The following is a 115,343-nucleotide window of genomic DNA, read 5'->3' as shown; positions in this document are numbered from 1 at the left end:
GGACGGATCGTGCAGACCAGCAGCACCAAGCAAGTCGCGCAGCGCGCGCATCGTGTTCTGGTGGTAATTGAATACGCGCTGGCCCTTGTCGACCGGCTCCAGATGCCGCCAGCGACTCGGGTCCTGGGTGGCAATGCCGGTCGGGCATTTGTCGTTGTGGCAGCTCAGCGACTGGATGCAACCCAGCGCGAACATGTAACCGCGCCCGGCATTGCACCAGTCCGCACCCAAGGCGATGGTACGGGCGATATCGAACGCTGTGGTCACCTTGCCTGCCGCCCCCAGGCGGATGCGGTCACGCAGGCCAAGCCCGACCAGGGTGTTGTGCACCAGGATCAGTGCTTCGTTCATCGGTACACCTACGTGATCGATGAACTCGGCCGGCGCGGCGCCGGTGCCGCCTTCGGCACCATCGACCACGATGTAGTCCGGCAGCATTCCGGTTTCCTGCATCGCCTTGGCGATGCCGAACCATTCCCACGGATGGCCGATGGCCAACTTGAAACCAACCGGCTTGCCGCCGGACAACCCGCGCAGACGCGCAACGAACTGCAGCAGCTCAATCGGCGTGGAGAATGCCGAATGCTTGGAAGGCGATACACAGTCCACGCCCATCGGCACACCACGGGTGGCGGAGATTTCGGCACTGACCTTCGCCGCCGGCAACACGCCGCCGTGTCCCGGCTTTGCGCCCTGCGACAGCTTGATCTCGATCATCTTGACCTGATCGGAGCTCGCATTCTCGACAAAGCGCTCTTCGCTGAAGCGACCATTTTCATCACGGCAGCCGAAGTAGCCCGAACCGATTTCCCAGACCAGATCACCACCGTTTTCACGGTGATACGGCGAGATCGAGCCTTCGCCGGTGTCGTGGCAGAAGCCGCCCATTTTCGCGCCCTTGTTCAGCGCGCGGATCGCATTGGCCGACAAGGAACCAAAGCTCATCGCCGAGATATTGAACACGCTGGCCGAGTAAGGCTTGGCGCAATCAGGCCCGATCAGCACCCGGAAATCGTGGTGCGCAATGCTGGTCGGCGCCAGCGAATGGTTGATCCATTCGTAGTCCACCGCATAGGCACTGCGCAGCGTACCGAATGGCACCACATCCATTTCGTTGCGCGAACGCTGGTAGATCAGCTGGCGTTGCTGGCGCGAGAACGGCACGTCCTCCAGATCGCTCTGCACGAAGTACTGGCGGATTTCCGGGCCGATGGACTCGAAGCCGTAGCGGAAATGCGCCAACACCGGGTAGTTGCGACGCAGCACACTGCGCCGCTGCAACACATCCCAGGTGCCCAGCACCGCCATCAGGCCGAACAGGCCAACGCCCCAGTACCAAGCGGGCCAGTGGGTAGCCAGCGCCAGTGATACTGGCAGCAGGATCAGTGCCAGCACATAAACCAGATAACGATGCATTACCGTCCTCGAACAACACGGATGGCGGATTCTACAACCGGTCGTCCACCACTTGCCTCGGCCAGGCCGATTTCACGTCGTAGACCACCATGTCCGGCACACCCAGGGCACGGATCCGGGCCTCGTCGAAGGCACGGAACTGCTGGTGCGCCACGGCCAGAACCACCGCATCGTAGACACCTTGCTGTGGCGCCTTCACAAGCGCTACACCGCCCATGTCGTGCGCGTTGCGTGGATCGGCCCAAGGGTCGAAAGCGTCCACCTGTGCGCCGGCAGCGGCCAGCATCTGTACCAGATCCAGACCACGGCTGTTGCGCAGGTCCGGGCAGTCCTCCTTGAAGGTCACCCCAAGCACCAGCACGCGTGCGTTCTGCAACGGCTTGTTCCGGACTTCCAGCAGGCCACGCACGCGGGTGACCACATGCGCCACCACACGGTTGTTGACCTGGCGCGCGGTGTGGATCAGGTCCGGGTGGTAACCCACGCTCTCGGACTTGTGCAGCAGGTAATAGGGATCAACACCAATGCAATGCCCGCCAACCATTCCCGGCCGGAACGGCAGGAAGTTCCACTTGGTGCCTGCCGCTTCCAATACATCAAGAGTATCGATACCGAGCTTGTCAAAGATAAGCGCCAACTCGTTGACCAGCGCGATGTTCACATCACGCTGGATGTTCTCCACCACCTTGGCCGCCTCCGCCACGCGCAGCGACGATGCCGGCCAGGTGCCGGCGGTGATGATGCGCCGATACAGGGCATCCACCACCTCTGCGGCCTCGGGCGTGGAGCCGGAGGTGATCTTCTTGATATCCGGCAAACGCCGCTGGCGATCACCTGGATTGATCCGCTCCGGGCTGTAACCGCAATAGAAATCCTGGTTGAAGCGCAGCCCCGAGCCCTGCTCGAGCAAGGGCACGCAAACCTCTTCGGTGGTCCCCGGATACACGGTGGACTCGTAGATCACCAGGTCACCGGGTTTGAGCACCGCAGCGATCAACGTGCTGGCACTGCGCAGCGGCGCAAGATCGGGCTGCTCATACGCATCGATCGGCGTTGGCACGGTGACGATGAAAACATTGCGTGCCGCCAGATCGGCCTTGTCGGCGGTGTAACGCGCCAGCGCGCCAGCGGCGAGCTCGGCGTCATCCAGTTCCAGCGTATGGTCATGCCCTGCCTGCAATTCGGCAACGCGGGCGGTATCGATGTCATATCCCAGGGTATCGAGCGTCTTGCCGAACTCGACAGCCAATGGCAGGCCAACATAACCCAGCCCGATGATGGCAATCTGCGGCGCTGCCGCGGCGGTGATCTCGGCGCTCATGCCATCCCCTGAGGTTGCGAACTGGTGCCCGGAGCCGGAATCGAACCGGCATGGCCTTGCGGCCGGCGGATTTTAAGTCCGATGCGTCTACCAGTTTCGCCATCCGGGCATCGCAATAGCCTGCCTGATTGCGGCCCAATTGTGAATCGCGAATATTGGCAGGGGCGCTGAACCCGCCACTAATGTGATCTCAACCAATGGCGCGCGAGTAACGCGCAGGCTGCTGTGCAGCCTTCAAATAGCGGTCAAAGCACATGGCTATCAGGCGCAACAAGGGCCGCCCCTGTTCGGTCGCGGCGACCACGCCATCCTCGTAACTGGCCAGACCGTCGTCCTGCAGGTGCTGCAAGGCAATCAGTTCCTCGGCGAAATAGACATCAAAATCGACACCATGCCGCCGCGCCAGCGCGCGGCCATCCACGCTGCCATGGCACATCAGCTGCTGGATCAGTTCAGCACGCAGCAGGTCATCGTCGTCCAGCTCCAGTCCGCGCCATACCGGCACACCGCCTTCGGCAATCTTTGCCTCCCAATCCTTGAGGTCGCGTGGGTTCTGGCTGTAGCTGCTATCGATATGGCTGATCGCACTGACGCCCAACCCCAGCAGGTCACTGTCAGCGTGCGTGGTATAGCCCATGAAGTTGCGATGCAGGCTACCCGCACGTTGCGCACGCGACAGGTCTTCTTCCGGCAACGCGAAATGATCCATGCCAATGTACTGGTATCCGGCGGCTGACAATCGCTCGACGGCGAGCCCAAGCAGCGCCAGCTTCTGCTCCGGATCAGGCAGGTCGCGGTCCTGTATCTGTCGTTGCGCCTTGAACATATGCGGCAGATGCGCGTAGCCGTAGATCGCCAGCCGATCCGGACGCGCGGCTATCACGGTGTCCAGGGTTCGGCCAAACCCGGCCAGCGTCTGCAGCGGCAACCCGTAGATCAGATCCACATTGACCGAACGCATGCCATGATCGCGGCAGGCCTGGATGATGGCCATCGTCTCATCCACGTCCTGCACGCGATTGATCGCCTGCTGCACCTGCGGGTCGAAGTCCTGGATACCCAGGCTTGCGCGATTGAAGCCTAAGTCTGCCAGCACACCGATGTCGTCGACGCTCACCGAGCGCGGATCCAGTTCGATCGAGAAGTCGCGCGCGCTGCCGTGGCTGAAATTGAACAGTTTCTCCAGTCCGCCAATCAATCGACGCAGCTGTGCAGGCTCCAGGAAATTGGGTGTGCCACCGCCCAGATGCAGCTGCACGACCTCGCGTTCGCGCGCAAACAGCGGCGCAAGCCAGTCCGCCTCAATCAGCAGCTGATCGACATAGCGTTCGCCCTTGCTGCGGTCGCGGCTGATCACGCGATTGCAGCCACAGTAGAAACACGGGCTGCTGCAGTACGGCACATGCACATACAGCGACATCGGCCGCCCCACCGCGTTGCTGCGCGCCACCGCCGCACAGAACTGCGCCTGCCCATAACCATCATGAAAATGCGGGGCGGTTGGATAGGACGTATAGCGTGGACCCGGCCGGTCATGCCGGCGCAGCAGGTCCGCGTCGAAGGTCCAGCCCAGGGCATTTGAGGTTGGCAGCGGCATGTTCATGGCGCCAGCTTGCCCCCGCCAAGGCATCACCGCCTTGAGTTAGATCAATTCACCTATTCATGAACGGGCCCAACCCGGCATCCGTTCAGAGTATCGGGAACGAAGGGGCGTGGTATCGACGCCAGATGGCGCCGGCCACCCGTCCGGCCGCCTCATCGGCCAACGCCTGCATCGTCGGGTTGCCCAGCTCTGCCGTGGTCTGTGCAAACAACGCCAGCCAGCGCTCGAACATCGGCCACTCCAGCCCGGGAATCGCCAGGTGCTTGGGCATCGGTGCGCCATTGAAGCGCGAGGTTCCACGCAGCAGGGCCGACCGGAAATCAATCAGCTGCAGCAGATGGGTCTCCCAATCGTGCACCCGTGCCTCGAATATCGGCCCAAGCACCGCGTCCTCGCGCACCCGCGCGTAGAAGCGCCGCACCAGCCGGTCCACCTCTTCCTCACTGCAAACATCCGGCCCAGCCCGCACAACCCACCTCCTGTCACCTGACCAAACCAACGGCGCCCCGCCCTGCTTGATCAGGATCAACGACGCCCATCCGCACACCCCCTAGCCTTGCACACTGGGCTGCCAGCTGCGGCCATACCGCCGAGCCGCCCACCCGATTCTATTCCTTCGCCACGAGGCACCCAGGAATCCACAATGACCGCTTCTGCCGACGCCAGCACCCGCCGCTCACTGCCAATGATCCAACGCCTGGGCGCCGTTGTGTGGCCCAGCTTCTTTACAGCGGCAGTGATGTCGGCGGTGTTTTTTGCATTCATCGACCCGCTGGAACTGCAGCAGATCAGCTTCCCGCAGCACGTGATCAGCCGTGAAGTTGGCTATTCGCTGGGCTTCTTCATGTTCTGGGCGGGCACGTTGTGCGCGTGCGGGGTGACCGCGCTGCTGATGCGCCCGGCAAGCGAGCAGGAGGAAGTCTTCGAATGAACCCGGTGCGCGGCATCGGCGAAGCCAGCGCCGGCATCGCCCGCAAGCGCGACAGATTCCGCCAGTTCACCAGCTTGGCAATGCTGGCTGCGTTCTATGGCCTGCCTTGGCTGCACTGGGGCGGCAAACCCTGGTTGCTGCTCGACATTGATGCGCGCCAGTTCCAGGTTGCCGGTATTTCGATGCAACCGGAGCAGTCATTGCCGCTGCTATGGTTTGCGCTGGCCGCGCTGGCCCTGCTCTGCCTTGCCACGAGCCTTTACGGGCGTCTGTGGTGCACCTATGCCTGCCCGCAGACGGTGTTGACCCGCCTGTTCCGCAGACTGACCCGCCTGACCGACTTCAAAGGCAGGGCGAAGCCATTGGCAACACCGCTTAGACACGCACTGTGGGCGGCGATCTCGCTGTGGACCGGCATCAGCTTTGTGGGCTACTTCACGCCCATCGGGGAGCTCGCGCAGGGCTTGCTCACGCTTACGCTCAGCGGCTGGGAATTCTTCTGGATCAGCTTCTACGGCCTGGCGACCTGGGCAAACGTGGTGTACCTGCATGAACAGGTCTGCAGCTATCTCTGCCCCTACAGCCGCATACAGCCATTGATTGCCGATGCGCGCACGCCCTGCATCCAGTACAACGCGCCACGTGGGGAGCCCCGCGGCGAACGCGGCCAGGACAACGCCAGCGTATTGCATCGTTCACGCGGCCTGCTCGACGCAAGCACTGCGGCCGACTATGTATTCCGCGCCGCCCACCCAGCCATTGCCGGCGCCATGCCCAAGTTCAGCCCGGTCCACCTCGGAGACTGCACCGATTGCGGCGCCTGCGTTGCCGCCTGCCCGATCGGCCTGGACATCCGCAATGGCCGCTCCAGCAGCTGCATCGAATGCGGCAATTGCATGGACGCCTGTGACGATGCAATGGCCAGCAAGCACTACCCACTGGATCTGATCCTTCGCGCCCGTCCGGCAAACGATGGCGATGCCGTCATCTCTGGACTGCGAATCAAGCCACTGGCGTTTGCCGGCATCGCGCTACTGTGCAGCGTGCTGGCGATACTCACCGCCGCCAGCATTGCAGGGGCGGCGTAAGCCGGAAGGCTCAAGCGCAGGGCGTATTGCATGGTGATCGGTATGCCCACAACACCCCGCGGAGCCCAGCCGATAGCGATGGGCGATTTGGTGCAGCGATACCATGCTCTGCACTCGATAGTGCGCGGCAAACTGGGCGCCTCACCGCCGAATCCCGATAACCCGGCAACCAGCGACAAATCACAGGAAACAAAAAAGCCCCGATCTCTCAGGGCTTTTTGCTTGCTACATGGAGGCCTGGGTCGGAATCGAACCGGCGTACGCGGATTTGCAATCCGCTGCATAACCACTCTGCTACCAGGCCAAACTACTGCACCGCCGAAGCATTAAACCGCCTCGACATGAAAAGACCCCACTGCGGGGGCCCTTTCCGATTTGGAGCGGGAAACGAGACTCGAACTCGCGACCTCAACCTTGGCAAGGTTGCGCTCTACCAACTGAGCTATTCCCGCGGTGTGGGCGAATCATACAGACTTCGGCAGGGCCGCGCCAGCGCTTTTTAACAATTCCTTTCACATGGCTTGTCTGGCTGTCGGCGTTGGATCTTTAATCCCTGTAGAGCCGAGCCATGCTCGGCTGGCGCTTTACCGGGAAGGCCCCTAGCCGAGCATGGCTCGGCGCTACATTCAGCAGCCTTGGCGGAGCTGACGTACCATCGCGCCTCCCTCGTATCACCTGTCCCAGCCTGTTCCGATGATCCAGCAATCCCACCGCGTGCAAGGCCTGAACAACGATGAAGTGGCTGCTGACTGGCCCGCCATCAATGCGACCGAGCTTGCCTGGCTGTGCAATCGCTACCCGCAGCTGGACGCTGACAGCACTATCCTCTGGCACAGCCCGCGGCCGATGTCGGCCGCCGCGATTGTCCAGGGCCAGCACGGCAGGGTCTTCGTCAAACGCCATCACCGGCTGGTGCGCAGCGCCATGTGCCTGCAGGAAGAGCATCAATTCATCACCCACCTCGCAAGTGCCGGGGTTCCGGTTACCCAGCTCCTGCGTGGCCACGATGGTCAGACCGCCATTGAGCACGGCGATTGGACCTACGAACTGCACGCCGTAGCCGACGGCCAGGACCTGTACCGCGACGCCCCCTCGTGGACGCTGTTGACCGAGACCGAACGCGCCCGCGCTGCCGGCCGCATGCTGGCCACCCTGCACCGCGCTTCAGCCAGCTATCACGCACCCCAGCGCAGCACGCATCTACTGGTCGCCCGTGATGATCTGATCCGTAGCGAAGACCCGATCGCCGCACTCAAGGCCGATCTGCACAACCGCCCCGGACTGGCCCGTTACCTCGCACGTATCCCTTGGGAGCAGCAGTTGCGGCGCAGCGTCCTGCCCTGGCATGCCGGACTGCCCGCGCGCCTGCAGACAGAACCGCAGTTGTGGGCGCACAACGACTGGCACGTCTCCAACCTGCTGTGGGGCCACGGCGACAACGCGATGCAGGTCAGCAGCGTGCTCGATTTCGGACTGGCCTCTCCCACCAGCGCCCTGTTCGACCTGGCCACCGCTATCGAACGCAATGCCGTGGCCTGGCTGGAACTGGAGCGTGGCGCCGACGCGGTACGTATCGATATCGCATTGGCCCTGCTCGACGGCTACCGCGAGGTATTGCCTCTGTCGGCCGAACGGGTACACCTGCTGGCCGACCTGCTGCCAATGGTGCATTTCGACTTTGCACTTTCCGAAGTCGAGTATTTCGAAGGCGTCACTGGCTCCACCGCGAACGCCGATGTCGCCTGGCAGCCATTCATGCTCGGCCACCCCGAATGGTTTGCCAGCCAGCATGGCCACGCCTTGTTGCACGCCCTGCACGCGGCCGCCTGAAGCGGCCCGACTCGCAAATCGTTCGCATTTGTAGTGAAATGGCGCCCTGAAGCGGGGGTGCCTGGATTTGCCAGGCTGAGAGAGTCCCTTGGAACCTGATCCGGTTTGCACCGGCGTAGGGAGCTTTGAGCAGCAGCCGTAGCGCCGTCATTGGCGCTGCGCATGCGCGCCTTCGCTTCGTCTCCCTTGTTGCCTGAAGACGAATCGAATGAACCGCTGCCTGCGCCCCACGTTGCTGTCTCTCGCCCTGAGCACCGCCCTGCCGCTGTACGCCAGCGACACCGGTCTTGACGCTGCTGCCGAACACTCCCCGACCGAACTGGCCGCCGTGCGCGTGCAGGCCCGCCAGCCGGACGCGGACAACTCCCGCGCCAACAGCTTCGGCAGCGCCGACTGGAAAAGCACGCCTGCATCGATGAACGTGCTGGACCGCGACTTCCTCGACCACCAGCAGGTGCGCTCGCTGTCCGAACTGGCCAGCAATGACGCCTCGCTAGGCGACGCCTATGCCCCGGTCGGCTACTACCAGAACGTTGCGATCCGCGGCTTCGCGCTGGATACGGCCACCGGTTACCGCTTCAACGGCATGTCGATTGCCGGTGAACAGCGTCTGGCGCTGGAGAACCTGCAGTCGGTGGAAGTGCTCAAGGGCGAAGCTGGCCTGGCGGCCGGCGTGATGGCGCCGGGCGGCATCATCAACTACGTCGGCAAGCGGCCGGCCGAAGTACGCACCGTCACCCTGGGCACCGACAACGAAGGCTCGCGCTATGCCGCCATCGACGTCGGTCATTGGCTGACCCCGCGCATCGGCCTGCGCTTCAACGCCGCCTGGGACGACAGCAGTTCCTATATCAAACATGCCGATGGCCGCCGCAATTTCTATTCGCTGGCGAGCGACTGGCTGATCGGCGAGCGCGGCAAGCTCGAAGTCGATGCCAACTACCAGACCAGCGCGCAGCGCTCGGCCTCCGGCTACCAGTTGCTGGGCGCGAGCAAATTGCCGACCGGCGTGGACCGTGAGCAGTTGCTTGGCTACCAGCCGTGGCAGCAGCCGGTTGGCATTGCCAGCACCAATATCACCGCGCTGCACACCTACGATTTCAATGCCAATTGGCAATCCCGCGTTGCCGCCAGCCACAGCCGCACGGTGATCGATGACAACGTCGCCTTCGCCTATGGCTGCTACTACGCCGCCGAATGTGCCGATGGCAGCGTGCCGGGCAATTACTTCGCCCCCAACGGCGATTACGACATCTACGACTACCGCAGCCCGGACGACACCCGTCGCAACCAGGAGCTGCGCGCCGAGCTGCGCGGCAACTTCGACACCGGCAGCATCGGCCATCAGCTGACCGTGGGTGTGGACCAGTTCCGCCGCACCGTGGACAAGCGCCGCAACGTCAACGAATATGTCGGCACGGTCAATATCCACGACAAGCAGCTGCCCGTGTTCGAGCCCTCGCCGCTGATGCCAGGCGCGTCCGCACGTCGCCTGGACAGCCGCCAGACCGCCGTCTTCGCGCTGGACCGCATCCAGCTCAATGAAGACTGGCAGTGGCTGGCCGGCGGCCGCTACGTGCGCCTGGACGAACGCGCCTACGACAAGCGTGGCAACCCGCAACGTCGCAGCCGCCTGTCGCGCTTCCTGCCGCAGACTGCGGTGATGTGGAAGGCCAGCGACAGCATCAACGCCTATGCCAGCTATGTCGAAGGCATCTCGCTGGGCCAGGAGGCACCGTTCTGGACTGCCAATGCCGACACCTTCCTGCCGGCAGTGCAGTCACGGCAACTCGAAATCGGCGTGAAGTATTCCAGCAGCGAGCAGCTGACGCTGGGCGCGGCACTGTTCCGTACCACCCAGCCCTACCAGTACGCAAAGCCCGACAGCAGCGACGTCGGCTACACCTTCGTCGAGGAGGGCAAACAGGCCCACGTCGGCCTGGAACTGACCGCCAACGGCCAGCTCACCGATACACTGCAGATCGTCGCCAGCGCCAGCGTATTGCAGGCACGTGCACGCGATACCGGCACGCCAAGCTACGAAGGCCACCAACTGGTCAACGTTCCCAAGCTGCGCACCAGCGTGCACCTGAGCTATGCGCTGCCCTTCGTTGAAGGGCTGGACCTGACCGGCGGCTGGCGCTACGCATCGGCCAATACCGCACGCGCTGATGGCGCGGTACGCGCACCGAGCTACAACCTGTTCGATGCCGGCCTGCGCTTCCAGCACCAGTTGCAGGACCACGCAGTGAGCTGGAACCTGTCGGTGGACAATCTCTTCAACCGCTTCTACTGGCGTGACACCGGCAGCAGCATGGGCGATTACTACCTGTTCCCGGGCGCACCGCGGCAGGCACGCGTATCGGTGAGCGTCGCGCTGTGAGCAGCGCAACGCTCGAATGGTCGGCCGCGCTATGCAGCATCCTCGGCGTCTGGCTGATGGCGCAACGGCGGATGGTCGCCTGGCCGGTCGGCCTGTTGTCGGTGGCACTGTATGCACTGGTATTCGCCGAAGCCAAGTTGTATTCGGACACCCTGCTGCAGCTCGCCTTTGCCGTTTTCCTGGTCTACGGCTGGATCAACTGGCGGCGCCATGCCGCCGACGAAGGCAGCGTGCGCATCGTGCCCTTGTCACGCAGCAAGATGCTGCGTGACCTGGGCATCGGTTTGCTTGGCGGCATCGCGCTCGGTGCCGGCATGCACAGCTTCACCGATGCATCGCTGCCATGGCTGGACGCGATACTGACCGGATTGAGCCTGGTCGCACAATGGTGGCAGGCACGCCGCCATACCGCCACCTGGTGGCTGTGGATCGTGGTCGACGTGGTGTACGTGGGCGCGTATCTGTTCAAGTCACTGCATGTGACCGCGGCGCTGTACGTGTTCTTCCTCGGTCTTGCTGTGATCGGGCTGCGTGCATGGAGTGCAGCGGCCCACACACCCACTGCGGAACCTGCAGCGCACGCCGCGCGCTGAGCAGCGTCACGCATTATCAGCTGCTGCCGATATCGGCAGCAGCTGGCTGAAAGCAAATCGCGGACAACAAAAAAGCCCCATCAGGGGCTTTTCTTTGTTACCTGCAGATATCACATGGAATCTTCAGGTCTTTATCTGGAGCGGGAAACGAGACTCGAACTCGCGACCTCAACCTTGGCAAGGTTGCGCTCTACCAACTGAGCTATTCCCGCGGATTGAATGCAGCACCTGCCGAACAGAGCACCAACATTCGAGATGTATCGCAAGACTGGAGCGGGAAACGAGACTCGAACTCGCGACCTCAACCTTGGCAAGGTTGCGCTCTACCAACTGAGCTATTCCCGCAGGCTTGCTACATCTATTTACTCACCGAACCAAGAATGAACATGACTCGATGCTTGAAACTGGAGCGGGAAACGAGACTCGAACTCGCGACCTCAACCTTGGCAAGGTTGCGCTCTACCAACTGAGCTATTCCCGCTTGGGAGGCGAAATTCTACATGCATTGGCCGCAGTGTCAACAGCCTGTTCACTTTTTGGATGCGCTATTCCTTGCGGCTTTTTCGTCTTCACGCAGGCTCGGCCAGGCAGCTCGCAGGTACTGCAGCGCAGACACCAGAGTCAGCAAAGCGGCGATGGCCAACATCCAGTCACCAATGTGGAAAACCGGCTCACCCATCCAGATGGTTTTGTACGAGGTATTGGGCGACACCGAGTACAGCAGGCACAGCAGCGCCACCATCTGCGCGGTGGTCTTGACCTTGCCGATCATCGCCACCCGCACCTTGGCGCGCTGGCCGATCTCGGCCATCCACTCGCGCAACGCCGACACCGCGATTTCACGGCCGACGATCACCGCCGCCCAGAACGCCATCCACGGCGTCGGGTGCCCCTGCACGATCAGGAACAAAGCCACCGCCACCATCAACTTGTCCGCCACCGGGTCCAGGAATGCGCCGAACGCCGAATGCAGCTCGTACTTGCGCGCCACCCAGCCGTCCAGCCAATCGGTGATCGCCGCCAGGCCGAAAATCGCCGCCGAGGCGAAATTGGTCCAGGCGTAGGGCAGGTAGAACACCAGCACCAGTACCGGGATCATCAAGATCCGCAGCAGCGTCAGCCAGGTGGGGATGGTCAATTTCATTACAACATTACTCCGCCGCCGGATCGGGTACCGACAGACCATGAAGGTTAGCGTAGATACGCGCAGCGAGGGCGGCGTTGATGCCTTCCACGCGTGCGATTTCAGCCTCGCCCGCCGCCTTCAAGCCGGTGATACCGCCAAAATGCTTGAGCAGGCTGGCGCGCCGACGCGGGCCGATACCGGGAATATCCTCGAGTTTGCTGGTCATGCGCGCCTTCTGGCGACGCCCGCGGTGGCCGGTAATGGCAAAGCGATGGGCCTCGTCACGCACCTGCTGGATGAACTGCAAGGCCGGTGACGCGGCGCCGGGGCGCAACTCGCGGCCATCGGGCAGCACCAGTGCTTCATGGCCGGCACGGCGCTCCACGCCCTTGGCCACGCCCACCAGCATCACCCCTTCCACGCCCAGGTCAGCCAGCGCTGCCTGTGCCTGCGCCAACTGTCCGGCACCACCGTCGATCAACAACACGTCCGGCAGCACCCCACCCTCTTCCACCGCGCGGCGGAAACGTCGGTCGATGGCCTGGCGCATCGCGGCGTAATCGTCGCCCGGCTCGATGCCGCTGATGTTGTAGCGCCGGTACTGCGCGCGCACCGGGCCGGCCGCATCAAACACCACGCACGAGGCCACCGTAGCCTCGCCCATGGTGTGGCTGATATCGAAGCACTCCACGCGCTTGACCGGCTCGGCCAGGCCCAGCATCTCGCGCACGGCCTCACTGCGCGCCTGCTGTGCGCCCGCACTGTCCATCTCGGCGACCAGTGTGATCTGCGCGTTGCGACTTGCCAGTTCCACGTAGCCGGCGCGTTCGCCGCGCACGTTCCACTTCAAGGCGACCTTGCGCTCGGCCGATGCGCTCAACGCGGCCTCGATCATCTCCGCATCCGGAATCTGCCGATCCAGCAGCACTTCGGCGGGCGGCTCATGTTCGACGTAATACTGCGAGACAAACGCCGCCAACACTTCTTCGGCACTGTCTTCGCCATTGGTGCGCGGGAAGAACGCGCGCGTGCCCAGATTGCGGCCATCGCGGAAGGCCAGCAGCATCACGCAGGCGCTGGCACCCTGGGTTGCACAGGCCAGCACGTCCAAATCAGCTGCGCGCCCATCCACGTACTGGCGGTTCTGCATGCTGCGCAACGAAGCCACCAGATCACGCAAGCGCGCGGCGCGCTCGAACTCCAGCGTGTCGCTGGCCTGCTGCATCGCCTGCATCAGTTCTTCGGCGAGCTGATCGCTCTTGCCTTCCAGGAACATCGCCGCGCGCCGCACCGATTCGTCATACTCGGCCTGTGGCACCAGCTCCACGCAGGGCGCGCTGCAACGACCAATCTGGTACTGCAGGCACGGCCGCGAGCGGTTGCGGAACACGCTGTCCTCACAGCTGCGCAGCTTGAACAGCTTGTGCATTAGGTTCAGCGTTTCGCGCACCGCGCCCACGCCCGGATACGGCCCGTAATAGCGGCCCGGTACCGCACGCGGGCCACGATGCAGCGCGATCCGCGGCCACTGCTCGCGGGTCAGCAGCACCTGCGGGTAGGTCTTGTCATCACGCAGCGAGACGTTGTAACGCGGGTTCAGCGACTTGATCAGCTGGTTTTCGAGCAGCAGCGCTTCGGCCTCGGTGCGGGTCACGGTGACATCCATCCGTGCCACCTGCGACAGCATCATCATGATGCGCCGGCTCTTCGGCGAGCCGTTGAAGTAGCTGCCCACGCGCTTGCGCAGCGCGCCGGCCTTGCCCACATACAGCAAGGTGTCATCGGCAGCGTACATCCGGTACACACCTGGTGCGGTACTCAGTGCCGCAGCGAAGGCCTTGCCATCGAATTCATTGGCAACTACGGCGGTCATCCTTCAATCGGCACTTCACTCAGTTCGCCGCTGAGTGGATCAAAACGCAGCACGGCGTGCGCATCGGCCTCGGCAATCCAGATGGCACCGGCCGCCACAGCCAACGCGGCAGGGCCATGCAGACGACGCGGCAGATTGACGGTCGAAAGGTCACCACCACCCAGCCGCAAGGTACGCAGCGAGCCATTGCCTGCATCAGCGATCCACAGCAGCGGCGAATCCGGCCCCATCGCCAGTGCCAACGGGTACTGCAGTCGTGCGCGCAGGCGCGGGCCATCGACATTGCCCGACTCCCATGGGCCCTGCCCGACCAGGGTCTGCACCAGGTCGCCACGCAGCTGCACCGAACGGATCGCCGAACCCAGCGAATCGCAGACGTACAACGTCTGCTGGACCGCAACCAGACTGCTGGGCTGCGCGAATGCGGCCAGATGACCACTGCCATCGCGCACTTCCATCGGACCAGCACCCGCCCGCCAGCGCAGCTCGCGCGTGCCCAGGTCATAGCTCCAGATGTGGTTGTCACCGGCCATCGCGATGTGGACCTGGTTATCCGCCACCGCAACTGCCGCAGGGTAATTGAGCGTGCTGTCCCAGGGCTGGGCCAGCACGCCAGCACGCGGATCCCCGGCACGGCCATTGCCGCACAAGGTATCAACCTGCCCGCTGATCAGGTTGATGCTGCGCAGCGCATGGTTGCCGGTGTCGGCCACATAGAGGATCTCGCGCACCAGGGCCAAGCCCTGTGGGCGATTGAAGGCCGCCTCGCCGGTGCCGCCATTGATCAGGTCGGCACTTCCCAGGCCGAACTGACGCAGAACGCGGCCGTCATGATTGCACTCGATAATTCGATGGTGGCCGGTGTCGGCCACGTACAGGCGATCTGCCGTGGCTACCAGTCCGCCCGGGAACAGCAGCGGCAGACGTGGCTCGGCGTTTATCTCACGGGCGCCGTAGGCATCGTCGTCCAGCGGACGCATCACGCCTTCGCCCAGGCTGTTCAAGGCCCGCTCCAGATCACCAGTCGCGCCCACCAGCCGCTCCTGCTCCTGCCCGTATGCATCGAGCAATAGCAGGGTTGGCCAGGACTGCACATCAAACCGGCGCCAGGCATCCCACTGCGCATCCAGCACGATGGGGGCGCTGATGCCCTGCCTGCGCAGCAGCTTCAAGGCCTGCTGCGGTTCGCGTTCGAATTCGAAGCGCGGCACTTGTACCACCAGCAGCTGCACCCGACCGGGGTTGCGCGCCTGCCAGCGCATGACCTCGGCCAGCCGCTGCACGCACCACACCGAGGCACCATTGACGAAGGCCAGGACCAGCGGGCGACCACGCATGTCCTGCAGGGTCGCAGGCGCTGCATTCAGCCAGATAGCGGACGTGGGCAGTTCCGTTGCGCGGTTTTCGTTCATGCAGGGATTATGCCGGAGTCGTCGCGCCGCGACAGGCGGCGCACTGTGGCCTGGGCCGCAGTATCGAGCAGCGCCCAGCTGTGTTCGAAATCTCCCATATCACCGTAATAGGGATCGGGAACCACATCTGCCCCGTCGATGCCTTCCCACGGCAGCCACAACACCGCGCGCGCCTCGAACCCGGCCGGCGCCAGCTCCCGGGCCTCACGCAGATTGTCGGCATCCGCACACAGGACAAGGTCGTATTCCTCGAAATCCTCGGCCAGCAGCTGGCGGGCCCGCTGGGCGGCTATGTCCACGCCATGCTGGCGGGCACAGGCAACGGCACGCGGATCGGGGCTGCGCCCGGCATGCCAATGGCCCGAGGTTCCAGCCGAATCGACCTGCACCCAACTGCCCAGCCCCGCCTCGGCAATCCGCGCACGCAAAGCGCCTTCGCCCATCGGTGAGCGGCAGATATTGCCCAGGCAGACCACCAGCAGCTTCATTGCCCCGCCCTCATCCGCGCCTCGGCGCGATGCAGGTCTTCCGGGGTGTCGATCCCTGGCGGGAACGGTGCGGGCGACAAGCCCACCGCGATACGGAAGCCAGCCTCCAGCACCCGCAGCTGCTCCAGCGATTCGATCTGCTCCAGATTGCCGGGCGGCATGCCGGCAAACTGCTGCAGGAAACCGGCCCGGTAGCCATAGATGCCGATATGCCGCAGCCACTGTCCTGCTGGCAGTACATCGCGACTGGCGGCGAAGCCATCGCGGTGCCACGGAATCGGCGCGCGGCTGAAGTACAGGGCATCGCCCTGCGCAGTCCGCACCAGCTTGACCACGTTGGGATCGAACAACGTCGGTGCATCCTCCACCAGCGTTGCCAGCGTCGCCATCGGCGCGCCGCTGTCGGCAAGAATTGTCGCCACCGCCTGGATTCCCTCGGCCGGGGCGAAGGGCTCATCACCCTGCAGATTCACCACGATCACATCGTCGGCCCAACCAGCCTGACGCGCACATTCGGCCAGACGGTCGGTACCGGAGGCATGCGCGGGGTCGGTCATCGCCACATGGATGCCGGTCAATCCCGCCACCGCTTCCGCAATCCGCGCGTCGTCGGTAGCCACCCACACCTCGCGGGCGCCCGCGTCCAACGCGCGACGCGCCACGTGCAGCACCATTGGCTCCCCGGCGATCAGCGCCAAGGGTTTGCCCGGCAAGCGGGTGGAGGCATAGCGGGCCGGAATGGCCACCACGAATTCGGGAACCCTGCTCATCTCAACTCCTTCCAACACGTACGACAACAGCATCAATCAACCGCGGGACAGCTTACCCAGGCGGTCGAGCAGGGCCACCCAGAACGCTGCCGGCAACTCAGCCTGCAGCGGCACAGCGTAGTGCCACGCGGTAGCGAAACCCTGGCATTTGACCGCGTCTTTTTCGGTCATCAATACCGGCAACTCGCTGCCGAAGGACAGGTCTTCCGCCGTGTAGCGATGGTGGTCGGCAAACGCATGCGGCACCACACCGATATCGCGGCTGCGCAGCATCTGGAAAAACCGCTGCGGATTGGCGATGCCTGCCACCGCGTGTACCCGCAGGCCGGCAAATGTCTTCAAGGATTTGTCGCGGCCGCCCTTCAGTGGCCGCGCCGATTCGATGGACAGACGCATCGCCCACTCGCCGAAACCGGAGTCCTCTACCTGAGTGGGCGCATCACTGGTCTGCCCAAGGTTGACCACGCGGAAGTCACACTGCGCGGCGCGCGAGGCCGGCTCGCGCAGCGGCCCGGCCGGCAGCAACCGTCCGTTGCCGTAGCGGCGCATTGCGTCCACCACTTCGATTTCGATATCCCGCGCCAAGCGGTAGTGCTGCAGACCGTCATCGCAGACCACCACATCGCAACCGGCATCCAGCAGCGCCTTGGCCGCGGAGACCCGGTCCTTGTCTACCCGTACCGGCACGCCGGTCTTCCAGGCGATCAGCACCGGCTCATCCCCGCCCAGGCCCACGTCCATATCGGCGGTGACCCAGCGCGCAGTATCAGCCTCGTCGCGGCCATAACCGCGGCTGGCGACACCGGGTTTCCAGCCCGCTTCACGCAGGCGGTTGACCAGTTCAATCGTCAACGGCGTCTTTCCGGTACCACCGGCAGTGATATTGCCGACCACGATCACCGGCAAAGGTACCTGCCGGGCACGCAGCCAGCCCCGGCGGTACAGGCTGCGGCGCAGGCCGGTTATCGCGCCATACAGCGGCGCCACCAGCCGTGCCGCCAGCGGCACCGGTGCATCGCCATACCAGTAGGCCGGCGTTTGCGGTCCTTGCTTGGCCATCATTCCTGCCTATCGCGGAACTGCATGCTGTGCAGGTGTTCGTACACACCGCCCAAGGCCAGCAGCTCGGCATGGGTGCCACGCTCGACGATGCGCCCCTGGTCCATCACCAGCACCTGGTCTGCATGCTCGATGGTGGACAGGCGATGGGCAATGACCAGCGTGGTGCGATCGGGCATCAGCTTCTGCAGCGCATCCTGCACCAGCCGCTCGGACTCGTTGTCCAGCGCGGCGGTTGCTTCATCGAGGATCAGGATCGGTGCATCCTTCAGCATTGCGCGGGCAATGGCCAGACGCTGGCGCTGCCCGCCGGACAGGCGACCGCCCTTGGCACCGACCGGCGCATCCACGCCCTGTGGCAACTGCTCGACGAATTCGCTGGCATTGGCACCGTCGATTGCCTGTTGCAGCTGTTCGGCGCTGCGCTCCTGCAACTCACCGTAGGCCACGTTCTGGGCGATGCTGCCATTGAACAAGGTGACCTGCTGGCCAACCAAGGCGATCTGCCGACGGAGATCGGCCAGTTTGTAGTCCTGCAATGGATGACCATCGAGCAGGATTTCGCCAGCCTCGATCTCGTAGAAACGCGGGATCAGCTTGATCAAGGTCGATTTGCCACTGCCCGAGCGACCAACGATGGCGGTTACCGTGCCCGGCTTGGCAACGAAGCTGATGTCTTCCAGCGCCGGCTTGGTCTGCCCCGCATAGCGAGCGGTGACGTGGCGGAATTCCAGCAGGCCATTGGCACGCTGCAGCGGCAGGCTGCCCGCGTCCACTTCGTCCTTGGAATCAAGTACGTGGAACAGGCGCTGCGCGGAGGCGATGCCTCGCTGTGTCATGTTCTGTACGTTGGTCAGCTGCTTCAGCGCCGGAATAATCGCCAGCATCGCCATCAACAGACCAACGAAGTCGCCCACCGTCAAACGCCCGGCAGCGGCCTCGTGCCCTGCGATGAGCAGCAGCGCAGCCAAGCCGACCGCACCGATCAACTGCACCATGCTGGAAGAAATGCTGCGCGTCGCTTCGACCTTCATCGCCAGCCGCAGGTTGGTGTTGGCCAACCCGGTATAGCGGTGCAGCTCAGCCGGCTGCGCACCGTAGATCTTCACTTCCTGCTGGCTGGACAAGGCCTGATCGGCAGCCTGCAGAAGATCCGCGCCACTTTCCTGGATGCGGTGACTGATGCGCCGGTAGCGCTTGGCCACGATGTTCATCACCCAGGCCAATGGCGGTGCCAGCACGAAGATCGCAAGGGTCACCTGCCAGCTGTAGTACAGCATCACCGCCAACGAACCCAGTGCCTGCAGCGATTGCTGCAGCACCACCTTCATCGCATCGATCGCAGCCTGCGCCACCTGATCGCTGTCCGAGCCCAACCGTACCAACATCGATGGCACCGGTTCGGAATCGAAACGCTGCCCAGGCAGCCGCAGGTACTTGCCCAGCACCAGCACCCGGAAATCACGGGCGATGCTGCGTGCGGCCTTGCCCATGCCGATATCGGTCAGATAGCCAGCCACACCACGCAACAGGAACAACCCAATGACAGCCAAAGGCATCCACTGGTTGATGTCTTTCGGGTTCACCAGGCTATTGGTGATCGGGCTCATCAGGACCAGGAAACCACTGCCTGCGGCCGCCTCGATCAACATGCCAAGGCCCGCCATCAACAACAGCGGCCGATAGGGCTTGGCGGAGGCAAGCAAGCGCCTGTAGATCTTCCAGGCCGAGTCGTTGTCACTCATTGTTTGGCTTCCGGTGCGGTTGCAATCGCGATCCGGCGGAAACCGAGCTGACCGAGGGCATCCTGCGCGGTGACCACAGCTTGGTACGGCGTGCGCGCATCAGCACGCAGCAGCACACTCTGCTCGCGGTCGGCACCAGCCAACTGGGCGATGATCTGCTTCAACGATTCGATGTCGGTGCGCAGCACTTCCTGGTCGTTGACGAAGTAGCGGCCATCGGCATTGACCAGCACGCTCAGCGAAGTCTGCGGCGCGCTGGTCTTCTGGTCGCTGGCCGTGGGCAACTGCACCTGCAGCGTCGAACGCGCATCAAAGGTGGTGGTGACCACGAAGAAAATGATCAGCACCAGGATCACGTCGATCAAGGGCACCAGATCGATATGCGGTTCATCCTGGGTGCGATTGTTACCAATCCGCATGGGCTCAGGCCTTCTCGGTTGCCGCCGGGCGCGGCGCGGCGGCCTTGCTGGCCGCCATGACCGCCGGGCGACCATCCAGTGCATCCAGCAGCGCGCTGGCTTCCTGCTCCATCTCGATCACGTAGCCATCGATCAGGCCACGGAAGTAACGATGGAACATCAAGGCCGGAATCGCGACCATCATGCCGGTCGCGGTGCACACCAGCGCCTTGCCGATACCGCCAGCAAGCTGGCCGACGTCGCCGACGCCGTGATCGAGAATGCCCAGGAACATCTGGATCATGCCGACCACCGTACCCAACAGGCCGAGCAACGGGCCAGCCGAGGCGATGGTGCCAAGTGCATTGAGGAAGCGCCCCATCCGGTGCACCAGATGGCGGCCGGTGTCTTCGATGCGCTCACGGATCTGGTCACGCGGGCGATTGCGCGCTTCGAGCGCAGCAGCCAACAGCGCGCCCAGCGGCGAATTGGCACGCAGGGAATCAATATGGGAAGCATCCAGCTTGCCGCGCGCGGCCCAGTTGCGGACCTCCTGGCCCAGGCCTGGCGGCAGCACCTCGTTACGGCGCAGGCTCCAGAAACGCTCCAGGACGATCGCCAGCGCCAGCACGCCCAACAACAGCAACGGCACCATCGGCCATCCGCCGGCTTTGACCAATTCCCACACGTTTCAACCCTCCGGCGCCGTGGCCGCGTATTTGATGTCAGATAGGATAGCAGCCGCCCGCGCCCGCTCAGCGGCATCCCATGACCTTGAGCGCCAGATTCTGCGCTCGCGCAGCTGCAAGCCCTGCTTGCCCAGCCAGACGTGCAGCGCCCCGCTGCCGGCCGTGGTCAGCACCTCGGCCCCGGAGCGCTGCCAGCGGGCCACCACGTCACCGCGCGGGTGACCAAAGCGATTGCCATGGCCACTGGAGATCAGCGCCAGCCGCGCGTCGGTTGCCGCCACGAAGCGATGGCTGGAGGATCCGCCGCTGCCGTGATGTGCCACCAGCACCACCTCCGCGCGCAGCTTTGCCGGCACGTGCTTAAGCAGGCGCTGCTCGATCACCTCGCCGATGTCGCCGGTCAACAACGCCGCTCCATGGGCGCCCTGGACCCGCAACACGCAACTGGATTCGTTGCCCAGATAGGGAAAACCTGGCGTCGGATGCAGAAACTCAAGCAGCACCCCGTCCCATTGCCATGCCTGACCTGCCTCGCAGGCCGCTGCAGCAGCTGCGCCCACTGCCAGTCCCGGCGGCATCAACAGCTCCGAAGGCGGTAGAACACCCTGCACCGCCGCCAGTCCGCCGGCATGATCATGATCGCCATGACTGACCACCAGCCGGTCCAAGCGCGGTACGCCCAAGGCTCTCAGTGCGGGCACAACCACCCGCTCGCCGGCATCAAAACCGTCCGCGACCGCCGGCCCGGTGTCGAACAGCAACGCGTGGTGCCGTGTACGCAACAACACTGCCAAACCCTGCCCGACATCCAGCGTGACCAGCTCGAACTCACCCGCCCCGGGCCTGTCGCGCCATGGCAGACAGAGTGGCAGCCACAACAACACCGCCAGGCCCTTGCCCGCAACCCCGGCCGGCAGCAACAGCCACACGGCGCCGAGCAGCGCCAGAGGCAAGGCGAACCACGCCGGCTCGGGCAACCACCACAATGAATAGCGAGCACTACCCAACATCTGGAATAACGGCCAGCTCAGATCAAAGCACCATGCCGAGGCCCGCCAGGCCAGGCCGCCCGCGCCGCTGCATATCGCTTCCAGCGCCGTACCGACAAGCGCCAGCGGCACCACCACCAGACTCCACCAGGGGATAGCGACCAGATTGGCCAGCGGCCCGATCGCCGAGGCCTGACCGAACAGCATCACGGTCAGCGGCAACAGTCCCAACGTCGCCACCCGCTGCGCGGATAGAAAACTGCGCAGCCAATGCGCGCGCTCGGGCAGACACCACAGCAACCACGCCACCCCGGCAAAGCTGAGCCAGAAGCCAGCGGTCAGCACCGACAACGGTGCCAGCCACAGCACAGCCAAGGCCGCCAGCGCCAATGCGCCGGCCACATCGACCGGCCTGCGGCCAAGCCGTGCCAGCACCACCACCGCAACCATCAACACGGTGCGCACCGTTGGCAGACCAAACCCGGCCACCGCCGCATACGTCGTGGCCCCAAGCAACGCACCAAGGGCAACAGCCTGCGGCCGTGGGCAATATCGACCGCACCACGGCAACAAGCGCCAGAGTCCTGCCACCAACCACGCCGCGCACAGTGCAACCATGCCGACGTGGAAGCCCGAGATCGCAATCAGATGGGTCAGTCCGGTTGCGCGCAGCACCTGCCAGTCGCCTTCGCCGAGACCGCGTGTGTCCCCCAGCGCCAAGGCCTGCACATAGCGCGAAGATGCAGCCGGCACCTGCCTCGCGATCCGCGCGGCCATGCATTCGCGCCATGCGCCCAGGCCCGCAGCCGCCTCCAATCGTTGTGGTGCAGGCGATTGGCGCACGACTCCGCCGGCGGCAATGCCCTGTGCCAAGGCATGTCGCTCGGCATCAAAGCCACCGGGATTGACCAGCCCGCGCGGCGCACGCAGGCGCAGGTTCAACCGCCAACGTTCGCCCGCGTGCACGTGTAGACGCGGACCGGGCGCTGTTGCACCAAAGTCGTCGTACCAGGACACCTGCACCGTCTCGCCCCGCAGGTCTGGCGGAAGGCTGGCTTCTGCATCCAGGCGTAGTTGAAAGCGCGTGCGACGAACCTCGTGTTGGGGAAGGCTGCTTACAACGCCTGTCACCGTGATTTCCTGCGCCTCCCGGCGTGCGGCCAGCTGCTGTTCCAGGCCCCAACCCACATGCAGGAAAGCCCAGCCCAAACCGGCCAGCGCTGCCCCCAGCCAGCGCCAACGCGGGGCTGTGAGCCACAACAGCACGCCCGTGGACAATGCCGCCCAGCGCACCCACGTTGACGGCAAGGCCGGAGCCAGAATGGCCGCACAGATACCGGCCATAAAGCATGCCGCTACGGCTTTTCCGGCGAAGGCGAGGTTTGAGTGGTGTTGAACCGCGTCACCCGCGTTTCGCTGCGCTGGCATATCCGTCCCCGTTTGCGCCTTGGGGAATGCTGGCAGGCTTGTGCTCACCTTCCATCGGTAGAAGCAGGCGATGGCAGATCAGGAATTGTGGGTCACGCCTGTCGAGCGCAACCATGCTGCGCCGGGGCGCCCCGTCATTGCATTGTGGGAGCGGCATGAGCCGCGAAGCTGGCTGCAATGAAACGCTGACCATGCCTGCAATCTGATCGACTACCTGCTTCGCGGCTGACGCCGCGCCTGCATGGTCGGGGGGTTGTCCGGGAAAGCTTCTGCCTAGCATGGCTCGGCACTACGGCTGCACAAGCACCATGCTCTGTGGGAGTGGTGTCAGCCGCGAAGCTGGCAGTGGTGAAACGCCGGCCATATCTGCAATCCGATCGACTGCGAGCTTCGCGGCTGACGCCGCGCCTGCAAGGTCGGTGGGTTGTCCGGGAAAGCTTCTGCCGAGCATGGCTCGGCACTACGGCTGCACAAGCACCATGCTCTGTGGGAGCGGCGTCAGCTGCGAAGCTGGCTGCAATGAAACGCTGACCATGCCTGCAATCTGATCCACTGCGAGCTTCGCGGCTGACGCCGCGCCTGCAAGGTCGGTGGGTTGTCCGGGAAAGCTTCTGCCGAGCATGGCTCGGCACTACGGCTGCATGGGCACCATGCTTTGTGGGAGCGGTGTCAGCCGTGAAGCTGGCGACAATGAAACGGTGGCTTTGCCTGCAATCTGATCGACTGCGAGCTTCGCGGCTGACGCCGCGCCTGCAAGGTCGGTGGGTTGTCCGGGAAAGCTTCTGCCGAGCATGGCTCGGCACTACGCGGCTGTGCTTCTGCTGTTTTCCGGGCAAAAGAAAAGCGGGCACCAGGCCCGCTTTTCTTCTCAGCGATACAACACCGCAGCCTTATTCGGCCGGGGTGCCCTCGCCCTCTTCAACGGCCTTCATCGACAGGCGGATACGGCCCTGCTTGTCGACTTCCAGCACCTTGACCTTGACCACATCGCCTTCCTTCAGCACGTCGCCGACCTTCTCGACGCGGTCGCTGGAGATCTGCGACACGTGGACCAGACCGTCCTTGCCCGGCAGGATGGTGACGAACGCACCGAAGTCCATGATCTTGGCGACCTTGCCTTCGTAGATGCGGCCCGGCTCGACGTCCGAGGTGATCTGCTCGATGCGGGCCTTGGCGGCCTGGGCAGCGGCGTTGTTCACCGAAGCGATGGTGATGGTGCCATCGTCCTGGATGTCGATCTGGGTGCCGGTTTCCTTGGTGATGGCCTGGATGGTGGAACCACCCTTGCCGATCACTTCGCGGATCTTGTCCGGGTGGATCTTGATGGTCAGCAGACGCGGCGCGTAGTCCGACAGCTCGGCACGCGGGGAGGTCAGGCCGTGGGCCATTTCACCCAGGATGTGCAGACGGCCAGCCTTGGCCTGCTGCAGTGCCTGCTTCATGATCTCTTCGGTGATGCCTTCGATCTTGATATCCATCTGCAGGGCGGAGATGCCCTCGGCGGTACCAGCGACCTTGAAGTCCATGTCGCCCAGGTGATCTTCGTCACCCAGGATGTCGGACAGGACGACGAAGCGCTCGCCTTCCTTGACCAGGCCCATGGCGATACCGGCAACCGGCGACTTGACCGGCACGCCGGCGTCCATCAGGGCCAGCGAGGAACCGCAGACCGAAGCCATCGACGAGGAACCGTTGGATTCAGTGATTTCCGACACCACGCGAATGGTGTACGGGAAGGCTTCCAGCGACGGCATCACAGCCAGCACACCGCGCTTGGCCAGACGGCCGTGGCCGATTTCACGACGCTTCGGCGCACCGAAACGACCACACTCACCGACCGAGTAGGGCGGGAAGTTGTAATGGAACAGGAAGTTTTCCTTGTACTCACCGGCAACGGCGTCGATCACCTGGCCATCACGGGCGGTGCCCAGGGTGATGGTCACGATGGCCTGCGTTTCACCGCGGGTGAACAGCGAGGAACCGTGGGTACGCGGCAGCACGCCGGTCTTCACGGCGATCGGGCGGACGGTGTCCAGTGCACGGCCGTCGATGCGGACCTTGGTGTCCAGCACCGAGTTGCGCATGGTGCTGTATTCCAGCTCGCCGAATTCCTTCGACAGCTCGGCCGAGTTCCAACCTTCAGCGGCAACGCGGCCAGCCAGGGTCTCGACCACGTCCTTCTTGATCGCCGAGATAGCGTCACGACGCTGCAGCTTGTCACGCACCTGGAAGGCTTCGCCGAGCTTGCCGCCGACGGCTTCCTGCAGGGCGCTGATCAGCGCGGTGTTCTTGGCCGGGGCAACCCAGTCGCTCGGCTTGGTGCCGGCTTCAACGGTCAGTTCGTTGATCGCGTTGATGACCTTCTGCATTTCGCGGTGACCGAAGGTCACGGCGCCCAGCATCACATCTTCGGACAGCAGTGCGGCTTCGGATTCTACCATCAGCACGGCGTTGGCGGTACCAGCGACCACCAGCTCCAGCTGCGATTCCTTCAGCTCCGACACGGTCGGGTTGAGGATGTACTGGCCGTCCTTGTAACCGACCTTGGCAGCGCCGATCGGGCCCTTGAACGGGGTGCCGGCCAGCGACAGTGCGGCCGAAGCACCGATCAGGGCGGCGATGTCGCCGTCCACTTCCGGGTTCAGCGACATCACCGTGGCGATGATCTGCACTTCGTTCTTGTAGTCTTCCGGGAACAGCGGACGGATCGGGCGATCGATCAGGCGCGAAATCAGCGTCTCTTTTTCGGTCGCACGGCCTTCACGCTTGAAGAAGCCACCCGGGATACGGCCACCGGCGTAGAACTTCTCCTGGTAATCGACGGTCAGCGGGAAGAAGTCCTGGCCTTCGCGCGCGCTCTTGGCGGCGACGGCAGTGACCAGCAACACGGTGTCGTCCATCTTGACGATGACTGCGCCGCCGGCCTGACGGGCGATTTCGCCGGTTTCAAGCGTGACGGTGTGTTTGCCGTACTGGAAGGTTTTGGTGATTTTTGCCACGGGGGATCCTTGAAATGCTTTCTTCGATTGGTCCGTTGCCAACCCATGCCGGCAACGGCTGGCCGGGCGGTTCCGGCCGGTCTACGACGATTTTGAAGCTCTAAAAACAAAGCCGCGGCGCATCGCTGCGCCGCGGCGGGTATCGATTAGCGGCGCAGGCCGAGCTTTTCGATCAATGCTTTATAGCGTGCGACATCCTTGTTCTTCAGGTAGTCGAGCAGGCTACGGCGGCGATTGACCATCTGCAGCAGGCCACGGCGGCTGTGGTGATCCTTCTTGTGTTCCTTGAAGTGGCCGGTCAGCAGTTCAATGCGAGCGGTCAGCAGGGCGACCTGGACTTCCGGGGAACCGGTATCAGCAGCGCCGCGCTTGTTTTCTTCAATGACTTTCTGGGTGTCGATCGACATGGTTTTTCTCTTCAGATGCGGGGCCAGCAGGAACGTCTCAAGACGCACCGCACAGCTCGCCGATTAATAGGCTGCCCACCGAGGCGGGCAGTTGCCCTTTCTAGGGCCGCAAAATTGTAACGGTCACAACCATCCGGGACAAGGCGGTAGTGACTTGAAAGGTACTGCCCGCTCCCGCCCGTTCAGAGATTGAAGCGCCGCTGCGGGCCAAGTCGCCCCCCGTCCTCCACCTGACCCAGCCCCAGCGGCTGACCGCCTTCGCCGTAAACCACCACCAGGCCAACCGGCCAGGCCGGATCGCGCAGGCGCTGGCCGACGCAGAAGCGCGCAGCCTGGCCGGCATCCAGCTCGACCCGGGCAAACTGGCTCAGGCCCTGTTCGATCGGCAGCAACCAGTCCAGCAGCGCGGCTTCGTCGCCGGATTCAGCGACTGCGCGCAGTGCATCCAGGCCGATCATCTTCGGCGCCATGAACGGTTCCACCCACAGCCGGCGCAGCGCGGTGACATGCGCACCACAGCCCAGCAATTCGCCCAGGTCGCGGGCGATGCTGCGGATATAGGTGCCCGAGCCACAGGTCACGCGCAGCGAAAGGCGCTCACCTTCACGGGCCAGCACTTCAATCGCCTGCACTTGCACCTCGCGCTCGGGGGCTTCGATAGCCTCACCACGACGCGCCTTGGCATACAGCGGCTCGCCACCCTGCTTCAACGCCGAATAGATCGGCGCCCGCTGCAGGATGGTGCCAGTCAGGGTGGCCAAGGCCGCCTGCAACTGCGCATCACTGAATTCAGGCACCGGTCGCTCGCGCAGCACCGCGCCATCGGCATCATCGGTATCGGTGGTGCTGCCCAGCCGGATTTCGGCGTCATAGGCCTTGGCCGAGCCCAGCAACAAGCCGGCGATCTTGGTCGCCTCGCCAAAACACAGCGGCAGAAGACCGGTAGCCAGCGGATCAAGGCTGCCGGTATGACCGCCCTTCTCGGCACGGAAAAGACGACGTGCAACCTGCAGCGCGGTGTTGGAGCTCATGCCTGCCGGCTTGTCGAGCAGAACGATGCCATCCAGGCGGCGGAATTGAATTCTGGGACGCATGCAACACCATAGGCGGGCTGGCGTGCGATCAGCACGCCGAGCATAAAACGGGAAAACCGCCTGCACCAACGCGCAGGCCAGACATGACAACAGCCCTTACGGGCTGCTGCGATTACTCTTTGTCGGTGCCTTTGTCGGCGTCGGACTCGGGTTCCGGCGGTGGCACCAGGTCGCGCAGCAGATTGTCGATGCGCTCACCACGATCGACCGAATCGTCGTAATGGAAATGCAGCTCTGGTACATGCCGCAACTTCATCGCCTTGGCCAGCGACATGCGCAGCTCAACCGTGAGCTCGCGCAGGCCCTTCATCGCCTCATCCGCACGTTCCGGCATCAGCGCGGTCACGAAGATCTTGGCATGGGCCATGTCACGGGTAACTTCCACGTCCGACACACTGACCGAAGGCAGGCCGAATTCACGCACGGCGGCATGCACCAGCGTGCCCAGATCACGGCGGATCTGCGCAGAAACACGGTCGGTACGATGGAAAGTCTTAGGCATCAGGCAAGTATCAGCAATAAAGGGTGAATTTCAATGAAACCGGAAAGGAACCGCCCGCTGCAACCGCGTTCACGGCGACAACTCGCGATTCCCCGACCCGGCTGCTGGAGGTTCCGCTCGCCGGGACCCGCCTTGGCGAATCCCGACTCCCGGCACCTCGATCGCAGCCGTTACAGCGTGCGCGGCACTTCGATACGCTCGAAGCACTCGATCTGGTCGCCCGGCTTGACGTCGTTGTAAGCCTTCACGCCGATACCGCACTCGGTACCATTGCGAACTTCCTCGACGTTTTCCTTGAAGCGACGCAGCGATTCCAGCTCGCCCTCGAACACCACCACGCTGTCGCGCAGCACGCGGATCGGCTTGTTCCGCTTCACCACGCCTTCGATGATCATGCAGCCTGCAACCGCACCGAACTTGGAGCTGCGGAACACGTCGCGGACCTGCGCGATACCGATGATCTCTTCGCGGATTTCCACGCCGAGCAGACCGGATGCCACCTGCTTCACCTGGTCGATCACGTCATAGATGATCGAGAAGTAACGCAGGTCAACGCCGTTGGATTCAATGATGCGACGGGCCGAAGCATCCGCACGCACATTGAAGCCGATGACGGTGGCCTTGGAAGCCACGGCCGAGTTGGCGTCGGACTCGGTGATGCCGCCCACGCCGGAGTGGATCACGTTGATGCGGATGTCGTCGTTGGACAGCGCAACCAGCGCCTGGCTCAGTGCCTGCACCGAACCCTGCACGTCGGCCTTGATCAGCAGGTTCAGCACCTGCTGGCCATCGCCCTTGCCCAGCTGCGACATGATGTCTTCCATGCGGCTGCCGGCGGTGGCGACCAGGCGCGACTCGCGACGCTTGGTTTCACGCGTCTGCGCAACGTCCTTGGCCAGACGCTCGTCTTCAACCACGACGAAGTCATCACCAGCTTCCGGCACACCGGACAGACCCAGCACCTGCACCGGAATCGACGGCCCCGCTTCGGAGACCTGGGCGCCGGTTTCGTCGAACAGTGCACGCACGCGACCGTACTGGATACCGCACACCAGGTAGTCGCCCTTCTTCAGCAGACCCTGTTGCACCAGCACCGTCGCGATCGGGCCACGGCCCTTGTCCAGCGAGGATTCGATGACCACGCCGTTGGCGCGGCCGTCGGCCACGGCCTTCAGTTCCAGCACTTCGGCCTGCAGCGAAATCGCATCCAGCAGGTCATCGATGCCCTGGCCAGTCTTGGCCGAGATCTCCACCATCTGCACGTCACCACCGAAGTCTTCGGCGACGACCTGCTCGGCAAGCAGTTCGTTCTTGACACGCATCGGGTCGGCGGACGACTTGTCGATCTTGTTGATCGCCACCACGATCGGCGCGTTTGCGGCGCGGGCGTGCTGGATGGCTTCCTTGGTCTGCGGCATCACGCCATCGTCGGCGGCGACAACCACCACCACGATGTCGGTCAACTGCGCACCACGGGCACGCATCGAGGTGAACGCGGCGTGGCCCGGGGTATCGAGGAAGCTGATCACGCCCTTCGGCGTGGTCACATGGTAGGCACCGATGTGCTGGGTGATGCCACCAGCTTCGCCATTGGCAACCTTGGTGCGGCGCATGTAGTCCAACAGCGAGGTCTTGCCGTGATCGACGTGGCCCATGATGGTCACGACCGGCGCACGCGGCACCGCCACGCGCTCATCAGCGCCAGTGATGGCCAGCAGTGCGTCTTCGGCGTCGTTGGCGTTGGCGCGAACCACGTTGTGGCCGAGCTCTTCGACAACCAGTGCCGCGGTGTCATGGTCGATGGTCTGGGTGATGGTCGCCATCACGCCCATCTTGAACAGCGCCTTCACCACCTCGCCGCCCTTGAGCGCGAGCTTCTGCGCCAGATCGGCGACGGTGATGGTGTCGCCAACGGCGACTTCACGCACCACCGGTGCGGTCGGGCGTTCGAAGGCGTGGCTGCCGCCACCGCTACGTGCTGCTTCATTGCCGCGGCGGCCCTGCGGTGCACGCGCACCCGGACGACCGCGCGAATTCGTATTGCTGCTGTTGCCGCGACGGGCACGGTCAGACGCCGACAGGTGCAGCTGGCCGCCGAAACGGTTGCCATCCCCACCCTCGTTGCGCTTGCCCGACTTTGCATTGGCATTGGCGTTGTTGCCACGCTCCTCGCGGGCAGGCGCGCGGGCCGGTGCAGCAGCGGCCGGGCGTGCGGCGCGCGGCGCCGGCGCTTCGACTTCCGGTGCCGGCTTTGCAGCAGCAGCCTTGGCAGCCGCTTCAGCAGCGGCTTTCTCAGCCTCGATGCGCGCGGCTTCGGCTTCTTCGGCGGCCTTCTTGGCAGCGATGCTTTCGTCGCGGGCGCGATCCTTCTCGGCCAGCATGCGCTGTTCGTCGAGGTTGCGCTGACGCGACTCTTCGAGCTTGCGCAGGATATCCGCGCGCTCTTCGTCCGGCGTCATCGCAGGCTTGCCACCTTCCGGCTTGGTGTAGGTGCGCTTCTGGCGCACTTCCACATTGACGGTGGTCTTGCTGCGGCCGGCGTTGACGGTCACTTCCTGATGCTTGCGGCGGTTCAGGGTGATCTTCTTGGCTGCGGCCTCGGCGTCTTCGGCCGGCTGCTCTTCCTTGCCGTGCGAACGGCGGAGGAAGCCCAGCAGCTTCACTTTCTCGGTACTGGTCACGACCTGGTCGGGACCGCTGAACTTCATCCCGGCTTGGGACAGCTGTTCAAGCAGTTTCTCGACCGGCGTGTTGACCAGTTCGGCGAGCTTGCGGATGGTGGTTTGCTGCGACATTCGGATCCTATGATCTTGTTTGCGCCCCCTCGTCACGAACGAAGGCAGCGCGGAGTCTACGCCCTGAGCGGCTCAGGGCACTGTTCATCGCTGGCTCATTCGCCGCGCTCCAGGCGGGCGATCTCCTCGGCGCGGGCTGCCAGGACCAACGCCGCGGCGCGCTCCAGATCCATGCCCTCGATACCGAACTCCAGAACCTCGTCGGCAGCCAGATCCGACAGATCCTCACTTGTGCGCACGCCGTGGCCAGCCAGCGCGTACGCGGTCGCCTCATCCATGCCCTTCAGTGCCAGCAGATCTGCTGCCGGCACACCGCCGTCAGCACCCTCTTCCACCGCCAGCGCTTCATTGAGCAGCGCATCGCGGGCGCGGGCGCGGAGTTCTTCGACGATATCTTCGTCGAAGCCTTCCACTGCCAGCAACTCACCAACCGGCACGTAGGCGATTTCTTCCACCGTACCAAAACCTTCGGACACCAGGATGCCGGCGATTTCCTCGTCCACTTCCAGCTTGTCCATGAACAGCTGACGGGCGACGCCCTGCTCGGCTTCCGACTTGGCGGTCACCTGGTCCTGGGTCATCACATTCAGCTGCCAACCGGTCAGGCGGCTGGCAAGGCGCACGTTCTGGCCGCCCTTGCCGATTGCCTGGGCCAGACGGTCTTCCGCCACGGCCAGGTCCATCGAATGCTTTTCTTCATCAACGATGATCGACTGGACTTCAGCCGGCGCCATGGCGTTGATGACGAAGTTGGCCGGGTTTTCGTTCCACAGCACGATATCCACGCGCTCGCCATTGAGCTCGTTGGACACCGCCTGCACGCGCGAACCGCGCATGCCGATGCAGGCGCCGATCGGATCGGTGCGGCTGTCATGGGCCAGCACGGCGATCTTGGCGCGGTCGCCCGGGTCACGCGCACAGGCCTTGATCTCAACCAGGCCCTGGCCGACTTCCGGCACTTCCAGCTTGAACAGCTCGATCATGAATTCCGGCGCAGCGCGGCTGATGAACAGCTGCGGGCCACGCGGCTCCGAACGCACTTCAGCCAGGTAACCGCGCACGCGGTCGCCGGCACGCAGCACGTCACGCGGGATGCCCTTGTCCTTCGGAATGAAGGCTTCGGCATTGCCGCCCAGATCGACATAGATGTTGCCGCGCTCAGCGCGCTTGACCACACCGGTGACCAGTTCGCCAACGCGGTCCTTCCACGCATCCACCACCTGCTGGCGCTCGGCTTCGCGCACACGCTGGACGATGACCTGCTTGGCAGCCTGCGCTGCGATACGGCCGAAATCGGGGTTTTCAATCTGCTCTTCGATGTAGTCACCGACTTCGACGCCGTCGGCTTCGTCCACCGCATCCATCAGGCGGATCTGGCGGTCCGGCGACTCCATCACCACGTCATCAGCGACCACTTCCCAGCGACGGAAAGTTTCGTAGGTGCCGTCCTTGTGGTTGATCGAAACGCGCGCCAGGACTTCTTCCTCGGCGTAACGCTTCTTCGCGGCAGAAGCCAGTGCGGCCTCGATCGCGTCAAAAATGACCTCACGCGGCACGCCCTTCTCGTTGGCGACTGCGTCAACTACCAGCAAAAGTTCCTTGCTCATCGGCTCACTCCGCGCGCGGCTTTTTGGCCGCCGTTTCGTTATTGGAATTATTCTTGGTCTTGCCCTGCTTGGGGGCCGGACCCGTCGGTTTGGTCGGTGCCAGGCCAAGCGCGGCCCAGTCCGGAATGATGCGTGCCTTGTCGATGTTGTCGAACGAAGCCACGAAGGGCTTGTTGTCGACCACAAAGGTCACCGTGCCCTGCTCCAGGTCAACCGCGACGATTTCACCCTGCAGGCGACGGCGATTTTCCTGCGGCAGCTTCAAGCCGACCTTGGCGGATTCACCAATGGCGCGCTCGAACTGCTCCAGCGAGAACAACGGGCGGTCCACGCCCGGCGAAGACACTTCCAGCGTGTAATTGCCGCTGATCGGGTCCTCGACGTCCAGCTGCGCGGAAACCTCGCGGCTCACCCGCTCGCAGTCTTCAACGTTGACCATGCGCTCAGGCTGCTCGGCCAGCGGCACGTCGATATACAGGCGCAACGTTGCGCCGCCCGGGGCCGGCAGATATTCGGCGCCAAGCAACTCGAGCCCCAACGCCTGCACGGTGGGGCCCAGCAGATTCGCGATTTCAGTAGCCTTGTCGCTCACAGCCAGCCTTGATTCGTAAGTTAGAGAACGGTTGTCACCCAACCGGGGTTTCTGATTTCCAGAAACAGCAAAGGGCCCACATGGGCCCTTTGTCCGTTTGGATCCGATGACCGGATCCCGGTTGCAAGAACGGAAGCAGCCGTTCTTGCGAGCCCAACTTTTGCCTCATCAACACATCGTGTTGCAAAGACCGAAGCTGGTAGCGGGGGCAGGATTTGAACCTGCGACCTTCGGGTTATGAGCCCGACGAGCTGCCAGACTGCTCCACCCCGCATCAGAAGCGGAATTATGAAGTAACCAAGCCGATAATGCAAGACTTATTTACTTCGCGTTTCTCTCAAGACGCTGGAGAAACCCGGAAAAATCCTTCCGGTTGAACCACTCATCAGGTGATTCCGACCTTGCCGCTGGGCGGTGAGGCCGTCAACTCAGGAGATGAATAATACACACTTCGCGCAGATTTGTAACGTCTTTTATTACAAATGTGCAAAAGAATTGCGCATCCACTCCATGATCGGGCCCAAACCGAGCGGCAGGAACAGCAGCAGCGCGGAATTCACGCCCAGCACGATGCCCAGGATGCGGTCATTGTTGCGCGGCAGCGGCTCACCCACCGGCTCATCGAAGTACATGACCTTGATGACGCGCAGGTAGTAGAAGCAACCAATCACCGCACACAACACGCCAACCATGGCCAGCCACAACAGGCCACCATTGACGGCCGCGCTCAGCACCGACAGTTTGGTCCAGAAGCCCAAGAACGGCGGGATACCGGCCAGCGACGCCATGATGCACAGGACCAGGCCTGCCATCCACGGGCTGCGTGCGTTCAGGCCCTTGAAGTCTTCGATGTTCTCGGCCTCAAAACCGGCACGCGACATCGCGATGATCGCGCCGAATGCCGCGGTCGACATGATGGCGTAGGCAATGGCGTAGAACAGCGCGGCCGAATAGCCCGCCTCGCCGCCACCGGCGATGCCCATCAGCAGGAAGCCGATGTGCGACACGGTCGAGTACGCCAGCATGCGCTTCAGGTTGGTCTGGGCGATGGCCATCAGGTTACCGATGACCAGCGACAACGCAGCCAGGCCAGCCAGCACGTACTGCAGCTCGGTCGACAGCGGGCCAACGCCCATTTCCAACAGGCGGTAGGCCATGCCGAACGCGGCCAGCTTCGGTGCCGAACTGATGAACAGCGCGATCGGCGCCGGTGCGCCCTGGTAGACGTCGGGCAGCCACATGTGGAACGGTGCCGCGCCCAGCTTGAAGGCAACGCCGGCGACCATGAACACCGCGCCGGTCAACAGCAGCAGGCGCTCATCGGAATGGGCGATGGAGGCGTGGATCACGTCCAGGTGCAGCGAGCCGGTGGCGCCATAGATCAGCGACATGCCGTACAGCAACAGGCCCGAGGCCAAGGAACCCAGCACGATGTACTTCATGCCGGCTTCGGCAGCGAGCTTGTTCTCACGGTTGCTGGCAACCAGCGCATAGGAACACAGCGCCAGCAGTTCCAGGCCCAGGTAGACCATCAGCAGGCTGCCGGCCGAGACCAGGATCATCATGCCGGCGGTGGCGAACAGGATCAGCACCGGGATCTCGCCCTGGTACAGGTTGCGCTCGCGCAGGTAGCTCCAGCCGTAGATCAGGCTCAGGCCACTGACCAGCACCACGACGGTTTTCATCACGTCGGCAGCGTTGTCACGGATGAACATCCCGTGGAATACCTCGCCCTGCCCGCCCACGCCGTTCAACAGCATGATGAAGGCGACAGCGAGGATCGCCACCGAAATGAAGTGGGTCCAGACCTTGTGCCTGGTGCTGATGAACAGATCAAGGATCAGCAGGGCAAAGGCACCGCCAATCACTACCAGTTCGGGCAGCAACGGCAGCAGGTCGGTCGTGGTCAACGGCAGAGGCGTCGGCGTGGTCATCATCAAATCCTGGAATCAATACTCTCGACGAGCCGCTTACAGCAGCTTGCTTGAAGCGATCTGCATCGCCAGATGGGCGATGGAAGGCTCCATCAGATCGGTCAGCGGCTTGGGATAGAAGCCCAGCACCAGCGTACCGACCGCAAACACGGTCATTACCAGCCACTCGCGACCATTCATGTCCTTCAGCTCGGCGACGTGGGCATTGCCCACTTCACCGAAGAACACGCGCTTGTACAGCCATAGCGAATAAGCAGCACTGATGATCAGCGTGGTAGCAGCGCCCAGGGCAACCAGCGGATTCCACTGGAATGCGGCCAACACGATCATGAACTCACCAACGAAGCCGCTGGTACCCGGCAGACCGGAATTGGCCATGAAGAACAGCAGTGCGAACGCCGCAAACCACGGCATCACATTGACCACGCCGCCGTAATCGGCGATGCGGCGACTGTGCATGCGGTCATACAGCACGCCCACGCAGGAGAACATCGCGCCGGAGACGAAACCGTGCGAAACCATCTGCACCATGGCGCCCTGCAGGCCCAGGCGGGCTGCGTCGGCACTGCCGGCGTCACGTACCAGCCACAGCGCGATGAAGGTACCCAGGGTAACGAAACCCATGTGCGCGACCGACGAATAAGCAATCAGCTTCTTCATGTCGTCCTGCACCATCGCCACCAAGCCAACGTAGATCACCGCCACCAGCGACAACGCGATCACCAGCCAGGCCCACTCGTGGCTTGCGTCCGGAACGATCGGCAGGTTGAAACGCAGGAAGCCATAGCCACCGATCTTCAGGGCGATCGCCGCCAGGATCACCGAACCGGCGGTCGGCGCTTCAACGTGCGCGTCGGGCAGCCAAGTGTGCACCGGGAACATCGGCACCTTGACCGCGAAGGCGATCAGGAAGGCAAAGAATATCCAGGTCTGTTCCTTGGCCGACAGCTGCAGCTGGTACAGGTCAACCAGCTGGAAGCTGCCGCCCTTCAGGTACAGGTAGATCAGCGCCACCAACATCAGCACCGAGCCGAGGAAGGTGTACAGGAAGAACTTCATCGCCGCGTAGATGCGACGCGGACCGCCCCAGACGCCGATGATCAGGAACATCGGGATCAGCATGGCTTCGAAGAACACGTAGAACAGCATCGCGTCGGTGGCGGCGAAAATGCCGACCGTCACGCCTTCCAGGATCAGGAAGGCCGCCACGTACTGGTTGACGCGCTTGTCGACCACGCCCCAGGCACCGATCAGGGCCAACACGCCGATCAGGGTGGTCAGCAGGATCAGGGCAATGGCGATACCGTCGACGGCCAGGTTGTAGCCGATGTCGAACGCCGGGATCCACGGGTGCTGTTCGACGAACTGCATCACATCGGCCGCGCCGCGGTCATAGCCGCTGAGCAGGCCGAGGCTGAGCAGGAAGGTGAGCAATGCGACCGCCAGGGATGCCCAACGGGCAGCTTGGGCGTTACGCAAGGCGAGGATCAATGCACCGCCGATGATCGGCAGCCAGATGAGAATGCTAAGTAGAGGCCAGTTCGACACGTCTTCTATTCCGTACAGGTCAACGCCAGAAATGCATCAGCACGCCCAACAGGGCAATCAGGCCGATGATCATCGCGAACGCGTAGTGGTAGAGGAAACCGGATTGGGTGCGGCGCAACAGGTTGGCAGCCAGGTCGACCAGACGCGCCGAACCATTGACCATCACCCCATCAACGACCGTGCTATCAACGGCACGGGCGGCCTTGCCGAGCTGCACACCACCGCCGGCAAAGCCGTCGATCCAGAGCTTGTCGAAGCCGTACTTGTTTTCCAGCACCGAAACCACCGGTGCCAGGGTCTTGCGAGCCTGTCCTGCCAGTTCCGGCTTCCAGATGTAGAACACCCAGGCCAGCGCGAAACCTGCAACCGTCAGCCAGAACGCAGGCATCTGCATGCCGTGTATCGCATAGGCCACCGAACCATGCCAGAACTCCTTGCCGACTTCGGCAATGGTGTCACGCGCCGGGTCGTAGAAGTCGACGATACCGGTGAAGAACGACATGGCCTGGCCGGGAATGCCGCCAGCGGCAGCATGGCCATCCCAGCCGGTACCAAACAGCATCGGGCCGATGGTGAAAAAGCCGATCAGGATGGACGGGATAGCCAGCAGGATCAGCGGCACGGTCACCACCAACGGCGACTCGTGCGGCTCGTGCGCACCATGACCGTGGTGGTCATCGTGGCCGTGGCCATGATCGGCGTGGTGATCATCATGTGCGTCGCGGAAGCGTTCCTTGCCGAAGAAGGTCAGGAACAGCAGGCGGAAGCTGTAGAAACTGGTGACGATGACGCCACCGAGCACCGCCCAGTAACCGTACAGGGCGACCCAGCCAGCATCGGCAGCATGCGCGTGCATCGCGGCAGCTTCGATGATGGTGTCCTTCGAGTAGAAACCGGCGAAGAACGGCGTACCCACCAGGGCCAACGTACCAATCCACATGGTGATGTGGGTGATCGGCATGTACTTGCGCAGGCCGCCCATCTTCATCATGTTCTGCTCATGGTGCATGCCCATGATCACCGAACCGGCACCCAGGAACAGCAGCGCCTTGAAGAAGGCGTGGGTCATCAGGTGGAACACGGCGCCCGAGTAGGCCGACACGCCCAGTGCAACCGTCATGTAGCCCAGCTGCGACAAGGTGGAGTACGCAACCACGCGCTTGATGTCGGTCTGCACGATGCCGATCAGGCCGGTGAAGAACGCGGTGGTGGCGCCGATGAACAGGATGAAGTCCAGCGCGGTCTGCGACAGCTCGAACAGCGGCGACATGCGGGTCACCATGAAGATACCCGCGGTGACCATGGTCGCAGCGTGGATCAGTGCCGAGATCGGGGTCGGGCCTTCCATCGAGTCCGGCAGCCACACGTGCAGCGGCACCTGTGCCGACTTGCCCATCGCACCGATGAACAGGCAGATGCAGATGATGGTCGCCACGCTCCACTGGTTGTCGCCGATCAGCTGCACCATGGCGTGACCGGTCGTATCGGTGCCCAGCACAGTGCTGGCATTGGCGAACACGGTGGCGTAGTCCAGCGAACCGAAGGCCCACAGGATGCCGGCAATACCGAGCAGGAAGCCGAAGTCACCAACGCGATTGACCAGGAAGGCCTTCATGTTGGCGAAGATGGCAGTCGGCTTCTTGAAGTAGAAACCAATCAACAGGTACGACACCAGGCCCACGGCTTCCCAGCCAAAGAACAGCTGCAGGAAGTTGTTGCTCATCACTAGGGTGAGCATCGAGAAGGTGAACAGCGAGATGTAGCTGAAGAAACGCTGGTAGCCGTCGTCTTCGGACATGTAGCCGATCGAGTAGATGTGGACCAGCAGCGACACGAAGGTCACCACCACCATCATCATCGCGGTCATGCGGTCGATCATGAAACCGACGTGGGCCGCGTACTGGCCGACTTCAAAGAAGGTGTAGACGTTCTGGTTGTACGGCTGCGCCCCGCCCCACAACAGCTGGGAGAAGATGTAGGCCGACAGGCCGCAGCTGATCGCCACGCCCAGGATGGTGATGTACTGGGCGCCCTTGCGCCCCACCTGACGACCGAACAGGCCGGCGATGATGCTGCCGAACAGTGGTGCAAGCACCACTGCAATCAACAGACTCTTGGAGAGAGTGATTTCCATCTTCGGATCAGCCCTTCAGCGAATCGACTTCGCCCACGTTGATGGTGTGGCGAGTACGGAACAAGGTCACCAGGATCGCGAGGCCGATTGCAGCTTCGGCCGCGGCCACGGTCAGGATGAAGAACACGAACAGCTGACCGGCGGTGTCGCCCAGCTCACGCGAGAAGGCGATGAAGTTGATGTTCACCGACAACAGCATCAGTTCGATCGACATCAACAACACGATGATGTTCTTGCGGTTGAGGAAGATGCCGGCAACGCTGATGCAGAACATCACCGCGCCCAGCGCAAGCATATGGCCCAGGGAAATCATGGCTTGGCCTCCTCGCCACCGTCATGTTGCGTATCGACCTGCACCACCGGCTTTTCGGCGGCCATCTTGACCATGCGCAGGCGGTCTTTTGCCTTGGTCATGGTCTGCTCGGTCGGGTTCTGCGTCTTCAGGCCCTCGCGGCGACGCAGGGTCAGCATCACGGCTGCCACCACGGCGACGGTCAGGATCACGGCTGCGAACTCGAACGGCAGCAGGTATTCAGTGAACAGGCTGCGTGCCAGCCAGGTGATGTTGGACGTGTCGGCAGCCACCGCGGCGGCGTTGTCCACCGGGAACGGCGCGGTACGTGCCTTGATGCCGATCAGGGTCAGCATCTGCACCAGCATCACCACCGCGACCACCAGGCCGACCGGCAGGTAACGCACCCAGCCTTCACGCAGGTTGGTGGTGTCGATGTCGAGCATCATCACCACGAACAGGAACAACACCATCACCGCGCCGACGTAGACCAGCACCAGGGTGACACCGAGGAACTCGGCCCCCACCAGCAACCAGACGCAGGCAATCGAGAAGAAGGTCAGGATCAAGCACAGCACGGCGTACACCGGGTTGCGCACACTGATCACCGCTGCCGCGGAAATGCCGGCAATGATGGAGAAGAACCAGAAACAAATATTTACCCAATCCATCTCAAGACCTCAGCGGAAGGCGGCGTCGGCGGCACGGCGCTCGGCGATTTCGGCTTCAAGCCGGTCGCCAATTGCCAGCAGCTGCGGCTTGGTGATGATGTTCTCGCCACGCTTCTCGAAGTGGTACTCGAGAATGTGGGTCTCGACGATCGAGTCCACCGGGCAGCTTTCTTCGCAGAAGCCGCAGAAGATGCACTTGAACAAGTCGATTTCGTAACGCGTGGTACGGCGGGTGCCGTCTTCGCGCTTGGCCGAGTCGATGGTGATCGCCAGTGCCGGGCACACCGCTTCGCACAGTTTGCAGGCAATGCAGCGCTCTTCGCCGTTGGGATAACGGCGCAGGGCGTGCAGGCCACGGAAACGCGGCGACTGCGGGAACTTCTCCATCGGGTACATCACGGTGTACTTGGGCTTGAACGTGTATTTCAACGTCAGCCACAAGCCGCCGAGCAACTCCAGGAGCAGCAGGCTTTTGAAATAGTGGGTGATCTTATTCATGAATCAAACGCCCTTCTGGATCACGCCGTAGAACACCATCAGTGCCGTCACCGCGATCCAGAAAATGGTCAGCGGGATGAACACCTTCCAGCCCAGACGCATGATCTGGTCATAACGGAAGCGCGGGAAGCTGGCACGGAACCAGATGTACGCACTGGCGAAGAACAGCACCTTGAGCAGCAACCACGGCCAACCGCCGGTCCAGATCCAGTTGATCCACGGCGAGATATCGGCCGTGATCCAACCCTGGAGCGGGCTCAGCCAGCCACCGAGGAAGAAGATCGAGATCAGGAAGCTGACCAGGATCATGTTGGCGTACTCGGCCAGGAAGAACAGTGCGAACGCACCGCCGGAGTACTCCACCATGTGACCGGCAACGATTTCCGACTCGCCTTCCACCACGTCGAACGGCGCGCGGTTGGTTTCGGCAACGCCGGACACCCAGTACACGACGAACAGCGGGAACAGCGGCAGCAGGAACCAGTCGAACAGACCCGAATTGCCCTTCTGCGCCAGCACGATGTCGGTCAGGTTCAAGCTACCGGCGGCAATCATCACGCCGACCAGAGCGAAGCCCATCGCGATTTCGTAGCTGACCACCTGAGCGGCCGAACGCATCGCACCGAGGAAGGCGTACTTGGAGTTGGAGGCCCAACCGGCGAGGATCACGCCGTACACGCCCAGCGAGGTCATCGCCAGCAGGTACAGCAGACCGACGTTGGCGTTGGACAGCACCAGCTTGTAGTCGAACGGAACCACCGCCCACGCCGCGAACGACGGTGCCAGCACGATCAGCGGCGCGATGATGTACATCGCCTTGTGTGCGCTTGCCGGGGCAATGATTTCCTTGAACAGCAACTTGGTGACGTCGGCAAAGGCCTGCAGCAGGCCGCCCAGACCGACATACATCGGCCCGTGGCGCACGTGCATCCAGCCGATCAGCTTGCGCTCCCACAACACGTAGAAGGCAACCGAAATGATCACCGGCATGGCGATCAAGAGGATCTTGATCACCGTCCACAGCACGATGCCGATGTCACCCAGCGACATGAACCACTGGAACAAGGGGTCGATCGCGTTTAACAGCAACTCGTTCATGCAGCCACCACCGTTACCCGAGCGGCACCCAGCGGCGCGGTTGCGCCGTGGCCCGATTCAATCCACACCGTACCGGCAGCAACGCGAGCGTCGACCACAACTGACAGCGTGGCGCGACCAGCGTCGGTACCGACCTTGGCCATCTGGCCTTCGCTCAGCTGCAGACGCGCAGCGTCATCGGCATTGAGCACGATGCGCGGATCGTTGTTGAGCGGATGCGACTGCAGCGCCTGCGCACGACGCACAACGGCATCGGTGCGGTAGATCGCCGGGGTCGAAGCCACTTCGAAGCCCTCGCCTGCCAGCTGCGGCTGCGCCGAAGCAGCAACCTTGACCGAAACCGGCTGCAGGCCAGCACGCAGGCCTGCCAGATCGGTGAAACCGAAGCCAGCCAACTGCATGTCACCGCCCAGCGCACGCAGCACGCGCCAGCCCTCACGGGCCTCGCCCTGCAGCTTGCCGCCAGCACGGGCGACCTGGTTGCGGCCGTCCAGATTGGTCAGCGTCGCGTCGATTTCCGGCAGCGCGCCGATCGGCAGGATCACATCGGCCACATCGCGGGTCGAGGTGCAGGCGAAATGGCTGAAGGCCACGACCTTGGCACCGGCCAGCGCCTTGCGGGCAGCGGCGGTATCGGCGAAGTCCAGGCCCGGCTCGATGCCGTACAGGGCATAGGCCTTGCGCGGCTGCGCCAGCATTGCATTGACGTCCTTGCCGGCCGGCAGCACGCCAGCCTGGGCCAGGCCAACGGCATTCGCACCCTGCGGGATGCGGCACAGCTTGGCGCCGGTGGCAGCGGCAAACGCACTGGCAGCGGCACGGATGGCAGCGGCCTGCGGGTGATTCTCGGCAATCGCGCCGACGATGATGACGGTGTTGTTGCCGCCCTTCACCGCGTCGACCAACTGCGCGTTACCCAGCGTCTCGACGAAGCGCGACGGTGCAACGATGTGCTTGCCAGCCAGCTTGAACGCAAAGTCGAAATCAACCGGGTTGATCGAATGGATCTTGGCGCCGTTGGTGGTCTGCGCCTTGCGCAGGCGAGCGTGCAGCAGCGGCAGTTCATGGCGGATGTTGCTACCCAGCACCACGATCTGATCCGCGTGCTCGATGTCGGCAAGCGACATGCCGAACGCTTCGGCAACCGGCGCATCGGAGAAGTCGCGGTTGTTGATGCGGTGATCGATGTTGTTCGAACCTAGGCCAGCGGCCAGGCGGGCCAGCAGTGCGCCCTCCTCGTTCGAGGTTGCCGGGTGCACCAGCACGCCGAGCTCGTCGCCACGGTTGGCTTCGAAGATTTCGCGGGCAGCGGCCAGACCTTCGGCCCAGCTCACTTCCTTCCACTCGCCATTGACCTTCTGCAGCGGCTTGACCGCGCGGTCGGCCGCATACAGGCCCTGGTGCGAATAACGATCGCGATCGGACAGCCAGCACTCGTTGACCAGCTCGTTGTCACGCGGCACCGCACGCAGCACTTCGCCGCGACGGGTGTGCAGGAACAGGTTCGAGCCCATCGCGTCGTGGTAACCCAGCGACTCGCGTGCGGTCAGTTCCCACGGACGCGCCTTGAACTGGAACACCTTGTTGGTCAGCGCGCCGACCGGGCATACGTCGATGACATTGCCGGACAGCTCGGTGGTCAACGGCTTGCCGTCATAGGTGCCGATCTGCAGGTTCTCACCACGCGACATGCCACCCAGCTCGTAGGTGCCAGCGACTTCAGCGGTGAAGCGCACGCAACGGGTGCACTGGATGCAGCGGGTCATCTCGGTGGCGACCAGCGGCCCCATGTCCTCGTCGACCACGACGCGCTTGCGCTCGTTGAAGCGGCTGACCGAACGGCCGTAGCCCAGCGACACGTCCTGCAGCTCGCACTCGCCGCCCTGATCGCAGATCGGGCAGTCCAGCGGGTGGTTGATGAGCAGGAACTCCATCACCGAACGCTGGTACTTGAGCGCCTTCTCGTTGCGGGTCTGGATCTTCATGCCATCCATGACCGGGGTAGCGCAGGCCGGCGACGGCTTGGGCGACTTTTCAACGTCGACCAGGCACATGCGGCAGTTTGCGGCGATCGGCAGCTTCTCGTGGTAGCAGAAGCGCGGAATCGGGATGCCAGCCTTGTCGGCGGCCTGGATGATCATCGAACCCTTGGGTACGACCAGGGACTGACCATCGATATCGATGGTCACGTGATCCGGCGGTACATTGGGATTTACCGGTTGCGCGCTCATGCGGCAGCAGTCTCCACCTTCTTGCCGTCAACCATCGAATGACCGTTGACGATGTAGTACTCGAATTCGTTCCAGAACTGGCGCAGGAAGCCTTGAATCGGCCACGCTGCCGCCTCACCGAACGCACAGATGGTGTGGCCTTCGATCTGGCCGGCAACCGTCTTCAGCTGATGCAGGTCTTCCATCGTGGCCTGGCCGGCGACGATGCGCTCCAGCACGCGGTGCATCCAGCCGGTGCCTTCACGGCACGGGGTGCACTGGCCACAGGATTCCTTGTGGAAGAACTGGCTGATGCGGCAGGCGAACTTGACGCAGCAGACGCTGTCATCCAGCACCACGATGGCACCCGAACCCAGGCCCGAGCCCAGTGCACGGATGGTGTCGTAGTCCATCGCCAGCCCGTTGAGCTGCTCGGCGGTCAGCACCGGCATCGAGACGCCGCCCGGGATTGCGCCCTTCAGCTTGCGGCCCGGACGCAGGCCACCGGCCATTGCCAGCAGGTCGTCGAAGGTGGTGCCCAACGGCACTTCGAAGTTGCCGCCCTTGGTCACGCAGCCGGAAACCGAGAAGCACTTCGGGCCGCCATTGTTGGTCAGGCTCAGGTTCTTGAACCACTCCGCGCCGTTGCGGATGATCGCCGGCACCGAGGCATAGGTCTCGGTGTTGTTGATTGTGGTCGGCTTGCCGTACAGGCCGAAGTTGGCCGGGAACGGCGGCTTGTAACGCGGCTGGCCCTTCTTGCCTTCCAGCGACTCCATCAGTGCGGTTTCTTCGCCGCAGATGTAGGCGCCAGCGCCGAGTGCGCCATAGATATCGATGTCGCAACCGCTGCCCAGCACGTTCTTGCCCAGCCAGCCGTGCTTGTAGGCATCAGCCAAGGCCTGCTCGAAATGCTCGAACGGCTCGTGGTGGAACTCACCGCGCAGGTAGTTGTACGCCGCGGTGGAGCCGGTGGCGTAGCAGGCAATCGCCATGCCTTCCACGACCGAATGCGGGTTGTAACGCAGGATGTCGCGGTCCTTGCAGGTGCCCGGCTCGGATTCATCCGAGTTGCAGAGGATGTACTTCTGCACATCACCCTTGGGCATGAAGGACCACTTCAGGCCGGTCGGGAAGCCTGCACCGCCACGGCCACGCAGGCCGGACTGCTTGACCATCTCGATGACGTCGGCCGGCGGGATCTTCTCTTCGAGGATCTTGCGCAGCGCGGCATAGCCACCGGTCTTCAGATAGCTTTCGTACGACCACGGGGTGTCGTAATGCAGCGTGGTGTAGACCACGTTGTGCGGAAGCGGCGCCGGTCCGACCGGGCCCTTGGATTCGTGGTGTGCCATGCCTTACTCCAGCCCGTCCAGCAGCGCGTCGACCTGGTCCAGCGTCAGGCGCTCGTGGTAATGGCCGTTGATGACCATCATCGGCGCACCGGCGCAACCAGCCAGGCACTCTTCCTCTTTCTTGAGGTAGACGCGGCCGTCAGCGGTCGATTCACCGTGCTTGATGCCCAGCTTCTTCTCGCAATGGCGGACGATGTCGTCGGCGCCATTGAGCCAGCAGCTGACGTTGGTGCAGATGGCGACGTTGTTGCGGCCAACCTTCTCGGTCTCGAACATCGAGTAGAAGGTTGCAACTTCGTACGCCCACACGAACGGCAGGTCCAGGTACTTGGCCACGCCGGCGATCAGCTCGTCGCTCAGCCAGCCCTGGTTCTGCTCCTGTGCGGCATGCAGGCCCTGCAGCACCGCCGAACGCTTGCGGTCCGGCGGGAACTTGGACAGCCAGTGATCGATGTGAGCGCGCGTCTTGTCGCTCAGCACCACCATCGGGTCGACGTTGCGCGCCGCCTCGAAATTACCCGTCGCCTTCATAGGCCGACCTCAACGAATACCAAAAGCTGAAAAACCGATGCCTGCGGCGGCAGGACCGCGCAGGCAACGGACGATGTCTGATCCGCCGGCATTACCGGTCAACCTCACCGAACACGAGGTCGTAGGTGCCGATCATTGCCACCACGTCGGCCAGCATGTGGCCGCGCACGACCGAGTCGATCGAGGACAGGTGGGCGAAGCCCGGCGCGCGCAGGTGGGCGCGGAACGGCTTGTTGGCACCGTCGGAGACCAGGTAGCAACCGAATTCACCCTTGGGCGCTTCAACCGCCGCATAGGTTTCACCGGCCGGCACGCAGTAGCCTTCACTGAACAACTTGAAGTGATGGATCAGCGCTTCCATGTCGTCCTTCATCTCGGCGCGAGCCGGCGGGGCGACCTTGAAGTTCTTGACCATCACCGGGCCCGGATTGGCCTTCAGCCACGCCACGCACTGCTTGATGATGCGGTTGGATTCACGCATCTCGGCAATACGCACCAGGTAACGGTCGTAGCAATCGCCCTTGGTGCCCAACGGCAGGTCAAAATCGACCGCGTCGTACTTGGCATACGGCTGCTTCTTGCGCAGATCCCAGGCAATACCCGAACCACGCAGCATCACGCCGGTCATGCCCCAGGCCAGCGCATGTTCCGGGGTGATCACGCCAATGCCGACGGTACGCTGTTTCCAGATGCGGTTGTCGGTCAGCAGGGTTTCGTATTCGTCGACGCGACCCGGGAATTCCTTGGTGAAGTTCTCCAGGAAGTCGAGCAGCGAGCCTTCACGCGAAGCATTCAGGCGCTTCAGCGCATTGCCCTTGTGCCAACGCGATTCCTTGTACTTCGGCATGGTGTCCGGCAGGTCGCGGTAGACGCCACCCGGACGGTAGTACGCCGCGTGCATGCGCGCGCCGGAGACTGCTTCGTAGCAGTCCATCAGCTCTTCACGCTCACGGAAGGCATACAGCATCACCGCCATCGCGCCCAGATCGAGCGCGTTGGAGCCCAGCCACATCAAGTGGTTCAGGATGCGGGTGATTTCATCGAACATGGTGCGGATGTACTGCGCACGCTCCGGCACCTCGATACCCACCAGGGTTTCGATGGCGCGGACATAGGCGTGCTCGTTGCACATCATCGAGCAGTAATCCAGGCGATCCATGTAACCGATCGACTGGTTGAACGGCTTGGACTCGGCCAGCTTCTCGGTCGCGCGGTGCAGCAGGCCGATATGCGGATCGGCGCGCATGATGGTCTCGCCGTCCATTTCCAGGATGAGGCGCAGCACACCATGCGCGGCCGGATGCTGCGGGCCGAAGTTCATGGTGTAGTTGCGGATTTCCTGCTTGGCTTCGGCAGGATTGCTCGCAAAGGCCTGCGAAGCCTGGTGGAATTCCTTCTTTACGTCCGCACTCACTTGCTTGCCTCCGTCTGCGCGCGCTCGCCTTCAGCGGTCTGGAAACGGGCATCGTCGCGGATAACACGCGGCACGCCTACGCGCGGTTCGACCGAAGTCACCGGCTCGTAGACCACACGCTTCTTTTCTTCGTCGTAGCGCACTTCGACGTTGCCGATCAGCGGGAAATCCTTGCGGAAAGGATGGCCCACGAAACCGTAGTCGGTCAGGATGCGACGCAGGTCCGGGTGACCTTCGAAGATCACGCCATACAGATCGAACGCTTCGCGCTCGAACCAGTTCAGGCCCGGATAGATATCGGTCAGCGAGGCCACCACCGGCAGCGATTCGCTGGGTGCGTAGCAACGGATACGCAGCAGCTGGTTGTGCTGGTAGGAGCGCAACTGGCAGACCACCGCGAAACGCTGCTTCGGCAGTGCGTCCGGCTGAGCGCCTTCGGCGGTTTCGTGGCTGGGGAACTCACCCCAGGCGAAACGACCTGCGCCACTGCCTTCCACACCACGGCTGAAGCCGTGCGAGGAAACGTCCGAGGTATCCCACTCGTCGCTGCCGTAACCGAGATAATCGACGCCACACAGGTCGGTGGCGTGCTCGAAGCCGAGTTCATCACGCAGCGCCAGAGCGGTTGCGTGCCAATCGGCAACAGCCACTTCCAGCGTTACTTCGCCGCGCGGTTCGACCACCACAACCTGCGCACCGGCAAAACGGGCGCGAAGTTTATCGATGAGAGAAGGTGCTTGCTGGGCCATGGGGGCTGGCGTGCTCTTGATTTGAAAGGGGGTCAGCGTGCGATGGTCTGGGTACGCCAGATCTTCTTCTGCAGCTGCAAAATGCCGTACACCAGCGCCTCGGCCGTCGGCGGGCAGCCCGGGACGTAGACGTCCACCGGCACCACACGATCGCAACCGCGCACCACTGCATAGGAATAATGGTAATAACCGCCGCCGTTGGCGCAGCTACCCATCGAGATGACCCACTTCGGGTCCGGCATCTGGTCGTAGACCTTGCGCAGCGCCGGGGCCATCTTGTTGACCAGGGTGCCGGCCACGATCATCACGTCGGACTGACGCGGCGAGGGACGGAACACCACGCCATAACGATCAAGGTCCAGACGCGCCGCACCGGCGTGCATCATTTCCACCGCGCAGCAGGCCAGACCGAAGGTCATGGGCCACATCGAGCCGGTACGCGCCCAGTTCAACAGCGCGTCAACGCTGGTGGTCACATAGCCCTTCTCGAGCAGGGGGTTATCGCCTTCAGGCCGCAGAATGTCATCAACCCGCCCTTCCGGGACGGGGTTGTTCATCAGGCCGTCGAGAGTTTGGATCACTCCCATTCCAGCGCTCCCTTCTTCCACACGTAGATAAAGCCGAGGAACAGCATGCCCACGAACAAGCCCATGGTGACCAGCGAACGGGCGCCGAGCTCCATGAACACCTGGGTCCAGGGCACAATAAAGATGATTTCCAGGTCAAAGACGATGAACTGGATGGCGATGAGGTAGTAGCGCACGTCGAACTTCATGCGCGCGTTCTCGAACGCCTCGAAGCCACACTCGTAGGCGGAGAGTTTCTCGGTGTCCGGCGAACGCGGAGCGAGGAACCGACCGATCAACATCAGCGCAACGCCAATGCCGGTGGCGACGATCAGAAACAGCAGAGACGGCAAATATTCGGCCAGCACAGCGATTCTCTCTTGCCTCTGCCCGGGACACCTGCAGGTGCCAAGGCATGGGGGATGAACGGGACTTGCCACGACGGGAAGCTGCTGCAACCCGTGTACCCGCATAAAACAATGGTGCCCAAGAGGGGACTCGAACCCCTACGACTCTCGTCGCTACCACCTCAAGGTAGTGCGTCTACCAATTCCGCCACCTGGGCTTACGTCAGCGCAGCTGCTTCGCAGTGCGCCGCGTATTGTAACCGTCTTCAGTCTTTCTGTGCGGGTTCAGCGGGCTTTTCTTCGCTCTTGGCCGGAATATTTTCCGCTGGAGCCGTTGCCTGGGGCACTTCACCCACGGCTGCGGCCGCCGGAGCCGCCGGAACGGCCTGCAACTCACCTGCAGGAACCGCCGGCGCAGCAGCCGGGGCCACCGTCTCAACCGCACCCATCAGGCCCACGCCCTGGTCCGACGGACGCGAACCGTGGCTGGCGTACCACGCCATGAACAAGCTGATGCCGAAAAACACCACGGCCAGCCATTTGGTGCTCTTGGACAGGAAGTTGGACGCACCACGCGCGCCGAACACCGTACCCGACGCACCGGCACCAAAACCCGAACCAGCGGCAGCACCAGAGCCACGCTGCATCAGGATCAGCGCGATCATCGCAAGCGCCACCAGCACATAGACCACATTGAGGATCAACATCAGCATTTTTGAAATCCGTCCCGGACAATTACCCGTTAGCGACTGGCAGCCGCCCTCGCGATGGCCAGAAAATCAGCCGCCACCAGCGAAGCGCCACCTACCAGCCCGCCATCGACGTCAGGCTGTGAAAACAGCTCTGCTGCGTTGTCGGGCTTGACGCTGCCGCCATAAAGGATCGACAACGAATCGGCAATTCTAGCATCGCGCTCGGCGACTACGCCACGAATGAACGCATGCACGGCCTGCGCCTGCTCCGGCGTGGCGGTACGACCGGTGCCAATTGCCCAGATCGGCTCATACGCCACCACCGCCTTGGCGAAGGCCTGCACCCCGGCAAGGTCCAGTACCGGCGCCAGCTGCGAGGCAATCACCGCCTCGGTCTGCGCGGCCTCACGCTGCTCCAGCGTCTCACCCACGCATAAGACCGGGATCAGGCCCGCATTGATCGCGGCAACGAACTTGCGTGCAACCAGCTCGCTGCTTTCGTTGTGGTACTGGCGGCGCTCGGAGTGGCCGACCAAGCCGTGGGTGGCGCCGACGTCCGCCAGCATGCTGGCCGAAACCTCACCTGTGTAGGCGCCCTTTTCGTTGCTGCTGACATCCTGCGAGCCAAAAGCCAGCTCCGCCTCCTCGAAATCCTCGACCAGATCTCCCAGGTAGGGCAGCGGCGGCAGGATCACCAGACTCACACCAGGCAGCGGCAGGCCTGCGGCCACCTGCCCGACCAGATCGGTGGCGAATTGCCGGCTGCCATGCAGCTTCCAGTTACCAGCAACGATTTTTTGGCGCATTCAGGCATAACTCCCCGGTAAAAAGTATCGGCAAAGGATAGCCGATATGCGGACATCGGCAGGACAAGCTGCGGACAACGGAAGACAAGACGCAAAAACGCCGCCGGGCCAGGGCCGCGGCGGCGCGATAGGGCAGCTGGCGAAACCAGCGCCGGCTTACTTCAGCTTGATTTCACGCAGGCGCTCTTCCAGGAAGCCATGGGCGGTGATCGCCTCCGGATAGCGGCTCGGATTCTCCGCGGTGATGCACGAAGGCAGCACGTCGATCAGGAAATCCGGGTTCGGGTGCAGGAAGAACGGCACCGAATAGCGCGGTTTGCGTGCCAGCTCACCCGGGGGGTTGACCACGCGATGGATGGTGGACGGGTACACATGGTTGGTCAGGCGCTGCAGCATGTCGCCGATGTTGACCACGATGGTGTCGGCGTCGGAGGTGAACGGCACCCACTCACCCTCATGCGACTGCACTTCCAGACCGGCCGCACTGGCACCGACCAGCAAGGTGATGAAGTTGATGTCGCCATGTGCGCCAGCGCGCACGTTGGGGATGTCATCGGTGGTGATCGGCGGATAGTGGATCGGGCGCAGGATCGAGTTGCCGTTGTTGGTCTTGTCGGCAAAGAAGGTCTCGGGCAGGCCGATGTGCAGGGCCAGGGCCGACAGCACGCGCGAGCCCAGCTGGTCCAGCTTCTGGTACAGGCCGTACCCGTGCTCCTTGAAACCGGGGACTTCGCTCGGCCACAGGTTCGGCGGCATCACCTCACGGTACTTGGAGTCATCGGCGATCTCGCGACCGATATGCCAGAACTCCTTCAGGTCGAAATGCTTGGAGCCCTTGGCGGTTTCCACGCCGAACTGGGTATAGCCACGCGCACCGCCGCCGCCAGCGATGTGGTATTGCTTCTTCACATCTTCAGGCAGCGCGAAGAATGCCTTGAACACGTCATACGCGGCGTCGATCTCCGCCTGCGGGATGCCGTGGTTGCGAATACCCGCAAAACCCCACTGACGATACGCAGCGCCCAGTTCAGCCACGAAGGCCTCACGGTCGGTATCGAAACGGGTGATGTCGAGGGTGGGAATACGGGAACTCATACAAAACTCCAAAGAAGGGAACGGGACGCCGGCTATTGAAACCGACGTCCCGGCAGCACCACCATGATCCAGCTCAAACCTGTGCGGCAGCCGAACGAACCGCATCAGCCAGCGCCTCAAGCGTCGCGGCCATCAGCCCGGCCTCATCGGCCTCGACCGTGACCCGAACCACCGGCTCGGTACCCGACGGCCGCAGGAATGCCCTGCCCCGCCCAGCCACCGCCGCCTGCGCGGCCGCCAGCGCAGCCTGTACCGGCGCGCTGGCAACGACTTCGCGCGCACCACTTTCCAGGCGCACATTGATCGTCTTCTGCGGCACCATCACCAGCCCGTGCAATGCCTGGTGCAGGTTCACGCCAGCATCGCCGAGCACTTCCAGCACCTGCAGGGCACTGACGATGGCGTCACCGGTGGTGGCCCGGTCCAGGCACAGGATATGGCCAGAGGCTTCGCCGCCCAGCACGCCATTACCCTCAACCAGCGCCTTGTGCACATAACGGTCACCGACATTGGCGCGGACGAACGGAATACCCTGGCGCTCCAGCGCCTGCTCCAACCCGTAATTGGTCATCAGCGTACCCACCACCGGGCCACTCAGGCGCCCATTGGCCTGCCAGGCCTTGGCCAGCACATACAGCAAACCATCGCCATCGACGGCAGCGCCAGTGTGATCAACCATCAGCACGCGATCGCCATCGCCATCGAAGGCGATGCCGATATCCGCGCCAACCTCCACTACCTTGCGGGCCAGATTGTCGATATGGGTCGAGCCGACGCCATCGTTGATATTGACGCCATTGGGCTCGGCACCGATCGCGGTCACCTCGGCACCCAGCTCACGGAACAGCAACGGCGCAACGTGATAGGTAGCGCCGTGGGCGCAATCGAGCACGACTTTCAGTCCGTGTAGGTAGAAATTGCGTGGCACGCTGGCCTTGCAGAACTCGATGTAACGGCCCACTGCATCACGGGCACGATTGGCCTTCCCCAGCTGTTCGGATTCGACCGTCGAGAACGGCTGATCCATCGCTGCTTCCAGCGCCAGCTCGGTGGCGTCATCGAGCTTCTCGCCTTCGGCCGAGAAGAACTTGATGCCGTTGTCATAGTGCGGGTTGTGCGAGGCACTGATCACGATGCCAGCATCTGCACCCAGCGTATGTGCGAGGAAGGCCACCGCAGGGGTCGGCATCGGCCCCAGCAGCTGCACGTTGGCACCTGCAGCGACCAGGCCCGCTTCCAAGGCCGATTCGAACATATAGCCGGAGATACGCGTGTCTTTGCCGATCACCACGGTCGGCTGTGCACCGCCGCTGCGCGCAACCAGCACGCGCCCCAATGCATTGCCAACCCGCAGCACAAAATCAGCGGAAATGACGCCCTTGCCGACCCGGCCGCGGATGCCGTCGGTACCAAAATACTTGCGCGTACCCATCAGGCGGCCACTTCCTCGTGCTGCGGTTGACGGCCCAGCATGGCCAACAGCTCGGCCAGTCGGTCACGCATTTCGCGGCGGTCACAGATCTGGTCGATGGCGCCATGCTCGAGCAGGAACTCCGAGCGCTGGAAGCCTTCCGGCAGCTTTTCGCGCACGGTCTGCTCGATCACGCGCGGACCGGCAAAACCGATCAGCGCCTGCGGCTCAGCGATGTTGATATCGCCCAGCATCGCGAACGAGGCCGACACACCACCGGTGGTGGGATGGGTCAGCACCGAGATGTAGGGCAAGCCAGCTTCGCGCAGCTTGGCCAGCGCGGCCGAGGTCTTGGCCATCTGCATCAGCGAGAACAGGCCTTCCTGCATGCGGGCACCGCCAGAGGCGGAGAAGCACACGTAGGGGGAACCGATTTCCAGCGCCGTCTCTGCAGCCAGCGCGAAGCGCTCGCCGACCACCGAACCCATCGAACCGCCCATGAAGGCGAAATCGAAGGAGGAAGCCACCAGCGGGCGACCCTTCAGCAAGCCGCGCATGGCGACCAGCGCGTCGTACTCGCCGGTGTTCTTCTGGCTGGCCTTGATGCGTTCGACGTATTTCTTCTGGTCCTTGAACTTGAGCACGTCGGTCGGCCCGAGGCGGGCAGCGATCTCACTGGTGCTGTCAGCGTCAAACAGCGAAGCCAGGCGCGCACGCGCACGGATGGCCATGTGGTGCCCGCACTTCGGGCAGACCTCCAGGTTTTCTTCCAGCTCCGGGCGGTACAGGGCCGCGCCGCAGCTACTGCATTTTTCCCACAGCCCCTCGGGGACGCTGCGTTTTTTGGAGGGCGTGTTGTCGGTACGGATGCCGGACGGCATCAACTTGCTGAGCCAACTCATGCGGGATGACAATTCCGTTCAGGGTGGCCTCGCGGCCACGACAGGGCCCACAGTCTAGCTCACCACTGCGACCAAGTCGCAGCACGAGATCTGGCGCAATCCCTACTGCCGCGTATGTTTGCAGCGCAGCACCAGGTCATGCCCGGCAGAAAGCTGGGCCACTGTAGTGCCGAGCCATGCTCGGCAGAGGCCTTGCCGATAAAGCGTCCTTGTAGTGCCGAGCCGTGCTCGGCAGAGGCCTTGCCGATAAAGCGTCCTTGTAGTGGGGGGGGGGGGGGGGGGCGGGGGGGGGGGGGGGCGGGGGGGGGGGCGGCCGCGCCGGGGGCGGCCCCCCCCCCCCGCCCCGCCCCGCCCCCCCCCCCCCCCCCCCCCTCCCCCCCCCCCCCCCCCCCCCCCCCCCCCCCCCACTACAGGTGACGTCGCTCAGCGATCCAGCGCTTCGCGCAGCGGCTTGAGGAACGCGGTTGCCGCCGCGACCGGATTCGACGTCTCAACCAATGCCGAGACCAGTGCACTGCCGACCACCACGCCGTCGGCATCCACCGCCATTGCCGCCGCACTGGCCGCGTCCTTGATGCCGAAGCCGGCTACCACCGGTGCACTGGAACGACTACGCAGCAGGCGCAGGCGTTCGCCAGCCGCGCTGCTGTCCAGACGTTCGGATGCGCCAGTCACGCCGGCAAAGCTGACGTAATACAGATAGCCCTGCGCCGCCTGGCACAGACTGTCCAGGCGGGCATCGCTGCTAGTCGGCGAGGCCAGCAGGATCAAGGCCAGGCCGGCTGCGGCAAACGCGGCGCGTGGCTCATCAGCCTCTTCCGGCGGAAGATCGACCAGCAGAATGCCGTCCACGCCTGCCGCCACCGCCTCTTCGGCATAACGCGCATAGCCGCGGATCTCGACCGGATTCAGATAACCCATCAACACCACCGGGGTGGTCGGGTCGGTCTGGCGGAAGCGCGCCACGGCATCAAACACATATTGCCGCCCTGCCCCGCGTTCCAAGGCGCGCTCGGAGCTGCGCTGGATGGTCGGGCCATCGGCCATCGGGTCGGAGAACGGTACACCGAGCTCGATCACGTCCGCACCGGCCTCGACCAGCGCATGCATCACCGGCACGGTCGCCTCCAGCGAGGGGTCGCCAGCGGTGATGAAGGGAATCAATGCCTTGCGGCCGGAGGCGCGCAGGCGGGCGAAGCATTCGTCAATTCGGGTAACAGCCATCTCAGGCACATCCTTCAATCAGTTCGACCGCATCGGGCTGGCCCCAGTAAATGGAAGTAACCAGGCCATCAAGTGTTTCCAGGCGCAGGGCCAGGTTGGCGGCCTTGTCGGTCCAGGTCAGGTAATCGCCGTTCGGCGAGTTATAGGCATGCGGACTGGTCACCACGCCCGCCGGCAGGCGCCGCTTGGCCTCGGTGACCGTCATGCCCACCCACAGGTGGAACGGCGTCACCTCGGCACCAGGCGCAGACTCGGCAACCTCCTGACCCGGCTCGAAGGGGGTATTCACCTCGAAGCGCGCGATGCGATCGGCGATCACCATCATCGACATGTTCTCGGGCAATGAGCCCTTGTCGTAATACTCGCAGTCGCCTTCCATCGCCTCGCGCATGCCGTGCGAGACAAACGCCTTGTCACCCGGTGCCTTGCCGAACGGCGCACCGATGCGCAGCTCACCCAACTGCCCCAGGCCAACGGAGGCGCTGGTGGCAGGGCTCGCTGCCGGGGCGGTTGCCGGGGACGCCGTTGCTGCCGCGGGCGCGGCAGGAGCCACCGAGGAAGTGGCGGGCGCAGCAGGTTCTGGCGCGGGAGCTGACGGCGTACATGCCGCCAAGGCCACGACCAGGCCCAGCAGCAAAGGCGTGCGCAGCAAACGGGGATTCGCGAAGCCAGCCATCACAGCACCAGACCTTCGCGCGCGGCGATGGTGTGCACATCCTTGTCACCACGGCCGGAAAGGTTGCACAGCACCAACGCATCCTTGGGCAACTCACGCGCCAGCTTGATCGCATGGGCGACCGCATGGCTGGATTCCAGCGCTGGCAGTATGCCTTCGATGCGGGTCAGGCGATGGAAGGCAGCCAACGCTTCTTCATCGGTGATGCCCACGTACTGGGCGCGACCGGTATCGGACAGGAAGGAGTGCTCGGGGCCGACGCCCGGGTAATCCAGGCCGGCGGAGATCGAATGGGTTTCGGTGATCTGGCCGTCGTCGTCGCACAACACATAGGTGCGATTGCCGTGCAGCACGCCCGGGCGCCCGGCCGAAATGGACGCGGCATGGCGGCCGGTATGGATGCCATCGCCGGCAGCTTCGGCACCGTAGATCTTGACCTCGCGATCATTGAGGAAGGCATGGAACAGGCCGATGGCATTGGAGCCGCCACCGACACAGGCGGTGATCGCATCGGGCAGACGGCCATAATCCTCCAGCATCTGCGCACGCGCCTCGCGGCCGACGATGGCGTTGAAGTCACGCACCATGCGCGGGTACGGGTCCGGTCCGGCGACAGTGCCGATGATGTAGAAGGTATCGCGTACGTTGGTGACCCAGTCGCGCATCGCTTCATTGAGCGCGTCCTTGAGCGTGGCCGAGCCGCTGCTGACCGGCACCACCGTGGCACCGAGCAGCTTCATCCGGTAGACGTTGATCTTCTGCCGCTCGATATCGGTGGCACCCATGTAGACCACGCATTCCAGGCCCAGTCGCGCGGCAACCGTGGCCGAGGCCACGCCGTGCTGGCCGGCACCGGTCTCGGCGATGATGCGGGTCTTGCCCATGCGCGCGGCCAGCAAGGCCTGGCCAATGGTGTTGTTCACCTTGTGCGCGCCGGTGTGGTTCAGGTCCTCACGCTTGAGCAGGATCTGCGCCCCACCCACGTCCTTGCTCAGGCGCTCGGCGTGGTAGATCGGGCTGGGACGGCCAACGTAATGCTTCAGATCCTTGTCGTAGGCAGCAATGAAGGACGGATCGACCCGCGCCTGATCGTAGGCCGCTGCCAGCTCCTGCAGGGGCCCGACCAGGGTTTCGGCGACAAAGCTGCCACCAAAGCGGCCAAAGTGCCCACGCGCATCAGGGAAGGCATGGAAATCGGAGATCGACGGATCAGTCATGACGTCACGGCTACAAGGAACAGGCAAGCACTCTAACGCAGGGCCGATGACATAAAAATGGATAATTCAGCCACCACGTGTTAGAAAAACTCACATGAAGACCAGTCAATCCCTGCCTTCACTCAATGCCTTGCGTGCCTTCGAGGCTGCGGCACGGCTGCGCAGCGTCAGCCAGGCCGCCGCCGAGCTACATGTCACCCATGGCGCGGTGAGCCGGCAACTGCGGGCGCTGGAGGAAGAACTGGGATTGACCCTGTTTGAACGTGATGGCCGCGGCATCCGCCCCAGCGCCGCCGGCCACCGCTTGCTGGAAGCAACTTCCGGCGCGTTCTCGCAGCTGCGCGACTGCATTTCCTCGCTGCGACGGCCGCAGCGCAATGACGCCTTCGTGCTGGGCTGCCCTGGCAGCCTGCTTGCCCGCTGGATGATCCCGCGCCTGCAGGACCTGCAGCGCGACCTGCCCGGCCTGACCCTGCACCTGGCGGCACAGGACGGCGACTTCGCCCCGCGCCTGGACGGGCTGGATGCAGCGCTGATGCTCGGCCAGCCGCCCTGGCCCGACGGCTGGCAGGTGCACACGTTGGCGCCGGAGCGGATCGGTCCGGTATTCAGTCCGTCGATGCACGCCGCACATGTGCTGGCCCGACAGCCCGTGGATGCCGTGCGCGAGCATGCGCTGCTGCATACGCGCTCGCGCCCCCAGGCCTGGCCGACCTGGGCTGCACGCAATGGCATCGATGCGGATGCACTGACCTATGGGACCGGCCTGGAGCATCTGTATTACATGCTGGAAGCGGCGGTCGCCGGATTGGGCATCGCGATTGCGCCTGAACCCCTGGTCGCTGATGACCTGGTCAACGGCCGCCTGATCGCGCCGTGGAGCTTTGTTGAGACGGAAGGCTGCTGGGCGCTGTGCACCGCGGGTGACCAGCACGATCCGCGAGTGGCTGCGTTGGCGGATTGGCTGCGCAAGCAGCTTTTGTAGGCGCTCTTGGCCTTTGTGGGAGCGGCGTCAGCCGCGAAGCTGCCTGTGCTTGAAAGGCCTCGGAGTTTACCCCTCCCCAACCCTCCCCTTTGCTACGCAAATGGGAGGGAGCAACGGCGCTGGCACCTGATGCACCTGTGGCTTCGCGGCTTACGCCGCTCCCACAACTGCCCACTGTGCCGCTCCTAACTTCAACTTCCTTGCGTCGGCTGTGCCAGCCGCTGCTGCACGTCCTCACGCAGGCGCGCCAATTCGACTTCCGCCTGCTGCCGCTGCTGCATGCCTTCACGGTGGATGCTACGCACTTCTTCCACGGTCGCGATCAACTGCTCGTGGACATGACGCAAGGTGGCCACATCAATCACCGCACGCTGGTTGGCCTTGGCCGTTTCCACCGAGGTCTGCCGCATCAGGTCGGCGTTGCGGCGCATGAGTTCATTGGTGGCATCGTCGATGGCATTGGACAGATCCACCGCATTCTTCTGCTCGCCCAGCGACAGCTGGATGGCGAACTGGCGCTTCCACGACGGGATGGTGATGTCGCGCACGGCGTTGAATTTCTCGATCAGCTGGATCGCATTGGCCTGGATCAGGCGGATCATCGGCAGCGACTGGTCGGCCGCATGCTGCATCACCGTCAAATCCCCCACGCGCTTGTCGAGCAGGCGGATCGCGTTGTCGATCTCGCCACGCCGAATTCGCGACTGCGGATCTTCCAGGCCAACCAGCGCGTGCAACTCGTTGTTGAGTTCGGCCAGGCGCTGTTTGCCGGCAGCGATGTGCAGGCCAAGACTCTGCCGTTCGTCGCGGACGATGACATGCATGCGATCAAACTCACCGACACGCTGGCCCATCTGCGCCTGCTGTGCGCCAACGTCACGCAGCAACTGTTCGATCTGCTGGTTGGTGTCACTGAATTTCTGCACCAGCTCGCCCTTGGAGGCGCGCATGCGGTCGATCAGGCCACCGATCACCGGCACCTTGGAACGCTCGCTCAAACCGTCCAGCTTCAGCGAGCGGGCAATACGCACCACCTCACCGAGCTTCTCGCCCGAGGCATCCAGGTCGCGGTTGCGCACATGGTCCAGCAACTGGCTGGAGAAGGCCGCACTCTTGCCCGCCGCCTCGCGGCCGAATACGTGCAGGTTGCCCGGGCTGATGTCGTCCAGCGTGCGCACGATCTGCGCGATCTGCGGGCGATCCGCTTCGCTCAGGCCCAAGGCGACCAGCATGGTGCCATCAACATCGGCGGAAGGGCCGGCCGGCAGCGGCAAAGTATCCTGGGTCATCAGCAGTTCTCCTTGAGCAAGTGGCGCCACACGGCGCGCGAGCAATCATGTGCAGGATGGTTCTCAGCGCAGTCTAGCCTGCATCGCCGTCACCTCGTCGAGAATCCGGGCCTGCACCTGGGCAGCCTGTTCCAGTTGCGCCTGCGTGTCGGCGGCGCGCGCCGCCAGGCTTTGCTGCCGCCAAAGCGGTAACAACACGTCGCGGATGCGCTGGTAGCGTTCGATCAGCTCCACGCCTTGGGCATGCAGCAGGCGTAGCTGTTCGGCCTCGGACTGCCGCAGCCGGGCTAGCCCGCGCAGATGTTGCAGGCGCCGCTGCAGCGTGGCCTGCGCCACCACCTCGGCAGGCGGTGGTATCGCCTCACCGGCAGCAGCCCAATCATCGATGGCAACCACTGCCATCTGCGCCCGCCCGACCTGCTGCAGATACTGGCCAAGCTCCTGCTGCAAAACCTGTACGCAGTCGTCGGCACGTAACAGACAGACATCGAGCTGGGCCGCCAGCTGCTCGGCCCGCGCCTGCGCCTCGACATCACGCCCCAACAAGCGGCCAAGCAATCCCACCGAACGCCGGATCTGGCGCCCATCGGCTGCGGACATCGCCTGGCGGATGTTGTCCATCTCCGCGACCAGCCGCGCCGCAGCCGTTCCGGCCTGCGGCGTACCCAGCAGCTGCTCGATCGCGACCAGCAGGTCCGCGCCGTAGCTGGCCATGGCCAGCGCATCATCGGCTGGCAGCGGCGGCTGCGGTGGCAGCGGCAACACTGGCGGCGTCACATCAGGCATCGTCCGGCGCTTCATTGCCACGACTGCCCTGCTGCCCCGGCACCACGACATTGCCGCCGTAGAAATGCCGCATCAGCGCTTCGTCCAACGCCTTCTCTTCCGGCGTGCGCGCGCGCCGCACGCGCGGTGCTGGCTTGCTGCCCGCACCGCCGTCCTTGGACAGCCACTCCTGCAGCTGCGTGGCCAGGCCAGCCAAGGCATCGCCAACCTCCCCCTGTCGCTGCTGGGCTGCAGCCAGCACCTGCAACAACGGGGTCAGATCCTGCACTGGCGCAACTGGCGCGACTGCCGCAGGCTGTGCTGCGACCACCGCTGCGGGACGCTCGGCAACCGACTGCAACAAGGACACGATCTGCTCCCACGGCACCTCGACCTGCGGTGCGAGTGGTGCAACCGGCGCGGGCTCATCAGCACGCAGGCCCTGCAGGCCACTGGCAATATCGGCCAGCTGCGCGACCATGCGCGCACCGGTGTCGGCATCGTCGCCGCCCATCGCTTTGTCGCGCATGAAGTCGCGCTTGATCTGCTCCCAGCGCGCCAGCTGCGTCGCATCCAATACCTCGCGCAGCTCACCCAGCTTGAGCAGGTTTTCCTCGGAACCGCTGGTCAGCAGCTGCGATTCACCCAAGTAATGATCGGTGACCAGCTGCTGCAGCTCGGCGGCATTCATCACCGGCGAGATCTTCTCCGACAGCTTATTCATGTTGCGGTAGCTGCCTTGCAACCGGAACGGCGGCTCGACCCGGTACTTGTCGGCCTGCGCGGCACTGGCGATGTATTGCTGGTTGACCCGGTACACCACCTCGCGCACCTGCATCAGCCGCTGCAAGGTGGCGACGATCTCGTTGATCTCCGCACCGCTGTAAGCGTGGCTGAGTGCATTGGTCGACACCTCCTTGCCGCCAGCCTTGTCGACCAGCAGGTAGAGGTCGGCCAGGTCACGGGTTGCCATCGGCGCCAACACCTGGCTGGAGGTCAGGCTGTTCTCGATGTAGCTGAGCTTGAAGGCCTCTTCCATGCCGCCGAGTACATCACCGAGGTTGTAGATGTCGGCACGGTTGGCCAGCATGTCCGGCACCTTGAACACTTCACCGGACTCGGTGTACGGGTTGCCGGCCATCACCACGCAGAATTTCTTGCCGCGCAGGTCATAGGTCTTGGTGCGGCCTTTCCACACGCCCTCGATGCGACGGGTGCCGTCACACAGGGAGATGAATTTCTGCAGGAACTCCGGATGGGTGTGCTGGATGTCGTCAACATACAGCATGGTGTTGTTGCCCATCTCCAGCGCCAGGTTGAGCTTGTGCAGCTCCTGCCGCGAGGTGGCATCCGGTGCCTGCTCCGGGTCCAGCGAGCGCACTTCATGGCCCAGGGCCGGGCCGTTGATCTTCATGAAGACCAGGCCGAGCCGGTTGGCCACGTATTCCATCAATGTGGTTTTGCCGTAACCGGGCGGACTGATCATCATCAGCATGCCCATCAGGTCGCTGCGTTTGTTCTCGCCCACCGTGCCCATCTGCTTGGCGAGGTTATCGCCGATGATGGGCAGGTAGACGTCATTGATCAGCTTGTTGCGAACGAACGAGCTCAGCGGTCGGGCCTGGAACTCGCTCAATCGCAGGGAATCGCGTTCGCGCGCACTGATGCGGTGGCGCAGTGCCTGGTAGCGCTCAAAGCCGGGCTGGAACTGGCGGCGATGCGACTGCCAGCGCTGCAGGAAATCATCCACTGCCAACTGCAGGTGGCCTTGGGTGACGCGCGCATGCTCACCGAGCAGGCCAGCGACATCGGCAATCAAGGTCACCTCGCGTACCTGGCTGCGCAAGGCTCGTTCGCCGAGCAGCATCGCAGCGGCTTCCGGCACATAGCCGGCCATGGCGGCAAACTTCGGTTGGCCGCACATCGCCTGCAACCATTGCAGCGCCTGCGCCCATTGCAGGGCCGGTCGTGTGCTCAGACGTTGCAGGCTACGATCAAATGCATCCGCTTGCCCGGCAGCCTGCAGCTGTTCGCGCAGGCCGCTGAGCAGCTGCCGCGCGTAGCCGCTGAAGGAGAAAGTTGGCTCACCGTTGCCAAGCTCCGCCAGCAGGTATTCGGCAGCCAAAGCCGGTACGCCGCTATCGAACGGAAAGCCATGCTCGTCCTGGAAGCCCGCCAACGCCGATGCGATCTCCGTGCGCAAGGCTTCAAGACCGTCCCGCACATTGAACAGCTTGGCGATGGCGAACGCACCGGCGGCGCGTTCCAACCACTGGCTCACCTCCTCGCGCTTGCCCTCACGCGCCCAGAACAGCAAGGCAAGGGCGCGTGGCCCCGCCGCGTGCACCAGCGAACCGGCCGCCTGATACAGCGGCAGAACCGCCTGCAGGATCAACGTCGCATCGTGATCGTGAATGCCTTTCTCGTAGCCTTCGCGGTAACGTGGCGCAGCGAAATCGCGCACCCGCTTGGCCAGGGCATCGGCTTGCGCAGCTTCACGCAGCAACAGCTCCACGCTCAGGCCATCGCGGCCGTTGATGGCCGCATCCAGCAGCAGACCTGCCAGATACTCGCCGCGATAGAGCGCGGGTGACTCCGAATCCAGGGTCACCGGCCAATAGTCGCGCAGCTCCTCCAGCTCCGGATCGACAATGGCCTCGTAGTAGTCGGTGCCAGTGAGATGTACTGCCAGACCATCGCCGCGCGGCAGGATGGTCAGGTCCAGCGGCTGGGTGTTGACGCTGAAACGGTGTCGGCCAAGACGGATGATGTTGCCGCCGCCTTCGAACAGATCACTGCGATCACGCAGCGCCCGCACCGCCTGGTCGCGCACGCCCTTGAGCCGCGCTTCCACGTCGTCGGCCTTGACGCTGTCCTTGTAGTCGCGCAGGCGATCGGCGAGCTCACGCAACTTCAGGATCAGCGGGTCACCGGCGAAGAACGCGTTCAGTTCATCAACGGTGGTGAAGCGCTCGGTGCGCTTGGCCAGGCCATCAAGGATGCGGTTGGCTGCGTCCAGTACCGACTGCGCCTTGCGCTGGCGCGCATCCAGCAGCGTCTGCTTGTGCGACTCGAAGGTATCGAGCAGCTCCTCACGCTTGTTGAGGATGTCGCCCAGGAACTGTTCGTGCTCGCCGAACTGGCTTTCCAGTTCTTCCAGCTGCACCATCAACCGCGACAACTGCTCGTCGGCGCGCTCCGGATCGGTCGCCAAACCCAGCGCACTGGTGATGGCCTGGCTGAACAGGGAGAACTGCGCCCCAAACTGAGCAACGGCTTCAGCCGAACCCAATGAACGACGGCGCTGATCCGCACGTGCGCGCGCCTGGTTGAGCTTGGCGTAGATGGCGGAAATGGCCTCGACCACGCGCGTGCGCTGCGCGGCGTCGTCCACCTTCAGGCTGGCCATCAGCTCGGACAACATATCCAGATCGCCCGACATCACCTGCATCTGCGCGATCTGCTCGGACAGCTGCTTGGCGGTCTGTGCCACCTGCGCGGCGGCATCCAGCTCCTGCAATCGATCAGCGAACGGCTGCAGCGCTTTGTCGCTGCCAAGGAATTCACCCGCCGCCGCACCAACCCGGTCATGCGCCTCCTGCAAAGACGCATTCATTGCGTCGATGGCGGCAACATCCACATAACGGAAGTCACGTACCGTCAGCAGGCGGCCACGCAGCTTGCCGATCTCGCCGAGCGACTCGACGAACTCGCCGATCTTCGTCCAGTTCTGTGGCTGCAACCGCCCAAGCAGCGTCTTGTGCGCGGTGGTGACCTCGGCCATCGCCTGCGCCGACTGCTTGCGGATGCTCTCGACCTTTTCGTACTCATCGAGCATCGATTCGCCGGTCGCGCTGATCTCGCGCAGCAGCGTTGCCGCACCGTCGCAATTGGCATCATCCAGCCAATGGTGGGTATCGAACAGACGGCGCGCGTTATGGGTCAGCAGCTCGTAGCGCGGCAGCGATACCTCGCGGCTGTCGATCTCGCGACCGAGGTCAAGCAGATTCGAGATACCACGCACCAGCTCGGCATTGCCGATGCGGGCCATGAAACTGGTGCCGGTAGGTGCATGTGCAGCGAATTCATCACTGCTGAACGGGGTCTGCCAGACCTGCATCGGATGGACGCGGGTAGGCTCCTCGTTTTCGGCATTGAACAGCACCATCCGGCCATCACGCATGAAGGCATAGCCCATGCCGAACACGGGATTCTGCAACACGCGCTGGATACTGTTGTAGACGAACAGCGCCGACTTCCCGGCTTCGCGCTCGTAGAAGATGTACAGCATGTCCTCGCCGTTTGGCGAACGGATGGAGCGCTTGTAACGCATGCCCTGCATCGAGGCATCGAACGCCTTGTGCTCGCCGCTTTGCAGGTAATAGCCACCGGGAAAGATGACGCCATGGTCATCGGGCAGCTGCACGCAAGCCTGGACGATGGCGTCGTTGCGCACCACCTTGCCGGTCAGCGTGTTGTAGATCAGGCCACGCCAGCTGTCCTCGCGGTACGGCTGGATCTTCAGCAGGATCAGCGAGCCGACCTTGGCGAAGTCAATGGTCGCGTCGTCCACCGACTGCGTGCTGTCCTCGACCGGCTCGCTGTAAACGCCCTGCCCGGTCTCGGTATTGTTCTCGACCTTGATGGTCAGGTCACCACCGGTGGTCTCGACGAAGATAGTGTCGAGGATGTTGAGGTGCGGGAAGCGGCCGGTGATCAGCATGTCACGACCAGCACGCGCCCACTCGAAATCGAACGGCGGCGGCAGCGCGATATCACGCTCGCCACGTGCATCGATATAGGTCAGCTCGCCACTGGGTGCCATCGCCCAGCGGAATACGCGCACATCAGTGCTGCGCTCGCCGATCTGGAAGGCAGCCAGCAACTTGCCGTCGCGCACGATCAGCTGCAGCAGGCGCGCATTCTTGTAGTACGCGTAAAGCTCGCCAAAATCGTGGACGAAGCCCGCCTGCGCCAGGAAGCTGCTCTTCAGGTCCACCGGGGTGACGTCGTAGCCTTCGGCACCGTCCACCAGGCGATAGAGCCCGAACACATCCTCGATGCGGGTCTGGGTCTTCAAGCCGATGAAGACGTTGTAGCCGAACAGCAGCAGGTCGTCGCCGACCTGCACCACATCGCGGCCAACGCAGTTGTTCTCGCTGCGGATGCGGAAGCGCCCGATCACTTCCATCCGGCTGTCGCCGAACTCCTGCAGCCGGCGCTGGTTCAGCGCGTCCACCACCTGCCGCAAACGTGCGCCCTGATCACTCAGACGTTTACGCAGCACCTCATAGGCACCGCCCTGCGCCACCGCCTGGTCGGCGATGGAGCCGCCTTCCGGCGTGGCAGCAGCGTCCAGATTTGTATCGGCCATCGATTGTTCCCTGCTCTGACATCGGCAGATTCCGTCCTCGGGACGGAATCCCTGACGCCCTCATGCTCGTGTGCCGCCAGCTCCAGCCATGCGGCGCATCAACGCCCCACGCGGTACAACCGCGCGGGGCACGCCAACGCTCAACCTGCGTCCGACTCCATCGCCGGCGTATCGGCACCACGCCGAGCCGGCAGACCGCGCGCGGACATATCCACGCCCAGGTAGCGCTGCATCAGATCCTGCACGATCGGGCTCTTGTCGGTCAGACCTTCAATCGACTTGCCCAGTGACACCGCCTTGACCAGATTCTCGAACATGCCGCCGTCGCCACCGACCATGTCGATCTTGGCGTTGCGCAGCGCGCTGGCGATGACCTCGGCATTCTCCTTGGTCACTTCCTTGCCGGCATCGATCGCCGCCAGGGCCTGACGCAGACCGGTTTCCAGGGTCATGCGGAACTCTTCGTGGCCGCGTGCGGTATCGCCCAGCGAATCGATGGCCTGGAACTTGCGGGTCAAACCGTCGGCTTCGGCGAACAGCTTCTTCTCGATGACCGCGGCTTCGGCCACGCCCAGCGTTTCGGTTGCCGTTGCCTTGGCACGGCCCATCTGCTCCTCGCCCTGCGCACGCGCGGCCAGCTGCTCGGCCAGCACCTTGGCTTCGGCCGTACCCTGCTTCAGATTGGCGTCGGCCATCGCATCGACGACGCGGGCTTCGGCAATACCAACCTTCTCGATGGCCAGCGCGCTGGCTTCCTTGACCTGGGCATCCGCCAGGCCCGGCGCGGCACGCTCGGCGCGCACGCCATCGGCCAGTGCTTTCTTGGCTTCGGCCTGCTTGCCGGCGGCATCGAATTCGGCCTGCGCCAGCGTGGTGATCTCCACCGCGCGGTGCTTGGCAGCAGCTTCGCTGGCTTCGGCCTCCTTGACCTGCTTGAGCATGGCTTCCTGCGCCTGCGCTTCGGCTTCGAGGATGGCGACCTGCTTCAGGCGGTCAGCTTCCGATACCTGGCGCACTTCCTTGATGCGCTCTTCTTCCTGCGCCACGGTCTTGTCGATGGAGATGCGCTCACGGGTGATGTTGGCAACATCCATCTTGCCCTGCTCGACCACCTTGTCGCGCTCCACGCCCTGCAGCTGCACTTCACGATCGGTGGTGACCTGCTCCAGCTGGCGGGCACGGGCGACGCGCTCGACTTCGATGGCAACGGCGCGCTGACGGTTCTGCTCGGCCACTTCCACTTCGCGCAGGCGGTTCTGGTCGCGGATGTCGATCAGCTGCTGCGCTTCAATGCGGGCATTCTCGGACAGCTGGCGCTGTTCTTCCTGCACCTTCAGGGTCTCGGCTTCCTCGCGGGCGCGGATGGTTTCCACCTCACGGCGCTGGCGCGCCTCGGCCTCTGCCTGCTGCCGCTCAAGCGCCAGCGTGGCTTCCTTGGCCTCGACATTCTTCTTGGTGATGGCCAGGCGCTCGTTCTGCGCCAGCTCGTTGGTGATCACGTTCTGCGCAGCGGTCAGCTCGGTGATCTTGCGGATGCCTTCGGCGTCGAGGATGTTGCTCGGATCAAGCAGCGACTTCGGGGTCTGCTCCAGGTAATCGATGGCCACGTCTTCCAGCGCGTAGCCATTCAAGTCATTGCCGATCACCGCGATGATTTCGTCGCGGAACTCCTGGCGCTTCTCGAACAACTGGGTGAAGTCGAACTTCTTGCCCACGGTCTTCAAGGCTTCGGAGAACTTGGCGTTGAACAGGTCATCCACCGCGTTCTTGTCCGAGGCGCGGTCTGCACCGATGGCCTTGGCTACACGCAGCACATCGGCCTGGGTTTCGTTGACGCGCAGGTAGAACGCCACGGTGATGTCGGCGCGCATGTTGTCACGGCAGATCAGGCCTTCCTTGCCACGACGATCAACTTGCAGGGTGATCAGGCTGATCTTCATGTGCTCGGCGCGGTACAGCACCGGAATGATCAAGGCGCCGGTGAAGTGCACCTTCGGCTGCGCGCTCATGTCGTTGACGATCAGCGCGGTGCCTTGGTCAACCTTCTTGTAGAAGGCTTTGAACAAACCCGCCAAACCAAGGAAAAACACTAGCAGGGCAGCAACCCCGATAATGAAAGGGGCCAGCGCAGCAGTACTCATCAGTGGATCTCCTTGTCGCCTGATACATCAGAAGGGAAAACGTCCAAGCCTGGCAGGTCGGTATCGGCGACCACCAGGTAGTGATTCTTGTCGGGCAGGTATTCCACCAGCCTTACACGTTGGCCACGCGGCAAACGGCTGCCATCGCGTACGCGCACATGCAGGATCAGGCCGGCGCCGCCGTCGTCCATGCTGGCATAGCCCTGCGTGGCAGTGACTTCCGGCGAGGTGACCTGGGCAAGCCGGCCAAGGATGGACTCCTGGGCAACCGGCCGCAGCTTGAGCAGCAGTCGACGGATTGGCCGCAGCACCCAGGCCGACACCACCGCACCGGGAACCAGCGCGGCAATGGCCACCACCGTGCCGACGCCCCAGCGCAAGGGCGCCGGCAGTGACTGCAGGAAAAAGAGTTGGACCAGATAGGTGATGGTCCAGCCGAAAAAGGCCAGCAGCAACACCACCAGCATGGTCGGTGCGCCCCCGAGGCCGAGCCGCGCGAACATCGCGGCAATGCCGGTCGCGCCATGCTCACCGCCATGGGAATGAAAGTCGGCACCGTCGCCGCTACCAATGCCACCCTCATCGACGATACCGGTCGCGGCCAGCAACCAGTAGATGACAGCAAACGCGAACACGACGCTGTAAGGCAACGTCGGGTAGGACAGCGCTACTTCCAGAAACTCCGCCATGCACACTTTCCTTGTGGCGCCCAGCTGCTCAGCGGGAACTGCCCCAGCCTGCAAGCTGTGACAGCAACATCCGTTTCCCACAGGCATCCGTGCTTGTCGCCGTGGACACCATCATAAGGGAATCAGCCCGGACATGCCCTGCGACCGGATCCCAAAAGTGCGGCAGCCCGGGCAGCACCAGTGCACTACATCACCACGCTCAGCGCGCGTATTCAGTCCTGCTCGACATGCAGGTCGGCGCGGCGTACTTCTTCGACGAACTGGCGCATCTTGTAGCCGTCCTTGATCCCCGGCGACACCTCGATGCCGCTGGACACATCCACGCCCCAGGGCTGGGTGGCGAGAATGGCGTCGTGCACGTTCTCCGGGCGAATGCCGCCGGCCAGCAGGTACGGCCGGTGCACGCCGGGCGGAATCTGCGACCAGTCAAAGGCGACGCCGGTGCCGCCGCTGCCACCGGCCACGTGGCTGTCGAACAGGAAGCCCGCGGCATGCGGATACATCTGCTGCAGCCCGCGCGCGGTGACGTCGCTGCGTCCGCCCATCGCAATCGCCTTCAGGTACGGCATGTTGAAGCTGCGGCAGAACGCATCGTCCTCGTCGCCATGGAACTGCAACAGGGTCGGCCGCACCGCGCGCAGCACCTCGCGAACTTCCTCGCGATTGTTCTGCTGGAACAAGGCCACCACTTCGACCATCGGTGCGATCGCCTGGCGCATGGCGCGCGCCTCGGATGGTGCCACCCTGCGGGCACTGCCCTTGGCGAAGATGAAACCGATGGCATCCACACCCAACTCGGTGGCCAGGCGGATGTCGCCTGCGCGGGTCATGCCGCAGAATTTGATGCGGGTACGAAACAGCGTACGGCTCACAGTGTCACCTCGTCCGGCAGCTTCCAGAGCTCAGGATACAGCGGACCGACGAATACCAGGCCCTGCGGCGGTGCGGTTGGCCCTGCCAGGTTGCGATCACGGCCTGCCAGCAGCTCCCCGATCCAGCTTTCAGGTTTTTCGCCAGCGCCCACCATCATCAGCGAACCGACGATATTGCGCACCATGTGATGCAGGAAGGCATTGGCCTGGACCTCGACCTCTACCACCTCGCCCTGGCGCCGCACGGCGATCGATTGCAGTTCACGGCGGGCATGCAAGGCCTGGCATTGCGCGCTGCGGAACGCACCGAAGTCGTTCTCACCGAGCAACGCCTGCGCCGCCCGATGCATGGCATCGGCGTCCAGCGGGCGGCGATCCCAGCTCAGGATCTGCCGGTACAGCGCCGGCCGTACCTGGCGGTTGAGGATACGGTAGCGATAGCGTCGCGCCTTGGCCGAGAACCGCGCATGGAACTCATCCACCACCGGCACGCACCAGCGCACGCAGATCGACGGCGGCAACCGCGTGGTGGTACCCAGCACCCAGCCACGCGGCGCACGCTCGACATCACTGTCGAAGTGCACGACCTGGCATTCACCGTGCACGCCGGCATCGGTACGCCCTGCACACACCACACTGATCGGTGCATTGGCGACCGAAGACAGTGCCTCCTGCAACGTGGCCTGCACACTCGCGCAGCCGTGCTCGCCAAGCTGTTGCCAGCCCTTGAACTCGCTGCCGTCGTACTCCACGCCCAGCGCATAGCGCATCATTGAACCTCTGATCTTGTTGGAACCGGTGGAACCATGCCCAACTCAGTCGTTGTCGCGCTCTGACCACACAGCCAGTTCGTTGCCACCCGGTTCCAGGAACTGGAACCGCCGACCACCGGGAAAAGTGAAGATCGGCTTGACCACTTCACCGCCCTGCGCTGCGACGACCTCGAGCAGCGGGCCCAGCTGTGCGGCATACAGCACCAGCAGCGGCGCGCCCGCGCTCGTAGTCGCCGGCGCGCCACGGAAGAAGCCGCCCTGCAGCTCACCGTCATCAAAAGCAGTGTAATCCGGGCCGTAGTCTTCAAACGTCCAGCCGAACACCCGCTCGAAGAAAACACGACTCGCCGCAGGGTCGCGCGAGGCGAACTCCACGTAGTCAATCCGCCGCTCGCGTTTCATTGCAACTCTCCGTCAGGCCATGCGGCCAAGTAATTCCAGCGCTTCACTGCGTGCCTGCGGATCAGCGCTGGCAGCAACCTCGTTGAGCAGGGTACGTGCGGTCTCGGCATCGCCAAGATCGAGATAGGCAATGGCCAACTCCAGCCGTTCACGACCAGCAGGTGCCGGTGCCAGCGGCGCAACCGCAGCCACGTCACCGGCCAGCCAACCCGCCTCATCGGCCGCAGCCGGCTCGGGTTGCGCAGACACAGGCTCGACCACCGCATCGAACTGCCGCGAAGCCTCAAACAGCAGCACCGGCTTGTGTGCAACCGCCGGCGCAGCCGCCGGAAGCACCGGCTCCACGCGGGCCGGCGGGCTGGACTTCAGCCATGCCGGCATCGGTTCTTCATAGGCTTCGGGCTGTACTTCCGCAACGACAGGCAACGGCTGGGCGTCCAGCTCGTCCCGCGGGTCGAATTCGTCCACTTCCGCTGCATGCAACGACTGCTGCGCAGCAGCGGTGCCCATCACCGGCATCGCTGCGGCCAGGTCTCCCGCCTCGAAATCAGCGCGCGGGGCAACCGGCAGTGGCTTGCGCCGACGGCTCAGCAGCCAACCCAACGCACCCAGTACCAGCAACGCCAGCCCCAACCAGATCCAGCCAAACGAACCGCTGCCATCACGCTTGGCCGCCTCGCCCAATTGCTGCTGGGCAGCGGCCAGATCCGAATCCTTCATCGCGATCAGCGATTGCTGCTGCTTCTGCAGCTTCTCGAGTTCGCCGACGCGATCACGCAGTTCCTGCAGTTCCGCGTCACGCGCCGCCAGATCTTCCTTGGCTTGCTGCAGCTGTTCGTTGGCCAACATGTCACCCTCGCCACCGGCATCGAGTCCGGTCGTCATTCCCGCAGTCTGTTGTGCGCCGGCCACGGCCGGGGCGATTTCCAGGCGTGCACCACTGGGGGCCGCACTTGCTGCTGCCGGTGCAGCGGCCTTGGCCGGCGCCACCACAGCATCGGCTACGGCCGGCTGCGGGATGGGCGCGCGTGCCTGTCGCCACTGTGCGGCCTGGTCACGAACGATGGCACGTGCTTCGGATGCATCCACCCGTGCCAGCTCTTCCTGCGCAGGGGTACGCAGCACCGCACCCTGCTTGAGCAGGTTGATGTTGCCACGGATGAAGGCTTCCGGATTGGCCCGCATCAGCGCGACCATGGTCTGGTTCAAGGACGCGCCGCTCTCGCGCGACAACTCGCGGGCGATCTGCGACAGGCTCTGGCCGCGCTGCACCGGAGCCAGCTGGCCTTCACTACTGGCCACCGGCATCGCTGCTGGGCGCGCTGCAGGCGCCGCGGCAACCGGTTGAGCCGGCGCAGGTGCTGCTACCGGTGCGGCAGGTGCCGGCAACTCAGGCAGCGGCTCGGGCTCACGCACGATCAGATTGGATTGGGCCGCAGCCGGCGCTTCGATGACCGGTTCGGCCACTGCGGTTGCGGCTTCGGGTGCGGCCACCAGCGCCGAGTATTCACGCACCAGCCGGCCCTGGCCCCAATCGACCTCGATCAGGAAACCCACCGACGCCACCTGCACCGGCGCGGCACTGGTCACCCGGATCACCGCGCGGCCGTCACGGTCCTGCGCAAACTGGAATTGCAGTTCTCCTACCAGCCCGGTCGGCGCAGCCAGCCCTACGCGCTCGAAGGTGGCCGCTGATGCCAGCCCCGCCTTGGCGTTGTCGAGCTCGCTCGCATCACTGGTAATGACCGGAATCTCAGCCAGCAAAGGCTGTCCCGGCTTGGACAGGACGCGGATATTGCCCAGCCCCAACGCCATTGCTGTGCTACTGAACAGCGCCAGGCCGAGAACCAGCACACCTTGTAATGAGCGCATCGCGCCCCCGCCCCTTGGTTTCATGGCGGCCAATATAACGGCTGACCCGCCTTTCGAACACCGCTGTACCGCCCATATGCAACGACGCCGGCATCATGCCGGCGTCGTTGGGGGGATCAGCCGCCGTTGGCGACCAGCTCGGCGAGCTGCACTGCGTTCAGTGCGGCACCCTTGCGGATGTTGTCCGCCACCACCCACATGTTCAAACCACGCGGGTGCGAGATGTCCTCGCGGATGCGGCCGACATAGACCGGATCGGTGCCCGAGGCATGCGTAACCGGGGTCGGATAGCCGCCAGCCTTACGCTCGTCCACCACCTTCACGCCTGGCGCGGTGGCCAGCAGTTCGCGGGCCTGCTCGGTGCTGATCTTCTTCTTCGTCTCGATGTTGACCGCCTCGGAGTGGCCGTAGAACACCGGCACACGCACTGCGGTGGGGTTCACCAGGATGCTGTCGTCGCCGAGGATCTTGCGGGTCTCCCAGACCAGCTTCATTTCTTCCTTGGTGAAGCCGTTGTCGAGGAACTCGTCGATGTGCGGGATCAGGTTGAAGGCGATCTGCATCGGGAACTTCTTCGGCTCGATCTCCTGGAAGCCGAGCAGCTGCGCGGTCTGCTTACCCAGCTCTTCCATGCCGGTCTGGCCCGCGCCCGACACCGACTGGTAGGTGGCGATATTGATGCGCTCGATGCCGTACTCGCGGTGGATCGGCGCCAGCACCGGCATCAGCTGCATGGTCGAGCAGTTCGGGTTGGCGATGATGCCGCGCGGGCGGTTCTTCGCTGCTTCCGGATTGACCTCGGACACCACCAGCGGCACGTCATCGTCGTAACGGAAGGTCGACGAGTTATCGATCACCACGGCGCCAGCAGCGGCGAACTTGGGCGCGAATTCCTTGGAGATACCACCACCGGCCGAGAACAGGGCGATCTCGACGCCGGCCGGGTCGAACGTGGCCAGGTCCTGGATGGTGATCTTGTCGCCTTCAAAGTCGACCTGCTGGCCGGCCGAACGCTCGGAGGCGAGCAGGGTCAGCTTGCTGATCGGGAAATTGCGCTCGGCCAGGATGGACAGCATGGTCTGGCCGACAGCGCCGGTGGCGCCAACAACGGCTACATGGAAACGACGGGCTTCATTGCTCATGGGGATACTCGAAAGTTTGGAGGGGGAGACACACATCGAGCCAGGTTCGGGGAACCTCCAGCGCGCGGCTGCCGAGGCTCCCTATCGTTTTTTGTCGTCGGTTTTTTTGCCGGCAACGGCAATGCGCGCGGTGCCGTTGCTCAGCAGTTCGGTATTGATGGCATTGACCGGCTTGCCGGCATCCGGGCCAATGCCCAGGCCCGCCAGCAGGTTGTCCAGCGCAACCTGCACCATCGCCCGGCGTGTTGCCAGCGATGCGCTGCCGATATGCGGAGTGAGCACGATGTTGTCCAGCGCCAGCAATTCCGGACGCACGTTCGGCTCGTTCTCGTAAACGTCCAGCGCGGCCGAGGCCAGGCGACCGTTGGCCAGCGCATCGACAAGGGCCAGCTCATCGACGATGCCGCCGCGGGCGATGTTGACCAAGATGGCGGTCGGCTTCATCTTCGCCAGCGCGGCGGCGTTGATGATGTGGTGGTTCTGCGCCGTATACGGCAGCACCAGCACCAGGTGATCGACGCTGGCCAGTAGTTCATCGAAACCGACATAGCTGGCGCCGACCGCCTGCTCCTGCTCGGCAGGCAGCTGCGAACGGTTGTGGTACAGCACCTTCATGCCGAAGCCATGATGGCCACGGCGGGCAATGGCCTGGCCGATCCGGCCCATGCCGAGGATGCCCAGGGTGCTGCCATGCAGATCGGCGCCGAGCATGGTGGTGAACGACCACTGCCCCCACTTGCCGTCACGCAACCAGCGATCGGACTCGACGATGCGGCGAGCGGCCGCCATCAGCAGCGAGAAGCCGAGATCGGCCGTGGTTTCGGTAAGTACGTCCGGCGTATTGCTGGCAACGATGCCAGCTGCATTCAACGCAGGAACATCAAGATTGTTATAGCCGACGCCAACGTTGGCGATCATCTTCAACGCGGACGCATTGGCGATTTCCGCCGCACCGATCCGCTCGTTGAGCGTGATGAGGACGCCATCCATGTCGGCCAGATTCGCGCTGAGGCTGGCACTGTCGTGCTTGGTGACCGCATCAGTGGAAACCACATCACAGTGCAGCGCCAACTGCGCGACGGTGTCGTCGAACAGGGGCTGCGACACCCAGACGCGGGGACGACGGTCAGTCATTGCGCTGGCCAGGAATACGCGGGCTCATCTCGCCGACATCGCCACATTGGGCGCGGTGGCGCATGGCCTGGTCCATCAATACCAGTGCCAACATCGCCTCGGCGATGGGCGTGGCACGGATGCCGACACAAGGATCATGGCGACCGGTGGTGATGACCTCGACCGCATTGCCGGCCGTATCCACGGTTGCGCCGGGTAGGCGCAAGCTGGAGGTGGGCTTGAGCACCATCGAGGCAATGATCTGCTGGCCGGTGGAAATGCCACCGAGGATGCCGCCGGCATGATTGGACTGGAAGCCCTGCGGGGTGATCAGGTCACGGTGTTCGGTGCCCTTCTGCGCAGCGCTGGCAAAACCGTCACCGATCTCCACGCCCTTGACCGCATTGATGCTCATCAGCGCGGCAGCGATATCGCCATCGAGCTTGCCGTAGATCGGCTCGCCCCAACCCGGCGGCACGCCATCGGCAACCACGGTCACGCGCGCACCGACCGAATCGCCGGACTTGCGCAACGCATCCATATAGGTTTCCAGCTCGGGTACCTGCTTGGCATCGGGCCAGAAGAAGGGGTTGTCTTCGACCACATTCCAGTCAAAACCGGCCGGTGTGATCTCGCCAAGCTGCGACAGGTAGCCGCGCACGCTGACGCCGAAACGCTGCAGCAGCCACTTCTTGGCAACCACGCCAGCGGCCACCCGCATGGTGGTTTCACGCGCCGAGGAACGGCCGCCACCGCGTGGGTCACGGATGCCGTACTTCTGCCAGTAGCTGTAATCGGCATGGCCCGGGCGGAACTGCTGGGCGATGTTGCTGTAATCTTTGCTGCGCTGATCGGTGTTGCGGATCAGCAGCGCGATAGGCGTGCCGGTGGTGCGGCCTTCATAGACGCCGGACAGGATCTCGACCTCGTCGGCCTCACGCCGCGCGGAGGTGTGGCGGCTCTTGCCGGTGGCACGCCGCTGCAGGTCGTGGGTGAATTCTTCGGGGCTGATTTCCAGACCGGGCGGGCAACCATCGATCACGCAGCCGATGGCCGGCCCGTGGGATTCACCGAAGGTAGTGACGCGGAGGAGTTGTCCGAATGTATTCAATGCCGTTGTGCTCTTGCGGTTGCTCTTGCGGTTGCTCTTGCGGTTGCTCTTGCGGTTGCTTTGATGCCGTCATTCCCGCGAAGGCGGGAATCGCTCTTGCTCTTGCTCTTGCTCTTGATTGTGCTCTTGATTGTGCTCTTGCCTCACGCCAGCCAAGCAAAGGCCGGAGCCAGCGCCAGAGCGATTCCCGCCTTCGCGGGAATGACGGCTTCAAAAGCTAAGGACCCGAAGCCAAACCAAAACCAAAACCAAAACCCTACCCAATTATCTCTTCCCACAAATCCCGCCACTCGGGATTCACCTCTTCCACCAACCGCAACTTCCACTCCCGGTTCCACTTCTTCAGCTGCTTCTCGCGAAGAATCGCCGCTTCCATGCACCCGTGAAGCTCGTACCAGACCAGCTTGTCCACGTTGTAGCGCTTGGTAAAACCATCAACCACATGCTGCCGGTGTTGCCAGGTCCGCGCCACCAGGTTGCTGGTGACGCCGATGTAGAGCGTGCCGTGTTTCTTCGATGCCAGAAGATAGACGGCGGGTTGTTTCATTCACTCTCGCTCAAGAGCCAGAGCGATCCCCGCCTTCGCGGGGATGACGCGCCAAAACAAGAGCAGAGCGCATCACGCCCGAGCAGCTGCCAACTCGGCGATGCGCGCGTGGTGCACACGCAGTTCAGCCGCTTCGACAGCGAAGATGCCCATCTGCCCGACCTTGAACTCGATCCAGGACATGTAGACCTCCGGCAGCAGCTTGATCAGGTGCTGCTCGGAATCGCCTACTTCGCAGATCAACAGGCCGTCTTCGGTCAGATGGTCGGGCGCGTCGCGCAGGATCTTCAGCACCAGGTCCAGGCCGTCATCGCCTGCACGCAGGGCCAGGTCCGGCTCGTGCTGGTATTCCTTCGGCAGGGCGTCGGTCTCGTCATTGGTGACGTACGGCGGATTGGTGACGATCAGGTCGTAGACGCGACCCTGCAGGCCGGCGAACAGGTCGCTCTTGACCAGCTCCACGTTGTGGGCGAGCAGGCGTTCCTTGTTCTCCACCGCCAGCGACAGCGCGGCGTCGTTGACGTCGCTGCCGTCCACCTGCCAGTTCGGGTAGTAATGGCCCATCGCAATGGCGATGCAGCCCGAGCCAGTGCACAGGTCCAGCGCGCGGCTGACGTCGCGACCGGCCAGCCACGGCTCGAAGCCGCTGAGGATCAGCTCGGCGATCGGCGAGCGCGGCACCAGTGCGCGCGAGTCGCTCTTGAAGCTCAAGCCCGCAAACCAGGCCTCACCGGTCAGGTAGGCTGCCGGCTGGCGCTCGTCGATGCGGCGCTGGAACAGCGCCAGCACCTGCTGCCGCTCTTCCAGCAGCACCCGCGCCGTGCCATAGGCCGGGCCGAGGTCCGGCGGCAGGTGCAGGCTGTGCAGGGTCAGCTGGGTCGCCTCGTCCAGGGCATTGTCATAGCTGTGGCCGAAGGTCAGGCCAGCAGCATTGAAACGGCTTGCGCCGTAGCGGATCAGATCGACGATCGTTTGGAGTTCAGCGGCCGCTTCGGCAGTCATGGCAATACGGAAATACTTGAAAGGTCTGCGATTATAGGCACCTGGCCGGTATATTGATTGCCAAGTTGCAGCCGAAACTTCGGCAATGGCCCTCCAAAGGGGTGCAAACGCCCGCCAAACGGCCGGGGTGTACGCCTGCAATCCCCTACACTCCCGTATCCCGCCCGCGGCGGACCTCCCGTCCCGCCGCCGTATCCGAACGGAAGCCCGCGCGCATGTTCAATCGAAATACCGGCATCATCCTGGCCATCGCCCTGGCCGCCGGCCTCGGCCTGCTGCTGGCGCAGAAGGTCTTCGGCCCCTCCAACAAGGGCACGGACGGCACCAGCAGCATCATTTTCTATGGCACCCCGCGCACCCTGCCGGAATTCGACCTGGCCCAGTCCGACGGCACCCGCCTGATCCCGGGCGAGCTGCGCGGCCATTGGACCCTGGTGTTCCTGGGTTTCACCTCCTGCCCGGATGTCTGCCCAACCACCCTGACCGAGCTCGCCCAAGCCCAGAAACAATGGGAAACCATCCCCGATAGCCTGCGCCCGCGCGTGGTGCTGGTTTCGGTGGACCCCGAGCGTGATACCCCGAACCGCCTGGGCGAGTACGCCCATGCCTTCCACAAGGACACCATTGCCGCCACCGCCGACGTGCCGTCGCTGGAGCGTTTTGCCACCTCGCTGGGCATGGTGTTCCAGAAGGCGCCGGGCAAGCACTTCGAGCAGAACCCGGACGACTACAGCATGGACCACTCCGCCAGCATCGCCGTGCTCGACCCGCAGGGTCGGCTGGCCGGCCTGATGCGCCCCCCGTTCAACCCGCAGGCGATTGCCAGCGACCTGAAGAAGCTCACCGAGAAAACCGCACCATGAGTCTGGTTACAAGCCTCACCTATGTATTGCCGCACCGCCTGTTGTCGTCGATGGCCCGCTCGCTGGCCTATTCGCAGAACCCGCGCATCTCGCGCTGGCTGATCGACACGGTATCGAGCAAGTTCAACGTCAATCTGGCCGAAGCCGCCAATCCCGACCCGCGCAGCTACCCCAGCTTCAACGCCTTCTTCACCCGTGCGCTGAAGCCCGGCGCACGCGTGGCCGCGGCCGACCCACGCACCCTGACCATGCCGGCCGATGGCCGTATCAGCCAGCTTGGCCCTATCGAGGATGGCCGCATCTTCCAGGCCAAGGGCCAGTCGTTCACCGCCGCCGAGCTACTGGGCGACGCCGCCGACGCGGCCCCGTTCAACAACGGCCTGTACGCCACCGTGTACCTATCGCCGCGCGACTACCACCGCGTGCACATGCCGTGGACCGGCACCCTGCGCGAGACCGTGCACGTGCCCGGCCGGCTGTTCAGCGTGGGCACCGATGCGGTGGCCAATGTGCCGCGCCTGTTTGCCCGCAACGAGCGACTGGTCTGCCACTTCGACACCGATTTCGGGCCGATGGTGCAGGTGATGGTTGGCGCGCTGCTGGTCAGCGGCGTGGAGACGGTATGGAGCGGCGAGGAAATCCCCGCCTACGGCGACCGCATCACCCGCAAGGACTGGCGCGGCAAGGGCATCACCCTGGAACGCTTCGCCGAGATGGCACGCTTCAATTACGGCTCGACGGTGATCGTGCTGCTGCCGCCCGGCGTTGCCGATTTTGATCCCTCGCTGACGGCCGAGAGCCCGGTGCAGCTGGGCCAGGCGCTGGCGAAGCTGCGCTGAGAGCATCGGCCCAGCAATGTGGGAGCGGCGTAAGCCGCGAAGCTGGGACAGCTTCAGTGGTCAACGCTTCTGCAATCTGGGGATCTATCTGCTTCGCGGCTGACGCCGCTCCCACAAAAGCACCACCAGCACATGCATGAAGGGCGCCTCTCGGCGCCCTTTCTGTTTCAACGACCGCAGCCTTCCAGCTTCAGGCTTTGCCCGGGCTTGAGCGCGTAAGCCGGCGCGCGCAGGCCATTGGCGCGCGCCAATGCCGGCACTTCGCATTGGAAGCGGTTGGCGATGGCGCCCAGCGTGTCACCGCGGACAACCTTGTAGCTGCGCGCTGCCCGTCGCGCCGGTGCTGCCGGACGCGGTGGCGGTGCGACAACAGGTGCAGCCGCCTGCGCTGCCTGCATCGCCTGTACATCGCCTACCGCGACGCTACCGGTAACCGTCGCCGCCGATGGCCGCTTGATCGCCGCATTCAGATCGGCCGTGATCAGCGCACGGGCCAGGTCGGCGCGCGGGCCGCTGACGCAGTAGCGGTTGTACAAGCCAGCAATGCGGGTGGTGACATTGATGGTGGTGCCGCCCGGAATCCAGCCATCGGCCTCGTAACGCGGGTTGAGGTTGCGCAGCGCACGCATGTAACCGTCGCGGGTACCGGTGCTGCCCAGGCAGATGGTCAGCTCGTAAATGGTGGTCGACTTGGCCAGGCGCAGCGTCGCCGGCTGTGCATTGAGCTTGGGGAACTCCACGCCGTACTGCTGCGGGTGCAGGAAGATCCATGCCGCGGCGATCACCATCGGCACGTAATCCTTGGTCTCGCCCGGGAATTGGTTGTACGAGGTATCGGTCCAGAAGCTCTGCCCGCCGGTTTCGCGGTAGATGCGCGCGGCACGGCCTTCGCCACCGTTGTAGGCAGCCAATGCGTACTCAATGTTCTTGTTGAGCCCACGCATGCGCTCATTCATGTAATCGGCGCTGGCACTGGCAGCGCTGCGCGGATCAAAGCGGGTATCGAAACCGGTGCCATCCGGGCCCAGCCCGAAACGGCGGCCGGTAGCCGGCATGAACTGCATCAGCCCCGCCGCGCCCACACGCGAGGATGCATGCACGCGGCCATTGGATTCCTTGGCCATGATGCCGAACAGCAGCGCTTCGGGCAGGCCATCCTTCTCCCACTCCGGCCACATGATCCCGCGCAGGTTCATGTAGTTCTCGTAGCTGGTCAGCAGCGAGGGACGCATATCGGTGAGCCAGCGGCGGATGCCGGCCTGGATCGCCGGGTTGTATTCAACCATGTCGTCGAAGGCATGCCGGTGGTCATTGAGCAATGCAGCTGCGCGCGCGGCTTCGGGCACATCGGCCACCAGCGGCGCGATGTGGTCCGGATCGGCCTCCAATGGGCCACCGTCCTCCTCCTGCGCCTCGCCGTTGGCATCGGTCCGCTGCTTGAGCAGGCGTTTATAGGTCGCCAGCAGATTGCTGACCTGGCAGCCCTTCTGTGCAATGCAGGCGCTGATCACATCTTCCATGTCTTCCAGCGCGGCGTCGCCCTCGGCCGTGCCCTTGGGGTCAGCATTGGCAACCAGCACCAAGGCATCGCTGTAGCGCTTCTCGGCCGCCGTCATCCGCGCCTCGATGGCATCAACCTTGACCTTGTCACGGGCGGAGATCGCCTGGGCGGCCGGAACCACGGTCAACAGCGAAGTCGCAACCAACATCGACCAGGCACGGGCAGAAAACAGGGATACGGGCATCAGCAGCACTGCATGACAAAGGTGAGGCAGGGTAGCTGGCGGACAGACCCGGGGGCAACATTGCCACCGCCGCGATACAGTCGGCCGTTAGAATCCTTCCTTCATTCATCAATGAGTGCCTCCATGGACCCGATCCTGCTCGGCAAAGGCGTCACCGACGACATCGCCGTCACCCTGCTTCCGCGCTTCGGCAACCGTCACGGCCTGGTGGCAGGCGCCACCGGTACCGGCAAGACGGTGACCTTGATGACGCTGGCCGAGGGTTTCTCGCGACTGGGCGTGCCGGTGTTCATGGCCGACGTGAAAGGCGACGTGGCTGGCCTTGCAGTTGCCGGCGAAGGCGGCGAGAAGCTGGCCCAGCGCGCCGCCGAGATTGGCGTCGACGGCTTCGCCCCGGCTGCCAGCCCGGTGGTGTTCTGGGACCTGTACGGCAAGCTCGGCCATCCGGTGCGCACCACCGTCAGCGAGATGGGCCCCACCCTGCTGGCCCGCATCCTCGAACTCAACGACACCCAGTCCGGCGTGCTCGACATCGTCTTCAAGCTGGCCGACGACCGCGGCCTGCTGTTGCTGGACCTGGATGACCTGCGCGCCCTGCTCGGCCTGGTGGCCGAGGAGCGCAAGGACATCTCCACCGAATACGGTCTGGTCAGCGCGCAGTCGGTGGCGGCCATCCAGCGCTCGCTGCTGCGCCTGTCGCAGGACGGCGGCGAAGCCTTCTTCGGCGAGCCGGCACTGGAGCTGGCCGACATCATGCGGGTCAACCATGACGGCCGTGGCGTGGTCGGCATCCTTGCCGCCGCGCAGCTGATCCTCAAGCCGCGCCTGTATTCCACCTTCCTGCTGTGGCTGCTGTCCGAGCTGTTCGAGCAGCTGCCGGAAGTGGGCGACCTGGAGAAACCCAAGCTGGTCTTCATCTTCGACGAAGCCCACCTGTTGTTCGACGATGCGCCACCGGCATTGGTGCAGCGTATCGAGCAGGTGGTGCGCCTGATCCGCTCCAAGGGCGTGGGCGTGTATTTCTGCTCGCAGTTCCCGGATGACGTGCCCGGCAACATCCTTGGCCAGCTCGGCAACCGCGTGCAGCACGCACTGCGCGCCTTCACCCCGCGTGACCAGAAGGCGGTCAAGACGGCGGCCGAGACCTTCGTGCAGAACCCCAAGCTCGACGTGGTCGCCACCTTGTCGCAGCTGGGCACCGGCGAAGCACTGGTGTCCACGCTGCAGGACAAGGGCATTCCCTCGCCGGTGCAGAAGACCCTGATCGCACCGCCGCGCTGCCGGATGGGCTCGATCACCGACGCCGAACGCAGCCAGGTACGCGCAGGCAGCCCGGTCGGCACCCGTTACGACACAGCCGTCAATCGCGAATCCGCAGCGGAGCTGCTGGCACAGCGCGCGGAGAAAGCGAGCGCACAGGCACAGGCCCCGGCCGCACGCACCCGCCAGCAGGATGAAGAACAGGAAGGCGGCTTCGGCCAAAGCATCAAGGACGCCATCTTCGGCACCAAGCGCCGCCAGGGCATGATCGAAACCATGGCCAAGCAGACCACCCGCACCGTCGGCACCAAGCTGGGCAACCAGATCGTACGCGGCATCCTGGGCAGCATCTTCGGCGGCAAGCGCTGAGTGTCCCAACCGGGCCGGCCCATTGCCGGCCCGCTGTCGCAGCAGTCACAATCAGCCCCTGACTCACGGGGGAATGTCATGGAAGACCGCAAGCGTGGCGCGAATGCGCAACGCCTACAACCGTTCTGGCAACGACTGCCTGCGATCACGCTCTATCCTGTGCGTGGTCCGGCACTGTATTCGCTGATCGCACTCACGCTATGCACCTTGCTGACCTGGCTGCCAGCCATTGGCTGGCTGCTTGGCATCGTCACCTGGGTGGCGATCTACCGCTACGCCTTCGAGATCCTGCGCGAAACCGCAAACGGACGCATGGCCTCGCCGGAGAACACCCTCAACAGCAGCGATGGCACCGTCATCCGGCTATTGGGGTTGATGATATTGATGGGTATCTTCGTGGTGACGGTGACGATCTTCACCGGCCCCGTGATCGGCCTGCTGACACTCGGCGCGGTCGTCCTGCTGCAACCCGGCTGCGTGATCTCGCTGGCGATGGATGGCAGCCTGCGCCACGCTGCCAATCCAGTCACTTCGATCACCATCGCCTTCCGCATCGGCTGGCCCTACCTGGCCGCCTTCCTGCTGCTGTTCGTCATCCAGGCCAGCGCATTGACCGCTGGCCAATGGCTGCACACCTTCATGCCGCCGGTCGTTGGCGAGCTGGTGCTCAACCTCTTCAGCATCTGGGGCTTGTTCAGCGCCTTCCATCTGCTCGGCTATCTGGTCTACCAGTACCACGATGCGCTGGGCTTCGAACCGGAAGGTACACACGACGCCTTTGCACGGCATGACCCGGACCAGAAACTGCTGGATGAAGCCGAACACTTCATCCGCGAAGGTCACCCGGATGCCGCGCTGGATGCGCTACGCGGCTCAGTGCGCTCGCGTGCGGTCAGCCTGCCGGTACACGAGCTGTACCAGCGCCTGCTTCGCCGCAAAGGCGCATCGGATGCTTTGCGCGACCATGCCCGCCAGTACATCAGCCGCCTGCTGATCGAGAAGCAGGAGCGCGAGGCGATGAACGTGTTGCGTGACATGCTCGAGGTCGACCCGGACTTTACCCCTGCCGAGCCGCAGCAGGCAGCGCATCTGGCCGAACGCGCCCGCCTCGGCGGCCAGCTGCAACTGCAGATGGATACCTTGCGCGCGATGTTCAAGGCATGGCCGCGCGAACCTGATGCACCACAGTGGGCCTTGCAGGCCGCCTTGTTGCTGGGCGAACGTTACAACCGCGATGCCGAAGCACTGCAACTGATCGAAGATGCGCTGCAACGCTGCGAAGACGATGAGCAACGCCGCAAGCTCGAGGCCGCCAAGCGGGCACTGCAGACCAGTCCAGCCTGAAACACCGCGTAATCGCGCCACCTAATGCAGCGACCGTAGCCCGGATACTCACAGCGCAGCCGGGATCGATGGCGACTGACCAGGTGTTCCTGGCCCCCTTGCCTCCCGGGTGCGCTGCGCTTACCCGGGCTACGGGCGGAGCCGCCGCGCGGGCTCGCAGCGGCAGACACCTGCCACACGCCGTTCCGCCCGGAAAACGAACCCTGCAGGTCGCTTATTCGTTCTCCAGCAGGAACCGGGCCTTGCCAGCTTGTGGCGTGGTGGAGAAGCGCTGCTGCAGCAGCTCCAGCAAGCGCCGGCGCTGCGCATGCGCATGGGCCTCGCCGTGCCGCAATGCCAGCCGCAACCAACCCTGCGCCTGCATCTCGGCGGCCAGTTGAATGGCCTGCTCCCACACTGCCTCGGCTTCCTGCAGCCAGCCGGCCTTGAGGCAGCACTCGAACGCTGGCTGCGCAAGCTCGGCAACCCCGCCATCGGCCAGCAGATGCTTCACGATTCCGCGCTGTGCGGCGAGGGCTGACGCATCATCCGCATCCAGCCGCAATACATCGGCAGCACGCGCCCGCATCTCGGCGCTATTGCCGGCATTGGCAGCCACCCGGTAGCGCGCCAGCGCAATATCCAACCGTTGTGGTTGTTCGACCGCCAGTGCACTCAACACGCGCTCGGCAGCCGCATTTTCAAGACGACCCATGTAGTACTGGGCCTGCTCCCAACGCTGATCGTCGACCGCCACCTCGCTGTCGTCCGCCATATAGTCCTCGCGGGTCTGCCGGCCCAGCACCAGCACGCCACCCAGCAACGCACCGCAGATCAGCCCACCAGCGTGCGCGTCGAAGCCAATGCCTGCTTCATCATTGGTCAGCAGGTTGAACACCTCCCAGCCCAACCACAACGGCAACAGCCATATCGCCGGCGCGCGCACATAGTCGAAGATCACCCCGAACCAGTAGAAGAAGCGCACCGGGCGCATTCCCCAGACCACGCAGAACGCCCCCATCACCGCTGCGATCGCACCGGATGCGCCCAGCCCACCGCCGACTTCGCCCCAGCGCCACAACACGCTGGCCACACTGGAACCCATCGCCCCCAACAGATACAGGCCGAGAAAGCGCCAGCCCCCGAGCGCGCCTTCCAGCAACAGGCCGAGTACCACCAGGAACAGCATGTTGCCCAGCAGATGCATCACGCTGCCGTGCAGGAAGGCGGCTGACAGCAATCGCCGCGGCGACCATTCCGAACTGCGCAGGATATGTCGCAGGGTGAATACCTGGTCCAGCTGCGCCTGGTACTCGCGGCGCAATGGCGCCCATGCCGCCTGTTCGTCTTCCGACTCGAACAGGCCACCGCTCTCCAGCGCTCGCTGGAACGCAACATCGCTCAACGTCGCCATGCCAACGTAGCGGCCCCGCTGCCCTGCCGGAATTGATTCCAGTTCGGCCAAGGCATCGCCCTGCGCAGTCATACGCAGATGCTTCTCGTAGACGGGCAGCTCGTATTCGGCAAGCCCGGACTGCTGGTACCAGTCCTGCGCCGCCTGCACCTTCTGCTCATCACCAGCCTGCCAGGCGAAAAACACGTAGATATTGATCAGCACCAACAACACGGTTACCAAGGGCAGCGTGCTCAGGTTCAGCGGTTTGTGCAGCGGCAGGATCAACATCGACCGGACTTCCTTGTCAGAGAACGCAGAGCTTCAGCCATGGATTGGCCTTGCGCAAGCAAGCCCAGCTACCATGCCGGCATCCACGCAACGCATGACCGCAATGAGCCGCTGGCGTCCCCCCGCAGAAAAAAGCACCGCCCTGATCACCGCCCAGGGCCATGCCCGGCTCAAGGCCGAGCTGGATGAATTGTGGCGGCAACGTCGGCCGGAAGTGGTCAAGGCGCTGGCAGCCGCAGCCGCCGAAGGTGATCGCTCGGAGAACGCCGAGTACACCTACCGCAAGAAGCAGCTGGGTGAAATCGACCGCCGCGTGCGCTATCTGAGCAAGCGACTGGAAGCCCTGCGCGTGGTCGACACCACACCCAGCGATCCGGAAGCCGTGTTCTTCGGCGCGACGGTGGAGCTGGAGAATGTCGATTCCGGGCAGACCGTCATCTACCGGATCGTCGGTCCCGATGAGACCGATGCACCGGCTGGTTGGATCAGCATCGATTCGCCATTGGCGCGGGCATTGCTGAAAAAGCGCATCGACGATGAGTTCGCGGTGGAGCTGCCGAGCGGCCTGACCCGCTTCGCGATCATCGACGTCAACTACGGCTGAGCCTGAGCGGCACCGGATAGGCGCGACCTTCGCGTAACGGACGGAAGTAGTCAGTCAATTGGTAAAAGACCGCATCTTGGGGCGCATGCCAACCGGGGATGCCGGCCAGCGGCAGTGGACGCAGCTCGGCGGGGTCCGCAAGCAAACTGGCGTCTTCGATTGCTGCAGCCACTGCGGCAACGCAGGCCACGTCGTCATCGCCAACGACCACCAGGCACTTTCCGACGAGAAGGCGTTCGGGCAGCAACGCCTGCTCCATCAGCGCATGGCCAATCACCGCGCAGACCGCGATATCGCCTGCGTGCCACCCATCCGGATTGAACAGCGCTGACCAGTCATGCCGATCCCATGCCGCCAGCACGCCCGCATCGCGCGCACGCACGATCAGCCCGGTTTCATCGAACTGGGTCAATGCAGCCTGCGCGCGATTGCGCTGGCCTGCCCCCATCACTGCGATATGCCGGCACTGCTGCGCGTTGAGCGCGCGTTTGATCGCGAAGTGACGTGCCCACACCATCGCGTTGAAAAGGTCATGCCAGTTCTGCTCGCGGGTGGCGATACGGCCCTGTGCAATACGTTGCTCGTAGTGCAGGCCGTCAGCCAGCAACGCATCGTCCTGGGCGACAAAGCGCTTGCCTTGCACGGGCAACTGCACAGTGAGTGCATCGATGCCCGGCCAATCGGAAGCCCGCATCAACGCCTCGAAATCACGGAAGTCCGCGAACAGCGGATGATCAAAGCACTGCGATTCAACCTGCCCGCGCAATGGCGCTACAAAACGACGCCGGCCCACGCCGGCATCGTTTGCGGCCGCTGCGGTGGTCACAGCACCTTGAGGTCGAACGGTGCCGCCTTGGTTTCGATCAGCGCATCGCCGAACAGATCGTGCTCGTCGCTGTCGGTGATCTCGACGTTGACGAACTCGCCCACGCGCAATTTGGCTTCAGTGGCGTTCTGGATATGCACCAGACCGTCGATTTCCGGCGCATCGGCCTTGGAGCGGGCCACGGCGATGCCGTCTTCGATGGCGTCGACCAGGCATTGCTGCACGCTGCCGATCTTGGCTTCGAGCTTGGCGGCGGAAATGGCGGCCTGCTTTTCCATGAAACGGGCAAGACGCTCCTGCTTCACTTCTTCAGGCACCGGGTCCGGCAGCTGGTTGGCGGTTGCACCTTCCACCGGCGAGTAGGCGAAGGCGCCGACGCGGTCGAGCTGGGCGGTGTCGAGGAAATCGAGCAGCTGCTCGAACTCGGCATCGGTTTCGCCCGGGAAGCCGACAATGAAGGTCGAACGCACTGTGATCTGTGGTGCGATCTCGCGCCAGCGCAGCACGCGCTCCAGGGTCTTGTCCACTGCACCTGGACGCTTCATCAGCTTGAGGATGCGCGGGCTTGCATGCTGGAACGGAATATCCAGGTACGGCAGGATCTTGCCCTCGGCCATCAACGGCACCACGTCGTCGACGTGCGGGTACGGATAGACGTAGTGCAGGCGGGTCCAGGCATCGAGCTCGGACAGGCCTTCGCACAGCGCCTTCATGCGCGTGGCGTACTCCTTGCCGCGCCAGGTACCCGGCGCGTACTTGCGGTCCACGCCGTACGCCGAGGTGTCCTGCGACACCACCAACAGCTCACGCACGCCGCCCTTGACCAGGCGCTCGGCCTCACGCAGCACCTCATCAACCGGGCGCGATACCAGATCGCCACGCATCGAGGGAATGATGCAGAAGCTGCAACGGTGGTTGCAGCCTTCGGAAATCTTCAGGTAAGCGTAGTGGCGCGGGGTCAGTTTGATGCCGTAGTCCGGCACCAGGTCGACGAACGGGTCGTGCTTGGGCGGCAGCGCGGCATGCACCGCCTCCATCACCGTGGTGTAGTCCTGCGGACCGGACACCGACAGCACGTCCGGGTAATGCTCGCGGATCATGTCGCCCTTCTTGCCCAGGCAACCGGTGACGATGACCTTGCCGTTCTCGTTCATCGCCTCGCCGATCGCATCCAGCGATTCAGCCACGGCCGAGTCGATGAAGCCACAGGTATTGACCACCACCACGTCGGCCGAGTCGTAGGACGGCACGATGCTATAGCCCTCCACCCGCAGCTGGGTGAGGATGCGCTCGGAATCGACTAGGGCCTTCGGGCAGCCAAGGCTGACGAAGCCGACTTTGGGGTTCAGCTGGGACATGATCTGGAAATCCTGGGGCCGGGCCGGAATGGCAGCGAGGCCGGAAAGCCGGGCAGTATACCGGGCCGAAGGCGCGACGCCCTGCGGCTGGCTTAATACGCGAGAGAGCTGATAATCAGTCTCATCTTGGCAACAACTAACTAGAGCCCCTCTCCCGCTTGCGGGGTGAAAGAGGGGGCGCTTACGAACCACCGGTTCGTGCCCTGTTGAACGCCCTTGCGCCAGCGCAAGGGGCGGGGCGCGGAGCGGGGGTTGGGGTGAGGGGAAGCTTCTAGCAAGCAGACCTCACGCTCCAAAAGCTCCCCCCATCCGCCCTTCGGGCACCTTCCCCCGCAAGCGGGAGAAGGTAGCCAACCCAACACCTTGGAGCCTCCCCCATGCCCAACTGGATCACCCTCCCCACCCCAATCGGCCCGGTCCGCGCCTGGCAGGCCCTGCCCTCCGGCAGCCCACGCGCCGGTCTGGTGGTCATACAGGAAATCTTCGGCGCCAATGCGCATATCCGCCATGTCGCCGAGCAGTACGCCGCCGAGGGCTATGCGGTGCTGGCGCCCTCCTTCTTCGACCTGATCGAACCGGACCTGCAGCTGGACTATGACGCAGCCGGCGTCAGCCGCGGCAAGGCGCTGGTCGACGAGCTGGGCGTGGACCGCGCGGTAACCGTGGTCGAAGCCGCCGCAAAGGCTTTGGCGCCGTACGGCAAGGTCGGCACGGTCGGCTATTGCTGGGGCGGCACCATCGCCATGTTGGCCGCGCAACGGCTGGGCCTGCCTTCGGCCAGCTACTACGGCGCGCGCAACGTGCCGTTCCTGGATACAGCGTTCAAAGCCCCGGCCATCTTCCACTTTGGCGACCAGGACGCCTCGATCCCGGCCGCCGCCGTTGCAGCGCACCGTGAAAAGCAACCCGACTTGCCTGTATATGTCTATCCAGCCGACCACGCCTTCAACCGCGAGGTCGGCATGCACTACCACCCAGCCAGCGCCGATCTGGCGCGCGAACGCACCTTGGCCTTCTTCAGCGAGAACCTGCGATGACCGAAGCTGTGACGTCCGATTTCGTACTTGATACCCGCCTTGCCGCCGACAGCGTATTGATTGCCGATGGCCCCCTGTCGCAGATCCGCTTGATGAACGACGACCGCTTCCCCTGGGTCGTGCTGGTACCGCGCGTGCCCAATGCCAGCGAGTGGATCGACCTGGACGGTGCCCAGCAACGCCTGCTGCTGGCCGAGATCAACCAGATCTCCCAGCACCTCAAGCACAAGCCCAATGTCAGCAAGATCAACATCGGTGCGCTCGGCAATATCGTGCGCCAGCTGCACGTGCATCTGATCGGCCGCAACGAGAACGACGCCGCGTGGCCGGGCCCGGTCTGGGGCAGCGGCAAGGCACAGCGTTTCGATCCGGAGGTGCTGGCCCAACGTGTCGAAATCTGGCGCCAACGGCTACGATAAGAACCTTCCCCCTTTACGGACTCCGCAAACCGATGCGCTCCAATCTGATCGCCGCCCTGATCCTGATCATCGTTGGCCTGTTCTTCCTGGCCAAGAACCTCGGCTGGATCAACGGCAACATCGGCAGCATGCTCGCCACCTGGTGGCCTGCCATCCTGGTGGCTGTCGGTATCGGCATGTTGTTCGGACGCGGCAAATAAGCCGCTCCGACGGATCCTGCATACAGAAAAAGGCGCCGAAAGGCGCCTTTTCCATTCCAGCCCAGACCGCACTCAGGTGCGCGGCAGAGTAACGCCGGTCTGGCCCTGGTACTTGCCACCACGATCCTTGTACGAGGTCTCGCAGATATCGTCCTTGTCGGCCTGGAAGAACAGCATCTGCGCCACGCCTTCGTTGGCATAGATGCGCGCCGGCAGCGGCGTGGTGTTGGAGAACTCCAGCGTCACGTGGCCTTCCCATTCCGGCTCCAGCGGGGTCACGTTGACGATGATGCCGCAGCGCGCATAGGTGCTCTTGCCAAGGCACACCACCAGGGTGTCGCGCGGGATGCGGAAGAATTCCACCGTGCGTGCCAGCGCGAACGAGTTCGGCGGGATGATGCACTCATCGGCCTCGATGTCGACGAAGCTCTTCGGGTCGAAGTGCTTGGGGTCGACGATGGTCGAGTTGATGTTGGTGAACACCTTGAACTCACGCGAGCAACGCACGTCGTAGCCATAGCTGGAGGTGCCGTAACTGACGATGCGCTGGCCATCCACCTGCTTGACCTGGCCGGCTTCGTACGGCGCGATCATGCCGTGCTGTTCGGACATTTGGCGGATCCAACGGTCGCTCTTGATGCTCATTCAGTGATCCTGTTCACGTTGTGCCGCAGCATACCTGCGGCCGGGGGTGGTCGATTCTAGCCTAGAGCCGGCCAGGAGCCGGCAAGCAATCGCCTGCCAGCAACTTCTGCACACTCTATATAAGGCAAGGCCCGCTGAGCGGGCCTTGCTTGCTACCGAGCTGGCGACTGCCTCAGATCAACGAGGACAGGATCGGAATGCTGGCGCGTGGGCGCTTGGCCAATTCTTCCGCCATCCGCTGCGCCGCCGACATATAGGCCTTCGCCGCGGCCGAATCGGGCTGCGCAACCACGATAGGCGCACCCACATCACCCTGCTCGCGGATGCCGATGTCCAGCGGCAGCGAGCCCAACAACGGCACCCCGTACTGCTCGGCCATGCGCTGGCCGCCACCTTCGCCAAACAGGTGCTCGACATGACCGCAGCTGCTGCAGGTGTGCATGGCCATGTTCTCGACGATACCCAGCACCGGCACCTCGACCTTTTCGAACATATTCAAAGCCTTGCGTGCATCCAGCGTGGCAATGTCCTGCGGCGTGGTAACGATCACCGCGCCGGCCACCGGGATTTTCTGCGACAGCGTCAGCTGGATATCGCCGGTACCCGGCGGCAGATCGATCAGCAGGAAGTCCAGGTCGCCCCACAGCGTGTCGTTGAACAGCTGGGTCAGCGCGGAAGTGGCCATCGGACCACGCCAGATCATCGGGGAGTCCGGCTCGATCAGGAAACCGATCGACATCGCCTCGACCCCGAACGCCCGCAGCGGCTCGATGGACTTGTTGTCCGGGCTCTCCGGCCGCCCGCTCAGGCCCAGCATGGCCGGCACGCTGGGGCCGTAGATATCGGCGTCCAGCACTCCGACCTTGGCGCCCAGCGCTTTCAGCGCCAACGCAAGGTTCACCGCGGTCGTGGACTTGCCTACCCCACCTTTGCCCGAGCCAACCGCAATGACATTGCGGATACGTGAATGGGGGGAGAGCCCCTTCTGCACCTTGTGGGCGCCGCCCAGCGAAATCGACCTACTCACTTGCAACCTCTGCTTTATTTCAGATGCGAACTATAGCGCGAGGTACTGAGCTGTCTCTTTCTTACGCTGTTTCAGCGTAAGCAACTATGAGTCCGCATCCCTGACAAACTCAGCGCCCGCATGGCAAGGCAAGGCAAGGCAAGGCAAATATGCACCGTGCCCCCGCTTTGTTGAGTTCTACCGGCCCTGAAGGGCTATGCCTGTTTCCTTGAAAGCCAACGAGGATCCATGGCCTGCCAGTTGGCCGCTTGACCCAGCCGCGCAACTCCCGCCCATTGAGGCCCCCAGCCACACACGCCAATTAAGTTGCAAGTGAAATCATTTGCCAAATGCGGCGGAAACTGCGCAATTAACGTTAAAGTCATGTTACGTTAACCTTACTCACTGCGCTGTAACACACTGAAATTGACGCCAGTGACAGGGAAAAGTCTTTAAATTTCAAGGGGATTCATCCACGTGCACATCAACAAAATTACTTCCGCAAAGCGTTCAGCCTTGGCCGTCGCACTGTTGACAGTACTGGCTGCACCTGCCGTCTCGTACGCCCAAGATCAGGGCGCGGCGACACCGAGTGCCCAGCGCGCCACCACGCTCGATCGCGTTTCAGTCACAGGCTCCCGAATCAAGAAGAGCGACGTAGAAGGCCCCACTCCGGTCGTCGTCATTACCGCTGCAGATATCGAGAAGGAAGGCTTCAATACGGTCTACGAAGCACTCACCACGCTAAGCCAGGTGACCGGCGACGTACAGAACGAATTGACGCAGAGTGGCTTCACTCCAAACGCCCAGTTCCTGAATATGCGCGGCATGGGTCCTGGCTACACCCTGATCCTGATCAACGGCAAGCGCATGGCTGACTACCCGCAGCCGTACAACAGCAGGTCCAACGCGGTCAGTCTGAGCAGCATTCCCGCCGCAGCGGTCGAACGCATCGAGGTTCTGACCGGCGGCGCGTCAGCTATTTACGGTTCCGACGCGGTGGCTGGCGTTGTCAACATCATTACCAAAACCAATTTCGAAGGGAATGCGATCAAGATCCGCGCGGGTACTACTACCCGTGGTGGTGGCGATACTGGCTTGTTCCAGTTCACCGGCGGCAAGAGCGGCGACAACTGGAGCGTCACCTACTCGGCGGAATACCTCAATCGTGAGGAAATCTTGGCATCGCAGCGCGATTTCATGGATTCCTACTACGACAACCCCGACTTCAAGGGCAAACCGGATTTCACCACCGCGACCAGTGGCGTCTATCTGTATCGAAACACTGGGGCTCAGTATGTGTGGAAGGGCAACGATGGCAGCCTGAACAATTCGGTAGCCAACCTGCGTGAGGCCTGCGCGGCCACATCGTCGGAGTTCACCCCGTATAACTCCTCTGCTTCGGTGTCAAACAGCACACCGAATCGCTGCGGTTATTTCGGTTATCCGGCAACCCAGTCCATCCAGAACGCCTACGACAAGACCTCTGGCTACATCGCTGGCAACTATGACTTCAGCAATGGGATCCAGGCTTACGCCCAGGCGCTGTTCACCGACAGCAGCAACAAGGGCTATAGCTCCACCCAGTTCTGGCAGACACCTGGCTATGTGTACGACCCGACCCTCGGCTACGTACAGGCCCAGCGCATCTTCACTCCAGAGGAAGTTGGCGGCGCACAGGCCACGACATATGACGAAACCTCGATCAACGTGGTTGCTGGCCTGCGAGGTTCGTTCGCAAACAATCGCTTTGATTGGGATGCGAGCATTTCGCACTCCAAGTTCGACTACGACACCACCCGCCCCCGTTTCTTGACCAATAAGATCAACGACTATTTCCTCGGCCCGCAGCTCGGCACCGTCGGCACCTATAGCGTTTACAACGTTGATGTTGACCGCCTGTTCAGCCCGATGACGCCTGATGTGTATCGCTCGTTGATCACCAACGTGCGCAACAGTGGCTCTTCCAAGAACACAACCGGAAGCTTCACCATCAGCGGTGACTTGTTCGACCTGCCAGCTGGCCCGCTGGGCGCAGCGTTGGTGTTTGAGGCCGCAAGCCAGGAATACACGCTTGATCCCGACGTGCGCTCCACCGTCACGTATACCGGAGCTGACAAGATCTACAACCTCACAGCAACCGGCGGTGGCGGTGAACGCGACCGTTATGCGGCTGGCCTTGAATTGAGCATTCCGATCTTCGATTCGCTGAAAGCCAGCTTGGCAGGTCGATTCGACAAGTACGACGACGTGACCAACGTTGATGGTGCGTCGACTTGGTCCGCTGGCCTGGAATGGCGTCCGTTTGAGAGCCTGCTGTTGCGCGGCAACTACGCAACCAGCTTCCGTGCCCCCGACATGCATTACGTCTTTGCCGGCCAATCCGGCTCGTACTCTTACATTGTCGACCAACTGCGCTGCCGTGAGGCCGGCTTGGATCCGAAGAGCACCGCCTGCACGAATGACACCGACTACTACTACCAGGCTTTTTCTACCCGCCAAGGCAGCAAGGAACTGGAAGAAGAAACCGGCAAGTCGTTCACCGTTGGTTTCGTCTGGGACATCATCGACGACCTGGCGCTGACGGTGGATTACTACAACATCAAGCTTGAAGGCGCAGTCGCTGACATCGACAGCGACTACCTGTATCGCAATGAAGCCGATTGCCGCTTGGGTGTTACGACCTCTGGTTCGGTCGTCGACGGCAACTCGGCCGCTTGCCAGTACTTCAAGAGCCTGGTGACCCGCGACGATACCGCCCTGGGCGAGAACAAGGTCACTGGCTTCACCTCGATCCCGTACAACCAAGCCATGACCCGCACCTCGGGTATCGACGCAGCATTGGACTACAAGTTCGATACTGATCGTTGGGGCCGTTTCGGCGTCCAGATGAAGTACACCCATGTGCTCAAGTTGGAAGATCAGGATTTCCCGGGTGGCGATATCGTCAACACCCGAGACCACCTGCAGTACTTCAACTACCGCAGCAAGGCCAGCCTGACCACTTCATGGAGCAAGGATGACTGGAGCGCAACTGTGTACGGCACTCGTACGGGTTCGCTGCCAAACTGGGCTGAAACCGGCCGTATTGCGCCGTACCTGGTGTGGAACCTCACCCTGAACAAGAAGATCACGAACAAAGCCTCCGTTGGCCTGCAAGTGCTCAATGTGTTCGACAAGCTGCACCCGGCGGACGATACCTACAATTCCTACCCGTACTTCTTCCGCTCGTACTCTCCGGTAGGCCGACAGATCTCTGCTGAACTGAACTATAAGTTCTGATCAGATAGTTCTGGAGAATCAAGAAGAAGCCCGGTTTCTGCCGGGCTTCTTTCTGAAAGGATATTGAATATGCCCCCAAAATGGGGCTGAGCGCCACCACTGCGCGCTAGAAAGCAAGGAGCTGACAATGAAGAAACTTATTGGCCTGACGCTGGCCCTATCCATTGGCGCAGCCTGTACCCCAGTGTTTGCTGCCCAGGACATCCAGGACTTCATCGGCCGTCCAACCTACGGAACAGCAAAAATCTCACCCGATGGCCGCTACCTGGCAATCACCGTGGACAAGGGCGATCAGGACGTCCTAGTTGTATTGAACGCTGCTGACCTCAAGCCACTGAAAATCAACCAGCTGCCCGACAAGAAAAGCATAGGCAGTTTTTACTGGGTCAGCCCAGAGCGCCTGATGTTCGATGCTGTCAAGAAATTGGGGGGCTACGCCGCTCCATTCAGCATCGGAGAATGGTACGCAGTGAACGCGGACGGCACCCAACCGCGACCGCTCATCTTCCAGGGAACGCGCGACGCTACCCAGCAAGCCAAGAGCATCGGCAACGAACGTTACTCGTTGGTTGACACCCTGCGTAACGACGACGACAACGTGATCATGCAGGCGACCTCAGCACGGTCCAGCGAAGGCGTTGGGACCGAGCTTTTCAAGGTCGACGTAATCAGTGGGCGTCGCACGTCTTTGGGCCGAGCCCCCAAGGAAAACTGCAGCATTACTCTTGACGAAACCAAACAGCCGCGATTTGCCGTCTGCAGCTCTTCACGTGATGAAAGTGGCGAGTACGCCGAGCGTTCCGAACTTTACCGCCGTGATGCGCAGAGCTGGACACTGATCAACTCCTCAAAAGCCGAAGGCAAACACTTATCCGTTGAACGCACCACCGAAAGCGGAACCGTCTATGCCTCTTTGGATGATGGCAAGACGCCAGCTGCTATCGGAACGCTCGACACCAGCAGTGGCGAGTTCAAACAGCTATTCTCCGACCCCGTCGCCGAAATCTCCGGAAACATCTGGTCGACCGATCTGAACACGCTGATCGGCGTCATCACCGAGGCCGGGGCACCGGCGGTAACGATGCTCGATGAAGCACATCCGGATGCCCAGCTTTATACCTCCCTCGCATCTGCTTTTGACGGCCAAATGGTGGGTTTCTCCAGTTTCACCAATGATGGCAAGAAGATTCTCGTATCGGTCTACAGCGACAGTAACCCCGGAGAGCTATATCTGTACGACAGGGATACCGGTAAAGCTCGCTTCCTGATGTCGCGCAGGACCCAACTCGACCCGAAGAAGATGGCAACCACTCGCCCCTTCTCCTTCACCGCGCGAGATGGCCGTACGGTTCATGCTTACTTGACCATCCCCAATGGCAGCGACGGCAAGAATCTGCCGTTGATTGTCAATCCCCACGGAGGTCCTATTGGTCCTCGCGATGATTGGGCTTTCAACCCTGAGGCGCAGCTGTTCGCCAGCCGAGGCTATGCAACCCTGCAGGTCAACTTCCGCGGCTCAGGCGGCTACGGCAAGGAGTTCCAGAATGCAGGTCACCGCCAATGGGACCAGAACATTCAGAACGATATCCTCGATGCCACACACTGGGCACTGGACAACGGCTACGTGGATAGGAGTCGCATCTGCATTTATGGCGGTAGCTTTGGTGGCTACTCGTCGATGATGGCACCGATCCGCGAGCCAGGTCTGTTCCAATGCGCCTTTGGCTATGTCGGCGTCTACGACATCGACATGCTTTTCAAGAAAGGCGACATCCCGCAAAGCGATTCCGGGCTTCGCTATCTTCGCCGCACCCAAGGTAGCGACCGCGCTGACTGGCAGCGTGCATCCCCAGCCCTGCGGGCGAGCGAAGTCAAGATTCCGGTGTACCTTGCAGCCGGCGCTCGCGATGCTCGCGCCGTACCCGAGCAAACCGAGCTAATGAACAAAGCACTTATTGCGGCGGGTAACCGCCCAGAAGGAATGATCATCCAGTCCGGCGAAATGCATGGCTTCTATGGTGACGAAGCACGCCTCAAACTCTATACCGAGATGTTGAATTTCTTCGATCGCCACATCGGCACGAAACAATAAAAATGGATACCCTGTCATCGGATTTTGCCGATGACAGGGATATCATCAACATCGACAAAATCTCGCCTATAGCACTGACTCGCCTGTCACCGAGCCATCATGAAGATAAAACTGTTCCTCGCCGCGCCAGTACTGGCACTTTCACTATTATCCAGTGCTGTTACGATCGCCACGGAGAAGCTACCCGCCGACCCGACAATGGACCCCCTGATGAGGTCTGCCGGCTTTCTTTCCAGCCACCCAGACCTCAGATTCCGGCTACTGGGCCTGGAGAAACTGAAGAACAACGAACCAGAAAAGGCTTTCACTTACTTCAAGCGTGCTGCTTATTATTCGGACAAGCCGTCCCAAGGTATGGTTGCCGAAATGCTTTGGAACGGCCAAGGTGTAACCGCGGACCGCAGTTTGGCCTATGCATGGATGGATCTTGCGGCGGAGCGCGGATACGCCGGTTTTGCTGGTTTGCGAGAGCGCTACTGGGCTCAACTCGACGACATCGAACGTGAACGTGCGGTGGAACTGGGGCAAGAGGTCTACGCTCATTACGGTGATGAAGCGGCATCGCCCCGCTTGGCGCGCGTCCTGCATCGTGGCCAGCAAGGTGTGACCGGCAGTCGCTTGGGTTCCGCTGGCGCACTGACCATCTACGTCCCAGGTCCGGATGGAGAGGGCATGCAGATCTCGGGCTCCAAATTCTATGACCGCCGCTACTGGGATCCACAGCTATATCAGCAATGGCATGATCAGGTGTGGATGAAGCCGCGCATTGGTTCGGTGAATGTCGGCGCAGCCAGCCAGATTCCGCCCAGCATCAATGAGCACCGCATACCCAAAGTGCAGCCACAAATTGATGCCGAGGAACCCGCTACCGACGACGCAATGCCTAATCTGCAGAGCGGCAATACAAAGCCTTGAATTCCATGCTTAGAGCGAAAAAAGCAACGGCCGCTTTTGCGGCCGTTGCCTTTTAGCCCATGCCTCACACCATCAGACCTTGCACAATCTACCCGAAGAAAACTCATGCAGCTGGAAACAGAGCTCTTGGCGACCATTGCCTTCACAACTAACGGGGACTCTGGAATGGAGGATTCGCGTTTGAATAGCACGCTTCATCTAAAAATATCTTTCATTGAGATGAGTGAAGAAATAGATTAAACCCATTTTTCCCAAAAATTTTTGGGCCTAAATGCGCAACATGGCTGAGACTGGATTTCGATTCCCCATCGAATTACCACTGGTAGAATCCACTAAACCCGGGTCTTCTGCATCCAAACCCGCTCGGTTCCAACGAGTTCGCTCGTCAACCGACCAGCTCCGCCATAATCACGTTTGCCGCATTGTGCCCCGGCGCACCAGTAACCCCACCCCCAGGATGTGCGCCCGATCCGCAGAGATACAAACCAGGCAGCGCCCCCTTGTACCCCGCCTGCCCCAGCATCGGCCGCGCACTGAACAGCTGGTTCAGGCTCAACGCGCCGTGGAAGATATCGCCGCCAATCAGGCCGAAGGTCCGCTCGAGATCCAGCGGGCTCATGATCTGCCTACCGAGCACCGAAGCAGCAAAACCCGGCGCATGCTTGTCGACGGTGGCGATCATCAGATCCGCGACTTCTTCGCGATGATCGTCCCAGCTGCGTCCATCCGGCAACTGCGGGGCCACGTGCTGGCAGAACAGACTGGCAACGTGCTGTCCCGGCGGTGCGAGTGAATCATCCAGCGTACTGGGAATCAGCATCTCGACGATGGGCTCGCGTGACCACCCATACTGACGCGCATCCAGATAGGCGCGATCCATGTAGTCCAGGCTCGGTGCGATGATGATGCCGGCGGTCAGGTGATCACCGAGTCCCGGCAGCACACTGAAATCAGGCAGCTTCGACAAAGCCACATTCATGCGGAATGTTCCCGAGCCGCAGCGCCAGTTGGCCATGCGCTCCAACGTAACCGCCGGCACATCGGCAGGATCGAACAGGCGCTCGTAGAGCAGCTTCGGATTGACGTTGGCAACGATGGCAGAGCCGCGCAGCACGTCGCCACCGGCCAATACAACGCCGACTGCACGCCCCTGCTCCACCAGGACCTTCTCGACGGCGGCATCGGTACGGATTTCAACACCGGCCTCAACCGCCGATCGCGCCATCGCCTGGGTGATCGCGCCCATGCCGCCGATCGCGTGACCCCAGGCACCTTTGACACCGTTGCTTTCACCAAACACGTGATGCAACAACACGTAGGCCGTGCCCGGCGCATAAGGACTGGCGTAGTTGCCAACGATGCCATCGAAGCCGAACAAGGCCTTGATCGGTGCGCTCTCGAACCAGCGGTCCAGGTACTCGGCGGCGGAGATGGTGAACAGATCCATCAATTCCTGCTGCAAGCCGGGGTCCAGGCGCTGCAGCTGCCGGCCCAGCTGCCCTGCCTTCCACAGCTCCGGCAGCGCACGCAACCAACTCGCACCGCTGATGTTCGGCGGCGCCTGCAGGGCCTGCGCACGCAGCACGTCCGCGAAGATCTCCAGCCGCTGTTCGTACTCGGGCAAGCGTGCCGCATCGCGTGCGGAGAAGCGCGCAACCTGTTCGGCAGTGCGCCCGCCCCCGGCCAACAGATACTCGCCATTGCCCAAGGGCAGGAAGTTGTTGAGCTTGCGTGGGACCACCCGCAGGCCGTGCCGCTCCAGCTCCAGCTCGGCAATCACCTTGGGTTGCAGCAGCGACACCGTATAAGAGGCCACCGAATTGCGGAACCCCGGATGGAACTCCTCGGTGACGGCTGCGCCTCCGACTACTGAACGTCGCTCCAATACCAATACCCGCTTGCCGGCCCTGGCCAGATAGGCCGCGCACACCAGTCCGTTATGGCCGCCGCCGATCAGGATCGCGTCCCGCTGCTTGCTTGATGTCTTGGTCATTCCCGCTGTATAGCACCGGCCAGCCGTCGCCGCCCATAGGAATACACCCGCAGCGACCCATGACCTTCTACACCCCTTCCTCATCGGTTTCAGGCGTATCTTCCTGCTTCGGCCCCGGACTCCGCGGCCTCACTCATGCTTTGAAACCGGCCTGGAGGCCTTTCCCGTGATCGTTCGCAAACCCCAGATTCTCCTGCTGTCGCTGGCCGTCGCCGCCGTGCTGACCGGTTGCCCCAAGCAGGAAGAGCAGTCCCCGCCGGCGGCCACCGCCGCTGCCCCGGCCGCCACCGAGCTGAAGCTGGACGAGTCCAAGCTGCCGGCCTACAACGCCTTCACCGCCGCCGACCTCGACGCCAGCAAGGACGCATGTACCGATTTCAACGGCTACGTGAACGAGAAGTGGCTCAATGCCAACGAGATTCCGGCTGACCGCACCAGCTGGGGCGCCTTCACCATCCTCGACGAGCGCTCGGTTGCCGTGCAGCACCAGCTGGCCGAGCAGGCCGCGGCAATGAAGAACGCCACCGGCATCGAGAAGATCGTCGGCGACTTCTGGGCCGCCGGCATGGACGAAGCCAAGATCAACAGCCTTGGCATCACCCCGCTGAAGGCCGACCTGGCCGCGATTGACGGCCTGCAGGACACCGCCGCACTGGCCGACTACCTGCGCAGCACCGCTGCCAAGGGCGAGAACTTCCTGTTCGGCTTCGGTCCGGAAGCGGACTTCAAGAATTCGTCCATGAACATGGCCTACGCCAGCCAGGGCGGCCTGGGTCTGCCGGACACCACCTATTACACCGACGCCAGCAAGGCCGACAAGCTCAACGCCTACAAGGCCCACGTGGCCAAGGTACTGGAGCTGAGCGGTGTTGCCGCGGCCGATGCCGCCAAGCAGGCCGAGGAAGTGGTCAAGTTTGAAACCCGCCTGGCCAAGGCTTCCAAGTCCAGCGTCGAGCTGTCGCGCGACGTCTCGCTGTACTACAACCCGGTCACCGTGGCCGACGCCGACAAGCTGACCCCGAACTTCAGCTGGACCGCGTTCTTCCAGGCGCAGGGCATTGCCGCACCGGCGACGTTCTCGCTGGCCATGCCGGCCTTCCACGCGGAAGTGAGCAAGATGCTGGCCGACACCGACCCGGCAGCCTGGCGCGCCTACCTGCGCTTCCACACCGTGGACGGCGCCGCACCGTACCTGAGCAATGAGTTCGTGCAGGAGAACTACGCGTTCTACGGCAAGGAACTGAACGGCCAGAAGGAAATCAAGCCGCGCTGGAAGCAGGTGCTGGGCACCATTGAAAACGATGCTGGCGATGCTTTCGGCCAGATGTACGTCAAAGTCGCTTTCTCGCCCGAGTCCAAGGCCAAGATGGAAGAACTGGTCAAGAACCTGGCCGGTGCACTGAAGGACCGCATCCAGAACCTGACCTGGATGAGCGACGAAACCAAGGCCAAGGCCATCGCCAAGTGGGAAACCTTCACCCCGAAGATCGGCTACCCGGACAAGTGGCGTGATTGGAGCGGCCTGAGCACCACCCACGATGACTACCTGGGCAACGTCCGCGCAGCCAATGCGTTCAACTACAAGTGGGCGCTGACCAAGATCGGCCAGCCGGTGGACAAGACCGAGTGGGGCATGACCCCGCAGACCGTCAACGCCTACTACAACCCGCTGCAGAACGAGATCGTGTTCCCGGCCGCCATCCTGCAGCCGCCGTTCTTCGACGTGAACGCCGACGACGCGCTGAACTACGGTGGTATCGGTGCCGTCATCGGCCACGAAATGACCCACGGTTACGACGACCAGGGCAGCCGCTTCGGCCCGACCGGCAACTTCGAGAACTGGTGGACCCCGGCTGACGCCAAGGGCTTTGAAGGCCTGACCGGCAAGCTGGTCAAGCAGTTCAACGAGTACAAGGTGGGCGACCAGCAGGTCAATGGCACGCTGACCCTGGGCGAGAACATCGCCGATCTGGGCGGCCTGGCCACCGCTTATGACGCCCTGCAGAAGGCTTCGACCGGCAAGGAAGATGCAAAGGTTGACGGCTTCACCCGCGACCAGCGCTTCTTCTTCAACTGGGCCACCGTGTGGCGCACCAAGTACACCGCCGAGAACGCCAAGGTCCGCCTGGCCACCGACTCGCACGCCCCGGCACAGTTCCGTGCCATGGGTGCGCCGTCGAACCTGCCGACCTTTGCTGCTGCGTTCCAGTGCAAGGCCGGTTCGCCGATGGTCCGCGCTGGCGACAAGCAGGTGGTGATCTGGTAATCGCTGCCCTGCAATGAGACCCGAAGAAGGCCCGGCATAGTCGGGCCTTCTTTTTGCCCACGCACCAGGATTGTGGGAGCGGCGTCAGCCGCGAAGCTGAGCAAGCCCAAGGCGCCGGTCACCAACGCAAACCAGTCAATGCCAGCCGCACCATCCGCACTGGCTTCGCGGCTCACGCCGCTTTCACAACCACCGGTTTTGATGCAGTACCCAATTCCGTGCCCTGCCCCGGCACCAATCCGCCGCCAGCTTGTTAAACTCCGCCCACTTTGTCCTTCTGCGGATATGCACCACATGCCCAACGTTCGCCCACTTACCCTGGCCCTGGCCTTCTCCCTGGTGACCGTGCTGTCCACCAACGATGCGCAGGCCGCCCGCAAGAAGCCTGCGGCACGGGCACCGGCAGTGAGCGCGGCCTGTACGGATTTCTACGAAGCCACCAACGGCAACTGGCTCAAGGCCAATCCGGTGCCGCAGACCGGCGCAGTCAGCGCCCTCGGCACCCTGGCAGAGAACACCCGCACCCAGCAGCGCCAGTTGCTGGATCGCGCGATGACCGCGCCGCAAGGCAACGTGCAGAAGCTGCTTGGCGATTTCTGGGCCAGCGGCCTGGATGAAGCCGCGGTCGAAGCCGACGGTTCCAAGCCGATCGCGCCGCTGCTGACCCGCATCAACGCCATCAAGAAGGCCAAGGACATCCCGGCCTCGATCGCTGCCCTGCATCAGGTCGGCATCCCGGTCGCGTTCAATTTCGCCCCGGACGTGGACCTGAAGGCATTGGACCGCCATATCGGCTACTTCATGCAAGGCGGCACCGGCCTGCCGGACCCGGCGTTCTATACCCGTACCGATGCCGACACCGTCGCCCTGATGGGCCGCTATCGCGCCTACGTGAAGCAGATCCTGGCCCTGACCGGCACCCCGGCGGCGCAGCTTGATGCCGAATCGGCGCTGGTCATCCAGCTGGAAACCGAACTGGCGCGCAGCGCGCACTCGGTGGCCGACATCAACAACCCGTTCAATAACTACGCGCCGGTCTCCACCAAGGACCTCAACAGCCGCTACCGCAACCTGCAGTTGGATGCCTTCCTGAAGGCGCAGGGCGTGAACGACGACCTGGTGTCGCTGGCCGACCCGGCGCTGTTCCAGCAGCTCAATGGCATGGTCAGCCGTCTGCCGGCCAACCAGTGGAAGGCCTACCTGCGCTGGCGCGTGGGCGACGCGATGGCGCCGTACCTGTCCAAGGCCTACCGCGACGCCGAGTTCGAGTTCCGTGGCCGCCTGCTGCGTGGCCAGGCCATCGCCCCGGCGCGCCCGGACGCTGTGCTCGACGCCATCAACGTGGCCGCCGGCCCGATGCTGGGCCACGAATACGCCGCGACCTACCTCAACCGCGATACCCGCCGCCAGGCCGGTGTGATGGTCGACCAGATCCGCGAAGCACAGATCACCGCGGTCAAGCGCAGCAGCTGGCTCAGCGCCGAGGCCAAGACCGAAGCCGAAGCCAAGCTGGCGGCGATGAAGATCGAGATCGGCACCCCGCTGCGCGATCTGGACTACACCGTGCAGCCGATGGGCCGCGGCAGCTTTGGCGGCAACATCCTGATCGCTTCCACCTGGCGCCACGCCCAGGAAATGAAGCGCATCGGCAAGGGCAACGCCGACCGCCGTTGGGATGTGCTGCCGCAGCAGCCGTCGATCGCTTACGACATCGCCCAGAACCGCTTGATCGTGACGGCCGCAGCCCTGCAGGGGCCGATCTTTGCCGCCAACGCCAGCAATGCCGAGAAGTTCGGCGCTTTCGGTGGCCTGGTCGCGCATGAAGTCAGCCGCGCCATCGACGTCAAGGGCGCGATGATCGACGCCAAGGGCGAACTGCGCAGCTGGTGGACGCCGGCTGACAAGAGCGCCTGGACGCTGCTCGGCAACCGCGTCGCCGCGCAGTACAGCGCTTACCCGTTCCCGGGCGTCAAGGATGCCAAGGTCAACGGTGAGCTGACCCGCGACGAGAACATGGCGGATCTGTCGGGCATGGAGATCGCATTGGAGGCCTTCACTGCCGCCCAGGCTGATGCCAAGCCGGCCGACAAGCAGGACTTCTTCAAGGGCTGGACCAGCCTGTGGGCGCAGCAGCTGTCGCCGAACGAAGCCGTGCAGCGGCTGAACACCGACGTGCGCGCACCTGGCCGCTGGCGCAGCAATGCACCGCTGTCCAACCTGCCGGAGTTTGGCGCCAGCTTCAGCTGCAAGCCGGGCCAGCCGATGCAGCGTACCGACGCCGAGCAGATCCGGATCTGGCGTTGATGCGGAATTGAAGTAAGCAAAAAGGCGCGGATTCCGCGCCTTTTTGCATTCTCACCGTAGTGCCGAGCCATGCTCGGCATTTTTGTTTGAGCCCCTCTCCCGCTTGCGGGAGAGGGGTTGGGGTGAGGGCTGCCTTACGCAGGTGAAGCCCCTGCCGAGCATGGCTCGGCACTACAGTTGCTTGTTATTTGACGCGGCGCAGGTGCGGGCCACGCTTGTTGAACGGTGGCTGCCCACGCCAGTAGCGGATCAGCAACCAGCCAAACAGCATGCCGCCCAAGTGGGCGAAGTGGGCCACGCCTGGCTGCCAACCGGTGAAGCCCAACAGCAGCTCAATCGCACCAAACACGATCACGAAAGTACGTGCCTTCATCGGGATCGGCGGGAACAACAGCACCACCCGTTGGTTCGGGAACAACATGCCGTAGGCCAGCAGCAGGCCGAACACGCCGCCGGAGGCGCCCAGCACTGGGTTGTACTCCCCGGCAAACGCAGCCACCAGCAACTGGCACAGGCCGGCGCCGACCACGCACACCATGTAATAGGTCAGGAAGCGCTTCTCGCCCCAGGTCGCCTCCAACGGCGCACCAAACATGAAAAGCGCCAGCATGTTGAAGAACAGATGGCCAAAGCTGCCATGCAGGAAACCATAGCTCAGCAGCTGCCACGGTTCGAATCCCGGTGAATCGCTGAAGACCTGCTGCGAACCCAGCGGCCACAGCATCAACTGGGTGAAGATGCCCGCCGTCTGCGGAAGCTGCTGCAGCAGGAACAGGACGACGTTGGCGATCAGCAACGTCTGGGTGATCTTGGGTAGGCGCGGGAACATGGTGGCATCCGGGGAAACTGGCTACATCATAGCCGCAGCGGCTAGCCCGGGCCCCAGATCGCCTCGTCCAGGCTGCGCGGCGGTTTGGGCCGCTTCACCCTGCCGTTCTCCACCACCACGCCCTCGGCCCGTAGCCGTTGGCTCTGCTCTCGCCAACCGCGCGAACCCTCCGGCATTGCAATGCGACCGTCCGAACGCAGCACCCGATGCCAGGGCAGCTCCGGGTCCTCATTGCTGCCCAGCAGTCGCGCCACCAGCCTTGCCCTTCCGGGCAGCCCGGCCTTGGCCGCTACTTCGCCATAACCAAGCACCTGCCCGCGCGGGATGGCGCGAATCGCCTCAAGGATGCGTGCATGCCCGGCGGCGGCACTGGCCTCAGGACTCATCGCTTCTTCGCCACGCCGCTGCCCACCAGCAGCACGCCCAGCAACACCAGCACCGTCCCGGCGCTTTGCCAAATGCCCATCGGTTCGTCGAGCAGCCATACGCTGAGCACAATCGTGGAAACCGGCCCCAGCATACTCACCTGCGCCGCCAGCGAGGAGCCAATCCGCTTGACCCCGATCATGATCGCCAGCACCGGCAAGACAGTACAGACCGTGCCGTTGAGCAGTGACAGCCAGTACACCGGCGGCGCGTACTCCCACAGCGCTGCCCAGGGCTGGAACAGCAGGTATTGGCCGATACACAGCACGCAGGCCACCATGCTGGCGTAGGCAGTCAGGCGCACCGCGCCAATCCGCGCCACCGCCTGACCACTGCCGAACAGATACACCGCATAACTGAGCGCACTGGCGAACACCAGGGCCGAGCCCATCAAGGTACGCCGGCCTTCGAGCTGGATGTCATGGCCGAAAGCCAGCAATACGCCGAGGTAGCTGACCAGCAAGGCCGCTACCTGGATGCGGGTGGGCCGTTGCTTGAGCACCACCAATGCAATCAACACCACCAACGTGGGGCTGAGATACAGGATGAGCCGTTCCAGCGTTGCGCTGATGTATTGCAGGCCAAGGAAATCCAGATAGCTCGACAGGTAATAGCCACTGAAGCCAAGCAACAGCACCCGCCAACGATCACCGACCGACAGCGGCTGCGCGCGCCGTGCCGCCCACATGCCCATGGCGATGAAGAACGGAAACGCGATCATCATCCGCAGCGCAAGCAAGGCGGTGGCATCGGCGCCATGCCGGTAGGCGAGCTTGACGATCACCGCCTTGCCGGACGCGGCGATCGCACCGGTGGCGGCCAGCAACAGGCCGCTGATCAACAGCCGACGCGAACTGGTGGGCAGTGTTGGCGTGGCCATGCTGGCCTCGCGCTGGTTTGGAGCAGTCACGCTGTTACGGCATCCGGGGGGAGATGGCTTTCCATTATGGGCGCTTCGGGATTTGGACGTGGCGGATGGGTAGCACCAAGGCCTTTACCGGAGCAGAAGCAAGATCAACTACACCCCTCCCCAACCCGCCCGGCCCGAAGGCATGGCCTTCGGTCGTTCATCAGGCCGCGCGCCAGTGGCGCGCAAGCAGACCTTCTTCACCCCCTTGCCTGCGGCAAAGGGAGGGAGCAAACGCATTGTCGGCGACTGCAGGATCAGCCTCCTCCCTTGCGCGCAGCGCAGGGGAGGATTGAGGAGGGGTGCCTTTGCGCTGTTGCTGTTGCTGTTGCTGCCCACCACCCTCAGCGCATCAGAACAACTTCCTCAGCCGAAGTCGGATGGATCGCCACCGTCTCCTCCATCTGCCTGCGCGTAACCCCGGCCTTCACCGCCACCGCAAATCCCTGCAGGATCTCGTCGGCGCCCTCGCCCAGCAGATGGATGCCAACCACCTTCTCGTCCTCGCCAGCGCAAACCATCTTGAACAGACTGCGCACTTCACCCTGCCCCAGCGCCTGCAGCATCGGCCGGAAGCGGCTGTAATACGTGCTCACCTTGCAAAAGCGCCTGCTCGCCTCTTCCTCGCTCAGGCCGACACTGCCCAGCGGCGGATGCGCGAACACAACACTGGGAACATTCTCGTAATCGAGCCTGGCCTCCGGATGCCCGCCCAGCACGCGATCCATCAGCCTGCGCGCGGCTGCAATCGCCACCGGCGTCAGGGTCACCCGGCCAGTAACGTCGCCAACCGCATAGATGCCCGGCACCGAGGTGTTCTGGTAGTCATCCACCTCGACCTGGCCCTTCTCGCCCAGCTTCACGCCTGCCTGTTCCAGACCAAGTCCTCGGGTATTCGGTCCGCGCCCGGTCGCAAACAGCACGGTGTCGAACACAGCCTGCTCGGGGCCATTGTGCAGCTGCGCGCGGATCTGCTTCTGCTGCCGCTGCAGCGCCTCCACCTTGCAGCCGAAGTGCAGCTCCACGCCCTGCAGGCGCAGGTTCTCCGCCAGCTGGTCCGACACTTCCGCATCGAACTTATCCAGCAGGCGCTGGCCGCGCACCAGCAAGGCAACCTCGCTCCCCAGGGCGCGTAGTACACCGGCAAGTTCCACCGCGATATAACCACCGCCTATCAAGGCGACCCGATCCGGGCGCGCCTGCAGCGCGAAAAAGTCATCGGAGACACCGCCCAACTCGGCCCCCGGCAGCTCGGGTTTGAGCGGATGCGCGCCGGTAGCGATGACGATGTGTTCGGCGCGGAACTGGGTGCCGTCCTCGCATTGCACCGTGTGCGGATCGACCAGGTGTCCACGATTGCTGATCCGCACAACCCCGGTTTCGTCCAGCCGCTTCTGGTAGCTGGCGTGGATATTGGCGATGTACTGCTGGCGTCGCTCCAACAGGGTTGACCACGTCAGCGCCGGTTCGGCAGGCACATCGAAACCGATCTTCCGTGCCAGTCCAATGCGCTCGGCCAGGTCCGCAGCCAGCCACATCGCCTTCTTCGGCACGCAGCCCACATTGACGCAGGTGCCCCCCAACGGCGCAGGCTCCAGCATCGCCACCTTGGCGCCGTAGGATGCTGCGCGGAATGCGGCAGCCAAGCCGCCCGAGCCGCCCCCAAGTACCACCACATCGTAATTGCGCGCGCTCACTGGAAACGCTCCACGCGATACGGCGCAGGATCGATTGCAGGCGCTTGCCCGGTGATCAAATCAGCCATCAGTTGTCCGCTCCCACTGCTCATACTGATGCCGAGCATGCCATGACCCGCCGCTAGCCAGACGTGAGCGTGCAAGGGTGAGCGCCCCAATATCGGCATGTCATCCCAGGTCATCGGTCGCCAACCGTACCAGCGCTCATGGATGACCTCGCCGATTGGCTGGCGCAGATACTGCCGCGCGGCCTGCTCCAGCGCCTGCAGACGGGTCCCATTCAAACGCCGGTCCTGCCCGGAAAACTCCATCGTGCCGCCCAGCCGCATCTGCTCAGCCCAGGCAATGACGAACACCGATCGATCCTTCAGCACTACCGGCCGACTCGGCGCCTGCACCGGGCAGCTACCGGTGATGGAATAGCCCTTGCCTGCCTGGATCGGGACGCGTAGCCCCAACCTGGCGGCCAGCCGTGGTGACCACGCACCGGTCGCAAGCACCAGTTCACCGGTATCACGGGCACCTCGATTGGTCTGCACGCGTACACCCTGCCCGTGCGGCTCGAATGACTGCACCGCGCAGTATTCTTCAACCAGCACGCCGCGCGCACGCAATACCCGTCCCAACTCGGCGGTATAGCGATCCGGGCGCAGACTGGCGTCACCCGGGAAACGGATCGCACCGATCACACCGTCCTTGAAGGCGGGCTCAGCACGAACGTAATCGCTGCCATCAATGATCTCGGTAGCGATGCCAAGGTCTGCCAAAGCACCGCATTCGGCCGCATGCGTGTCGAAATTGCGTTGCTGGCGGAACACATAATCCAAACCCTTCTCGGCGAACTCGCAATCCAGCTGGTAGCGCTGCACCCAATCGGCCAGACGTTGCCGCGAATCGTTCAGCAATGCAGCGCGCCCCTGCGCGCTGTGCAGCCAGTCCTGTCGATTGCAACGTGCGGCAAACTTGAACAGCCAGCGCCACAGCGCTGGATCAGGTCGCGGCGGGATATACAACGGCGCCTGCGGCGACAGCATCCAACGCAGCGCTCGTATCGGCACACCCGGCGCCGCCAGCGGCGGTGCATGACTAGGCGTGATGGTGCCGCAGTTGCCGTGCGAGGTCGCACCGCCAAGTTTGCCAGCGTCAATCACCCGCACCTGCCGTCCCGCTTCGGAAAGCGCCAACGCGGTGGCCAGACCGGTGGCACCGGCACCAATAACAAGTACATCGTCTTCGGGACAGTTCACCCGGTTATTTTATTGCCGCGAATGCCTCAGCGCCGCAGTGGTGGCAATTGCAAGTATGTAAACGCCCGCCACAGCCACTCCACCGGGCCGTACTGGAAACGCCGCAGCCATAGCTGGCTGAGCAGTACCTGCATGGCGAACAGAACAACCGCAAACAGCAGCTGTGAGGCACGCCCAACCTGTTCAAACCAGCCCAGCCCATAGCCGTAGAAAACCAGGGTGCAGACCAGCGACTGCCCCAGGTAATTGCTCAAGGCCATGCGCCCGGCGGGCGCCAACCATTGCAGATGGCGACTCCAGCGTACGCCCCATGCGAGGTAGCCCAGGCACATCATCAAACCGGCGACTGCCGTCAGCGCGTAGGCGCCCGCGCTGCGCATGTTGAATTGCCCCGGGGCGTTGTACGGCAGCACCCAGGTACTCAGCAGCATCACCGCCAGACCGATAGGCAGCAGCAACCAGCGCAAGCCTGCCCACAACCGCAGATAGCGACCTGGCTCGGCAATGGCGCCACTGCGCGCGAACCATGCGCCGATCAGGAACATACCCAGCACCTGCGGACCGACAACCAGCAACGCCCCCAGGGAAGCGAAGACGTCACGCAGACGTTGCGCGACCGCCTGCAGGTAGCTGCCATGCCCGTACGCCTGGCGCTGCGCCTCGATTGCCTTTGCCGCGGCAGCTGCCTGCGCACTGGCAGCATCGGCCGGCACAAGCTGCATCAAGGCGCCCAGCATCAACATCAGCACAGCTGCGCCCAGATACGCCATCGTCCCCAGCGCGGGCAACCAGCTGCGCGGCGCCTCACGGAAGGCCAGCAATACAAAAGACAGCAGCGCGTAGGCGACCAGGATGTCACCCGACCACAGCAGTAGTCCATGCAGCACACCGATGACCAGCAGACCCAGGCTGCGGCGCAGATAGAAACGGGTGAAGTCACGCCCCGCAATGGCAGCCCGCTGTGCCATCACCGCGAAGCCGGCGCCGAACAGCAGCGAGAACAGGGTAAAGAACTTGCCCTGCACGAAGACGTAGACAAAAGCATCGGCCCAGTAGTCCCACCCCTGCCAGTGCGGATCGATGCCGGTAAAGGACATGTCCATCGGCCCACTGAAGGCCTCCATGTTCATCAGCAGGATGCCGAACAGGGCAAAGCCGCGCAGCACATCCAATGTAGCGATGCGCTCATTGGCCGCAACGGGCTGGAAAGCAGAAGTAGACAACGGCGACGTCCTTCGGCGACGAGTGCGCGATTAGACCACGCCGGAACAATGTAGTGCCGAGCCATGCTCGGCAGGGGCTTGCCCAGCAACCTGTAGTGGGGGGGGGGGGGGGGGGGGGGGGGGGGGGGGGCGCGGGGGCGGGGGGGGGGGGGGCGGGGGGCGGGGGGGGGAGCCATGCTCGGCAGGGCTCTTCCGGTAAAGCCTCTGCCGAGCATGGCTCGGCACTACATGGGATGGCCCCACAACGCAGAACGGCCCGCTTTCGCGGGCCGTTCCGATGCTGCATTGCCTTGCGGCAACCGCTTAGTGCTGGTGACCGCCGTCGCCGTGCACGTGGCCGTGCTGCACTTCTTCTTCGCTGGCTTCACGCACTTCGACGATTTCCACGTCGAAATGCAGGTCCTTGCCGGCCATCGGGTGGTTCAGGTCGACGTCGACCACGGTCATGCCGACCTTCTCGACGGTGACCGCACGCGGGCCGAAGTTGGTCTGCAGGATCACCTGGGTGCCCGGGATCAGCGGGGTCTTGCCGAAGTGCTTCTTCGGCACGCGCTGGGTCATGCCCTCGCGACGCTCGCCGTAAGCATCGGCCGACGTCACGTCGACGCCGAAGCTTTCGCCGGCTTCCTTGTCCATCATCGCCGCTTCCAGGCCCGGGATGATGTTGCCGTGGCCGATCAGGATGGCCAACGGATCACGGTCCTTGGAGCTCTCGATCGGCTCATGGCCGACTTCGGAGACGGTGTAGTGGAAACGGACGACGCGGTCTTTTTCGATCTTCATGCGCAACTCTGATAAATGGCTGCCCGCTGGCAGACGTTGGGACGGCTTGTCGGCCGCCGGGGACGCCGCCATGATGACGGCCTTCTAAGGTGGCGCATTATCCGGGCTCCATGCACATCACGCCAGTTCCCCGCTTCCGCTCGTGGCGCCTGCCGGCCACGCTCCTGACCGTCGCGCTGCTGACCGCCTGCGGGCACAGCCCCCCGAAACGGGCCTCGGCACCCAATCCGGCCCGCAACTACTCGCCGGTCGCACCCGCCGACCCCGCCGCAGCCGCCTCGGTGCTGATGCGGGCCCTGGGCCTGGTTGGAACGCCGTACCGCTACGGCGGCAATACCCCGGAGTCCGGCTTCGACTGCAGCGGCTTGGTCACCTATGTCTACCGGGACATGCTGGCACTGAACCTGCCACGCACTTCGCGCGAGCTCGCTACCATCCAGGGGCCAAAGATCGCCCCCGATCGCCTGACCGCCGGCGATCTCGTGTTCTTTGGGGACAAAGGCAACGTCTTCCACGTCGGTATTTATGTAGGTGAAGGCCGCTTCGTACACGCTCCCAGCACTGGCGGAACCGTCCGCCTGGACCACCTGGATGGGGCTTACTGGCGCGATCATTACACCGGTGCGAAGCGGGTATTACGATAAAACGAGACATTGCCCACGAAAAATAACGATTATTTAACGAAATTTGTACCTATCCACACGTTTCACAGGGCATGATCGCCCATCGACTTTTTCAAGTGACTGCCGCGTGACGACTGACAACACGTCCCATCCGAGCCAGCCCAAGATTGTTACGCTCACCCTCCGCCGCCTGATCTGCGCCGCGGCACTGGCTCTAGCCAGCCTGCCAGCCCTCGCCCAGAGCGCCGATACTGCCCCGGCAGCCAAGCCGGCCGCGGCCAAGACCGAAGCACCGCGCAGCAAGGCTGACAGCGCTGCCACCGCCACACTGGCCGCACTGCTGCCGCATCTGGCCGCCAGCGACACCATTCCGCTGATGGACCGCTCGGCGATGTTTGCCGGCGATCTCAGCCGCCTTATCTCCGCCTACGACGCCTCCAAGGGTGTCTCCGCTGCCACCGAGGCAGCATTGGCCAACGACTCCGACGGCAAGGTGCAGTCCATCCTGCGCCGCGCCATGACCCTGCTGGGCACCCCGTACCGCTGGGGCGGCACCTCGCCGGACGCCGGCTTTGATTGCAGCGGCTTGGTCGGTTACGTGTTCCGTACCGCCCTGGGTGTCGAGCTGCCGCGCGTATCGCGCGAGATGGCCAGCCAGGCCAATGCCGAACTGATCAATGACCGCGCCGCGTTGGCCGCTGGCGATCTGGTGTTCTTCGGCCGCAAGGGCCGCGTTGACCACGTCGGCATCTATGTCGGCGAAGGCCGCTTCCTGCATGCTCCGAGCACGGGCAAGGACGTCCGCACCGACACCCTGCTCACCGGTTACTGGGGTGACAAGTTCATGCAGGCACGCCGCATGGCGCTGTAAGCGCCATGCTGGCAGCTACCTGCCAAGCCGCAACCTTCGGGTTGCGGCTTTTTTATTGCCCGTCCTTTCGACATCACTTTTCCTGCACAAAAGTTAATGCGAACAACGCTCCTGCCGCCTGCAACAAAGTGCCAAATACGATTGCGCATGCGTGAATCACAGGTATATGGTGACGCCGAACGGAGGAGTGACCAGGCATGGCCGCGACATCTGTGTCAAGTGCACGTTGTGTGATCTGGTTCGGAAATCCGGGGGCAAGAGAAAAAGTAATGCTGGCTGCGGATGGCTGGCAGGTGCGAACGGTACTTCCCCAACAGCCCGCCGACATTGGCATGCGCGGCGGCGATACGGTGGTTGGCCTGATCGATTTCCGCACCAGCTCGGAAAGTGAGCTGGAGCGCATCGGCAAGCTCACCGCCGAGCATCACCATATGCCGTTGTTTGCAATCACCCCGGCAACAGATGACATCGAATACCTGCCACGCCATCCCCTGCTTGCCGCCTGCCGCCAACAGTTCCCGCATCCACCGGATCTGAAGGAACTACTGCGCGGGCTGCAGGGCCTGAGCAATGAAGTGCCACGCGCGGCCAGTGAAGACGTGCTGGATACACTGCTCGGCGAGAGCGAGGTGATGCTGGTCATGCGCGCCACCCTGCGCAAGTACGCACCGGTGGACCTGCCGGTCCTGATCACCGGAGAGACCGGCACCGGCAAGGAGGTCGCCGCACATGCGCTGCACCGCCTGTCGGCACGCAACGGCAAGCCCTTCCAGGCCATCAACTGCGGCGCCATTCCTTCCACCCTTGTCCAGTCGGAACTGTTCGGCCATGAGCGTGGAGCCTTCACCGGTGCCACCGGCCGTCGCCAAGGCCTGTTTGAAACCGCACACACCGGCAGCGTGTTCCTGGATGAAGTCGGCGACCTGCCACTGGATGCGCAGACCAGCCTGTTGCGGGTATTGCAGGAAGGCACCATCGAGCGGGTCGGCAGCAATCAGCCCATCCCGGTTGATGTACGCATCCTCGCCGCCACCCACGTGGATCTGGAACGTGCGGTGGAAGAAGGCCGCTTCCGTCGCGATCTTTATTACCGCCTGAACGTGCTGCGCCTGGCGATGCCACCACTGCGCAAACGCGATGGCGACATTGAACTGCTTTCGCGCCAGTTCCTGCGCAACTTCCGCACCCGCCACCCCACCCGCGCCCGCGGCTACACCACTGAAGCACGCCAGGCAATGGACCGCTTCCCGTGGCCCGGCAATGTCCGCGAACTGCTCAACCGGGTACAACGTGCGGCCATCACCGCCGAAGGCGAGTTGATCAGCTGCGCGGATCTGGAACTCAACCAGGCTGCCAACGACGCCCAACTCAGCCAGGCGCGGAGCCGGGCCGAACGCGAAACCCTGCTGTCCTGCCTGCAACAAAGCCAATACAACATCAGCGCCTGCGCGCGACTGATGAAAGTCTCACGGGTCACCATCTACCGCATGTGCCGCAAGCATCACCTGGAGCTGGAAGCGCTGCGTTGATCGACTGCACGCAGCGCCCGCCTCCACCAGGGCTCATCCCGCGATCATCCTCACAGCATGTAAGGCAGCTTGAACGCCAGGGTAAAATCCGGCGCATCCGGGGTAAGGCCAATCCCCAACATGCTCACAAAAGTGGCCTTGGATGTCAGCGCATAGGTCACGCCCAGATTGAGCGTTCCCGCGTTGCCATCACTACCGATCACCTTCATCCACTTGCCGTTCTTGTAACGTGTACTGGCACGTGCGCTCATGCGGTCGCTGAAGGAAATGCTCAAGCTGGTGCGCTCGTTGAATGCAAACGCCACGCCGGCACCGAAATAGTACGAATCGCCCAGCGTCACCTCACCAGGATTAACCGTATCCGGATTGGCATCGATGTCGTCGAAGCTGCGCTTGAACGAACGCACATAACCAATATTGCCGAACAGGATCGCCGGGTCCGCACTCTTCACCGCCGACAGGCCGATGTTTGCCTGCCATAGACCGTTGCCGGTCGGCTGCTTGGACGGCACCGCGAAACGGATGAAGTCATCGTCGTCGCGCTCGATCACCTTCCAATCCAGGCCATAGGGCTCGCGCCCCGTCGGCGCGGTGATACCGCCGGTCAAAACGGTCTCCGGGCGCCAGCCGCGCTCGCCAAACAGCTTGTAATTGGCGCTGACGGTGACATCGCCAATGCCGGTGCCGTGGGTTTCTTCCTGCGCGATGGCCGCCGCTGAACCACCTGCGCCGCCCTTCTGGTAAATCGTCTTGCGGGCGATGTACGGCACATCCAGATTGAGGGTCAGCCGGGGATTGAGGCCCCAGCGTGCGGCAAAGTTGTAGGTGAGCGAATCGGACTCGACGTTCTCGATGGCGATGTTGCCGAGAAAGATCGCGTCCAACGCCAGGAAGCCATTGAGGGTCAGCTGCTTTCGGTCGTAGCGCGCGTAGGTGATGCTGTTTTCCAACGTCAGCTTTTGATTGAACAGCGCCGACTGTTGTTGCTTCACGTCATCAACACTGCGCCGTGCCGCTTCCTTGGCCTGCTGCGCTTCAGCCGCGCTGCTTGCATAGCCCTCGCCGGCCGGGGCCGCAGTTGCGGGCGGGGCTGTCACTGCAGTGGAAGCAGCCGCGGCCTCACCCGCGGGCAACTGCGGTGTCGGCAACACCTGTGCGGTCTTGCCACTGACCCGCGCCTGGATTGCCTGCACCTGCATGTCCAATTCCCGCAGACGCCGCACCTCCTGGGCATAGCTGGCCTTGAGTGCTTCCAGCTGCGCCACCAGTGCCCTTACGTCCTCTGCATCCTTGTTGCCGGTTGTCGCCTCCTGCGCCATCACCCGTGGTGAAGCAACAGTCAGACTCACCAGCGCCGCCATCGCCAGTCGTTTCATTGTGTCGTTCCTCTACGTTGGACTCACCAAAAGCACGGGCCTGCCCCGCGCTCACTGCCCGCCTATCCCGCCAATCCCCCGATTGAGCGTGATGGCCTGTGCCACGTTCTGGGCCAACGGCAGGTTTCCCGCCATCGACTCCCTTACCAGATCAATCTGCAGCCGGTTGCTGACCAACTGCCCGTCGCTGGTCAGCTGGACACTCTGGCCGACGCTG

The 115,343-nt window shown here is 63.3% G+C and carries 95 protein-coding genes, 8 tRNA genes and 1 riboswitch (2 of these 104 cut by a window edge); of the genes, 22 read left to right on the top strand and 81 right to left on the bottom strand.

Annotated features, from left to right (window positions below):
* From AC13FW_RS03200 to AC13FW_RS03180, 5 genes are all read right to left on the bottom strand, one after another.
* A protein-coding gene (locus AC13FW_RS03200) for an FMN-binding glutamate synthase family protein (RefSeq protein WP_482988170.1) crosses the window boundary here: on the bottom strand, positions 1-1,416 show its 5' portion. The gene continues 207 nt to the left of window position 1, outside the view; only the first 1,416 of its 1,623 coding nucleotides appear in the window; the start codon lies at positions 1,414-1,416; its stop codon lies beyond the left edge, outside the window.
* A 31-nt stretch (positions 1,417-1,447) separates the two neighbouring features.
* Entirely contained in the window at positions 1,448-2,737 is a 1,290-nt protein-coding gene (locus AC13FW_RS03195; RefSeq protein WP_482988169.1) for a nucleotide sugar dehydrogenase, read from the bottom strand.
* Positions 2,738-2,759: 22 nt separating this feature from the next.
* Positions 2,760-2,846: transfer RNA gene (locus AC13FW_RS03190), tRNA-Leu, on the bottom strand.
* 81 nt (positions 2,847-2,927) lie between these two features.
* Positions 2,928-4,340: an oxygen-independent coproporphyrinogen III oxidase gene (gene hemN / locus AC13FW_RS03185; RefSeq protein ID WP_482988168.1), complete on the bottom strand. Its 1,413-nt coding sequence runs from the start codon at positions 4,338-4,340 to the stop codon at positions 2,928-2,930.
* An 85-nt stretch (positions 4,341-4,425) separates the two neighbouring features.
* Positions 4,426-4,809 (bottom strand): group III truncated hemoglobin, encoded by a 384-nt coding sequence (locus tag AC13FW_RS03180; protein WP_482988167.1) that lies wholly within the window; start codon positions 4,807-4,809, stop codon positions 4,426-4,428.
* A 174-nt stretch (positions 4,810-4,983) separates the two neighbouring features.
* Here AC13FW_RS03180 and AC13FW_RS03175 point away from each other — a divergent pair, with 174 nt between their 5' ends.
* Both AC13FW_RS03175 and AC13FW_RS03170 read left to right on the top strand, forming a co-directional pair.
* Complete coding sequence (locus AC13FW_RS03175; protein ID WP_282266568.1) at positions 4,984-5,271, top strand: hypothetical protein; 288 nt, start codon at positions 4,984-4,986, stop codon at positions 5,269-5,271.
* Positions 5,268-6,359, top strand: coding sequence for a 4Fe-4S dicluster domain-containing protein (locus tag AC13FW_RS03170; RefSeq protein ID WP_482988166.1), 1,092 nt, complete (start codon positions 5,268-5,270; stop codon positions 6,357-6,359). Before AC13FW_RS03175 ends, AC13FW_RS03170 begins: the two co-directional genes overlap by 4 nt.
* 230 nt (positions 6,360-6,589) lie before the next feature.
* Here AC13FW_RS03170 and AC13FW_RS03165 read toward each other — a convergent pair.
* Both AC13FW_RS03165 and AC13FW_RS03160 read right to left on the bottom strand, forming a co-directional pair.
* Positions 6,590-6,663, bottom strand: a tRNA-Cys gene (locus AC13FW_RS03165).
* 72 nt (positions 6,664-6,735) lie between these two features.
* A tRNA-Gly gene (locus AC13FW_RS03160) sits at positions 6,736-6,811 on the bottom strand.
* 241 nt (positions 6,812-7,052) lie between these two features.
* Here AC13FW_RS03160 and AC13FW_RS03155 point away from each other — a divergent pair.
* The 3 genes from AC13FW_RS03155 (at position 7,053) to pnuC (ending at position 11,165) form a co-directional block, all read left to right on the top strand.
* Positions 7,053-8,189, top strand: coding sequence for a phosphotransferase enzyme family protein (locus AC13FW_RS03155; RefSeq protein ID WP_482988165.1), 1,137 nt, complete (start codon positions 7,053-7,055; stop codon positions 8,187-8,189).
* Between the two features lie 43 nt (positions 8,190-8,232).
* Positions 8,233-8,328: riboswitch (TPP riboswitch) on the top strand.
* Positions 8,329-8,397: 69 nt separating this feature from the next.
* Entirely contained in the window at positions 8,398-10,572 is a 2,175-nt protein-coding gene (locus AC13FW_RS03150) for a TonB-dependent siderophore receptor (protein ID WP_482988164.1), read from the top strand.
* A complete protein-coding gene (gene pnuC, locus AC13FW_RS03145; RefSeq protein ID WP_482988163.1) occupies positions 10,569-11,165 on the top strand; it encodes a nicotinamide riboside transporter PnuC in 597 nt (198 codons plus the stop codon). The genes AC13FW_RS03150 and pnuC overlap by 4 nt, the downstream gene beginning before the upstream one ends.
* A gap of 136 nt (positions 11,166-11,301) precedes the next feature.
* Here the strand turns inward: pnuC and AC13FW_RS03140 are convergent.
* From AC13FW_RS03140 to trpB, 44 genes are all read right to left on the bottom strand, one after another.
* Positions 11,302-11,377: transfer RNA gene (locus tag AC13FW_RS03140), tRNA-Gly, on the bottom strand.
* A gap of 57 nt (positions 11,378-11,434) precedes the next feature.
* Positions 11,435-11,510 (bottom strand) — tRNA-Gly (locus tag AC13FW_RS03135).
* A gap of 60 nt (positions 11,511-11,570) precedes the next feature.
* Positions 11,571-11,646, bottom strand: a tRNA-Gly gene (locus AC13FW_RS03130).
* Positions 11,647-11,694: 48 nt separating this feature from the next.
* Positions 11,695-12,309 carry a CDP-diacylglycerol--glycerol-3-phosphate 3-phosphatidyltransferase gene (gene pgsA, locus AC13FW_RS03125; protein WP_482988162.1) on the bottom strand — a complete coding sequence of 205 codons (615 nt, stop codon included), beginning with the start codon at positions 12,307-12,309 and terminating at the stop codon, positions 11,695-11,697.
* 7 nt (positions 12,310-12,316) lie between these two features.
* Entirely contained in the window at positions 12,317-14,164 is a 1,848-nt protein-coding gene (gene uvrC / locus AC13FW_RS03120; protein ID WP_482988161.1) for an excinuclease ABC subunit UvrC, read from the bottom strand.
* Positions 14,161-15,576 (bottom strand): hypothetical protein, encoded by a 1,416-nt coding sequence (locus tag AC13FW_RS03115; RefSeq protein WP_482988160.1) that lies wholly within the window; start codon positions 15,574-15,576, stop codon positions 14,161-14,163. Before AC13FW_RS03115 ends, uvrC begins: the two co-directional genes overlap by 4 nt.
* Positions 15,573-16,064: a low molecular weight protein-tyrosine-phosphatase gene (locus AC13FW_RS03110; protein WP_482988159.1), complete on the bottom strand. Its 492-nt coding sequence runs from the start codon at positions 16,062-16,064 to the stop codon at positions 15,573-15,575. Before AC13FW_RS03110 ends, AC13FW_RS03115 begins: the two co-directional genes overlap by 4 nt.
* On the bottom strand, positions 16,061-16,834 hold the full coding sequence (gene kdsB / locus AC13FW_RS03105; RefSeq protein ID WP_282270592.1) for a 3-deoxy-manno-octulosonate cytidylyltransferase: 774 nt from the start codon (positions 16,832-16,834) through the stop codon (positions 16,061-16,063). The genes AC13FW_RS03110 and kdsB overlap by 4 nt, the downstream gene beginning before the upstream one ends.
* 36 nt (positions 16,835-16,870) lie before the next feature.
* Positions 16,871-17,893, bottom strand: a complete 1,023-nt coding sequence (gene lpxK / locus AC13FW_RS03100) for a tetraacyldisaccharide 4'-kinase (protein ID WP_482988158.1) — start codon at positions 17,891-17,893, stop codon at positions 16,871-16,873.
* Complete coding sequence (msbA, locus tag AC13FW_RS03095) at positions 17,893-19,638, bottom strand: lipid A export permease/ATP-binding protein MsbA (RefSeq protein WP_482988157.1); 1,746 nt, start codon at positions 19,636-19,638, stop codon at positions 17,893-17,895. The genes lpxK and msbA overlap by 1 nt, the downstream gene beginning before the upstream one ends.
* Positions 19,635-20,057, bottom strand: coding sequence for an ExbD/TolR family protein (locus tag AC13FW_RS03090; RefSeq protein WP_282270586.1), 423 nt, complete (start codon positions 20,055-20,057; stop codon positions 19,635-19,637). The genes msbA and AC13FW_RS03090 overlap by 4 nt, the downstream gene beginning before the upstream one ends.
* Before the next feature lie 4 nt (positions 20,058-20,061).
* Positions 20,062-20,724, bottom strand: coding sequence for a MotA/TolQ/ExbB proton channel family protein (locus AC13FW_RS03085; protein WP_282270584.1), 663 nt, complete (start codon positions 20,722-20,724; stop codon positions 20,062-20,064).
* A 3-nt stretch (positions 20,725-20,727) separates the two neighbouring features.
* Positions 20,728-23,058, bottom strand: a complete 2,331-nt coding sequence (locus tag AC13FW_RS03080; protein WP_482988156.1) for a DNA internalization-related competence protein ComEC/Rec2 — start codon at positions 23,056-23,058, stop codon at positions 20,728-20,730.
* 974 nt (positions 23,059-24,032) lie between these two features.
* Positions 24,033-26,141: a polyribonucleotide nucleotidyltransferase gene (pnp, locus tag AC13FW_RS03075; RefSeq protein ID WP_482988155.1), complete on the bottom strand. Its 2,109-nt coding sequence runs from the start codon at positions 26,139-26,141 to the stop codon at positions 24,033-24,035.
* 146 nt (positions 26,142-26,287) lie between these two features.
* A complete protein-coding gene (rpsO, locus tag AC13FW_RS03070) occupies positions 26,288-26,548 on the bottom strand; it encodes a 30S ribosomal protein S15 (RefSeq protein WP_057626688.1) in 261 nt (86 codons plus the stop codon).
* 182 nt (positions 26,549-26,730) lie between these two features.
* On the bottom strand, positions 26,731-27,642 hold the full coding sequence (gene truB / locus AC13FW_RS03065) for a tRNA pseudouridine(55) synthase TruB (protein ID WP_482988154.1): 912 nt from the start codon (positions 27,640-27,642) through the stop codon (positions 26,731-26,733).
* Between the two features lie 112 nt (positions 27,643-27,754).
* Complete coding sequence (gene rbfA, locus AC13FW_RS03060) at positions 27,755-28,144, bottom strand: 30S ribosome-binding factor RbfA (RefSeq protein WP_282268427.1); 390 nt, start codon at positions 28,142-28,144, stop codon at positions 27,755-27,757.
* Between the two features lie 170 nt (positions 28,145-28,314).
* Positions 28,315-30,939 carry a translation initiation factor IF-2 gene (gene infB, locus AC13FW_RS03055; protein WP_482988153.1) on the bottom strand — a complete coding sequence of 875 codons (2,625 nt, stop codon included), beginning with the start codon at positions 30,937-30,939 and terminating at the stop codon, positions 28,315-28,317.
* Positions 30,940-31,034: 95 nt separating this feature from the next.
* Positions 31,035-32,546 (bottom strand): transcription termination factor NusA, encoded by a 1,512-nt coding sequence (gene nusA / locus AC13FW_RS03050; protein ID WP_282268424.1) that lies wholly within the window; start codon positions 32,544-32,546, stop codon positions 31,035-31,037.
* 4 nt (positions 32,547-32,550) lie between these two features.
* Entirely contained in the window at positions 32,551-33,138 is a 588-nt protein-coding gene (gene rimP, locus AC13FW_RS03045; protein ID WP_296246084.1) for a ribosome maturation factor RimP, read from the bottom strand.
* A gap of 197 nt (positions 33,139-33,335) precedes the next feature.
* Positions 33,336-33,412 (bottom strand) — tRNA-Met (locus tag AC13FW_RS03040).
* A 202-nt stretch (positions 33,413-33,614) separates the two neighbouring features.
* A complete protein-coding gene (nuoN, locus tag AC13FW_RS03035) occupies positions 33,615-35,072 on the bottom strand; it encodes an NADH-quinone oxidoreductase subunit NuoN (protein ID WP_296246083.1) in 1,458 nt (485 codons plus the stop codon).
* 36 nt (positions 35,073-35,108) lie between these two features.
* Positions 35,109-36,620: an NADH-quinone oxidoreductase subunit M gene (locus tag AC13FW_RS03030; RefSeq protein ID WP_481534145.1), complete on the bottom strand. Its 1,512-nt coding sequence runs from the start codon at positions 36,618-36,620 to the stop codon at positions 35,109-35,111.
* A 19-nt stretch (positions 36,621-36,639) separates the two neighbouring features.
* Entirely contained in the window at positions 36,640-38,754 is a 2,115-nt protein-coding gene (gene nuoL, locus AC13FW_RS03025; RefSeq protein ID WP_481508923.1) for an NADH-quinone oxidoreductase subunit L, read from the bottom strand.
* A gap of 7 nt (positions 38,755-38,761) precedes the next feature.
* Positions 38,762-39,067: an NADH-quinone oxidoreductase subunit NuoK gene (nuoK, locus tag AC13FW_RS03020; RefSeq protein WP_054656949.1), complete on the bottom strand. Its 306-nt coding sequence runs from the start codon at positions 39,065-39,067 to the stop codon at positions 38,762-38,764.
* Positions 39,064-39,717 carry an NADH-quinone oxidoreductase subunit J gene (locus AC13FW_RS03015; RefSeq protein WP_296246080.1) on the bottom strand — a complete coding sequence of 218 codons (654 nt, stop codon included), beginning with the start codon at positions 39,715-39,717 and terminating at the stop codon, positions 39,064-39,066. The genes nuoK and AC13FW_RS03015 overlap by 4 nt, the downstream gene beginning before the upstream one ends.
* Positions 39,718-39,726: 9 nt before the next feature.
* Positions 39,727-40,215 (bottom strand): NADH-quinone oxidoreductase subunit NuoI, encoded by a 489-nt coding sequence (gene nuoI / locus AC13FW_RS03010; protein ID WP_296246079.1) that lies wholly within the window; start codon positions 40,213-40,215, stop codon positions 39,727-39,729.
* Between the two features lie 3 nt (positions 40,216-40,218).
* Positions 40,219-41,313: an NADH-quinone oxidoreductase subunit NuoH gene (gene nuoH, locus AC13FW_RS03005; RefSeq protein WP_282268407.1), complete on the bottom strand. Its 1,095-nt coding sequence runs from the start codon at positions 41,311-41,313 to the stop codon at positions 40,219-40,221.
* Complete coding sequence (gene nuoG, locus AC13FW_RS03000; RefSeq protein ID WP_482988152.1) at positions 41,310-43,544, bottom strand: NADH-quinone oxidoreductase subunit NuoG; 2,235 nt, start codon at positions 43,542-43,544, stop codon at positions 41,310-41,312. The genes nuoH and nuoG overlap by 4 nt, the downstream gene beginning before the upstream one ends.
* Positions 43,541-44,878, bottom strand: coding sequence for an NADH-quinone oxidoreductase subunit NuoF (nuoF, locus tag AC13FW_RS02995; RefSeq protein ID WP_282268405.1), 1,338 nt, complete (start codon positions 44,876-44,878; stop codon positions 43,541-43,543). The genes nuoG and nuoF overlap by 4 nt, the downstream gene beginning before the upstream one ends.
* Positions 44,879-44,881: 3 nt before the next feature.
* Positions 44,882-45,409, bottom strand: a complete 528-nt coding sequence (gene nuoE, locus AC13FW_RS02990; protein ID WP_282268404.1) for an NADH-quinone oxidoreductase subunit NuoE — start codon at positions 45,407-45,409, stop codon at positions 44,882-44,884.
* A 91-nt stretch (positions 45,410-45,500) separates the two neighbouring features.
* A complete protein-coding gene (locus AC13FW_RS02985; RefSeq protein ID WP_482988272.1) occupies positions 45,501-46,730 on the bottom strand; it encodes an NADH-quinone oxidoreductase subunit D in 1,230 nt (409 codons plus the stop codon).
* A gap of 89 nt (positions 46,731-46,819) precedes the next feature.
* On the bottom strand, positions 46,820-47,572 hold the full coding sequence (locus tag AC13FW_RS02980; RefSeq protein ID WP_282268403.1) for an NADH-quinone oxidoreductase subunit C: 753 nt from the start codon (positions 47,570-47,572) through the stop codon (positions 46,820-46,822).
* A gap of 32 nt (positions 47,573-47,604) precedes the next feature.
* On the bottom strand, positions 47,605-48,159 hold the full coding sequence (locus AC13FW_RS02975; RefSeq protein ID WP_017354657.1) for a NuoB/complex I 20 kDa subunit family protein: 555 nt from the start codon (positions 48,157-48,159) through the stop codon (positions 47,605-47,607).
* Complete coding sequence (locus AC13FW_RS02970; RefSeq protein ID WP_282268401.1) at positions 48,150-48,506, bottom strand: NADH-quinone oxidoreductase subunit A; 357 nt, start codon at positions 48,504-48,506, stop codon at positions 48,150-48,152. The genes AC13FW_RS02975 and AC13FW_RS02970 overlap by 10 nt, the downstream gene beginning before the upstream one ends.
* Before the next feature lie 112 nt (positions 48,507-48,618).
* Positions 48,619-48,703, bottom strand: a tRNA-Leu gene (locus tag AC13FW_RS02965).
* Between the two features lie 48 nt (positions 48,704-48,751).
* Positions 48,752-49,198: a preprotein translocase subunit SecG gene (gene secG / locus AC13FW_RS02960; protein ID WP_482988151.1), complete on the bottom strand. Its 447-nt coding sequence runs from the start codon at positions 49,196-49,198 to the stop codon at positions 48,752-48,754.
* Positions 49,199-49,227: 29 nt separating this feature from the next.
* Entirely contained in the window at positions 49,228-49,983 is a 756-nt protein-coding gene (tpiA, locus tag AC13FW_RS02955; protein ID WP_482988150.1) for a triose-phosphate isomerase, read from the bottom strand.
* Between the two features lie 156 nt (positions 49,984-50,139).
* Entirely contained in the window at positions 50,140-51,078 is a 939-nt protein-coding gene (locus tag AC13FW_RS02950) for an isopenicillin N synthase family dioxygenase (protein ID WP_282268395.1), read from the bottom strand.
* A gap of 73 nt (positions 51,079-51,151) precedes the next feature.
* Positions 51,152-52,510 (bottom strand): phosphoglucosamine mutase, encoded by a 1,359-nt coding sequence (glmM, locus tag AC13FW_RS02945; RefSeq protein ID WP_482988149.1) that lies wholly within the window; start codon positions 52,508-52,510, stop codon positions 51,152-51,154.
* Positions 52,510-53,391, bottom strand: coding sequence for an acetyl-CoA carboxylase, carboxyltransferase subunit beta (gene accD / locus AC13FW_RS02940; protein WP_282268391.1), 882 nt, complete (start codon positions 53,389-53,391; stop codon positions 52,510-52,512). The genes glmM and accD overlap by 1 nt, the downstream gene beginning before the upstream one ends.
* A gap of 423 nt (positions 53,392-53,814) precedes the next feature.
* A complete protein-coding gene (gene trpA, locus AC13FW_RS02935; RefSeq protein ID WP_482988148.1) occupies positions 53,815-54,615 on the bottom strand; it encodes a tryptophan synthase subunit alpha in 801 nt (266 codons plus the stop codon).
* Position 54,616: 1 nt separating this feature from the next.
* Positions 54,617-55,291, bottom strand: coding sequence for a hypothetical protein (locus AC13FW_RS02930; RefSeq protein ID WP_482988147.1), 675 nt, complete (start codon positions 55,289-55,291; stop codon positions 54,617-54,619).
* Positions 55,291-56,508, bottom strand: a complete 1,218-nt coding sequence (gene trpB, locus AC13FW_RS02925; protein ID WP_282266633.1) for a tryptophan synthase subunit beta — start codon at positions 56,506-56,508, stop codon at positions 55,291-55,293. Before trpB ends, AC13FW_RS02930 begins: the two co-directional genes overlap by 1 nt.
* Positions 56,509-56,602: 94 nt before the next feature.
* On the opposite strand from trpB, the gene AC13FW_RS02920 reads away from it, so the two are divergent.
* On the top strand, positions 56,603-57,493 hold the full coding sequence (locus tag AC13FW_RS02920; RefSeq protein ID WP_482988146.1) for a LysR family transcriptional regulator: 891 nt from the start codon (positions 56,603-56,605) through the stop codon (positions 57,491-57,493).
* Positions 57,494-57,684: 191 nt separating this feature from the next.
* On the opposite strand, the gene AC13FW_RS02915 is transcribed toward AC13FW_RS02920, so the two are convergent.
* From AC13FW_RS02915 to prmB, 14 genes are all read right to left on the bottom strand, one after another.
* The gene (locus AC13FW_RS02915; protein ID WP_482988145.1) at positions 57,685-58,782 is read right to left on the bottom strand and encodes a toxic anion resistance protein; all 1,098 of its coding nucleotides are present in this window, start codon (positions 58,780-58,782) and stop codon (positions 57,685-57,687) included.
* Positions 58,783-58,845: 63 nt separating this feature from the next.
* Positions 58,846-59,583, bottom strand: a complete 738-nt coding sequence (locus tag AC13FW_RS02910; RefSeq protein ID WP_482988144.1) for a hypothetical protein — start codon at positions 59,581-59,583, stop codon at positions 58,846-58,848.
* Complete coding sequence (locus AC13FW_RS02905) at positions 59,561-64,921, bottom strand: DNA repair ATPase (RefSeq protein ID WP_482988143.1); 5,361 nt, start codon at positions 64,919-64,921, stop codon at positions 59,561-59,563. The genes AC13FW_RS02910 and AC13FW_RS02905 overlap by 23 nt, the downstream gene beginning before the upstream one ends.
* A gap of 140 nt (positions 64,922-65,061) precedes the next feature.
* Positions 65,062-67,062 (bottom strand): flotillin family protein, encoded by a 2,001-nt coding sequence (locus AC13FW_RS02900; RefSeq protein WP_482988142.1) that lies wholly within the window; start codon positions 67,060-67,062, stop codon positions 65,062-65,064.
* Entirely contained in the window at positions 67,062-67,751 is a 690-nt protein-coding gene (locus AC13FW_RS02895) for a hypothetical protein (RefSeq protein WP_482988141.1), read from the bottom strand. Before AC13FW_RS02895 ends, AC13FW_RS02900 begins: the two co-directional genes overlap by 1 nt.
* A gap of 212 nt (positions 67,752-67,963) precedes the next feature.
* Entirely contained in the window at positions 67,964-68,623 is a 660-nt protein-coding gene (locus AC13FW_RS02890; protein WP_296246060.1) for a phosphoribosylanthranilate isomerase, read from the bottom strand.
* Positions 68,620-69,393: a tRNA pseudouridine(38-40) synthase TruA gene (gene truA, locus AC13FW_RS02885; RefSeq protein ID WP_282266643.1), complete on the bottom strand. Its 774-nt coding sequence runs from the start codon at positions 69,391-69,393 to the stop codon at positions 68,620-68,622. The genes AC13FW_RS02890 and truA overlap by 4 nt, the downstream gene beginning before the upstream one ends.
* Before the next feature lie 45 nt (positions 69,394-69,438).
* Positions 69,439-69,798, bottom strand: coding sequence for a VOC family protein (locus AC13FW_RS02880; protein WP_482988140.1), 360 nt, complete (start codon positions 69,796-69,798; stop codon positions 69,439-69,441).
* A gap of 12 nt (positions 69,799-69,810) precedes the next feature.
* Positions 69,811-71,670 carry a type IV pilus assembly protein FimV gene (locus AC13FW_RS02875; protein WP_482988139.1) on the bottom strand — a complete coding sequence of 620 codons (1,860 nt, stop codon included), beginning with the start codon at positions 71,668-71,670 and terminating at the stop codon, positions 69,811-69,813.
* Positions 71,671-71,786: 116 nt separating this feature from the next.
* Positions 71,787-72,812 carry an aspartate-semialdehyde dehydrogenase gene (locus AC13FW_RS02870; RefSeq protein ID WP_282266614.1) on the bottom strand — a complete coding sequence of 342 codons (1,026 nt, stop codon included), beginning with the start codon at positions 72,810-72,812 and terminating at the stop codon, positions 71,787-71,789.
* 81 nt (positions 72,813-72,893) lie between these two features.
* On the bottom strand, positions 72,894-73,946 hold the full coding sequence (locus tag AC13FW_RS02865) for a 2-hydroxyacid dehydrogenase (protein WP_482988138.1): 1,053 nt from the start codon (positions 73,944-73,946) through the stop codon (positions 72,894-72,896).
* The gene (gene aroC, locus AC13FW_RS02860) at positions 73,939-75,036 is read right to left on the bottom strand and encodes a chorismate synthase (protein WP_482988137.1); all 1,098 of its coding nucleotides are present in this window, start codon (positions 75,034-75,036) and stop codon (positions 73,939-73,941) included. The genes AC13FW_RS02865 and aroC overlap by 8 nt, the downstream gene beginning before the upstream one ends.
* Positions 75,037-75,292: 256 nt before the next feature.
* Positions 75,293-75,583 (bottom strand): GIY-YIG nuclease family protein, encoded by a 291-nt coding sequence (locus AC13FW_RS02855; protein WP_482988136.1) that lies wholly within the window; start codon positions 75,581-75,583, stop codon positions 75,293-75,295.
* A gap of 72 nt (positions 75,584-75,655) precedes the next feature.
* Positions 75,656-76,585 carry a 50S ribosomal protein L3 N(5)-glutamine methyltransferase gene (gene prmB / locus AC13FW_RS02850; RefSeq protein ID WP_482988135.1) on the bottom strand — a complete coding sequence of 310 codons (930 nt, stop codon included), beginning with the start codon at positions 76,583-76,585 and terminating at the stop codon, positions 75,656-75,658.
* A 215-nt stretch (positions 76,586-76,800) separates the two neighbouring features.
* Between prmB and AC13FW_RS02845 the strand changes: the two genes are divergently transcribed.
* A complete protein-coding gene (locus AC13FW_RS02845) occupies positions 76,801-77,448 on the top strand; it encodes an SCO family protein (RefSeq protein ID WP_296246047.1) in 648 nt (215 codons plus the stop codon).
* Positions 77,445-78,287: an archaetidylserine decarboxylase gene (asd, locus tag AC13FW_RS02840; RefSeq protein ID WP_482988134.1), complete on the top strand. Its 843-nt coding sequence runs from the start codon at positions 77,445-77,447 to the stop codon at positions 78,285-78,287. Before AC13FW_RS02845 ends, asd begins: the two co-directional genes overlap by 4 nt.
* 167 nt (positions 78,288-78,454) lie before the next feature.
* On the opposite strand, the gene AC13FW_RS02835 is transcribed toward asd, so the two are convergent.
* Positions 78,455-80,032 carry a transglycosylase SLT domain-containing protein gene (locus tag AC13FW_RS02835; RefSeq protein WP_282266604.1) on the bottom strand — a complete coding sequence of 526 codons (1,578 nt, stop codon included), beginning with the start codon at positions 80,030-80,032 and terminating at the stop codon, positions 78,455-78,457.
* Between the two features lie 123 nt (positions 80,033-80,155).
* Between AC13FW_RS02835 and AC13FW_RS02830 the strand changes: the two genes are divergently transcribed.
* Both AC13FW_RS02830 and AC13FW_RS02825 read left to right on the top strand, forming a co-directional pair.
* Positions 80,156-81,661, top strand: a complete 1,506-nt coding sequence (locus AC13FW_RS02830; protein WP_482988133.1) for a helicase HerA-like domain-containing protein — start codon at positions 80,156-80,158, stop codon at positions 81,659-81,661.
* A gap of 78 nt (positions 81,662-81,739) precedes the next feature.
* Positions 81,740-83,005, top strand: a complete 1,266-nt coding sequence (locus AC13FW_RS02825) for a tetratricopeptide repeat protein (protein WP_482988132.1) — start codon at positions 81,740-81,742, stop codon at positions 83,003-83,005.
* A gap of 214 nt (positions 83,006-83,219) precedes the next feature.
* On the opposite strand, the gene AC13FW_RS02820 is transcribed toward AC13FW_RS02825, so the two are convergent.
* The gene (locus tag AC13FW_RS02820) at positions 83,220-84,668 is read right to left on the bottom strand and encodes a rhomboid family intramembrane serine protease (protein ID WP_296246037.1); all 1,449 of its coding nucleotides are present in this window, start codon (positions 84,666-84,668) and stop codon (positions 83,220-83,222) included.
* Positions 84,669-84,771: 103 nt separating this feature from the next.
* On the opposite strand from AC13FW_RS02820, the gene greB reads away from it, so the two are divergent.
* Positions 84,772-85,272, top strand: a complete 501-nt coding sequence (gene greB, locus AC13FW_RS02815; RefSeq protein WP_282266597.1) for a transcription elongation factor GreB — start codon at positions 84,772-84,774, stop codon at positions 85,270-85,272.
* Here greB and AC13FW_RS02810 read toward each other — a convergent pair.
* A complete protein-coding gene (locus AC13FW_RS02810) occupies positions 85,259-86,098 on the bottom strand; it encodes a DUF3025 domain-containing protein (protein WP_482988131.1) in 840 nt (279 codons plus the stop codon). The two genes, greB and AC13FW_RS02810, sit on opposite strands and share 14 nt — an antisense overlap.
* Complete coding sequence (gene rimO, locus AC13FW_RS02805) at positions 86,095-87,456, bottom strand: 30S ribosomal protein S12 methylthiotransferase RimO (RefSeq protein ID WP_482988130.1); 1,362 nt, start codon at positions 87,454-87,456, stop codon at positions 86,095-86,097. The genes AC13FW_RS02810 and rimO overlap by 4 nt, the downstream gene beginning before the upstream one ends.
* A 377-nt stretch (positions 87,457-87,833) precedes the next feature.
* Between rimO and AC13FW_RS02800 the strand changes: the two genes are divergently transcribed.
* The 3 genes from AC13FW_RS02800 to AC13FW_RS02790 are packed head-to-tail and all read left to right on the top strand — an operon-like array spanning position 87,834 to position 89,112.
* On the top strand, positions 87,834-88,493 hold the full coding sequence (locus AC13FW_RS02800; protein ID WP_482988129.1) for a dienelactone hydrolase family protein: 660 nt from the start codon (positions 87,834-87,836) through the stop codon (positions 88,491-88,493).
* Positions 88,490-88,912, top strand: a complete 423-nt coding sequence (locus AC13FW_RS02795) for an HIT family protein (RefSeq protein WP_313494466.1) — start codon at positions 88,490-88,492, stop codon at positions 88,910-88,912. The genes AC13FW_RS02800 and AC13FW_RS02795 overlap by 4 nt, the downstream gene beginning before the upstream one ends.
* A 32-nt stretch (positions 88,913-88,944) precedes the next feature.
* Positions 88,945-89,112 (top strand): LiaI-LiaF-like domain-containing protein, encoded by a 168-nt coding sequence (locus tag AC13FW_RS02790; protein WP_089153126.1) that lies wholly within the window; start codon positions 88,945-88,947, stop codon positions 89,110-89,112.
* Between the two features lie 72 nt (positions 89,113-89,184).
* Here AC13FW_RS02790 and dcd read toward each other — a convergent pair whose 3' ends face one another.
* Both dcd and apbC read right to left on the bottom strand, forming a co-directional pair.
* Complete coding sequence (gene dcd, locus AC13FW_RS02785; RefSeq protein ID WP_282266583.1) at positions 89,185-89,757, bottom strand: dCTP deaminase; 573 nt, start codon at positions 89,755-89,757, stop codon at positions 89,185-89,187.
* A gap of 172 nt (positions 89,758-89,929) precedes the next feature.
* The gene (apbC, locus tag AC13FW_RS02780) at positions 89,930-90,772 is read right to left on the bottom strand and encodes an iron-sulfur cluster carrier protein ApbC (protein WP_282266641.1); all 843 of its coding nucleotides are present in this window, start codon (positions 90,770-90,772) and stop codon (positions 89,930-89,932) included.
* 468 nt (positions 90,773-91,240) lie between these two features.
* Here apbC and AC13FW_RS02775 point away from each other — a divergent pair, with 468 nt between their 5' ends.
* The 3 genes from AC13FW_RS02775 to AC13FW_RS02765 all read left to right on the top strand — a co-directional run bounded on the left by AC13FW_RS02775 (position 91,241) and on the right by AC13FW_RS02765 (position 97,052).
* On the top strand, positions 91,241-94,045 hold the full coding sequence (locus AC13FW_RS02775) for a TonB-dependent receptor plug domain-containing protein (protein WP_296246024.1): 2,805 nt from the start codon (positions 91,241-91,243) through the stop codon (positions 94,043-94,045).
* A 127-nt stretch (positions 94,046-94,172) separates the two neighbouring features.
* Positions 94,173-96,137 (top strand): S9 family peptidase, encoded by a 1,965-nt coding sequence (locus tag AC13FW_RS02770; RefSeq protein ID WP_482988128.1) that lies wholly within the window; start codon positions 94,173-94,175, stop codon positions 96,135-96,137.
* 99 nt (positions 96,138-96,236) lie between these two features.
* Positions 96,237-97,052, top strand: a complete 816-nt coding sequence (locus AC13FW_RS02765) for a tetratricopeptide repeat protein (RefSeq protein ID WP_482988127.1) — start codon at positions 96,237-96,239, stop codon at positions 97,050-97,052.
* A gap of 385 nt (positions 97,053-97,437) precedes the next feature.
* Here AC13FW_RS02765 and AC13FW_RS02760 read toward each other — a convergent pair whose 3' ends face one another.
* A complete protein-coding gene (locus AC13FW_RS02760) occupies positions 97,438-99,045 on the bottom strand; it encodes a phytoene desaturase family protein (RefSeq protein ID WP_482988126.1) in 1,608 nt (535 codons plus the stop codon).
* Between the two features lie 169 nt (positions 99,046-99,214).
* Here AC13FW_RS02760 and AC13FW_RS02755 point away from each other — a divergent pair, with 169 nt between their 5' ends.
* On the top strand, positions 99,215-101,311 hold the full coding sequence (locus AC13FW_RS02755) for a M13 family metallopeptidase (RefSeq protein ID WP_482988271.1): 2,097 nt from the start codon (positions 99,215-99,217) through the stop codon (positions 101,309-101,311).
* Between the two features lie 294 nt (positions 101,312-101,605).
* Positions 101,606-103,615, top strand: coding sequence for a M13 family metallopeptidase (locus AC13FW_RS02750; RefSeq protein WP_482988125.1), 2,010 nt, complete (start codon positions 101,606-101,608; stop codon positions 103,613-103,615).
* 184 nt (positions 103,616-103,799) lie between these two features.
* On the opposite strand, the gene AC13FW_RS02745 is transcribed toward AC13FW_RS02750, so the two are convergent.
* From AC13FW_RS02745 to AC13FW_RS02715, 7 genes are all read right to left on the bottom strand, one after another.
* On the bottom strand, positions 103,800-104,444 hold the full coding sequence (locus AC13FW_RS02745; protein WP_282272667.1) for a rhomboid family intramembrane serine protease: 645 nt from the start codon (positions 104,442-104,444) through the stop codon (positions 103,800-103,802).
* Between the two features lie 41 nt (positions 104,445-104,485).
* Complete coding sequence (locus tag AC13FW_RS02740; RefSeq protein WP_482988124.1) at positions 104,486-104,830, bottom strand: MGMT family protein; 345 nt, start codon at positions 104,828-104,830, stop codon at positions 104,486-104,488.
* Positions 104,827-105,750, bottom strand: a complete 924-nt coding sequence (locus AC13FW_RS02735; protein WP_482988270.1) for a DMT family transporter — start codon at positions 105,748-105,750, stop codon at positions 104,827-104,829. Before AC13FW_RS02735 ends, AC13FW_RS02740 begins: the two co-directional genes overlap by 4 nt.
* A 371-nt stretch (positions 105,751-106,121) precedes the next feature.
* Complete coding sequence (gene gorA / locus AC13FW_RS02730) at positions 106,122-107,474, bottom strand: glutathione-disulfide reductase (RefSeq protein WP_482988123.1); 1,353 nt, start codon at positions 107,472-107,474, stop codon at positions 106,122-106,124.
* Entirely contained in the window at positions 107,471-108,721 is a 1,251-nt protein-coding gene (locus tag AC13FW_RS02725) for an NAD(P)/FAD-dependent oxidoreductase (RefSeq protein WP_296246018.1), read from the bottom strand. Before AC13FW_RS02725 ends, gorA begins: the two co-directional genes overlap by 4 nt.
* Before the next feature lie 26 nt (positions 108,722-108,747).
* Entirely contained in the window at positions 108,748-109,944 is a 1,197-nt protein-coding gene (locus AC13FW_RS02720; RefSeq protein WP_482988122.1) for a DUF418 domain-containing protein, read from the bottom strand.
* 303 nt (positions 109,945-110,247) lie between these two features.
* Positions 110,248-110,727 carry an FKBP-type peptidyl-prolyl cis-trans isomerase gene (locus AC13FW_RS02715; protein WP_482988121.1) on the bottom strand — a complete coding sequence of 160 codons (480 nt, stop codon included), beginning with the start codon at positions 110,725-110,727 and terminating at the stop codon, positions 110,248-110,250.
* 110 nt (positions 110,728-110,837) lie between these two features.
* Between AC13FW_RS02715 and AC13FW_RS02710 the strand changes: the two genes are divergently transcribed.
* From AC13FW_RS02710 to AC13FW_RS02700, 3 genes are all read left to right on the top strand, one after another.
* Positions 110,838-111,371, top strand: a complete 534-nt coding sequence (locus AC13FW_RS02710; protein ID WP_296246016.1) for a C40 family peptidase — start codon at positions 110,838-110,840, stop codon at positions 111,369-111,371.
* 106 nt (positions 111,372-111,477) lie between these two features.
* Entirely contained in the window at positions 111,478-112,221 is a 744-nt protein-coding gene (locus AC13FW_RS02705; protein WP_282271248.1) for a C40 family peptidase, read from the top strand.
* A 197-nt stretch (positions 112,222-112,418) separates the two neighbouring features.
* Positions 112,419-113,750, top strand: coding sequence for a sigma-54 interaction domain-containing protein (locus AC13FW_RS02700; protein WP_482988120.1), 1,332 nt, complete (start codon positions 112,419-112,421; stop codon positions 113,748-113,750).
* A 50-nt stretch (positions 113,751-113,800) separates the two neighbouring features.
* Here the strand turns inward: AC13FW_RS02700 and AC13FW_RS02695 are convergent, their stop codons facing one another.
* Both AC13FW_RS02695 and AC13FW_RS02690 read right to left on the bottom strand, forming a co-directional pair.
* Positions 113,801-115,126 (bottom strand): transporter, encoded by a 1,326-nt coding sequence (locus tag AC13FW_RS02695; protein ID WP_482988119.1) that lies wholly within the window; start codon positions 115,124-115,126, stop codon positions 113,801-113,803.
* 51 nt (positions 115,127-115,177) lie between these two features.
* A protein-coding gene (locus AC13FW_RS02690; RefSeq protein ID WP_482988118.1) for a hypothetical protein crosses the window boundary here: on the bottom strand, positions 115,178-115,343 show its 3' end. Its footprint extends 602 nt past the window's final position; 166 of the gene's 768 nt are visible here — the last part of the coding sequence; the start codon falls outside the window, past its right edge; it ends in the stop codon at positions 115,178-115,180.

Source organism: Stenotrophomonas sp. 21LCFQ19, assembly GCF_056861425.1.
This window is presented reverse-complemented; position numbering and strand designations above follow the sequence as displayed.

Excerpts from the sequence above, each read along its gene's own strand:
- AC13FW_RS03195 (WP_482988169.1), bottom strand. The coding sequence starts at position 2,737 with ATGAGCGCCGAGATCACCGCCGCGGCAGCGCCGCAGATTGCCATCATC.
- hemN (WP_482988168.1), bottom strand. The coding sequence starts at position 4,340 with ATGAACATGCCGCTGCCAACCTCAAATGCCCTGGGCTGGACCTTCGAC.
- AC13FW_RS03175 (WP_282266568.1), top strand. The coding sequence starts at position 4,984 with ATGACCGCTTCTGCCGACGCCAGCACCCGCCGCTCACTGCCAATGATC.
- AC13FW_RS03170 (WP_482988166.1), top strand. The coding sequence starts at position 5,268 with ATGAACCCGGTGCGCGGCATCGGCGAAGCCAGCGCCGGCATCGCCCGC.
- AC13FW_RS03155 (WP_482988165.1), top strand. The coding sequence starts at position 7,053 with ATGATCCAGCAATCCCACCGCGTGCAAGGCCTGAACAACGATGAAGTG.
- AC13FW_RS03150 (WP_482988164.1), top strand. The coding sequence starts at position 8,398 with ATGAACCGCTGCCTGCGCCCCACGTTGCTGTCTCTCGCCCTGAGCACC.
- pgsA (WP_482988162.1), bottom strand. The coding sequence starts at position 12,309 with ATGAAATTGACCATCCCCACCTGGCTGACGCTGCTGCGGATCTTGATG.
- uvrC (WP_482988161.1), bottom strand. The coding sequence starts at position 14,164 with ATGACCGCCGTAGTTGCCAATGAATTCGATGGCAAGGCCTTCGCTGCG.
- AC13FW_RS03115 (WP_482988160.1), bottom strand. The coding sequence starts at position 15,576 with ATGAACGAAAACCGCGCAACGGAACTGCCCACGTCCGCTATCTGGCTG.
- AC13FW_RS03110 (WP_482988159.1), bottom strand. The coding sequence starts at position 16,064 with ATGAAGCTGCTGGTGGTCTGCCTGGGCAATATCTGCCGCTCACCGATG.
- kdsB (WP_282270592.1), bottom strand. The coding sequence starts at position 16,834 with ATGAGCAGGGTTCCCGAATTCGTGGTGGCCATTCCGGCCCGCTATGCC.
- lpxK (WP_482988158.1), bottom strand. The coding sequence starts at position 17,893 with ATGGCCAAGCAAGGACCGCAAACGCCGGCCTACTGGTATGGCGATGCA.
- msbA (WP_482988157.1), bottom strand. The coding sequence starts at position 19,638 with ATGAGTGACAACGACTCGGCCTGGAAGATCTACAGGCGCTTGCTTGCC.
- AC13FW_RS03090 (WP_282270586.1), bottom strand. The coding sequence starts at position 20,057 with ATGCGGATTGGTAACAATCGCACCCAGGATGAACCGCATATCGATCTG.
- AC13FW_RS03080 (WP_482988156.1), bottom strand. The coding sequence starts at position 23,058 with ATGGCCGGTATCTGTGCGGCCATTCTGGCTCCGGCCTTGCCGTCAACG.
- rpsO (WP_057626688.1), bottom strand. The coding sequence starts at position 26,548 with ATGTCGATCGACACCCAGAAAGTCATTGAAGAAAACAAGCGCGGCGCT.
- truB (WP_482988154.1), bottom strand. The coding sequence starts at position 27,642 with ATGCGTCCCAGAATTCAATTCCGCCGCCTGGATGGCATCGTTCTGCTC.
- rbfA (WP_282268427.1), bottom strand. The coding sequence starts at position 28,144 with ATGCCTAAGACTTTCCATCGTACCGACCGTGTTTCTGCGCAGATCCGC.
- infB (WP_482988153.1), bottom strand. The coding sequence starts at position 30,939 with ATGTCGCAGCAAACCACCATCCGCAAGCTCGCCGAACTGGTCAACACG.
- nusA (WP_282268424.1), bottom strand. The coding sequence starts at position 32,546 with ATGAGCAAGGAACTTTTGCTGGTAGTTGACGCAGTCGCCAACGAGAAG.
- nuoN (WP_296246083.1), bottom strand. The coding sequence starts at position 35,072 with ATGACCACGCCGACGCCTCTGCCGTTGACCACGACCGACCTGCTGCCG.
- nuoL (WP_481508923.1), bottom strand. The coding sequence starts at position 38,754 with ATGGAAATCACTCTCTCCAAGAGTCTGTTGATTGCAGTGGTGCTTGCA.
- nuoK (WP_054656949.1), bottom strand. The coding sequence starts at position 39,067 with ATGATTTCCCTGGGCCATATGCTTGCGCTGGGCGCGGTGATGTTCTGC.
- AC13FW_RS03015 (WP_296246080.1), bottom strand. The coding sequence starts at position 39,717 with ATGGATTGGGTAAATATTTGTTTCTGGTTCTTCTCCATCATTGCCGGC.
- nuoI (WP_296246079.1), bottom strand. The coding sequence starts at position 40,215 with ATGAATAAGATCACCCACTATTTCAAAAGCCTGCTGCTCCTGGAGTTG.
- nuoH (WP_282268407.1), bottom strand. The coding sequence starts at position 41,313 with ATGAACGAGTTGCTGTTAAACGCGATCGACCCCTTGTTCCAGTGGTTC.
- nuoG (WP_482988152.1), bottom strand. The coding sequence starts at position 43,544 with ATGAGCGCGCAACCGGTAAATCCCAATGTACCGCCGGATCACGTGACC.
- nuoF (WP_282268405.1), bottom strand. The coding sequence starts at position 44,878 with ATGGCACACCACGAATCCAAGGGCCCGGTCGGACCGGCGCCGCTTCCG.
- nuoE (WP_282268404.1), bottom strand. The coding sequence starts at position 45,409 with ATGAAGGCGACGGGTAATTTCGAGGCGGCGCGCAACGTCGACCCGATG.
- AC13FW_RS02985 (WP_482988272.1), bottom strand. The coding sequence starts at position 46,730 with ATGAACTTCGGCCCGCAGCATCCGGCCGCGCATGGTGTGCTGCGCCTC.
- AC13FW_RS02980 (WP_282268403.1), bottom strand. The coding sequence starts at position 47,572 with ATGGCCCAGCAAGCACCTTCTCTCATCGATAAACTTCGCGCCCGTTTT.
- AC13FW_RS02975 (WP_017354657.1), bottom strand. The coding sequence starts at position 48,159 with ATGGGAGTGATCCAAACTCTCGACGGCCTGATGAACAACCCCGTCCCG.
- secG (WP_482988151.1), bottom strand. The coding sequence starts at position 49,198 with ATGCTGATGTTGATCCTCAATGTGGTCTATGTGCTGGTGGCGCTTGCG.
- tpiA (WP_482988150.1), bottom strand. The coding sequence starts at position 49,983 with ATGCGCCAAAAAATCGTTGCTGGTAACTGGAAGCTGCATGGCAGCCGG.
- AC13FW_RS02950 (WP_282268395.1), bottom strand. The coding sequence starts at position 51,078 with ATGAGTTCCCGTATTCCCACCCTCGACATCACCCGTTTCGATACCGAC.
- glmM (WP_482988149.1), bottom strand. The coding sequence starts at position 52,510 with ATGGGTACGCGCAAGTATTTTGGTACCGACGGCATCCGCGGCCGGGTC.
- accD (WP_282268391.1), bottom strand. The coding sequence starts at position 53,391 with ATGAGTTGGCTCAGCAAGTTGATGCCGTCCGGCATCCGTACCGACAAC.
- trpA (WP_482988148.1), bottom strand. The coding sequence starts at position 54,615 with ATGGCTGTTACCCGAATTGACGAATGCTTCGCCCGCCTGCGCGCCTCC.
- AC13FW_RS02930 (WP_482988147.1), bottom strand. The coding sequence starts at position 55,291 with ATGGCTGGCTTCGCGAATCCCCGTTTGCTGCGCACGCCTTTGCTGCTG.
- trpB (WP_282266633.1), bottom strand. The coding sequence starts at position 56,508 with ATGACTGATCCGTCGATCTCCGATTTCCATGCCTTCCCTGATGCGCGT.
- AC13FW_RS02920 (WP_482988146.1), top strand. The coding sequence starts at position 56,603 with ATGAAGACCAGTCAATCCCTGCCTTCACTCAATGCCTTGCGTGCCTTC.
- AC13FW_RS02915 (WP_482988145.1), bottom strand. The coding sequence starts at position 58,782 with ATGACCCAGGATACTTTGCCGCTGCCGGCCGGCCCTTCCGCCGATGTT.
- AC13FW_RS02910 (WP_482988144.1), bottom strand. The coding sequence starts at position 59,583 with ATGAAGCGCCGGACGATGCCTGATGTGACGCCGCCAGTGTTGCCGCTG.
- AC13FW_RS02905 (WP_482988143.1), bottom strand. The coding sequence starts at position 64,921 with ATGGCCGATACAAATCTGGACGCTGCTGCCACGCCGGAAGGCGGCTCC.
- AC13FW_RS02900 (WP_482988142.1), bottom strand. The coding sequence starts at position 67,062 with ATGAGTACTGCTGCGCTGGCCCCTTTCATTATCGGGGTTGCTGCCCTG.
- AC13FW_RS02895 (WP_482988141.1), bottom strand. The coding sequence starts at position 67,751 with ATGGCGGAGTTTCTGGAAGTAGCGCTGTCCTACCCGACGTTGCCTTAC.
- truA (WP_282266643.1), bottom strand. The coding sequence starts at position 69,393 with ATGCGCTATGCGCTGGGCGTGGAGTACGACGGCAGCGAGTTCAAGGGC.
- AC13FW_RS02880 (WP_482988140.1), bottom strand. The coding sequence starts at position 69,798 with ATGAAACGCGAGCGGCGGATTGACTACGTGGAGTTCGCCTCGCGCGAC.
- AC13FW_RS02875 (WP_482988139.1), bottom strand. The coding sequence starts at position 71,670 with ATGCGCTCATTACAAGGTGTGCTGGTTCTCGGCCTGGCGCTGTTCAGT.
- AC13FW_RS02870 (WP_282266614.1), bottom strand. The coding sequence starts at position 72,812 with ATGAGCAATGAAGCCCGTCGTTTCCATGTAGCCGTTGTTGGCGCCACC.
- AC13FW_RS02865 (WP_482988138.1), bottom strand. The coding sequence starts at position 73,946 with ATGACTGACCGTCGTCCCCGCGTCTGGGTGTCGCAGCCCCTGTTCGAC.
- AC13FW_RS02855 (WP_482988136.1), bottom strand. The coding sequence starts at position 75,583 with ATGAAACAACCCGCCGTCTATCTTCTGGCATCGAAGAAACACGGCACG.
- prmB (WP_482988135.1), bottom strand. The coding sequence starts at position 76,585 with ATGACTGCCGAAGCGGCCGCTGAACTCCAAACGATCGTCGATCTGATC.
- AC13FW_RS02845 (WP_296246047.1), top strand. The coding sequence starts at position 76,801 with ATGTTCAATCGAAATACCGGCATCATCCTGGCCATCGCCCTGGCCGCC.
- asd (WP_482988134.1), top strand. The coding sequence starts at position 77,445 with ATGAGTCTGGTTACAAGCCTCACCTATGTATTGCCGCACCGCCTGTTG.
- AC13FW_RS02835 (WP_282266604.1), bottom strand. The coding sequence starts at position 80,032 with ATGCCCGTATCCCTGTTTTCTGCCCGTGCCTGGTCGATGTTGGTTGCG.
- AC13FW_RS02830 (WP_482988133.1), top strand. The coding sequence starts at position 80,156 with ATGGACCCGATCCTGCTCGGCAAAGGCGTCACCGACGACATCGCCGTC.
- AC13FW_RS02825 (WP_482988132.1), top strand. The coding sequence starts at position 81,740 with ATGGAAGACCGCAAGCGTGGCGCGAATGCGCAACGCCTACAACCGTTC.
- AC13FW_RS02820 (WP_296246037.1), bottom strand. The coding sequence starts at position 84,668 with ATGTTGATCCTGCCGCTGCACAAACCGCTGAACCTGAGCACGCTGCCC.
- greB (WP_282266597.1), top strand. The coding sequence starts at position 84,772 with ATGAGCCGCTGGCGTCCCCCCGCAGAAAAAAGCACCGCCCTGATCACC.
- rimO (WP_482988130.1), bottom strand. The coding sequence starts at position 87,456 with ATGTCCCAGCTGAACCCCAAAGTCGGCTTCGTCAGCCTTGGCTGCCCG.
- AC13FW_RS02800 (WP_482988129.1), top strand. The coding sequence starts at position 87,834 with ATGCCCAACTGGATCACCCTCCCCACCCCAATCGGCCCGGTCCGCGCC.
- AC13FW_RS02795 (WP_313494466.1), top strand. The coding sequence starts at position 88,490 with ATGACCGAAGCTGTGACGTCCGATTTCGTACTTGATACCCGCCTTGCC.
- AC13FW_RS02790 (WP_089153126.1), top strand. The coding sequence starts at position 88,945 with ATGCGCTCCAATCTGATCGCCGCCCTGATCCTGATCATCGTTGGCCTG.
- dcd (WP_282266583.1), bottom strand. The coding sequence starts at position 89,757 with ATGAGCATCAAGAGCGACCGTTGGATCCGCCAAATGTCCGAACAGCAC.
- AC13FW_RS02770 (WP_482988128.1), top strand. The coding sequence starts at position 94,173 with ATGAAGAAACTTATTGGCCTGACGCTGGCCCTATCCATTGGCGCAGCC.
- AC13FW_RS02765 (WP_482988127.1), top strand. The coding sequence starts at position 96,237 with ATGAAGATAAAACTGTTCCTCGCCGCGCCAGTACTGGCACTTTCACTA.
- AC13FW_RS02760 (WP_482988126.1), bottom strand. The coding sequence starts at position 99,045 with ATGACCAAGACATCAAGCAAGCAGCGGGACGCGATCCTGATCGGCGGC.
- AC13FW_RS02750 (WP_482988125.1), top strand. The coding sequence starts at position 101,606 with ATGCCCAACGTTCGCCCACTTACCCTGGCCCTGGCCTTCTCCCTGGTG.
- AC13FW_RS02745 (WP_282272667.1), bottom strand. The coding sequence starts at position 104,444 with ATGTTCCCGCGCCTACCCAAGATCACCCAGACGTTGCTGATCGCCAAC.
- AC13FW_RS02740 (WP_482988124.1), bottom strand. The coding sequence starts at position 104,830 with ATGAGTCCTGAGGCCAGTGCCGCCGCCGGGCATGCACGCATCCTTGAG.
- AC13FW_RS02735 (WP_482988270.1), bottom strand. The coding sequence starts at position 105,750 with ATGGCCACGCCAACACTGCCCACCAGTTCGCGTCGGCTGTTGATCAGC.
- AC13FW_RS02715 (WP_482988121.1), bottom strand. The coding sequence starts at position 110,727 with ATGAAGATCGAAAAAGACCGCGTCGTCCGTTTCCACTACACCGTCTCC.
- AC13FW_RS02710 (WP_296246016.1), top strand. The coding sequence starts at position 110,838 with ATGCACATCACGCCAGTTCCCCGCTTCCGCTCGTGGCGCCTGCCGGCC.
- AC13FW_RS02700 (WP_482988120.1), top strand. The coding sequence starts at position 112,419 with ATGGCCGCGACATCTGTGTCAAGTGCACGTTGTGTGATCTGGTTCGGA.
- AC13FW_RS02695 (WP_482988119.1), bottom strand. The coding sequence starts at position 115,126 with ATGAAACGACTGGCGATGGCGGCGCTGGTGAGTCTGACTGTTGCTTCA.